The organism is Pseudomonas sp. NPDC088368, from assembly GCF_044753445.1.
Taxonomy (GTDB): Bacteria; Pseudomonadota; Gammaproteobacteria; order Pseudomonadales; family Pseudomonadaceae; genus Aquipseudomonas; species Aquipseudomonas bambusae.
In genome coordinates, this window is the sequence record NZ_JBIVNG010000014.1 from 48,897 (window position 1) to 160,792 (window position 111,896).

The window sequence follows — 111,896 nt, forward strand, 5'->3', positions numbered from 1 at the left end:
ACGATGCGGTATGCCTGATACACCGCGTGTATCGGTTTTGCTGCCGCTTCGCGCCAGATCGTAGGCAAGCCAACTCCTACGGCCTTTGGCCAGAATCAAAAGCCTGTAAGCGCCGCGTCCTGCTTCTGCCGGAGGCGTAGGAGCTGGCTTGCCTGCGATCGGCTGCGTAGCAGTCGTGAAATCAGACGATGCGGTATGCCTGATACACCGCGTGTATCGGTTTTGCTGCCGCTTCGCGCCAGATCGTAGGCAAGCCAACTCCTACGGCCTTTGGCCAGAATCAGAAGCTCGAATCGTGCGCGGCCTGCTTCTGCCGGAGGGCGTGGGAATGCCGGGGTGGCGTTCAACCTTGCCTGCGATCGCTCCGGGGTCGCGTCCGACCGGAGCAGTCGTGAAACCAGACGACTACGTCCTTCAGCCAGAATCAGAAACCTGAACCGCGCCACGGCCTCAACCACAGCGCCAACCCCACCAGCAGCGCCGCCCCGTACGCGCAACTCAACCCCAGTTGCAGCCAGACATTGCTCAACGGGTGCAGCACGGTGGCGGCCAGCAGCATCACCCCGGCTCCTAAAAGCCACTGCTCGCGCCAGGGCAACGCGCTGAGCAGTCCTTGGCGCCGCATCAGCAGCACGCCGGTGAGGATCGCGCCGCAGACCGCCGCCATGGCGATGCCAATCAGGCCGAAGAAGAACGGCAGCACCGCCAGCAAGACCGCGTTGAGCAGGCTGCCGATAAGTTCGCAGGCCAGTGGCAGACGGGTGTCCCCAGCGGCGTAGGCGTAGCGGGCGAGGAGGGCGTTCCAGGCGCCGAACATCAACGGCACGGCGAACCACGCCAGCAGTCCCGGCAGCGGACCGTCGACGGCCTGATTCGGCAGCAGCAAGGCGACCAGCGCACCCGCCGCGCCGATCAATCCAGCGACGGCGGGAACTGTCAGCAGCGTGGCGCTGCCCAGCCCTTTGCGCAGCAGGTCCATGCGCTGTTGCCCCTCGGCGCCGCTCATCAACCCCAGCAACACCTGGTTCAGACTCATCAATGCGATCAGTGGCAGGTTGATCAGCTTGCGCGCCAGGTTGACCCACGTCACCGCGCCTTCTCCCAGCAACGAGGCGACCATTCGCTCCAGCAACGCCAGGCCCTGGCTGGCGAGGTTGCTGCTGAGCAACGGGCCAATGCGCTGTAACAGCTCGCGCCCGGCACCCGGCGCACGGCTGATGTGCCAGGGCCGCCAGCCTTCGCGAACGAGCGACGGCAACAGCGCTGCGGGCATCAACAGACTGCCGAACAGGCAGGCGGAGGCCAGACCCGTCGGGGTCGCGGCGTGGCGCATCACGGCCAGATACACAACCGGAGGGAGGTTGAACAGCAGCGAACCCAGGCCCGCCAGCACGAAACGCGATCGGGCCTGCAACGGCACGCAGAGCAGGGCGTGCAGCAGAAACCCCGGCGCCGACCAGGCGAGCCATTGCAGTGAACCGGCCGCGAGTGCATAGCCGTCGGTGACCAGCCCCGGCCCGATCAGGCGCACCCAGAACGGAGCGCCGAGGCTCAATAGCACGCTGACGCCGAGGCCGCACAGCAAGACGCGGGGGATCATCGCCCCCAGCCAATCTTGCTGCGCGCGTGCGACGCGTTGCTGATACAGCGGCAACGCGGCGGCACTCAGTAACCCGGCGGCCAATGCCATGCGCAGGGCTTCAGGGAGAAACAGCGACACCAGAAACGCATCGCTGCGCCCGCCCGCGCCCCAGGCCGCGACCAACAGCCACTCGCGGGCGAACCCTGCCGCCAGCCCGGTGAGGGTGGCGAGGGTCAGCCACAGCGTCGAGCCGAACACCGACCCGACTCAGTGGAACAAAGTGAACAGGCCTTTGCCGCCCACTTTGTAGTTGAGGCCACGGGCGCGTTCGCCTTTGATCTCCGCGTTGGGGCCGCTGACGATGGCGTAGGGCGGAATGGGTTTGGACACCACCGTGGCACCACCGACCACCGCACCTTCACCCACGTCAGCGCCGAAGGACAGCAGCGCGCGACTGGCGATCCAGGCGTAATCCCGCACGTACACCGGTCCGCCAACCGCCCAGAATTCAGGGGCCTTGAGGTCGTGGCCGCCGGCAATGATCAGCACATGGGACGCGATGGTGACGTGGTTGCCGATGAACAGCCCGCCCCGTGCGTCCAGCTGGCAATGCCAGCCGACGGTGCTGTCGTCGCCGATCCGCAGGCCATCGACCCCGAGGATTTCCGTGTTGCGCCACACCGTCGAGCCCTTGCCGATCTTCGCTCCGCCCATGCGCAGCCAGAACAGGCGCAGGGTGTGACTCGGAATCTTGCAAATGAGGATGTTGTAGGCCTGCTCCCACGTGCGCAGCATGCGGTCGCGCAGGGTCGGCCAGTTGATCCCGTACAGCGGAATCAGCGCCCCCGCCGTTTCATGGGACAGCAACCGATAGAAGCGCCGCGCCAGCGGCGGCTCGATGCGCGACTGAATGTCGAGGTAGCTGATGAAACACATTGTCCTGTCCTTCATCGGGGTTTCGAAGCAGACCTCATTGGCGAGCATCCAGTCGTAGGTGCTTTCCAGTTCCTCAGCGCTGACCCCCATCTTGCGTGCGTATTCCGGCAGGGCCTCACGCAAATTGTGCGAGTGCATCATGCGGTGCTTCATGGTCGTTCCCCCGGATCGGATTCGATGGCTTGCGCGCGCTGTTGCAAGCGTTTGGCTTCATGCAGGTTGACCCCGAGCAGCAGCCAGAACAGCGCGATCAGCACCGTGGTAAAGCTGAAATAGTGGTCGAACACGCCGCTGAACAACGCCGCCATCACCCCCACTCGGGTGCCCAGCCACAGCGCGGTGTCGCGGCTAAGGGTCACGAAGTTGTGCGGCAGTTTCGCTTCGCGCCACCAACTGACCGTCACCGCCACGAACAGCAGCATGCCGGGGATGCCCAGCTTGTAGATGTAGTTCAGCCAGAGGTTGGAAATGCCCCAAAGGCGGGTGCCGGGAATCGGCGGGTCGACCTTGAAGCCGATGCCCAGCGGGAAGGCCCGCATGGCTTCGGGAAAGTGTGAGTACTCCTCGAAACGCACGGCGGTGCTGGCGTCGTCGCTGGTGAACAGGCCCGCGATCCGTTCCTGCAACGGCGGGTAGAACATCAGCAGCAGGCAGCCCAGCAGCACGCCGGTCATCAGCATGCGACCGACATAGGGCACCCGCCGACGGGCCATCCAGCACATGACCACCACCAGGCTGACGAGTGCGCCCCGCGAACCGGTAAACAGCAAACCGGCCAGGGCCAGCACCGCCACGGCCAGGCCCAGCACCCGCACCGACCCTTCGCGGGTGACGCCGATGCAGAACGCCAGCGGCAAGAGCATGGCCATCGCACCCCCCGCGATGTTGGGGTGGGTCCAGGGCGTACCCATGCGCGTCGACAACCCGCTGAGGCCTTGATTGAGCGTGTCCAGGTTGCTGTAGCCCAGACCGCCGATGATGGAAATGATCGCCGTCGAGTTGCCGCTTTTCAGGTACACCGGGATCGACAGCAGCAACAGAAACAGCGTGCCTAGCAGCAACGCGATGGTCATCCGTTCCCGGGATTGTTCATCGTTGAGCAAGCGTGGCACCAGAAACAACGGCGACAGGTTGAACAGCCAGCGAACCCAGTTGATCGGGCCGTTGCCCTGGACATGAACGCTCAGCTCGCCGACCACGAACGGCAATGCGCTGAACATCATCAAGGCGATCAACCAGCGTTCGGTGCGCAACAGGTGCAGCGGCGGGGTGTAGAGCGAGAACAGGCGATGGGCGAGCAGGCTGGCCCAGATCAGCATCAGCAAGGCTTCCGACACCGTGGTGCGGATGCCGATCTGCACCGTGGCGTAAGGCAGAAACGTGGCCAGCACCCCGAACAGCAACAGGCCACGCAAAGGGCGACGAACGATGGCCAGCGCCGCTGCCACACCGGCCAGCGCCAACAGCACCTTGAGCGGCGGCAGCAGCAGGATCAGCACGCCGAACAGCAGGGCGAGCAGGGCGCCAACGGGCACGGCCAGTGGCATCAGCGCAGCTCCTCAAGCATGTCATTGAAGCGACGACGGAAGGCGTCGACGCCGTATCGTTCGGCCCACCCGCGCAGGGCGGCGGGGTCGTGGGGTTCTGCGGTGGACAGCACGCCCATCAGTCGCACCAGACCGGCGAGGTCGTCCGGCGCAAATCGCGGGCTGTCGTCAGGCGTCACCTCGTCCAGCGAGGACCCCGTGGCCACGGCGACCGGGGTGCCGACGCTCAGGGCCTCGACCACCGGCAGGCCGAAACCCTCGCCATAGGACGGCTGCCACAGACGCTCGGCGCGCTGGTAGACGCGGTGCAACTGGCCGTCGCTGATGCCGCTGATGGGGTGCAGCCCCGGGGTTTCCCGTTGCACGCTGGTGAGGCAATCGGCGCCGCCGACCAGCACCAGGTCCGGCGTCCGGGGAAACTGGCGACGGGCGATCTGCCAGGCCTCGAAAAAGAACGGGATGTTCTTGCGCGGCTCGCGGGTGCCCACGCACAGCCAGTAGCGTTCCGGCAATGGCGTGTCGAGTTCGACGGGCGCGACGCTGAAGCCTTCGACCACATGGGGCATGACCCGGATTTTGTCGCGGGCGCCGGGGAACAGACGCACGGTTTCGTCGGCGGTGTACTGCGAGGGCACCCAGACCCGGTCGGCCACCTTGAGTGAGTGGCCGATGGACAGCTGATCTGTCAGTCGATAGACCTTGGCCTTGAGGCGCGAGCCGTGGTTGTTCTGCATGGTCAGCTGGAACAAGTCATGCAGCTGCAACACGTAGCGGATACCCGCCGGTTTACGCCCGATGGGCAGGCCCATGTTCAGGTTGGCGACGTAGATTTCAATCTCTGCTTCTTTCAAGGCATCCGGCAGAAATTGCGCTTCGAACCGTAGACGCTCGGGCAAGCGATGAATGCCGTTGAGCGGCGTTTCCCAGGTCGGGCAGTGGGCGATGCGCCGGATCGCGTGGTCGTACGGCCCGACGCTGAACAATTGCAATTGCACGTCGGGATGAGCGCGAAACGCTTCTTCCAGGGCGATGTTCTGCCGGCCGATGCCGCTGTTGGGAAAGCCCGTCGCAGGGCGGTAATCCAGTCCTACGCGCATGCGTGAGCGTCCTCTTGCTGATGAACCCGGGAATAGATGCCTTCCAGTTGCGCGGCGGACACCGACCAGTCGTGATGCTGACGGACATAAGCCCGACCCGCTTCACCGATCTTCGCCAGCCGGGCCGGTTGTTCGATGGCTTCGGCCAGCAACCGCGCGAGGCCGTCAGCGTCGTCGCAGCGAAGGTAATGGGTGCCATCGATCACGTTCAGGCCTGAACAGCCCTGCTCGGTGGTGACCACCGTGAGGCCCGCCGCCATGGCTTCCAGCACCTTGAGTTTCGAGCCGCCGCCTTCGCGCAACGGGGCGAAGAAAATCGCCGCTTCCCGCTGCACCGTGCGCAGGTCCGGCACGTAGCCCAGCCAATCGATGCGCGGGTCGGCCCAACGCTGCGGCCAGTCATGGGGCAGGGCGAAACCGCCGATGGTCAGGCGCACCATCGGGTCGAGGTTCCACACCTTGGGCATGATGTGGTCCAGCGCCCATTGCACGGCATCGACGTTGGGGCCGTATTCGTAATTGCCGATGAACAGCAGGCGACGGCTGTAGCGGTCGGGGCAGACCTTGGCGTAGTAGTCGCAGTCGACCCCGTTGACGACCAGATGGGTCGCCCGTGAGGTCATGCGCGACAAGCCTTTCGCATCGTCTTCGGTGACCGCGACCAGCTCGCTGCTCATCGGGAAGATGCGCTTTTCCCACTGCCGGTAGCGCCACTGATCAAAGCGCACGAACGGCCGGGCCCAACCGGGAAAGTCCAGATAGCTGGCGGCGCCCAGACCGGATTCGATGTTGTGCTCCACCAGAATGAACGGCTTGCCGGAATGCTTGAGCGGCGCTTCGAACGGCTGGAACGCGTAGCTGTGCTGAATCTGGATCACGTCCCATGGCTCTTGCAGCAGGGTTTCGAATTCATGCTCCAACTGCGGGGAAAAGCCGTTGGCGCTGGCCAGCATCGGCGGCTTGGCGAAGGCCACGGCGAGCAGGGTGCGCACGCTGCGCAATGGCCGACGGGGCACCACGATCAGACGCTCAAGCCACGGCTCCAGCGCGGCGCGAGTGGCGTCGTCCAGTTCGGTTTTCGACTGCACCAGCAGGGTGATGCGATGCCCCCGCGCCGCCAGGTTGCGCAGCAGGTGATATTCCCGTGTCTTGCCGCCGCTGGTGGTGGGCCAGGGCAGGTAGGGCAGTGTCCAGAGAATGCGCATGACTAGGGTTTCCACGCCAGGATTTGCAGGGTCGGGGTCAGCGCCATGTCCACGCCTTTGGCGTTGGCCAATGAGCTGTGAGCGCCGGTCAGCGGGTCATACAACGTCGCGGTTTTGATGCCGGGAAAGGTCAGGTGCGCGCTGCTGGCGCTCCACGCCATGAGCAAGTGCGTGCCGTCCGGCTTGTTCCAGGAGATCGCGTACAGGTCTTCCGGCACCGAGGTGACCGGCGGCGGATCGGCGGGTTGCAGGGTCGGCCCCGTGACGTCAAAGAAATTCTTCAGCGCGGTGTAGACGGGTTTCGGTTCGCCGCTCAGGTCGAGCAAGCCATAGCCGCGATCACGGGGTGTGGCCCGTTCGTCCAGATCGCTAAGGTTGAACAGGAAAATGCGCTGATAGTCGAGCGTGCTCATCAACGCGAGACGACGCAGGGTGTAGTCGGCCTGACCATCAAGCCCGATGACGCGCTGCATCTCCACCGGGCCGCTGTAACTCGACCAGCCCCACTCGGTCGCCCACACCTGTTTCACCCCCTGATCGTGCAGGCTTTTGTTGAGGTTGATGGCGCGAACCAGAAAGTCCCGGTCCGCCACCGAGTCGCCTTCCGGGTATTCGGAATAGGGATGGTATGCGGCGACGATATTCTGGCTGGCGAGGCCCCGATCCACCATCGCTTGCAGCATGTAGCCCGTCGAGCCGCGCATCTGCCCGTAATACGCCACCCCCGCCGTGACGATGGGTTTGTTCGGCAGTGCGCTGCGAATGGCTTTGGCCGTGGTGGTCAACAGGTCGTAGTACGCCTCGGGATCCGGCTGGGGCAGCCAGACGATGTTCGGCTCGTTCCACACCTGCCAGTGGCTGACCTGCGAGTAGCGTTGGGCGAGGGCCGTCATGCGCTCTGCGAAAATCGTGTCGTCCCGTGGCGGGTACTGGTCGGTGTTGCTGGCGCCTTGGGGCGCGCTGCTGTCGAACGCGGCGGAGCCCACCAGATAGGCGACCGTGTTGTAGTGATGCGGGTCGGCGGCCTTCATTGCCGCGTCCAGCGCCTCCAGGTTGTATTGCCCCGGCGCCGGTTCGAGGATCGGCCAATGCAGGGTCCAGCGAATCCAGCCCAGGCCCAGTTGATCGAGACGGCTCATCTGTTTCTGGTAAATGTCCGGGGTGAAGTACTGGAACTGTACGTTGACGCCCAAAAAGTCTTTCCAGACCACCGGACGGGGCGCCCGCAGGATCGTCTCGGCCTCGACGGCCGGGCTGATCGACGTCAACGCACAGACACTTAAAACGGCCATCGCCAGCAACGCTTTTCCCGTCATTCAGCCACCTCGCATGCAGTTTGGAAGACCTGCCGGAATCGCTCGGCGGTCAGGCTCCAGACCCGCTCCCTGCCAAGAACGGAGGCCCGGTCAGCCCAGGTCTGGGCCAGTTGCGGTTGTTCGCACAGCCGCGACAGCGCGTCGGTCAGCGCCTGGACGTTGCCTTGCGGGTAAATTTCGCCGTTGCCGTGGGACACCTCTTCGGCGAACGACCGGGCATCCGAGGTGATCACCCCACGCCCGCACGCCGTGGCCCAGGACAGCGCCCCGCTGGTGCCGCGCAGCTTGCCGAGGATCTTCAATTTGCTCGATTCGCGGTACGGCAAGACCATGACGTGGTGCGCCTGGATCACATGAGGAATCTCCGCCGCCGGCAGGTCCAGGTGCCAGCCGATCAAGTCAGTCAACCCTAGCTCACGAATGCGCTGGCGCAGTTGTTCGAGGTAGCTGCCGGACGGCCCGAACGCCATTTCCGGTTCGCTGCCCCCGGCCAGTGTCAGTCGTACCCGAGACCGCAGCGCAGGCTTCTCGACGAACAGCCGGGCCAGCGCTTCGAGCAGGTCCTCAATGCCTTTGCCCCGGTATATGAACCCGAAATACAGCAGCTTGAGCGGTTGCAGCGGCGGCAGCGGCATCGGCGCAATGGGCAGATTACCGTGGGGGATGACGGCCATCTGCGCCTGCTGCAACTTCATGCGCTCCATGAGGCTGCGGTTGCCCGCTTTGGTCAGGGTGATCAGCCGGGTCAGGTGCTGCGCCAACTGCCGCTCTTCGTGCAGGCACAGCGGGTCGGCCAGCACCGTGGCGACTTCTGGCAACGGCGAGCGCAGCGACGACATCATCGACAGCGGCCATGGCAGCTGTTGCCGACGCCAGACCAGGCGTTCCGGATCATGAACGGTGGCGGTCAACGGCAAGTGCGCGAAGCGCTGGCGCAATGCGCGCAGGGCATGAAACTCGGCGAGCCGGCCGCCACCGATTTCCGCATGCACCAGATCGATGCCTTGCCAGTCGGCCTCGGCCACCCGTTGCCGAGCGGCCTGTGGGTCGTTGCCGACGCCGTGCAGCGGCGTTCTGACGCGCACACCGAGGTCTTCCAGCGCCTGCTTGAGGTGTCCGGCGTAATCGGCGATGCCGTTCTGCTCCGGCGGCAGCGGGGCGAGGAGGGCGATCTGCATCTTAGTGGTGGCTCCGATAACGGCCGATCCAGGTCAGCACTTTCTCCGGAATCTCGAAGCGACGGCGATTGAGGATCACGCCATCGACGTGCTTGAACGCGGTGGACAGGGTCGCGAGTGCATTTTGCAGTTTCGGCACCGTGGACTTTTCGGCTTCGATCACCAGCACGATCAGGTCGGCGTCGCGCAGGTGCACGAAGGCTTCCTGTTTGCTGTAGAAATCCGAGGCGTCGATCAGCTGGATTTCTCCGGCTTCGGCGGTGCGCCCATCGCCCACCCGCACGGTGTGACCCAGCTCCACCAGCAGGTCGCGCAGGTGTTCGATCACAAAGGTCACGCCTTCCCCGGCATTGGCAGACGTGATGCCGATGCTCAAGCCACGTTCCGGCACCTGTTTGAGCGGCAGCACGCTGTAAAGGCGATAAAGGCTGGCCGTGAAGGCGCTGCGTGGCGGGCCTTTCGGGGCGTCCAGGTCTTGCAGGGTGGTCCACACTGGCACGCCAAATTGCGCCTCGATCTTGTCGGCATCGTGGATGCGCTGATCGATCAGGTAGAACAGGTACATCGCCAACAGACCGACCCCGATACTCAGCGGAATCGCCACCAGCAACAGCATCAGGCTTTTCGGAAAGACCTTGCTGGGGTTGAGCGTGGCCTGTTCGATGATCGCAATGTTGCTGATGCGTTTGTTGTCCAGTTCGCGGTCGATGCGCGCTTTTTCGAGGCTGACGGTGTAGAGCGCGTAGTTCTTGTCTTCGGCTTCCAGTTCGCTTTGCAGGCGAGCGAATTGCGGTTCGAGGTCCAACGCTTCCTGACGGTCTTTCTCCAGTTGCTCCAGCTGCGCATCCAGTTGCTTGAGCTGCACCAGCAGACGGGTGTAGCTGGCCTGCTGGTCATTCAGGATGTTCTGCAAGCGGGTGAAAAGCGGGTTGGGGGCGATGTTTTCGGTGCGCTGAACCGTGGTGCTGTGGCTCTTCCACAGCGCCTTGAGGTTATTGATTTCGGTGTCCAGCGCCAGCACAGGCGGCGCGCTTTCCTTGTAGGAACGCAGCAGTTCCTGGCGCTCGACTTCCTTGCCGTTGATGCGGCTTTCCAGGTCCTGGCGAGTCGGGTTCAGCGCGAGTTCCTTGCCGGAGCTGATGAGCCGGGTCTGCTTGTTGATCTGCTCCTGAATCTTGTCGATCCCGGCCTTGGTCGCTGCAATCGAGCGCAGGGTGTTGTTGCGCTCGGTGCGCAGGTCGTTAAGGCCTTGGGAAACGTCGGCCAGGCGCTGGTTGATGCTGACGGCGCCCAGCTTGTTGAGCAGGGTCTGAATCTGGTGTTTGTGGTCGAGAATATTGGCCTGAGTGTCCTTCACTTCCTGCTCGTAGAACGCATACAGGCTGACGCGGCCCAGTGTACGGGTGCGCTCATCCTCGAAGCGATCGACCCAGGTTCTGAGGATTTCCTGAGCCACCTCGGGATCGCCCCAGGTGAAGGTCAGTTCCATGACCGAAGAGCCCGGATCGTGGCTGGCCTTGAAGTTCTTCTCCATGTCTTCGGCGATGCGGTCCTCCTGCGAGCGCTCTGCCACCAGACCGACGAACTCTAGGGTGCTTCGCGCCGCATTGACCAGCCATTCGAACGCGATGTTGGGCGCGTTTTTCAGCGTGGCGAAGAAGCCTGCCTCGCGTTGCGCGTTGGCCATTTTCTCCATGTACTCATGGGCGACCTGACGGATGATCGGCCGCCCGGTGAGCATGCGCTCCTCGTCCAGAAGCGGGTCACGCAGGGCACTGGGCACGGCGATGGATTGGCGGTCGGCCAGCTCGATCGGCACGGTGCTGGTGTCGCGGCCAGGCTTGACCAGCAACAGCGCCGTGGACTCGTAACGGCTGGGCAGCAGAAACGCGCCCAGCACGATAATGGCGAACGTCGCGATGACGGTGATCTGGACTTCACGCCGAAAGATGAAAAACAGGCGTAGCAGATCGCGGAATGAGCGAATCGTGATCATGTCGGTGGTCCCTTCCGATTAGTTGCTGTCGCGCAAGTTGTAATTCACGCCGAAGCCCAACGATTTCGAGAAGGGGATCAACTGGTTGAAGTACATGTTCACGCCGTCGATCTTGTTGCCGACCGTGGATTTGGGAACGAACACGACATCGCCGCGCTGCAATAGCACCGGCGCACTCGGGCCTCCGCCGCCCGCGTAGAGAAGCTTGCTGTAATCGAAAAAGTAGGTCTTGTAGAGGCCGTCGTCGCCCTGACGCAGCAGCGCCACCTTGGTCGCGTCGGCGTCGGGGTTGATCCCGCCCGCGCCCACTAGGGCCTGCTCCAGATTGGTCACGACGGGCACCGGCAGGTTGGACGGGTTGCGCACCGCGCCGCCGACGAACACCACATTGCTGGGTGCCTGGCTGATGTTGATGGTCAACGCCGTTTCCCGATACACCGGCGCCAGCTTGGCCTCCAGCACGTCGATCAACTGCGGAACCGTGAGGCCCGCCGCTTTCACCGAACCGATATAGGGGTAGGAAAAGGTGCCGTCATTGAGCACCGGGAACAGCGTCAGCTCGTAGATCGAGTTGGCCGTGAACGCCGAAATCGAGGGCGCTTCACCGGTGTTGCGCACGATGCGCAGGGTGTCACCGGCGTGAATCCGTTCCGGCGGCAATGGCTTGCCTGCGAGGGCTTTACCGGCGTCTTCGGCCGCCTTGATCTCGGGGGATTCAGGAAGGCCGATCCGTGCCGGCGTGTTGCACGCGCACAGCAATAGGACGCTGGCGAGCAACAGCGTGTTTTTCATTGGTCCAAAACTCCTGTCATGCATGAATACGGCTCCCTTGCGGGTAAAACAATCATGTCGGCGATACTGCCAAGTCCAATGTCGGGTGTTGCTGGGTGTCGGGTCGGGTTCGGTCTCGTTGGGGTAAGGGCCGCGACGGGCGCGGCCAGTGTCGGGTTGTCGCGAGGGTCAGACTTTTGGAGCGTCTGGCACGCGGCCATAAATGTCGGTGAAACGCACGATGTCGTCTTCACCGAGGTACTCGCCGCTCTGCACCTCGATCATCACCAGGTCGATGACCCCCGGATTGACCAGTCGGTGGGTGTGGCCCGGCTTGATGAAGGTCGATTCGTTGGTGTCGAGCATGAATTCGCGATCATTGTTGGTGACCCGCGCCATGCCGCTGACCACGATCCAGTGTTCGCTGCGGTGGTGGTGCATTTGCAGCGACAGCGACCCTTGCGGCTTGACCACGATGCGTTTGATCTTGAAGCGTTTGCCTTCCTCCAGCACCGTGTAAGTGCCCCACGGGCGGGTCACGGTGTTGTGCAGCAGATACGCTGGATGGCCCTGGCGCTTGAGCTCTTGAGCGATCAGCTTGACCTCTTGAGTGCGCTCGGCATCGGCAATCAGCAGGGCGTCCGGGGTGTCGATGATGATCAGGTTGTCCAGGCCCACCGCGCCGACCAGACGTTTCTTCGAGTCGATGTAGCAGTTGGTCACGTCGTGCAGCACCACCTGCCCGTTGTACTGGTTGCCGTTGACGTCGGCGGGCACGAGTTCGCGAATCGCCTGCCACGAACCGATGTCGCTCCAGCCCAGTTCGCACGGCACCACCGCAACTTTCTGCGAACGCTCCAGCAAGGCGTAGTCGATGGAAATGTCCGGCACTTGAGCGAAGGTGGTGGCGTCCAGCTCCATTTGCAGTTCGTTGCTGCCTTCCTTGCTCTTGCATTGCGTCAGGCAGTGGCGCACGGCGGCGAGCACGTCCGGGGCGTGGGTTTCCAGTTCACGCAGCAGGACGTCGATCCGCAGGCAGAACATCCCCGCATTCCACAGGTGCAAGCCACCTTTGAGGTACTCCTGAGCGGTGCTGGCGTCAGGTTTTTCCACGAACCGGGCCACTTGGTAGCCCTTGTCGTTCAGGGCCTGGCCTTTTTCGATGTAGCCGTAGCCGGTCTCCGCACGAGTCGGAATCAGCCCGAATGTCACCAACCAGCCGTCATCCGCCAGTTTTTGCGCGTCCTGCACAGCGGTGGTGAACGCAGCGATGTCGGTGATCAATTGGTCGGCTGGCAGAATCAACAGCTGTGCGTCATCCCCATGCAAGTCCTGCACATGCAATGCCGCCGCTGCGATGGCCGGTGCGGTGTTGCGCCCGAACGGCTCCAGAAGGAAATCCAGGTGCAGCTTGTGCTCGTTCAGCAGCCGATAATCGTCGACAGTGCGGAAATAGACTTCCCGATTGGTGACGGTCAGTAAGCTCTGCACGCCGGGTAAATTGCTGGCGCGGTTGAAGGTCTTTTGCAACAGGCTTTCGCCGTCGGGCAAACGCATGAAGGGTTTGGGCATCGCCTCACGGGAGACTGGCCACAAACGGGTGCCGGCACCGCCGGCGATAATGCAGGGAATCAGGGTGCCCATCAGTAAGCCTCGCGAGAAAAAAGCACTGCCGGAACAGTGCGCAGAAGGATGTATAGATCGAACCAGACGGACCAGTTTTCGATGTATTCAAGATCGAACTCGACCCGCTTTTCGATCTTCTCCACGGTATCTGTCTCACCACGAAAACCGTTGATCTGCGCCAGCCCGGTGATGCCCGGTTTGACTCGATGACGCGAGGTGTACTCCTTGACAGCTTGCTCGAACAAAATGCCCGCGGCCTTGGTGGCCGTGGCATGTGGGCGCGGCCCCACCATCGACATGCTGCCCGCGAACACATTGAACAGTTGCGGTAACTCATCCAGGCTGGTCTTGCGGATGAAGCGCCCGACACGGGTGACCCTGGCGTCGCCCTTGACGGTCTGTTGCTCGGCGGTGGCGTCGGCCTGATGGGTGTACATCGAGCGGAATTTGCACACCGTGATCAGGCGGTTGTTGTAACCGTAGCGTTTCTGCCAGAACAACACGGGACCACGGGAGTTAAGCTTGATGGCGAGGGCAACGGCGGCCATGACCGGCGACAGCAGCAGAATCGCCACGCTCGACAGCACCATGTCTTCGATGCGTTTGAACAGGGGCGACCAGCCGCGCAACGGTACGTCCGAGGCGTTGAACATCGGCAGGCTGGCGACTTCGGTGATGCGGTTGTGGGCGTGACGGAACGCGACCATGTCGGGCACCAGCAACACATTTACCGGCAGGCGACGCAATTCACGAATGATGTAGTCCATGCGGTTTTCGGCGGACCAGGGCAGGGCCACCAGCACTTGCGTGACTTTCTCTTCGCGGATCAGGGTTTCCAGGTCGCGGGTATTCCCCAAGAGCGGGAGGTTAGCCATGGTTTTGGGCAGGCGACCGATGCGGTCGTCGATGAACCCCAATACACCCGAACGAATGTCCTGGTTTTGCAGCATGTACTCGGCGAGTCGCTGACCGTTTTCTGTCGCGCCGAGAATCACGGCGCTTTGCAGGAAGAATCCACGGGCCATCAGGCGCTTGTAGATGATCAGCAGCAGCAACCGTTCGGCGCAGAACATCACCAGGCTGGCGAAGAACCAGACCATCAGTTGCTCTTGGGTGATGTAGACGAACAGGTCCATGGCCTTGTGCATGAACAGCAGCACACAGAACGCGGAGGACCAGACGAACAGGATCATTTTGAAGCGTGACCGGTTACTGAAGATGATCTCGGAATACACCCCAAGCGCCTGGAACATCAGCACGCAGACGACGCCAAAGAACACCTGCACCATCACGTAACTTTCCGGCGGTGTGGGCGTATCAGTCTTCCAGAAGGTAAAAATCAGGATGCCGGGCAGAACGGATGTGACCCCGTGTACCAACCTGACGGCGAACAGGAAATACTCGATCAGGCTTGTGCGTGTCAGCAGAAGGCTGTCGACCGGTTGCAGTCGCATAAGACGTCCTCACATCTTCAATCCGTGAATCCATGACTGGCTTATCTGACCGGTCCCACCCATAAAAGTCAAGATACTGACTTTTTTAACCAGTAAATCCAAATTAGCCAATATTTTGTCGATTAGGCGCTCTCTCGACCTGCATTTCAATCCCGCCGATGAGAAAAAATCCCATTAATTCTCAAAGTGGCGTAGGACTACTCCCAAATGCGGATCGGCAAATCCCTCAAACGAGTGCCTGACCAGAGTAAAGCCCATGAAACATCCTGTGTCATGGCAATGGGGCCTTTAGATCGGCCAAAAGCGCGTCTTGGATCCGCATCGTGTGAGAGGGGAGGCAGCATCGAGTCCAATGACGGCGGGCTTTTGGCCCTTTCCGGGTGCGGGCAAAATTTTTTTTACAACACGGCTTTTTCCGACGGGCTTGAGGTCAACATCTCACGCAACGAAATGCACGCACAGAGGGAAGGTTTATGACGGAGCGCAGAGCAGTATTGATTCTTCACGGCAAACAGGCGCTCAACGAGGACGTTCGCCAGGCCGTGCAACGCAAGCGCAAGCATGGATGGGAACTGGACGTGCGAGTGACGTGGGAGGGCGGTGATGCACAGCGTCTGGTGACCGAAGCACTGGATGCCGGGCACCGCGAGATCATCGCCGGCGGCGGTGACGGCACGCTAAGGGATGTGGCCGAAGCACTTGCACTGGCCCACAGCGACGCCCACCTGACGATTCTGCCACTGGGCACCGCCAACGATTTTGCCCGCTCGGCGGGCGTGCCGCTGGAAATCGAGCGGGCACTGGACCTGCTGGACGTGCCCGCGCGTAAGGTGGACATGGGTTCGGTGGACGGTCAGCTGTTCCTCAACATGGCGACGGGCGGCTTCGGCAGCCAGGTGACGGCCAACACCTCCGAAGACCTGAAAAAAGTGCTGGGCGGGGCTGCCTATCTGTTCACCGGCTTGTCGCGCTTCAGCGAACTGAAAGCGGCCTATGGCGAATTGAACGGCCCTGACTTCCACTGGCGCGGTGATCTGCTCGCGCTTGGAATCGGCAACGGCCGGCAAGCGGGCGGCGGTCATCCCCTGTGCCCCAATGCGCTGGCGGATGATGGGCTGCTGGACATCAGCATTCTCCCTGCGCCTCAGGAAGTGGTCGGCACCCTCAAAAGCCTGCTGGAAGGCGGGCTCGGCATCGACAACCTGTTCGTCCGGGCACGACTGCCGTGGGTGGAACTGAAGTCGGCGCAGGGGCTGGACATCAACCTGGACGGCGAGCCGCTGCGCGGAGAAAACCTGCGTTTCGAAGCCCGCCCCGGCGCCCTGCATATTCACCTGCCAGCGCATTCGCCGCTGCTGGGCGGGGTGAAGCGGATCGAGTGAGTGGCCAGTGCAATCGGCATCGCCTGAGCCACCTTCGCGAATGAATTCGCTCCCACAGGGATCGTGCGGCGCCGCGAAAAGCTGCGTTTGACGGGGAGCAAACTGTAGGAGCGAATTTATTCGCGAAGGGGGTTCAGGCGCTGCATGGGCGTCGTCAGACTCCGCCTCGAGAATTCGCTCCCACAAGTGGCTGCGAGATTCGTTCTTTCAATCATCCAGGCTGATGATCTGCTCTCGCACGCAAAACAGCACCAGGCCCGCCACGTCGAAGATCTGTAGCCGTTTCATGATCTGCGAGCGGTGGGTTTCGACGGTCTTCACGCTGAGGTTCAGCCCCGACGCGATTTCCCGTGTGGACTTTCCGCGCACGATGAGGCGCAGGATTTCCAGCTGTCGAGCGGTGAGGTTGTGGTTGTCCGCGGGTTCGACTTTGCTGGACTGGGCACTGACCAAAGCCTGGTTGATGACCGTATGGGCGATGGCCGGGCTCAGATAGCGTTCGCCATTGCGCAAGGCATCCAGCGCCTGTTCGATTTCCGTCGCGGTGGCATCCTTGAGCAGGTAGCCATGGGCGCCACCTTCCAGTGCCCGCATGATCATGTGCGGATCGGTGTGCATCGACAGGATCAGCACCTTGCTCTCGGGCAGGGTACGGTGCAGACGCTCCAGCGCGTCGAGGCCATTGCTGTCCTTCATGGAAATGTCGAGCAGGATGATGTCCGGTTTGAGTTCAAGGGTCAGTTCCAGCAAGTGCTCGCCACTGGCGGCTTCGCCAATGACCTGATAGCCGGGAATGTCGGACACCAGGGCCCGAACGCCGGCGCGAATCAAGGCGTGGTCATCGACCAGAAGAAGAGTGCAGGTCATCAATGTTTACTTATGTCAGCGCGTTCACGGGCACGGGGTGCCCATGGGAACAGGGCCTCGATGTCAGTGCCGTGTCCGGGTTCGCTTTTAACGGTGAGGTGCCCCCCCAGCAAGGCCACGCGCTCGGCCATGCCGGCCATGCCGCGTTGGCCCTGTTCGCCAGGGTTGGGGGAAGGTGAAAACCCCTGACCATCGTCGGAGATCTTCAGATATAGCCCGTCGGGGCAGCGCCTGATGCGGATCAGCAGGTTCTTCGCCTGAGCATGGCGCAGCATGTTGGTGACGGCTTCCTGGGTGATGCGAAAGGCCGCCACCGCCATTTCCTCGGGAATACCGGCCAGCCGCTGCTGGCATTCCAGGCTCCAGAGGACGGGGGTGTCCGCCAGCGTTCGCAACAAATGCGCGCGCAAGCTGGCCTCCAGGCCCAGGCTCGCCAGTTGCCGCGGGTTGAGAATCGCCGAAACGTCGCGCACTTTCGCCAGGGTTTCATCGAGGATGCTCTTGAGCATCACGCAGTGCGCCTGCAGGTCCTCAGTCGCCCGTCGCTGCAGCCAGTCGCTTTGCAGCTTGGCCGCCGTCAGCATCTGGCCGATGTCGTCGTGCAACTCGCGGCTCAAGCGATGGCGTTCGGTTTCCTGAACTTGCAGCATATGGTCGGCCAGTTCCTGGGGTTGAAACTGGATGGTCTGGTTGGGGCGGCTCATGGCGTAACCGAAGCCCAGGAATGTCGCGGCGTTGACCAGTGCCCACGGCACATTGCCGTCGACCCACCAGACGAGGGTGTTCAGCGCGATGATCACCAGACCTGATATCGCTACCCATCCACACGCTTTGTTCGGGCTCATAGGCCATAACTTGAAAGTCTTGTTGCTGCCATGCATAGCGGATGAAGCCATCAAGTAATGATTGCGGATACCTGAACATTCATTTTCAGGTCACTTGTCAGGGAGCAGGCGCGACGACGTGCGCCGACCTACCTTCTACGTGCATACGGAAACCAGTGTTCGACGTTCAATAAGGGTAATGCGATTAAAGTCATCATTAGCGGGCGACGATCTTACCTTAATCGCCGGTTTTATTAAGCGTTAACTGTAAATAACGTGCCGCCGACAACTGTCTGATTAGTCAGGATTTAGTTCTGGAACGATGGTGCTAGCCAGCGCTGTATCGTCTATCGGCAGAACGCCCATTTCGTCGCGATAACTTTCAGCCTGCCCATCGACAAGTTGCGATGCAACAGGAAACGCGCATGCCTGTCGCGTTTGGCGAGTATCGGCGCATTCGGGCGTGGATCCGTCGTTTTCAGGCATGTTGCCGCCGCCGCGCAGACAGCCGGACGGACGCGGTCAGAGTGTGCCTGGGCGATCAGCGCGGTCGACGCCGGCGACGTCCGGGGGATTGAGGGGTAACGGGGCAGGCCACTCCAGGGACTCGGCAGGGCTGCCTTCGGGCTGTTCAATGCCGCAGCAGCAGCCGAATTGTTCCAGCAACGCCTGTTGCTCGTCCTCATCGAGCAACAGGACGCCGGTGAAAGGGTCGACCAGCTCAACCTGCCAGGACAACAGCGCCAGGCATTGGCGCAAGGACGCCAGCGCCTTGGGCAGTAAACGTCCCGACGCCGCAGCGAAATACAGCAGATAGCGAAGTTGGCGGGCGAAGCAGCCGACGCCGCACACGCCTGCCTTATCGGCTTTGCCGGCGACCTGTCGGAGGGTGACAAGCATGCATTCAATGGCATCCCTGTCGTCGCTGATCAGCTCCAGATGACTGAGACATTCGTCTGCGCGGCTCAGAAGCTGCGGGGTATCACTGAGGAAATCACTGTGCAGTTGCTGCCATTCATTGCCATTCAGCATGTGAAGTCTCCACTTTTCATGGATAGCGATCCAGGGTCGCGCAGGGCGAGTGGCGCAAAGTTAATGTTGAAGGCAATGAGAAGTCTGTAGGGCGTTTCTGAATGTTCTGATTTTTTTGTCGCCGATGAGACCGCGTCGCGCGCACGGGCCGATTCGACGCTCAGGACAGTCACGTCCACAAGCGCCGGATTGACAGGGGGATCGAGAGATTCCACAAGCGCAACCACGTAACCGACTCCATTCAATGAGAATGGCGTCACAATAATGGCAATTAGATACCGCGAATATCAGGTTTGCCCTGACGTCGGTTAGGGAATACCCCTAGAGGGTGGGCGAGGCGCTAACTTGGTTGGCAGCATAAAGCCACTATTTGTCAGTATTTGAACGCACTGGATACCCGAGAGTAAAACATGATGTTAATGTGATATCAACGAAGTCGGCAGGCATTTATATGAAGATTAAGGTCTGCTTCAGTGCTGCCGATAAAAGGTAGGCGGACTTATTTGAACCCTGCTCCAGGAGCAATTGAATGGCTGGCATTCTCGACACGGTAGACCAACGTACACAGCTGGTGGGTGAGAACCGCCTGGAAATTCTCATGTTCCGCCTTGCCGGTCGGCAACTGTTCGCGATCAACGTGTTCAAGGTGCAGGAAGTGCTGCAACTGCCCAAGCTGACCCTGATGCCGCAGCGCCATCCTTTCGTCTGCGGCGTGGTCAACCTGCGTGGGCAGACGCTGCCCGTGATCGACCTGTCCCAGGCCATCGGCATGCGTCCGCTGGTGCCGGGGCCATCGAGCACCATCATCGTCACCGAATACAACCGCTCCGTTCAGGCCTTTCTGGTGGGCGGCGTGGATCGCATCGTCAACATGAACTGGGAAGCTATCCTGCCTCCCCCGAGCAGCGCCGGTCGACAGCACTACCTGACCGCCATCAGCAAGGTCGACGACCAGTTGGTCGAAATCATCGACGTCGAGAAAGTGCTCGCGGAGATCGTGCCGTACAACGCCAAGGTCTCCCGCGACAAGCTCGAAGACCCGGTGCTTGCCCGGGCACGCGGTCGTGAAGTCTTGCTGGTGGACGACTCCAACGTCGCGCTCTCCCAGTTGCGCGACACCCTCGGCCAGCTCGGTGTGAAAATGCACGTCGCCAGCGACGGTCTCAAGGCCCTGAACCTGCTCAAAGGCTGGGCGGACACCGGCGAGGTCATGACCGACAAATTGCTGATGGTGTTCACCGACGCCGAAATGCCGGAAATGGACGGCTACCGGCTGACCACCGAAATCCGCAACGACCCGCGCCTGCGCGGTCTGTATGTCGTGTTGCACACGTCGCTGTCGGGCAGTTTCAACGAGTCGATGGTCAAGAAGGTCGGCTGCGACAACTTCCTCTCCAAATTCCAGCCGGACAAGCTGGTGGACGTCGTGCGCGAGCGGCTGATGCTCGACAACTGACGGCGTCTCGACCTTTTTCCAGCCCCTTGCTGTATGGAGGGGCTTTTTTGCATCTGTAGGGTTCGCGCAGGCGATGGCTCGTATAAAGTGAGGCCTTTCCCGCCCAGTCATAAGGACGCGTTTATGCTGCACCTCAGCGCGCTGTACCGTTACCCCCTCAAATCCTGCAAGGCCGAGCCGTTGCAGCAGGCCGGTTTCGACGAATTGGGGCTGACGGGGGACCGACGCTGGATGCTGGTGGACGAAGCCAGTGGGCGATTCTTCACTCAACGTGCGCTGCCCCACATGTCGCAGCTTTCGGTGCTGTGGAACGAGGCGGGCGGAGTGACCCTGTCGGCGCCGGGTGTCCAGGCGCTGGACGTCGCCTTGCCAGACAACGCCGAGGACAGCTTGCGCGGCGTCACGGTCTGGCGCGACACCTTGCGCGTGCCCGATGCGGGGGACGAAGCGGCGCGGTGGGTCAGCGACTTCATCGGCAAGCCGACACGCATGGTGCACATTCCCAAGGAGCGCGCCCGCTGGCTGCCGTCCGGCTATGGCACGGTCGATGACAAGGTCGGGTTCGCCGACGGTTTCCCGCTGCTGCTGATCGGTCAGGCGTCCCTGGATGACCTGTCGAGCAAGATCGGTCGTCCGCAGGAAATGCTGCGTTTTCGTCCCAATCTTGTCGTGGAAGGCGCTGAGGCTTTTGCTGAAGACGGCTGGAAGCGCATTCGCATCGGCGACATGGAATTCCGTCTGCTTAAAGGCTGCTCGCGTTGCATCCTGACCACCATCGATCCTGCCACCGGTGAGCGCCGCGACGACCGCGAACCGCTGAGCACGCTCAAGACTTATCGCGAGAAAGAAGGTGAGGTGTGGTTCGGGCAGAACATGGTCAACGACGGCCCGGGTGTTGTTGAGGTGGGCATGGAAGTCGAAGTGTTGGAGTGAGGGCTGCAACATGCGCCCGTGAATCCCACGGGGTGAGCTGACCGCAGACGCCAGCCATCTGGCGCCTGCGAAGAGGGCGAATGTCTACGCCCTCCCGATTTACGTCCTACGAAACTGCGCAGCGGCTTAGCGACGACCGAGCAGCAGGCCGACCACCAGGCCGAAACCGGCAGACACGGCAACGGTCTGCCATGGGTGGCCACCGATATAGGTCTCGGTCGCTTGCACGGCAGGCTTGGTCTTGTCACGAACGCTGCCGAGGGAATCCACGGCCTGTTTGAGTTTCAGGCTCAGTTGAGCGCGTACGGTTTCTGCCTCTTCGCCGACCAGCGACGCGCTGTCCTTGAGCAGTTTGTCGGACTCTTCAATAAGGGCCGCCAATTCGCTGAATGCTTGATCCTGGATCTGTTCGGCGGCGTTTTGGGCAGCAGTTTTACGAGCCATGGCAAATTTCCTTTCAGTTGATGATGGCAGTGAGCAATGGAGTCGCGAGGGTCCGGAAAAGTTGCAGCGTATTTCCGGCGCGGCGCAAAAAGTGCGACGAATGTGATCGGGCATCGGCCGTGGCGGGTGTAAGATGCTGACGCTTTTTGAGCCAATGTCCGGCTCCCGTTTTTGAACACAGAGGTAACCGTCATGAGTTTCAACCTGGCCAACAAGACCCTTGCCGAACGCGCTGAAATCGAGGACGAAAAATCCCGTCTTTTCGACTTGTGGCAGAGCAATCTGGGCAAAGCCAAAGGCGAAGCCGCCCGGTTGATGGGTGAGCGTGCCAAACGCAAGGGCAAGTGGTCGGAGTGGGTGCGTTCCGAACTCGACGCCATGTCACCTCCCGAGTACGCCAACATGGTGCGCGCCGAAGTCAATCGACTGGTCGCCGCTGCACGGGCCTGATGCCCATCTACGCCTGATATAAGCGTCGCTGAAGGCTGCCATAAGCACTATTCGTTTTTATTGATGCTCCTGACTTCCTAGACTCACTCCATCGCAACGGCAGGCGCTTCGTCCTGCCGATTTCAGTGGAGAAACGGCATGTCGAAGAATCAGGAAGCGGCGTTCTGGCAAAAAGCGCAGCGGCATTTGATCCGCTACGGCGGCACATTCGAGTCGCGGATCATCGAGCGGGCGCAAGGCAGCTTCGTCTACGACGCCGACCAACAGCCGATTCTGGATTTCACATCAGGGCAGATGAGCTCGCTGCTGGGCCACGGCCATCCGGACATCTGCGACGTGGTGCAAAACCACATCCGCAACCTTGACCACCTGTTCAGCGGCATGCTGACCCGTCCGGTGGTCGATCTGGCCCACGCACTGTCCGAAACCTTGCCGCCGAGCCTGTCCCGCAGCATGTTCCTCAGCACCGGCGGCGAGGCGAACGAAGCCGCGATCAAAATGGCCAAGCTGGCCACCGGTAAATATGAAATCGTCGGTTTCGCACAATCCTGGCACGGCATGACCGGTGGCGCGGCTTCTGCGACTTACAGCGCCGGTCGCAAGGGCTACGGCCCGGCTGCCGTGGGGTCGCTGGCGATTCCGGCGCCGTACCCGTACCGACCGCGTTTCGAAAAGAATGGCGAGATCGACTGGCAAGGCGAGCTCGACTACGGCTTCGACCTGATCGACCGCCAGTCCAGCGGCAGCCTCGCCGCGTTCATCGCCGAGCCGATCCTCAGCTCTGGTGGCCTGATCGACCTGCCGCTGGGCTACCTGGCCGCGCTCAAGCGCAAGTGCGAAGAGCGCGGCATGCTGCTGATCCTCGACGAAGCACAGACCGGCGTCGGTCGGACCGGCCTCATGTACGCGTTCGAGCGCGACGGCGTGGTGCCGGACATTCTCACGCTGTCGAAAACCCTGGGGGCGGGTTTGCCGCTGTCGGCGGTCATCACCAGTCCGGCCATCGAAGACCTCTGCCATGAGCGCGGCTTCCTGTTCTACACCACCCACGTTTCCGATCCGCTCCCCGCTGCCGTGGGCCTGAAAGTACTGGAAGTGGTACAGCGTGACGGCCTGGTCGAAAGGGCGAAGGTGGCTGGCGCCTACCTGGAAAATGGCTTGCGCCAGTTACAAGAGCGTTTCGAGTGCATAGGCGATGTGCGCGGCCGGGGCCTGTTGCTCGGCATGGAAATCGTCAGCGACCGTACGAGCAAATTGCCGGCCTCCGACCTCGGCGCTGCGATCACCCGGGAATGCATGAAGCTGGGGTTGAGCATGAACATCGTGCAGCTGCCTGGCATGGGCGGGGTGTTCCGAATTGCGCCGCCCTTGACCGTGAGCGACAGCGAGATCGATCTGGGGCTGGACCTGCTCGGCAAAGCCATCGCGGCGGCGCGCTGATCCGCCGCGGGCTTGAGCATGTCGCTGTACAGAAAATGAACGTTAATAAAATTGTCACTGTAAGAAATGAATACGGTTGAGTCGGGCTTTGGGTTCAGATTTTTACGCTCCGTGGCGAGACGTCCCCGCTCGCTACGGGGCAATTGTTCGACGCTTTGGGCAATGGCACCTGTCTTGCACTCGGGACGCAACGCCTGGGGTCCGGGCGTCGATGACAAATCTGTGTTGAACACTCATAACAAGGGTCAATGACATGCGAACATTCAAGGCAATCACGTTCGACTTCTGGGGAACGCTGGTCGATGTGGACACCAGTGGCGAGGCGGGCGTGGCGGCTGTGCTTGCCCAAAGTGGCGTCACTCCTGGCATGACGGCGAAAGAGCTGTATTTCAAATGGGACGATGCAACCGTACGCCGTTATCGGTCGGGCACGTGGCGACCTTATTTCGACTTTGCACTGCTGGGGCTGCAAGACGTGTTGAAACCCTTGGGTTTCGACGCAGGGCCTGAGCGCTGGGCGGCACTCACTGAGACGTTGCTGAGCACGATGACGGGGGAGGCACGGCCACACCCTGAAGTGCCTGCGATCATTGCGGTGCTGAAAGAGAAATACCCGCTGATGCCCATCACCAATATGGACAATCGGCTGTTCGATCTGAACCCGTTTCGGTCCGAATTCGCTCAGGTCACCACGGCGGAAGAAGCCAAGGCATTCAAGCCGTCGGCGTTCATTTTCCAGCGGGCAATCGAGAAGCTCGGCGTACCGGCGGATCAGATTCTGCACGTGTCGCTGTCGCAGTTCGCCGACCTGGAAGGCGCGATGCCGATGGGAATGCAGGTGGCCTGGATCAATCGGTACGGCCATCCATTGGGTCAGTTCACGCCGAAGCCGTTGTATGAGTTTTCCGATCTGTCCGGGCTGAAAGGTGTGCTTGCGGGAGATTGGTAAGGGTTGAGGTTGCAGCCTTTGCCTCGGAGGCGTGTCTCAAAGGTCGCGTCTCGGGGCAAGGCATCTTCAGGCAGTTTTGCCTTGGCCTTCGCTTCTGCCGAAGGCAAGAAGCTGGCTTGTCTATGATCGGCCCGGTGTCCCGTCCGACCGCAGCGGCAGTAAAACATCAGAATTCTATTCACCTGACACACTTCGCGCACAGGTTCTGCCATCGCTGCGCAATGGATCGTAGGCAAGCCAACTCCTACGGCCTTCGGCCCGAATCAAAAGCGTTGATCGCGGTATAACGCTGTTCCTGCCTCTGCCGTACCCTCCTGCTGCGCTTCTGATCGACCTACCCCTCGCCATAATCAATTCGTTTACGGCAATAAAACCGCCCACTTTCTCTGTAAAAAATCCAAACACTGTCAATAAAATTAACGTTAATTATACATACAAACACTGCTGTTCTATTTTCATTCGCCTCAAAATAATCCAGCACTTTCAATCAGTTATAAGCGTAAAAACCAACTGGCATCCTCCTTGCTCTTTGTCAATGACATTACCAAGAGAGGTGAATCATGCCGATTGAAAAAGATTCGACCCACTACGTCGACACACACGTGACGTCGACCATGACCGCCCGTGCTTTCGCGACACGGCCGGGAGAGAACTATCCCGCTGTATTGAGCACTCCGTTTTTGATCAGCGAACTGGAACGCGTGGCGGCCGACATGCTGGCGCCGCTGTTAGGCGAAGGCAAAGTATCGGTGGGCGTCTCGGTCCACCTCGAACACCTGGCCCCGACTCCCATGGGCTCCAAACTTCGCTCACACGCCCGTTTCACCGGGCAGGAAGGAAAACTGTTCTGGTTCGAGGTCTGGTCCGAAGACCCTGCCGGCCCGGTCGGACGAGGCAGACACGCTCGCGCCATCGTTGATCTTTCCGCCATCGAAACACGTGCCGCTGCACGCGGCGCTTCCACGATCCAATAATAAGGATGCCTTTCATGCCTCTCGATTTACTGCACCCGGAATTTGAAACGCTGCCTGATCACGCCGTTCGCCATTTGCAAGATGGCTTGTGGGAACATCAGTGGAACTATGTGCGCAACACGTCGGCTTTTTATAAGGAAAAGTTGGGCGCGTTAGTTGATCGTACGTTCACACTCGATGACCTGGAAAGTCTGCCGTTTACTGAAAAGGAAGAAGTACGCCGCAGCCAGGAACTGAGCTATCCGTTCGGCACGTACATCGCCTGTGGCAACGATAAAGTGGTGCGCGTCCATCGCACTTCCGGCACCACCGGCAAGCCGTTGCAACTGGCCAACAGCCGACGCGACGTGGACCTGATTTCCGTCGTCGGGGGCCGTGCGCAATATTCCGCGGGCCTGCGACCTTCCGACCGCGTCGTGCACTGCCTGAATTACTGCCAGTGGACCGGTGGCGTCACCGACCACATGACCCTCGAAGAGGCGGGTGCAGCGGTGGTTCCGTTCGGCGTCGGCAACACCAAATTGCTGCTGGACACCATCAAGGACCTCGGCGTCACGGCCATCTCCTGCACGCCTTCGTACCCGGCGCTGCTGGAAAAACTCCTGCGCGCGGAAGGCAAGAACCCTCGGGACCTCAAGTTGCGGGTGGGCCTCTTCGGTGGCGAAGCGGGGCTCGACAACATCGAATTCCGTCAATCGATGGAAGACGTCTGGGGCTTCAGCGTGCGCAACGCGAATTACGGCATGTCTGAAGTACTCAGCAACTTCGCCAGCCAGTGCGATCACACCCACGACCTGCACTTCCACGGCGCCGATGCGTTGTTCATCGAGATCCTCGATGCACAGAACCGCAGCCAGCCGATTCGCGAAGGCACCACCGGCGAACTGGTCTGCACCCATCTGGCGAAAGAGTGCCAGCCGCTGATCCGCTTCAAGACCCGCGATGTGATCACTGTGACGGGCACCGGGCCCTGCGACTGCGGGCGCACCGGCTTCCGTTTCCGTGTCACGGGTCGCACCGACGACATGTTCAACGTGCGCGGCATCAACATTTTTCCGAGCGCGGTGCAGAAGGCCATTTTCAGTCGGCCCGACCTTGCGTCCGGTCAGTTCCGCATCGTGCTGGAAGGCACAGGCCCTTGGGACCGGATTCGGGTGAAGGCCGAAGCAGCAGCGGGGGTAGGCGAGGAGTCCTGGGAGTACGCCCGCAGGTCGCTTGAAGAGGCGATTCGCACCTTCGCCGGTGCGACGGCCGAAGTGACCATTTTGCCGATCGACAGCCTGCCGCGCACCGATGGCAAAACCGCCTTGATCGAGAGGAAGCCCGCATGAGTTACGCACTCTACAAGCGCCAGGGCGCCATCGGCGTCGTGACCCTGAACCGTCCCGAGCGCCTGAATGCGATCAGCGGCGAGTTGCTGTCGGCGTTCTCCGCCGCGCTGAACGCCGCCATCGGCGATGCCGAGGCCGCCGTCATTTTGCTGCACGGCGAAGGCCGTGCGTTTTGCTCCGGTGATGACCTCAAAGAGTTCGACATTCAGAGCAAGAACGACGCCTCGATCAAGGCACACATCAGCGCGATCCAGGAAATCACCCACCTGCTGATGGGCTGCGACAAACCCGTGGTCGGCGCGCTGCACGGCTATGCCGTCGGTGGCGGGTTCGAGTGGCTGTTGAACTGCGACCTCGTCGTCGCCGCCGAGAACCTGGTGGCGTTCTTTCCCGAGATGGACTGGGGCCAGTTCGTCACGGGCGGCGTGACCCATTTGTTGCCCCAGTCCATCGGCCATCAGCGGGCCATGGAGTTGTTGTTGCTGGGCGAGCGGCAATCCGCCGAGCAGTTGTTGCGCAATGGCCTGGTCAACCGGGTCGTCGCGCTGGAGGAAACGTACGACGTCGCATTCGGGCTGGCGGAGAAGATTGCGGCGAAGTCACGGTTCTCGGTTTCCCGTCTGAAAACGCTCATCAACCAAGGGTTGGGCGCTTCGTTGTGGCGGGCAGTCGAGTTGGAGCAGGAGGTCACGATCGAAGCGTTCAGTCAGCCGGGGGCGGCGGAGCGGGTGGCAGGTTTCATCACCCGGAAAAAGTGAACCCAACCTAACGATGCATAGACGGCAATCACGAATAGAAGGGGAACAGTAAGATGAAAATCCAACGAATTCTCACAGTGTCAACGGTCCTCATGGCAATGAGCACGTCCCTGGTCCAGGCCAAGGATGTCGTGCTGGGTGTCGCGGGGCCGGCCACAGGCCAATACGCATCCTTTTTCGATCAGATCACCCACGGGGCGAAATCCGCAGTAGAAGCCATCAACGCGGCGGGAGGGATAAACGGCGACAAGCTGGTGCTGGACATACAAGACGATGCCTGTGATCCGAAGCAGGCTGTGGCGGTAGCGAACAAACTGGCGGCCAAGAAAGTGGCGGGCGTGATCGGCCACTTCTGTTCGTCCTCGGCGATACCGGCGTCGGATGTGTACGCGGATTCGGGCATTCCGATGATCGCGTCGGCGGCCAGCAACCCGACCCTCACCGAACGCGGTTTGCAGAACGTATTTCGCACGGCGGGTCGGGATGACAAGTCGGCGGTGATCGCCTATCAGGCCATCCTCGCCAACAAGGATTTCAAGCGCGTCGCGATCATTCATGACAAATCCACCTACGGCCAGGGCCTGGCGGACAACGTCAAGAAAGGCCTGAATGCCGGTGGCGTGCAGGAAGTCGTGTTCGACACCTTGACCCAAGGCGAGAAAGATTTCTCGACGCTGATTTCCAAACTCAAGCAGGCGAATGTCGACCTGGTGTTCTTCGGCGGTTATTTCGCCGAGGGCGGCCTGCTCGTCAGGCAGGCCAGAGAGCAGGGCCTCAAGGCCACGTTCATGGGCGGTGACGGGATTGCCTCAACGGAATTCGCCACCATCGCCGGGCCTGCGGCCAACGGCTTTTTGATGACGTTCTACCCGGACCCACGGGATAACCCGAAAGCGGCTGGCATCGTCAAACAGTTCCGCGACGGCGGATACGAGCCCGAGGGGTACACGCTGTACACCTACGCCGCGATTCAGGCCTTTGCCGCGGCAGCGAACAACGCCAAGTCGGAAGACGGCCCGAAAGTCGCCACCGCGCTGCACAACGGCACGTTTGACACCGTGTTGGGCGATGTGAAGTTCGACAAGAAAGGCGACCCGAGCACTGAGCCGTTCATCATTTACGTCTGGGAAGACGGCAAATACAAACCCCTCAAAAAATAAGAAAACCGTGAGCACCGGTTCGTGGCCTCGCTGCCACGGGCCGATTCCGAAAACTGAATCGGGGAGTCTGTCATGGGCTATTTTCTGCAACAAACCATCAACGGCCTGACCCTGGGTGCAATCTATGGGCTGGTCGCGCTGGGCTACACGATGGTCTACGGCATCGTCGGGATGATCAACTTCGCCCACGGCGAGGTGTACATGATCGGCGCGTTCATCTCGCTGATCGCGTTCACGGTGCTGGGTCTGCTCGGCATCACGTGGGTACCGCTGGCGATTCTGCTGGTGCTGGTCATTGCCGTGGTGTTCACCGCGCTGTATGGCTGGGCTGTCGAGCGCATCGCTTATCGTCCGCTGCGTCGCTCGTTTCGCCTGGCGCCGCTGATTTCGGCGATCGGGATGTCGATCTTTCTGCAGAACTACGTGCAGATCCTTCAGGGCGCGCGCACCCGGACGCTGCCGCAACAGGTCTCCGGCGGCTTCACGCTCTGGGAAACCAACGGCTTTTCGGTGCAGGTCACCATTATTCAGATTGCCATCGTGGTCCTGACCTTCTGCCTCATGGCGCTGCTCTTTCATGCCGTCGAGCGCACGCGTTTCGGCCGCTCCCAGCGGGCGTGCGAGCAGGACATGGAGATGGCGGGGATGGCCGGGATCGACGTGGGTCGGACCATTTCGATCACCTTCATGGTGGGTGCCGCGCTGGCGGCTGCCGCCGGGCTGATGACCACGCTGTATTACGGTTCGGTGGATTTCTTCATCGGGTTTCTCGCGGGCGTCAAAGCCTTTACCGCCGCCGTGCTGGGCGGCATCGGGTCGATTCCGGGCGCCATGATCGGCGGCCTGCTTATCGGTCTGGTCGAGGCGTATTGGGGCGGCTATGTGTCCGGCGCGTACAAGGATGTCTCGGTGTTCGCCGTGCTGATTCTGGTGCTGACGGTCCGCCCAACCGGACTCTTCGGTCGTCCGCATCTCGAAAAAGTCTGAGGCTGCCCATGAAAAGAACAATCGCCCACACCCTTAAAGGCGCGCTGCTCCCCGCGCTGATAACGGCCTTGCTGGCATTGCCGCTGGCGGGCCTGCAGCTTCAGGACCTTGGCGGCAAAAACGGTCTGAACATCCGGCCCCTTTGGGTCATCGCTCCTGCGTTGATCGTGTTCATCGGTCACTGTCTGGTGCAGCTGTTGCGCGACCGAAACCCGTCTCGACCCGTTGTGCCACGTCGGCCATCACGGGCCTCGGCGTTCATTGCCGGTGTTTCGCCACGCCTGTTTCTGATGATCGGAATCGTTGCGCTGGTGTTCCCCCTGTTGCCGTTCACCAGCCGCTACGAGCTGGACCTGGCGACCACGTTCCTGATTTACGTCATGCTCGGCTGGGGCCTGAACATCGTGGTCGGCATGGCCGGTTTGCTCGACCTGGGCTACGTCGCGTTCTATGCCGCCGGGGCCTACACGTTCGGTTATCTCTCGGTGAATTTCGGGGTCAGTTTCTGGCTGGCGTTGCCGTTGTGCGGCCTGGTCTCGGCGTCGTTGGGCCTTCTGCTGGGCTTTCCGGTGCTGCGTCTGCGGGGGGATTACCTGGCGATCGTCACCCTCGGGTTCGGTGAGATCATCCGCATCTTCATCATCAACCTGACCGACATCACGGGCGGCCCCAACGGCATCGCGGGGATCTCACGTCCCAGCTTTTTCGGTCACCCCTTCGCCCCGGCGGCGCCGGACGGCACTACCACGTTCGCGGATTTCTTCCACCTGGATTTTTCTCCCGACCACCGCTTCATGTGGCTGTACTACATCATCCTCGGGCTGGCGGCGCTGACGTTGCTGTTCACCGAGCGGCTGCGCCGTCTGCCGATTGGCCGGTCGTGGGAAGCTTTGCGTGAAGACGAGACTGCCTGCCAGGCCGTGGGCATCAACCCGACGTCGGTCAAGCTGACGGCCTTCTCACTGGGCGCGATGCTTGGCGGGTTCGCCGGGTGTTTTTTCGCTGCTCGGCAAGGCTTCATCAGCCCCGAGAGTTTCACCTTCACCGAGAGCGCGATCATCCTCGCCATTGTGGTGCTGGGCGGCATGGGCAGCCAATTGGGCGTGGTCCTCGCTGCGGTGGTGCTGGTGGGCCTGCCGGAGCTGGGGCGGGAGTTCGCTGAATACCGCATGCTGCTGTTCGGCCTGGCGATGGTGTTCATCATGATCTGGCGACCCCAAGGGCTGATCGCCGGACGCAAGCCTTCCATTCTGGCGCCCGCTGAATCACCCCCTCTTCATGTTTCGGAGTCACTGCAATGAATCAGCCCACCAGTGCCAGGATGTTGTCCGTCGAAGGGCTGAGCATGCATTTCGGCGGGATCAAGGCCATTGAAAGCCTGGACTTCAAAGCGGCCAGCGGCGAGATCACGGCGGTCATCGGCCCCAACGGCGCGGGCAAGACCACGGCGTTCAACTGCGTCACCGGTTTTTACCGGCCCACTTCGGGGAAGATCACCATCGCGGGCAACGATAGCCAGATTCGCGTCGATCATTTGTCCGGCCATCAGATCGTGACGCAAGCCGGGATCGCCCGGACCTTTCAGAACATCCGCCTGTTCCGGGGCATGACCGCGTTGGAAAACCTGATGGTGGCCCAGCACAACGTGCTCAGCGGCAAGGGCCTGTTGCAGATCGCCGGGTTGTTCGGCCTGAAGGCCTATCGCGACAGGGAAGAAGCGGCCGTCGAGAAGGCCATGACCTGGCTGCGCCGCATGAACCTCGCGTCACGGGCTGACGAACTGGCGGGCAACCTGTCTTACGGCCAGCAGCGTCGTCTGGAAATCGCCCGGGCGATGTGCCTGGACCCCGGCTTCCTGTGCCTCGATGAGCCGGCGGCGGGCCTCAATCCCCGAGAGTCGGGTGAGCTGGGCGAAGACTTGCAGCGGCTCAAGACTGAAAACGGCGTCGGCGTGTTGCTGATCGAACACGACATGAGCGTGGTGATGAACGTCTCGGACCGTATCGTCGTGCTGGAATACGGCAAGAAACTGGCCGAGGGCACGCCGGACTACATCAAGGAACATCCGGGCGTGATCGCGGCCTATCTCGGGCAAAGCGACAGTTCATCCACGTTGAAGCGCTTTCCCCGTGAAGGCCGGGTGCCGACCACGTTCTCGCCGCCGGTGTTGGCGGTGGAAAACCTCCACGCCAGCTACGGCGCGGTGCAGGTGCTGCATGGCATCGACCTGGAAGTGCGGCAGGGCGAAATCGTCACGTTGCTGGGCGCGAACGGGGCGGGCAAGTCGACGTTGCTCAAGACCATTTTTGGCGCGCCCGCGGTGAAGACCGGTTCGATCGCGTTTTGCGGTAAGCCGCTGAAGGGGTTGCTGTCCCATCACGTCGCGGACCTGGGCATTGCCCACTCGCCGGAAGGGCGGCGGATCATGCCCAAAATGACGGTGTTGGAGAACCTGCAGATTGGCGCTTTCCTGAGCGATCCGAAGCATTTTCAGGACGACCTGAAGAAAGTGTTCCGGCTGTTTCCTCGGCTGGAAGAACGCAGTTGGCAGCGGGCGGGCACGATGTCCGGTGGTGAGCAGCAGATGTTGGCCATCGGGCGGGCATTGATGCAGCGACCCAAACTGCTGTTGCTGGACGAGCCGTCGCTGGGGCTGGCGCCTCTGGTGATTCGCCTGATTTTCGATGCGATCCAGAAGATCAATCAGGAAGATGGTATTACCGTGTTGCTGGTCGAGCAGAACGCAGCGATGGCGTTGTCGATTGCCGACCGGGGTTACGTGCTGCAGACGGGCAGGGTGGTGCATGCCGGTGATGCCGAGGTGTTGGCCTCGCAACCGGAGATCAGGAATGCTTATCTTGAAGGGATGACGGCACCATGATTCCATGGGGCGGGCAATGATGGCGCGGCCAATGACGGCAAGCGATCCGAACGATTTCTTGAGAGTGCGATAGCAATGGACATGGCCAAAGCAGACCCGCTGGTAGCCCACCTCAGTGAGCTGTGCGACTTGTTCGGCTCGATGTTCCCCGAGGCCATGGTCAGCGTGGCGATTTACGACGACCGCTATCGCCTCCGGAATTCTGCCGGGCTGATCACCTTTGCGCCCGCAGTGCCTGCCGCACGGCGTCCGGTGGAGGAAACGCCGGTGATCGGCGAGTGCAGCGGTCGCACACTGGCGATGGTGAAAATGCCCACTGCAACCGGGCAGGCTGCGCTGTTTTTCGCGGTGTGCTCGGCGGACCCGTTGCCTGAAGAAGTGCTGGTACGCCTGTGTCGCATGGGCTCCGGATTCGTCGCCCGCACGGTCGATTTGCTGGAGCAGGCCAGTGCATCGCAGCAGCTGTTCCGCGAGCAGAAAGCGATCATGGACAACATGTCCGACGGCCTGCTGGTGCTGGACCGTTTTGGGGTGCTGCGTTACCTCAACGCGCCGGGCGGGCGCATGCTGGGGATCGATCCGAAGAAAAGCATCGGTCACGAGCTGCGCAAGGTCATCGATTTCGAGCCCTTCATCACGCCGATTTTTGACACCAAAAAGGGTTACGTTGATCGTGAGCTGGAGATTCGTTCCAGCCGACTCAACCTGCACATTCTGGACACCGCTGTGCCGATCATTGATGAAGACGGCACGGTGGTCTCCATCGTCAACACCTTCCACGAAATCGCCCGGGCCAAGCGGCTTTCCAATCGCATGGCGGGGGATTTGGCGCGTTATCATTTCACCGACATCACGGGCCGCTCACCCAAGCTCACCGAGGCCGTGGCCATCGCCAAACGGGCAGCGAACTCCGATGCCAATGTCTTGCTGTTTGGCGAGAGTGGCACGGGCAAGGAAGTGTTCGCGCAGTCGATTCACAACGAGAGCAAGCGGGCGGGGGCGTCCTTCGTGGCCGTGAACTGCGCGGCACTGCCCCGGGACCTGATCGAAAGCGAGCTGTTCGGCTACAGCCCCGGAAGCTTCACTGGGGCGGATAAAGCCGGGCGACTGGGCCGATTCGAACTCGCGGCGGGGGGCACGATCTTCCTCGATGAAATCTCGGAAATGCCCCTCGACGTTCAGGCGAAATTGCTGCGGGTGCTGCAAGAGCGGCAAGTGACCCGGATCGGCGGCGCCACCAGCATCGCCCTCGACGTACGGGTGATTGCAGCGGCCAACCGCGACCTCACCGACATGGTCGCCAAAAAGGCGTTTCGCGATGACCTGTTCTATCGCCTCAACGTGCTGCGCATCGACCTGCCGTCCCTGCGCGAACGCGTCGACGACATCGAAATGCTGATCGACCAATGCGTGCAGCGGACCTGCACCTTGCTGCATCGCTCGCTGATCGAACTCGGTCCGGCCGTGATTCACACCCTGCGCAACTACAGCTGGCCGGGCAACGTGCGGCAACTGCAGAACGTCATCGAGCGCCTGGTCAACATGACCGATGGCGACCACGTGGCGGAGATGCCGGCGGGCTGGCTTGGCGATGAAAGCGCGGTGGTGTCCCTGACCGCCGTGCCCGACAGCGCCGCGAACGTCATCAGCCTGGCCGAAACCGAACGCCTCACCATCGTCGGCGCCCTGCGCGCGTTCGACAACAACGTCACCCGCACGGCATCCGCCCTGGGCATCACCCGACCGACGCTGTACAAGAAGTTGAAGCAATACAGGGCGGAGGTGTAGTGCCGGGCTCCCACAGGTAACGGGCACGACGCGAGATCGTGAGCGCCGGGCTCTCTCTGTAGCGGCGTCGCGATGCTGAGCACAGATCTTGGCCGTGCCCACACTTACCCTGTGGGAGCGAATTCATTCGCGAAGGGCCGGTACATCCTCCACAGCTCCATTGCCCCAACCCTGTTGGCGGCTGGCCCTGCGGTCAAAGCGTGTAGTGCTCAAGGGCATTGGCAATCACCATCCGCTGCACTTCACTCGTCCCTTCGTACAGCTGAGTGATCCTCGCATCGCGGTAGTACTTCTCCACCGGATAGTCTTCCAGGTAGCCATAGCCTCCATGAATCTGAATGGCTTTGGAGCACACGCGCTCGGCCATCTCCGACGCGAACAGCTTGGCTTGGGAGGCTTCGGTCAAACATGGCTCGCCAGCACTTCTCAACCGTGCGGCGTGCAGGATGAGCAGGCGGGCGGCGTTGAGTTGGGTGTGCATGTCGGCGAGCAGGTTGGCGATGCTTTGGTGCTGGATGATCGGCTGGCCGAACTGCACACGATCACGGGCGTAGGCGAGGGCCGCTTCGAAGGCGGCGCGGGCGATGCCCAACGACTGCGCGGCGATGCCGATGCGGCCGCCTTCGAGGTTGGAGAGGGCGATGGCCAGCCCTTTGCCCCGTGGGCCGAGCAAATTGGCTTCAGGAATCACGCAGTTGTTGAGCGTCACGGCGCAGGTGTCCGAGGCCTTGATGCCCATCTTGTGTTCACTGCGATCCACGACGAAACCGGGGTTGTCGGTGGGCACCAGAAAGGCCGACAGCCCCTTCTTGCCCAGCTCCGGATCGGTGACGGCGAACACAATCGCCAGCTGTGCACGTTTGCCGTTGCTGACGAATTGCTTCGCGCCGTTGAGCACCCACTGGCCGTCGCGCAGTTCGGCACGGGTCCGCAGGTTGTGGGCTTCGGAACCGGCTTGGGGCTCGGTCAGGCAGAAGCAGCCGATGGCCTTACCGCTGGCCAACACCGGCAACCAATGTTGTTTTTGCTCATCACTGCCGTAGCGCAAGACCGGGCCGCAACCCACGGAGTTGTGAATGCTCATCAGCGCGCCCACCGCACCATCGCCCGCCGAGATTTCCTCCACCGCGAGGGCGTAGGCGACGTAGTCGATGTACGTGCCACCCAGCTCTTCGGGGACGATCATGCCGAGCAGGCCCAACTCACCCATCTTGCGGACCAGGGCGTCATCAATCCAGCCGGCCTTTTCCCAGGCCTGTGCGTGGGGCGCGATTTCGTTGCGGGCGAACTCGCGGGCCATGTCGCGGATCATCCGCTGCTCTTCAGTCAAGTCGTGGTCGTTCATCGTGGGGCTCTCTTGTCAGGGGACGACGGTCAGACCGTGGCCAGGGTATCGAGTGTGTGCACAGGGTGGCCGTCGAAGAACGACAGCACCTGTGCGTGCGGTAATGCCTCAATGTTCGGAGGGTTCCATCGCGGGGTTTTGTCTTTGTCGATGATTAGCGCGCGCACGCCTTCCATGATGTCGCCCTTCGCGAACCACTGACGGTCCAGGTGCAGTTCCAGTGCGAAGCACTGCGCCAACGATAGGCTCCGGCCCCGGCGGATCAGCTCCAGTGTCACAGCCATGGCCAGCGGCGAGCGGCTGTCGAGTACCTTGATCGTTTCTTCGGCCCAGTCCCGATACGCCGGACGGTCTTCCCGCGACAAGGCATCGCGAATCGACGCGATGTCCGGCAGGGCGAAAACGTCATCGATCACGCGGCGCATGGCCTTGAGTTCCGCGCCAGGCAGCAGCTTGGCGGTCATGGAGGTCACCAGCATGCGCAGGGTTTCCCCCGGGTTGTTTTCCCATTGAAGCGTGTCGAGGCGCTGGTCAAATGCCTCCAGGGATTCGCGGGGCAGGCACACGTCGGCGAGCCCTGCGTAGAGCGCGTCGGCCGCTCTGGCCTGAACCCCGGTGACGCCGAGGTAAACGCCCAATTGGCCGGGCAGGCGCGACAAAAAATAACTGCCGCCCACGTCCGGAAAATAGCCGATCCCCACCTCCGGCATCGCCATTTTCGCCCTGCCCGTGATGACCCGGAACGTGGTGCCCTGCACCAACCCCATGCCGCCGCCCAACACCAGCCCGTCCATCAAGGCCACGGTGGGTTTCGGGTAAACGTGGAGGCAGTGATCGAGGGCGTATTCCTCTTCGAAGAACACGCGGTGCAGGCTGTCGCCCGCCTGGAAACTGTTGTACAGCGAGCGAATGTCACCCCCGGCGCAAAAGGCTTTTTCCCCCTCGGCGCGAAGCACGACGGCGAGCACCTCGGGGTCGTCCGCCCAAGCCTGCAGGTGTTGATGCAGGGCGCGAATCATCGGCAGGGTGAGGGCGTTCAACGTCGCGGGCTGATTGAGCGTCAGGTGACCAATCTGGTTGCGCACCTGTGCGGTAACGGGGGCCTGAGCGTCTAGGGGCAGTGTGTCGAATTCCATCAAGGCACCTCGATATGTCGGCCACACGCTCACGGGTAAGCGGGCCGTTCACGGAGAAAGAAAAGGCGGGGGATCAGACGAGGGCGCGCGTCATGAGCGTCGGTGCCCGGAGCGCTCACACCCGTGCGCATCGCTACACGAGGCAGGGTACTCGCTGACGAGGAAACCCCTGGCGAGGGCGGCAGAAGGGCAGGCGGTGAAACGCGGGTGCAAGGCTCGCATTGTTGTTGTTCTCCGTGCGTGACGCTACTGGCAGTCCCTCACCTTGTGAGCGGGGGACTGAGCGACTTGCCGAGATGCTAGCAGTGCATTTTTATTATTTTCAACTCACCTTTCTGCATTGTGAGTCTGCGTTTTTGCACGGGTGTCGGTCAGTGATCGGGCACGACCGACAGCGAGCGTTTAAGACAACGCAATGTGAAGCTGGAACGTGAATGGGTGATGCCGGGCACCTTGTAAAGCTTCTTGCGCAAGAACGCTTCGTAGCCCGCCGTGCCGTCCACGGCCACTTTGATCAGGTAGTCATAGTTGCCGGTGGTGAGGTAGACCTCCAGCACTTCGGGCATGTCCGCCATGGCTTTGCCGAACGCTTCAAGGACCGAGTCGTCATGGCGCTCAAGGGTGATTTCAATGATCACGGTTTCCGCCGCCCCGAGCAGCGACTGATCGAGCACCGCGGTGTAGCCCGTGATGTAGCCGAGGGTTTCCAGACGGCGGGTTCGCTGCCAGCAGGGGCCGGGGGTCAAGCCTATTTCTTGGGCCAGTTGGGTGTTGCTCAGCCGACCGTCCCTTTGCAGGGCTCGAAGAATTTCACGGTCGATGCGGTCGATCTTTTTGTTGTTTTCGGCCATTTCGAAATATCCATTCACAACGCAGGAAGGTATTGAAGGAATCTCCTGCCTGATTAACAAAACGACGAAACATTTGGAAGCTCATTTTGGCGATTCATCGATAGGCTTTTGTTGTTCGGACAATACCCCTGCTCATCCCAAGGGTGAGCGAGTGCTGCCACGACAATAAAAATAATTCGAGGAAGCCCCAATGGTTGAGTATCCCCCACTGAGTCTGGCGGTGCCCGCGCCTGAGCTGCGCCCTGGCGACCGGCCGGACTTCTCCCGCGTGTCGATCCCCGAAGCAGGCGCCATGCGCCGTCCCGCTGTCGATGAAAACGCCGAGCACATGCGCGACCTCGCGTTCGGCATCATCCGCGTGCTGGATCAGGATCATCTGGCGGTCGGACCCTGGGCCGACAACCTTGGCCTGGACGATGCGGCGCTGATCGCCGGGCTTGAGCACATGCTGACCCTGCGCGCCTACGACGTCCGGATGTTCTCGGCCCAGCGCCAACAGAAAACCTCGTTCTACATGCAGCACCTCGGCGAAGAGGCGATTTCCTGCGCCTTCCGCATTGCCCTCGAAAAAGGCGACATGAACTTCCCGACGTACCGCCAGGCCGGTCTGTTGATCGCCGGTGGCTACCCGATGAAGTCAATGATGTGCCAGGTCTATTCCAACGACGCTGATACGCTGCGCGGTCGGCAGTTGCCGGTGTTCTACTCGTCGAAAGAGCATGGTTTTTTCTCGATCTCCGGCAACCTCGCCACGCAATACATTCAGGCGGTGGGCTGGGCCATGGGCTCGGCGATCATGAACGACCGCAAGATCGCAGCGGCCTGGATCGGCGACGGCTCCACGTCCGAAAGCGATTTCCACGCCGCGCTGGTGTTCGCCTCGACCTACAAGGCGCCGGTGGTGCTGAACATCGTCAATAACCAATGGGCGATTTCTACGTTTCAGGGGATCGCCCGGGGTGGCGCGGTGACCTTTGCCGAACGCGGTCATGGTTTCGGCATTCCGGCGCTGCGGGTCGATGGCAACGATTACTTGGCGGTGTACGCCGTCGCGAAATGGGCCACCGAACGCGCCCGTCGCAACCTCGGCCCGACCCTCATTGAATACGTCACTTATCGGGCGGGCGGCCACTCCACCTCAGACGATCCTTCGGCGTATCGCCCCAGCGATGAAAGCAGCGCCTGGCCGCTGGGCGATCCGGTCACACGCCTGAAAAATCACCTCATCGTGCGCGGCGTCTGGTCCGAAGAACGGCATGCCGAAGCCGAGGAACGCATCATGGCCCACGTCATCGCCACCCAGAAAGAAGCCGAGGCGATCGGCACGTTGCGCAGCGGGCAGCGACCCAGCCCCAGTGAAATGTTCGACGACGTGTACGCCGAGATGCCTGAGCATCTGCTGCGTCAACGTCATGAAGCGGGGTATTGAGTCATGGCTCGACTGACGATGATTGAAGCGATTCGCGATGCCATGGATGTCGCGATGGAAAAAGACCCCCACGTGGTGGTGTTCGGCCAGGACGTGGGCTATTTCGGCGGGGTGTTCCGCTGCACCGCCGGCTTGCAGAAGAAATACGGCGCCTCCCGCTGCTTCGATGCACCGATCTCGGAACTGGGGATCGTGGGCGCGGCGATTGGCATGGCGGCGTACGGCATGAAGCCGTGCGTGGAGATTCAGTTCGCCGACTACATGTACCCGGCGTATGACCAGATCGTCTCCGAAGCGGCGCGTCTGCGGTACCGCTCGGCGGGGGAGTTCACCTGTCCGCTGGTGGTGCGCATGCCCACGGGCGGCGGCATTTACGGCGCCCAGACCCACAGCCAAAGCCCCGAATCGCTGTTCACCCACGTGGCCGGGATCAAGACCGTGGTGCCGTCCAATCCCTACGACGCCAAGGGCCTGTTGCTCGCCTCGCTGGAAGACCCGGACCCGGTCATCTTTCTGGAACCGAAACGCTTGTATAACGGCCCGTTCGACGGCCATCACGATCGCCCGGTGGTGCCGTGGAAATCCCATGAGCTGGGCGAAGTGCCCGACGGTCGCTACATCGTGCCGCTGGGTCAGGCGGCGGTGCGTCGCGAAGGCAAGGCCGTCACGGTGCTGGCCTACGGCACGATGGTGCATGTCGCGCTGACCGCTGCCGAGGAATCCGGGGTGGACGCGGAAGTCATCGATCTGCGCACGCTGATCCCGCTGGATCTGGAAACCATCGCTCGCTCGGTGCGCAAGACCGGGCGCTGCGTGATCGTTCACGAAGCCACGCTGACTTCCGGTTTCGGCGCTGAACTGGCGGCACTGGTGCAGGGCGAGTGCTTCTATCACCTGGAAGCGCCGATCCGTCGCGTGGCGGGTTGGGACACGCCGTACCCCCATGTGCATGAGTGGAATTATTTCCCCGGCCCGGCCCGCGTGGCCGAGGCACTGACCGCAACGATGGAGGCTTGAGCATGGGTACGCATGTGATTCGGATGCCCGACATCGGTGAGGGCATCGCCGAAGCGGAGTTGGTCGAGTGGGTAGTTGCGCTAGGCGACAGGGTGAAGGAGGACGACACCCTCGCCACGGTGATGACTGACAAGGCAACGGTGGACATTCCTTCGCCGGTGAGCGGCAAAGTGACCTGGCTCGGTGGCGAACTGGGCGCGCTGATCGCGGTCGGCGCGGAATTGATTCGCCTTGAGGTCGAGGGTGAGGGCAATGCTCGCGCCGGAACGCCGGTGGCGCAGTCGAGTGAATCGAATCCTGTGGCCGCTGAACCGTCCGTTGTCGAGCCGGCCACGAAGGCTGTCGCGCAGGCGGCATCGCCTGTGAAACCTCAGGCGGTGAGCCCAACACTTGAAACGTCATCCGCCTCCGTCACGCCGGGGCCGTTGCGGGCTGAAGGCGAGAAACCGCTGGCCTCGCCGTCGGTGCGCGGCCGTGCCCGCGACGCGGGAATCGATCTGCGCCAGGTGCGCGGGTCGGGCGGTGCCGGACGCATCACCCATGACGATCTGGATGCGTGGATCGCGGGCGGTGGCGTGGCTCAGGGAACAGGCAAACCGGCGCGGGACAACTCGGTCAGTGAGGTCCGCGTCATGGGCCTGCGGCGCAAGATCGCCGAGCGCATGCAACTGGCCAAACGCACCATCGCCCACATCACCATCGTCGAAGAAATCGACGTCACAGCGCTGGAAGACCTGCGCAGCAAACTCAACGGCCAAGGCGGGCGCACCAAGCTGACCCTGCTGCCGTTCGTGATGAAAGCGATGGTCCTGGCCGTGCGCGATCAGCCTGGCCTCAACGCCCATTACGACGACGAGGCCAACGTGATTCGTCAGTTCGCCGGGGTGCACATCGGCATTGCGACACAGACCCCCGGCGGCCTCATGGTCCCGGTGGTGCAGCACGCCGAAACCTTGAACCTCTGGCAGTCCGCGGATCAAGTGGCGCGGGTAGCAGAAGCGGCGCGGACCGGCACCGCAGCGCGTGAAGAACTGTCCGGCTCGACCATTACCATCAGCTCGCTGGGTCCGCTGGGCGCGTTGTCCACCACGCCGATCATCAACCGTCCGGAGGTGACCATCGTCGGCATCAACCGCATGGCCGTGCGGCCCCATTGGGACGGCGCGGCGTTCGTGCCGCGCAAGATGATGAACATCTCGTGCAGTTTCGATCACCGGGTGATCGACGGCTGGGACGCGGCGGTGTTTATCCAGCGTCTGAAGGCGCTACTGGAAACCCCTGCGTTGATGTTCGTGGAGCAATGACATGAATGAGATTTCCTGCAAATTGCTCGTCATCGGCGCAGGCCCCGGCGGCTACGTATGCGCCATTCGCGCCGGGCAACTGGGCGTGGACACGGTGATCGTGGAAGCCGCCAAACCGGGCGGCACCTGCCTGAACGTCGGCTGCATTCCGTCGAAGGCGCTGATCCACGCCGCCGACGAGTTTCATCGTCTGCAGACCTTCGCCGATCACGCGCCGCTGGGCATTTCGGCGTCATCCCCGACCATTGATTTCGCCAAAACCCTGGCCTGGAAAGACCAGATCGTTTCGCGCCTCAACGGCGGGGTGGCGGGTCTGTTAAAGAAAGCCAAGGTTCGCGCGATCACGGGACACGCTACGGTCGTCGACGGCAAAACCGTGCGCGTCGAATCCGCTGATGGCACGCGCACGATCAACGCGCAGATGATCGTCATCGCCACCGGTTCCACGCCCGTGGAAGTGCCGACGCTGCCGTTCGGGGGAGCGGTCATTTCGTCCACCGAAGCGCTGTCGCTGGCAGAGATTCCCAAGCGGCTGGTGGTGGTGGGCGGTGGCTACATCGGTCTCGAACTGGGCACGGCCTACGCCAAGTTGGGGGCAAAGGTGACGGTGGTCGAGGCCACTGCTCGCATTCTGCCGCAATACGACAAGGAACTGACCGCGCCGGTGTCAGTGCGCCTGGCGGCACTGGGCGTTGAGGTCTTGACCGAATCCAGAGCGGTGGGATTCGCGGAGGGCATCGGGCTTTTGGTGGACACACCCACTGGCCAGCGGACGCTGGAGGCCAACAAGATTCTGGTCACCGTGGGCCGCATGCCACGCACCGCCGGCTGGGGGCTGGAAAAACTGTCACTGGGCATGAACGGGCGGTTCATCCAGATTGACGACACCTGCCGCACGTCCATGAACGGGGTGTACGCCATCGGTGACGTGACCGGCGAACCGATGCTGGCGCACCGGGCCATGGCGCAAGGGGAAATGGTCGCGGAAATCGCCGCTGGGCACAAAACACAATGGGACCGCCGCTGCATCCCGGCGGTGTGCTTCACCGACCCGGAAATCGTCACGGTGGGCCTGTTGCCGGGCGAAGCGGTGGCGCAGGGGATCGACATCCTCAACGCCAGTTTTCCGTTTCAGGCCAATGGTCGGGCCATGACCACCGAGCGTGAAGACGGCTTCATCCGCGTCGTGGCGCGGGCGGACAACCACCTGCTGCTGGGTCTGCAAGGCGTGGGCGCGGGCATTTCGGAATTGTCGGCGGCGTTCGCGCTGTTGATCGAAACCGGTGCGCGGCTGGAGGATGTGGCGGGGACGGTGCATGCGCACCCGACCCAGGGCGAGGCGTTACAGGAGGCGTGTTTGCGGGCGTTGGGGAGGGCGATTCACCTTTGACGGGGTGGTCGCCGTGCCACAGGAATAGCGGGTGGCCGCTATTCCTGTCACGTCCGTTGCGTCTGCTTTCGATCAGCAGGCGACGCGTTTCGCTGCCGTGCGGATGTGGGTGCCGTACAGCGTCAACCCTGTGAACGCGAGGCCGCCCACCAGATTGCCGAGAACCGTCGGGATTTCATTCCAGACCATGTAATCCATGACCGAAAACGCGCCCCCCATGATCATGGCCGACGGGAACAGGAACATGTTCACCACCGAATGCTCGAAACCCATGAAGAAGAACAGCATGATGGGCATCCACATTGCGATCACCTTGCCGCTGACCGACGTCGAGATCATCGCCCCGACCACGCCCATCGACACCATCCAGTTGCACAGCATGCCGCGCAGGAAGATGGTGATCCATCCGCCGACGCCGTAGTGCGCGTAGCCCAGGGTGCGGGCTTCGCCGATGCTGGCGATCTTTTCGCCCACGGCGCCGGGGCCTGCGTTGAAGCCGTAGGTGAAGATGAACGCCATCATGAAGGCCACCGTCAGCGCCCCCGCGAAGTTCCCGAGGAACACCAGCCCCCAGTTGTGCAGCACGCGCTGGACCGTCACGCCGGGGCGTTTGTCCAGCAGCGCCAAAGGGGTGAGTACGAACACGCCCGTGAGCAGGTCGAAGCCCATCAGGTACAGCATTGAAAACCCCACCGGAAACAGCACGGCGCCGAGCAGCGGGGAGCCGGTCTGCACGGCGATGGTGACGGCGAACACGGCCGCCAGGGCCAGAATTGCGCCTGCCATGTAGGCGCGAATCAGGGTGTCCCGGATCGACATGTGAATCTTCGATTCGCCAGCGTCAACCATCTTTGTGACAAATTCGAACGGGAGCAGATAGGACATGGAAAGTGACCTCATTTCAGACGTGGACGGCGATGGAGAACCTGCGGCGCAACGACCGCGTTACCAGGAGCGATAGGGCAGGAACTTGCCGTTCAGCGTGACCAGCACGCGGTCACCCTTGGGGTCTTCGATGCGATCGACGTGCATGGAAAAGTCGATGGCGCTCATGATGCCGTCGCCGAACTTTTCCTGGATCACGTCCTTCAGCGTCGGGCCGTAGACGCCGACCAGTTCGTAGAGGCGATAGATCAGCGGGTCTTGCGGGATGGCCTGATCCCAGCCTTTGGTGGGGAAGTCGGTCAGCGCTTTCGCCACGTCGTCGCCCAGCTCCAGTGCCTTGCAGATTCGCATTGCGACGTCGGCGGGCGCGCTGTTCATGCCGTAGCACACCGACGCGATCCAGACCGGAGCTTTGCCCGCGGCATCGGCCAGGGCGTCCCAGCTCAGGTTCAAACGGGCTTTGGCGGCCATGACGGTGTGGTGCATTTCAGTCTTGTTCATCATTCAACTCGCTTTAGTCAAAACAGGGATGGGGTGAATACCGCTGTTTTCTCTATAGCGAGCAGCGTGCCAAGGCGTACTTATGTGTATAACTGGTTGATTTTTATTGAAATTATCTGGCGGCCTTGTAAAGCAATCGTTAACGATATTTCGTCATTCGCGAAATATCGTGAAATGACTGACGAAATTTCGTATTTTCAGCGCTGGTTTTGCACCGGTGAGCGTGGGCAGCGATATGACAATATCCGGGTTTGACAATGAAGCGATGGACACGGCGGCGCAGGCGATGCTGCTGGTAGACCCGCGCGCTGACACGTTGCTGCAGGCGAATGCCGCCGCGTTGGCGCTACTGGGTTGGGGACCGGACACCGATACATCGTCGCGTTTCAGCCATTTTCTCGGAGAGGGGCTGCCGCTCTGGGTCAGCTTCAGCGACGAAACGCTGACCCAGGGCCAGGCGTGGTCGGATGATCTGATGCTGCTTGACCTGAGCCGCCGTCACCACACCGTGGAAGTGAATGCCACGGCCTTGCCGGATGGCCAGCGCATTCTGTTCACGGTTCAGCCCCGCGACTTACTCGAGACCCGCCGCAACCGCTCGGAAGCCCGTCGCCAGCATCGTTTGGGGCATGTGGGCTGGGAGCGCATTTCGCAAGTTTTCGAGCGGATCGAGCGGCAGAACCGGATGATTCTGGGGGCCGTGGGTGAGGGCATCTACGGTCTCGATGCCAAGGGCCAGACAACGTTCATCAACCCTGCTGCCGAGCGCATTCTGGGCTGGAACGCCAGCGACATGGTGGGGCACGACGCCCATCAGCTGTTTCACCATAGCCACAGTGACGGCAGCCGTTTTCCCGCCGACCAGTGCCCGATTCATGCATCGTTCAGTGACGGCCAGGTGCACCGGGTCGAGGATGAAGTGTTCTGGCACAAGAACGGCGAAGCCATTGCCGTCGAATACACCAGCACACCGATCTTTGAAATGGGTCGGCTGGTCGGCGCGGTGGTGCTGTTCCGCGACATTCGCGAGCGGCAACAAGCGGAGCAACGGCTGCGCGAAGCTTTGAACGAAGTGGAACAGCTCAAACAGCGCCTTGAGGTGGAAAACCAGTACCTGCAAGAAGAGATCAAGGCCGAGCGCAATCATCACGAAATCGTCGGTGAAAGCCCGGCCGTGCTGCACCTGATCCAGCAGATCGAACTGGTAGCCCCTACCAGTGCCAACGTGTTGATCACGGGAGAATCGGGCACCGGAAAGGAGCTGATCGCCCGGGCCATTCACGCCAGCAGCCAACGCAGCGAACGTCCGCTGATTCGGGTCAACTGCGCGGCAATTCCCCGTGACCTGTTCGAAAGTGAATTCTTCGGCCACGTCAAAGGCGCGTTCACGGGCGCCGTCAGTGCGCGGATAGGGCGGTTCGAACTGGCCGACGGCGGCACGCTGTTTCTGGACGAGGTGGGCGAAATTCCGCTGGAGCTGCAAAGCAAACTGCTGCGCGTGTTGCAGGACCGGCAGTTCGAGCGCGTGGGGGATAACGTCACCCGCGCCGTGGACGTGCGGGTGATCGCCGCGACCAATCGTGACCTGCGGGGCATGGTGGCCGAGGGCGGGTTTCGCGAGGATCTGTATTTTCGGTTGAACGTGTTTCCCGTGCGTTCAGTGCCGCTGCGCGAGCGCATTGACGACATTCCCGCATTGGCCAGTCACTTTCTGCGCCGCGCTGCCCTGGCGATCAACAAGCAGGGCGTGCGTTTGCCGCTGGCGCAGGTCGAACGCCTCAAGCGCTATCTCTGGCCGGGCAACATTCGCGAACTGGAGAATGTCATCGAGCGCCAGATGATCGTCTCCCGGGACGGCCGGCTGGATTTCGATGATGTGTTGCCGACAGAGAGGCGGACTCAGATGTCTACTCGGATCGAACCGACAACCGCCGCCGAACCGATGACCGACGAGCAGGTGCAACAGCAGCTCAAGGCCAACACGCTGGCCATGCTCGAACGCGCGGGCGGCAAGATTTCAGGAGAGGGAGGGGCTGCACAATTACTCGGGCTGAGGCCGACCACGCTGGCCTCGCGGTTACGTAAATGGGGGGTGGACCCGCGTCAGTACAAGGCTCGTCGCTGATCGTGATCGTTGAGGAGAGTGTGCAGGGAAACGCAGTCGAAGCGCGGCTCACGACTGCGTTGTTGTCGCAAGTCAGGCCGTGCGCAGGTCTGACAAAAAGCCCAGCCCGAGGCCTTCGATCAGTTGCGCTTGTACTCCCGCCGCCTGAGCGTTGAGCGCGTCGGCCCCGAAGGCTTCACCCACCACCGTGCGGGGTGCGCGCTGGCCAGCAGGCTGGGCGATGACGGTCGCGATGGTCTGCGCCACGTCCTGCGGATTCGGCGCATTGTCGCTGGCGAACAGCTCCATCAGGGTGCCCACCATTTTTTCCGGGATGCCGCCGAGTTCTCCGTAACCCGCCGCCCGATCGCTGTCGCGAGGCGGTTGAGCGCTGCCGAAAATCTCGGTCGGGTAGTTGCTCGGTTGGATCAGCACGACGTCGATCCCCAGCTGCGACAGCTCGTACCGGTAACTGTCAGTCAGCGCTTCGACCGCGAACTTCGACGCGCCGTAATGGCCGAAGAACGGAAAGGTGACACGGCCCAGAATCGAACCGATGTTGATGATCAGGCCGTCTCCCTGAGCGCGAAACGTGGGCAGTACCGCACGCAGCGTGCGTTGAATGCCGAACACGTTAACGTCGAAAATCCGCTGCACTTGTTCAACGCCGAACGCTTCGGAAACCCCCGCCGCCCCGATTCCGGCGTTGTTGATCACCACGTCCAGCCCGCCTGCGGTCGCGACGGCCAAGGCGACGCCGCGTTGCACGGAAGCGTCATCGGTGACGTCGATTTCCAGGGCTGTAATCCCCATGGCTTTCAAGGCCTCGGCATGGGCGCGGTTGCGGCCCGACACGTCACGCATCGAAGCGAAGACTTGGTGCCCCTGTTTGGCCAGGGTCTCGGCCGTGTGGCGACCGAAACCGGTGCTGGCGCCGGTTATGAGTATTTTCTTGGACATTGCTCTTCCTCGCGACTGATGCTTTTCAGGTCAGATGATGGTTGTCATGGCATTGCGAGGGTGAAGCTATCAAAGTGTTTAGATGGTGACCACAATTTAAAAAATACTTGCGTGAAAAACCCCAGGAATCAGCAAGATGCGAGTTGAGTTTTGTGCCCGCACTCAGCCCTGATGATGGTGCCGCCAATGAACCACACTGGTTACCGCCGTCACGACCACTGACGCCATGAGGTAAACCAGGCTCGTGTTAAACAGCCCGAAGTGCCCCACAGCAAAGCCAGCGATGATGGGTGGCACGCTCAGTGACAGGTAGCAGGCGACGAAGATAGCGGCGAACAACTCCGCGCGCTCATGAGCGTCGGCCAAGGGCGCCAGGGTCTGCAGCACGGCCGAGAATGAGGCCCCCGAGCCGATACCCGCCACCAGCGTGCCAATGAAGAACAACAACACTCCGCCGCCTGAGAGCGAGCCAATCAGAATCACCAGGCCCACCGCAATCCCGGTCGCCCCCAAGGCTGCGCACAGTGAGGCGGGCATGAAGCGGCCCATGATCGCTGCGGCCACCGCAGCGGGTCCGCAGAGCGCGGCGACGGTCAGGCCGTTGAGCCCGACGCTGTTGACGTCGAACACGCCGTGCAGGATCGACGGCGCCAGTGACATGTACAGTCCGCATAGTGCCCAGATCGCGAGCAACAATGGCACGCTTCGAACGTAAGCACTCCGGGCGCGAGGCGTCACCGACACGCGAGGCATCAACGACGCCAGGGCGCCCGCCCGCCGACTTGAGGTTTCCGGCACGCGGGCAACGCCCACTGCGGCCAGCGGAAACACCACCGCCAATGCGACGAACACGGTCACCTCTGGATGGCCAATCCAGTACATCGACAGCCCGGTGATCAATGAGCCCGTCGCCAACCCGGCCAGAGGCGCGATGCTGCTGAACAAGGCGCCGGCCTTTTTCTGATGGGCGGGTGCGGCTTCGACCACGGCGGCGGACAACGCGCCGCTGGCAATCCCCGTCGCCAGGCCCTGAAGACAGCGGGCGAAGATCAATTGCTGGATGTCACCGGCGTAGGCGAACAGCACCATCGCCAAGGTCTGCAGCAGTAGCGCGCCGACGATTACCGGCTTGCGGCCAACGTGATCGGAGAGCGAGCCCGCGCTGAGCAGGGCGACCAGCAGGGTGATGGCGTAGGTGGAAAACGCCACGGTCAACAGGCCGGACGAAAACCCCCACTGATGCTGGAACACGACGAACAGCGGTGAAGGGGTGCTGGCCGCAAAAAAGTAAGCGAACAGCACCGTGGCCAGCAAAGGAAATGCGAACGCCCTGGCCGGGCGGACGAGCGATGGAGAGGGGTTACCGAGGTCTGACATTCTGGTCTCCTGAGCAGTGGACAAGGTTCAGTTTTCGAACGCGAATGGAGGGGTGAGTCATCAGTGACAGGCATGATATTACACATTAAATATAAGGCGTGTGTTCAAGGTGCCTGTCAGGCGTGAAATGAAAATTGCCTGGGAGCATCGAGTGCGTCCCAGGCGGTGGGCTTCAACGTGATTGCTGAAGGATGACGTTCACCTGCGCGTTATACGCGCAGCGCCTGAGTCACAGGCTCGGCCAGGTATCCCCCAGACCACCACGACGTTCGAGCAACGCACCCAGTTGCAGGATCACGTCTTCGTTCAACCAGCGAGAGACCAGTTGGACGCTGATCGGCAGGCGCTCGGAACTCAAGGCGAACGGCACCGACAGCGCGGGCAGGCCGGTCAGGTTGAACGCCGATGTTGCACTCATCACGTGCAACCACGACACGGTCTGACCGTTGACGACCAGCTCTTGCGCGCCGTGCGGAGTGGCGGTCATCGGAGTCACTGGGCACAGCAGCACGTCGTACTGATCGAACCAGGCCGAGAACGCGGAGCGAAGGGCTTCCGCCTTGCGCAGAGCGGCATTGAAATCGGTGAACGACGGATCTTGCGAGTCATAGATGCCTTGGCCTACAGCATGCAGATCGTGTTCGCGACCCTTGGCCAGTTTGCGAATTTCAGGGCCGAGTTCTGCGTAAACCATCATCATCAGCGGGGACAGCGGATCACCCACGAAAGGCAGGGTCACTTCTTCGACGTCACAGCCCAGTGCGGCAAGTTGCGTGGCGGCCGCTTTTACAGCTGCAGTGATTTCAGGATCGACCGGGCCGAACGCCGCGTCCGATACCCAACCCACACGAATGGTTTGCCCGGAGATGCGCGCCGTATCGGCGATCGCGGTTTTCGCGTGCACGGCATAACCGTCAGCGCCATCAGGGCCTTTGAGCAGCGAGTAGGCGAGGGCTACGTCGCGTACGGTTCGGGCCATTGGGCCAACGTGCCACCATTGCGAAGTCACGGTTGGGAAGTGACCGCTGTAAGGGATACGTCCGTGGGTGGCTTTCAGTGCAGCGATACCGGTGAAGGCAGCTGGACCACGTACGGAGATGGCCACGTCACTGCCGATACCCAGCGGCGACATGCCTGCGGCAATGGCAGCAGACTCACCACCCGACGAGCCGCCCGGCGTGCGGTCCAGATTCCATGGGTTGTTAGTGCGACCGGTGAGCAGGTTGTCGGATTCGGTCCAGGTGGAGAATTCCGGGAGGTTGGTTTTCGCGAGGATGATGCCGCCGGCGCTTTTCAGACGCGCAACGGTGGAAGCGTCCTGTGTCGGCACGTTACCGGCGAAGAAGCGCGAGCCGCGCTGGGTCAGGATGCCAGCGGTGTCGAGCGCGTCTTTAACGGTGAAGGGAACGCCATGAAGAGGGCCGGTTTTGTCGCCACGGGCGATCGCTTTGTCCGCCTGATCCGCTGCGGCCAGTGCGCCTTCAGCGTTGAGGGTCACGATGGCGTTGATTTTCGGGTTTACCGCTTCAATGCGATCAAGGTGCGCTTTCACGACCTCGACAGAAGACAGTTCGCGATTGCGGATCAGGCTCGCCAGTTTGGTTGCATCAAAGTACGTAATGTCGGATTTCACAATCATCTTTCCCATGTGGTTCAACGTGAAAGCAATCGGGCAAATATTCCTACCGATCACTTGGTAGGGTTGATGTTAGGCGTCATTTCATTAGGCTGTCAAGCCTATACCTAGCAGTTGGTAGGCTTTTTTGTTAACGTGGCGGCTGATCAGTGGAGACGGCTATGAGCATCAATTCTCGTGAGGCAATTTTGGCGGCGGCCAGGCTCGCCGGGCAGGCGCACGGCTATAACGGCCTGAATTTCCGTGACCTGGCGACCGAAGTGGGGATCAAGGCCGCGAGCCTGTATCACCACTTTCCAAGCAAGGCGGACCTCGGTGTGGCGGTTGCCAGGCGTTATTGGGAAGACGCGGGCGCCGCGCTGGACGCGATGTACGCGGAGCTTGAAGATCCTGTCGAGTGTCTTCGTCGCTACCCCGGCACCTTCCGCGTGGCGCTGGAAACGGGGAACCGCATGTGCATGTGCAGCTTCATGGCGTCCGAATACGACGACCTGCCGCCGAATGTGCAGACCGAGGTGCAGGTATTCGCAGACGTCAACGTGGCGTGGCTGAGCAAGATGCTGGTGTTGGCCGGTCTTGTGGATGAGGCCAGTGCTGAACGGCGAGCCTTTTCGATTTTCTCTGGCATTTCCGGCGCGCAATTGACCGCCCGGGGGCGGGCGGACATTTCACTGTATGACGCCATCGTCGATGACTATCGGTCGATTGGATTGCTGCCACGCTGAAGCCTTGGGTCAGCGCTCAATTGAGGAGCGCTTACCAGCTCCCGCTCGCGGGTTGCGGCAGGCTCAGCGTGCCGCTGTCGTAGAAGCGCATGGTCCCGAACAGGCCGCCTGCCAGTTTACCGTGCAGTTCATACGGCAGATTGTCCAGACGCTGTTGTTCGGTCAGGCCCACCGCCTGGCGCAGCGCGGCGAAGGCCGATACGGTCACCGGTACGGTCAGCACGCCTTCGGAAAACCGCGTGATCGTGCCTTTTTGGTCACTGACGCCGGACGCCAGCAGCTTGCCGTTGACGTCGAGGTTCAGCGCCACGCCGTCATAGGGAATGTCGACGTCGTTGGGGTTTTGCAGGCGCAGTTTGACGGCGAAGCGTATTTCCAGGTCCTGACCCGGCAGCGGTTCGATGCCTACCACATTGATGTTCAGCGGGTCGCGATTGGGAAACAGCGCGCAGGCGCTCAAGGCCAGAATCAGCAGGCAGGCGAACAGCGAACGGATTGGGCGTAGCGGCATTGGGGGCTCCAGTGGCGAGGTGAGCGGGAGAGGGCTCCCGCTCAGTTAAGCCTAGCGTTCCAACTGTGCGACCGCGTGTGGCGAGAGAGGTTCTGTTGCCGGGGCTTTTGTCGGGTCTTGCAACACCTTCACCGTCGAGGCTTCCGGGTCGAACTCGGTGACCTCGTCTTCCCTATGTTCTTCCGGCAGAAAGATGTTGAGCAGGATCGCGCAAAAGGCACCCACCGTGATCGGAGATTCGAAGATGTTGTGCAGCGTCTTCGGCAGCTCGCGCAGGACTTCAGGCACCGCGGCCACACCCAGGCCCATGCCCAGTGAAATCGCCACAATCAGCATGTTGCGCCGATGCAGCCCGGCTTCGGACAGAATCTTGATCCCGGCCACCGCCACGGTGCCGAACATGATCAGCGTCGCGCCACCGAGCACCGGCTTTGGCATCAATTGCAGCACCGCGCCGATGATCGGGAACAGGCCCAGCAGCACCAGAATCCCGGCGATGAAAAACGCCACGTAACGGCTGGCCACGCCGGTCAGCTGGATCACGCCGTTGTTCTGGGCGAACGTCACCATCGGCAGGCTGTTGAATGTCGCGGCCATGGCCGAGTTGAGGCCGTCGGCCAGAAGACCCGATTTGATCCGGCGGATGTACACCGGGCCGCTCACTGGTTGCTGGGAAATCATCGAGTTGGCCGTCAGGTCGCCCGCCGCTTCCAACGGGGAGACCAGAAAGATCACCGCAATCGGGATGAACGCCAGCAGGTCGAAGGAAAAGCCGTACTTGAACGGCACCGGAATGCTCATCACCGGCACCTGCGGCATGTGCGCGAAATCAATCCGGCCCATGTACCACGCCACCAGAAAGCCCAGTGTCAGCCCGATGATGATCGCGCTCAGGCGCAGCAGCGGAATATTGAAACGGTTGAGGACCACAATAGTGACCAGCACCAGTGCAGCCAGTCCGAGGTTGGCGGCCGAGCCAAGGTCCGTGGCGCCGAAGCCTCCGGCCATGTCGGTCATTGCCACTTTGAGCAATGACAGGCCCATCAGTGTGATGATCGTGCCGGTCACCACCGGAGTGATCAGCTTGCGCAATTTACCGATGAACTGGCTCAGCACCACCTCGACGAACGCGGCGCAGAAACACACGCCGAAGATGGTCGAGAGGATTTCGTCGGTGCCACCTCCGCGACTTTTCACCAGAAAACCGGCACTGAGGATCACGCTGAGAAAGGAGAAACTGGTGCCTTGCAAACACAACAAGCCCGAGCCGATGGGGCCGAAGCGTTTGGCCTGCACGAACGTGCCGAGGCCGGACACAAACAACGCCATGCTGATCAGGTAGGGCACTTCACTGTCCAGACCCAGCACGCCGCCGACGATCAGGGTCGGGGTGATGATGCCGACGAAGCTGGCGAGCACGTGTTGCAGTGCGGCGAAGATCGCGGCCGTGAAGTGCGGGCGGTCGTTGAGCCCGTAAATCAGGTCGGTTTTTCTGGCGGTGGGGCGCGAAGGGGAACTGCTTTGAGGTGTGGTCATGGTTAGCCTGCCAATTGTTTTTATTCGGTCGTGGGCTTTGCAGGTGACGCAGTCCGAACCTGTACACAAAATCTGTCTATCAGGTCAGGTTTTTTGACTCTACAACATGTCCACATATCTAAAAACAATTATTACGAAAATTGTGTACAAAAAATCGGAATGAGTTGGCTGCATGACCTGTAAGAAAAGGGCGCGCAGAATGCCAGAAAATACTTCGCGGGTGTGCGCAACGCGCTTATTCTGTGGAGACTGAACCTTGATATGCTGTTTGGCGTCTCAACTGACACTTGTTTTTCAACGGGAGTCGGTCATGTCCGGGGCGACGACTCTCACAATAAGAAGTCTCGACAAGGAGGTTTCAACTGGGGTGTAACGATCTTCATGAGCACGGCACATCAATTGTCATTGACCGATCAACAAGTCGCACTGATTTCCAGGGCGCTCGCCGACCGTCGGCGTTATCAGATTCTGCTTCAGATCAGTGCCTCCACAGAGGCCGTGCCTTGCGCCGAGCTGCTCAAGGTCCATCCCGTCAGCGCGGCGACCGTGTCCCATCACACAAAAGAACTTGAGCGCGCGGGGCTGATTTCTACTGTGCGTGAAGGCAAGTACGCCAGTTTCGTGATGCAGCGCGAAGTGCTTCAGGCGTATGCGCAGCAGTTGATGCAACTCGGCTAGACCTTCCTCGTCAGACATCTTATGCATTCGTCTTGCTCGTTCAAGGCATATGCCTGTAAGTTTGTCCGCCACGCTATTTCCATTGCCACGCCTCGTGATGGCGCACCCGGAGTTTTCTCATGTACCCAGACGTTCAGCTTTATATCGACGGCCAATGGCGCGCCAGTGAAAACGGTCGCACCCTCGCGGTCATCAACCCGGCCACCGGCGACACCCTGGGCACCGTGGCCCATGCCGACATTGCCGATCTGGACAAAGCCCTCGCCGCCGCCGAGCGCGGTTTCGAAACCTGGCGCAGCACCCCGGCCTACGACCGCTACAAAATCATGCAGAAAGCCGCGAACCTGTTGCGCGAGCGCGTGGATAACATCGCCAGCATCATGACCCAGGAACAGGGCAAGCCACTGGCCGAAGCACGCATGGAAACCCTGGCCGCTGCTGACATCATTGACTGGCTCGCTGAAGAAGGCCGTCGCGCCTATGGGCGTCTGGTGCCGTCGCGCAACGCGTCCGTCGAGCAGAAAGTCATCAAGGAACCGGTGGGTCCGGTCGCAGCGTTTACCCCCTGGAACTTCCCGATCAACCAAGTGGTGCGCAAGCTGTCCTCCGCGCTGGCGGCCGGTTGCTCGATCATCGTCAAGGCTCCGGAAGAAACACCGGCGTCGCCTGCCGAGCTGATCCGCGCCTTTATCGACGCAGGCGTTCCAGCAGGCGTCATCGGCCTGGTGTTTGGTGATCCGGCGCAGATTTCCAGCTACCTGATCGCGCACCCGACCATCAAGAAAGTCACCTTCACCGGTTCGACCCCGGTGGGCAAGCAACTGGCGGCCTTGGCCGGTCAGCACATGAAGCGCGCCACCATGGAGCTGGGCGGTCACGCCCCGGCGCTGGTGTTCGATGACGCGGACCTGGACCTCGCAGCCCGCACATTGGCAGGCGCCAAGTTCCGTAACGCCGGTCAGGTGTGCGTGTCGCCGACGCGTATTCTCGTGCAGCGTGGCGTTTATGAGCAGTTCATCGAGAAGTTCGTCGGCCTGACCCATGAGGTGAAGGTGGGCAACGGTCTGGAGCAGGGCGTGACCATGGGGCCGTTGGCCAACGAGCGTCGTGCCCCGGCGCTGACCTCGCTGGTCAAGGATGCGGCTGACAAGGGCGCGAAGCTGCACACCGGCGGCCAATCGGTCGACGGTCCGGGCTATTTCTTCCAGCCGACGGTGCTCAGCGGCCTGACCACCGAGATGCGCATCATGAACGAAGAGCCGTTCGGGCCAGTCGCGCTGATAGTGCCGTTCGACACCGTTGAAGACGCGGTAAAAGAATCCAACCGCGTGCCGTTTGGCCTGGCGTCGTATGCGTTCACCACCTCGATGAAAACCGCACACATCCTCAGCACCCGGATCGAAGCTGGCATGCTGTCGATCAACCATCAGGGGATTGGCCTGGTGGAAGTGCCGTTCGGCGGGATCAAGGATTCCGGCTACGGTTCGGAAGGCGGGACCGAGGCCATCGAGGCGTACCTCAATACCAAGCTGGTGACGGTGTTCAATCTGTGAGATTGCGCTGAACCAAGGAAGCCCACCGTTTGGTGGGCTTTTTTGTGGGTGTCTCTCTCAACGGTTATCGGCATGGGCCTGGCGCCGGTCCGGCAATTCGCTGAACTCCTGTCCGGCCCCCGAACTCTCACCCTCAGATCATCCCGATCTGTGGAGCAGGGATTCACCATGACCGTCGCGAGCGTCGATTCAGCAGCGGAGCAGGCCAAGGGCAGGGTGTTTGAAACCGATCTCCCGTCGCGTCTGGACCGCTTGCCGTGGGGCGGTTTTCATACGTTGCTGGTGTTTGCTCTCGGCATCACCTGGCTGCTCGACGGTCTTGAAGTCACGCTGGCGGGGTCGGTATCAGGGGCGCTGAAAGAGAGCCCGGTGCTGCGCCTGACCAACGCCGACATTGGGTTGGCGGGTGGCGCCTACATCTGCGGCGCCGTCCTGGGGGCGCTGTTTTTTGGCTGGCTGACCGACCGCCTTGGGCGACGCAAGCTGTTCTTCATCACCCTGGCCCTCTACATCTGTGCCACCGCCGCCACGGCGTTTTCGTTCAGCCTGTGGAGCTTCATGCTGTTCCGGTTCCTGACCGGCATGGGCATCGGTGGCGAATACACGGCGATCAATTCGACCATTCAGGAATTCACCCCGGCCCGGTTTCGAGGCTGGGTTGATCTGACCATCAACGGCACGTTCTGGATCGGCGCGGCGCTGGGGGCGGGCGGCTCGATCATTTTGCTGGACCCTGGCTGGATCGGTGGCGATCTGGGCTGGCGTTTGTGCTTCGGCATCGGTGCGTTGCTGGGGCTGGTGATTTTGCTGATGCGCCTGTGGCTGCCGGAAAGCCCTCGCTGGTTGCTGATCCATGGGCAGGCCGAAGAAGCAAAGGCCATCGTCGAAGGCATCGAAGCGCGCTTTCGTGAGCAGGGTCATGACTTACCTGAGCCGGAGGGTAAAAAACTGCGCCTGCACGCACGGGACCACACCCCCTTGCGGGAAATCTTTGACACGCTGTTCAATGTTTATCGCCAGCGAGCGCTGGTCGGCCTGACGCTGCTGACGGCTCAGGCGTTTTTCTACAACGCGATTTTCTTTACCTATGCGTTGGTGCTCACCGAGTTTTACCAGGTGCCGTCAGCGTCAATTGGCTGGTACGTGTTGCCGCTGGCGCTGGGGAATTTCTGCGGGCCGTTGCTGCTCGGAAGGCTGTTTGACGTGGTGGGGCGGCGGGTGATGATCAGCTTGACGTATGCGGTGTCGGCCGTGCTGCTGAGCATCAGCGGCTACCTGTTCGAACAAGGCGTATTCAGCGTCACCCAGCAAGCCATTGCTTGGATGATCATCTTTTTCTTTGCCTCGGCAGCGGCCAGTTCGGCTTATCTGACCGTGGCCGAAACCTTCCCTCTGGAAATTCGTGCGCTGGCGATCGCCGTGTTCTATGCGTTCGGCACCGCGCTGGGCGGGATCGTCGGGCCGACGCTGTTTGGCGAGTTGATCGACAGCCATGAGCGGGGGCCGGTATTCATCGGTTACCTGATCGGCGCCGCGTTGATGTTGTTGGCGGCGGCGGTACAGGCGATCTGGGGCGTGGCGTCCGAGCGCAAATCATTGGAAGACGTCGCCAGACCGTTGTCGCAGGCGAGTGATTGAGCCGAGTCTACAAGGTGCGATCTTGCTCAATTGCCTGAACACTGCGATCCCGCTTCTGCCGAAGGCGTAGGAGCTCTGCTTGCAAGCGATCTGGCGCGAAGCGGCAGCAAAACCAGACGACGACGTTGTGTCAGGGAGATCGCGTGCAGAGCATTTACTGCCGCTGCGCGGTCGGGCGCGACCCCGGCAGATCGTCGGCAAGCCAGACTCCTACGGCCTCCGGCCAGCATCAACAGCAAACCAGCGTGCGCCTCGGAATTAGACTGGTCAGTTTTCTTCAATACCGCCCCCAACCCCACCCGTTACTGTCTGCGCTCATTCATTGAACGGAGAAGGGCGGTAATGAACCTGATGATTTCCATGGCGGCGTTCGCCCTTGCGGCGTCAATTTCTCCTGGGCCCGTGAACGTGGTGGCGCTGAGTTCCGGGGCCCAGTTCGGTTTGGGGGCGAGTCTGCGGCATGTGCTGGGTGCAACGGTGGGCTTTGTCGTGCTGTTGATTTTCACCGGGTTTGGCCTGCACGAAATGCTTCGCCAATACCCGGTGCTCACTGACCTGATCCGTTGGGCCGGAATGGCGTTTCTGATCTACCTGGCCTGGAAGCTGGCGATGGACGATGGCCGCCTGAACCTCGACAAACCCACCCACGCGCCGTCGTTCTGGCACGGGGCTGCGATGCAATGGCTCAACCCCAAGGCCTGGCTCGCGGCAGTGGCGGGAATGGGGGCGTTCGTGGCGGACGGCGAGGCGCGGCTGATCGGGCTGTTTGCGCTGATCTACTTCGTGGTGTGCTACCTGTCGGTCGGCTGCTGGGCCTATGCCGGGGCTTTTTTCGGCCCTTGGCTGCGCAGCCCCCGACGCATTCGCCTGTTCAATCGCAGCATGTCGGCGCTGTTGGCCGGGTGCGCGGTGTCGCTGCTGTACGTATGATCACTGACGGTACTGACCCGGGGTCGCCGCCAGGTGTTTCTTGAACACCCGCTGAAAATGCGCCTGATCGGCAAAGCCGCTCTGCTGGGCGATATCGGCCAGGGTGTCACCCTGACGCAACTGCGCCTGGGCGTGCTGGACGCGGCGGTTGATCAGATAGGCGTGAGGCGTCATGTGGTAATGCTGCTCGAAGGCGCGAATCAGATAGGCCTCTGACAAATTCGCCGCCTGGCAGATTTCCTCCAGCCGGATCGCCCGAAGAAAGTGCTGATTGATGTACTGCGCCGCGCGCTCGACCTTCAGATTGGCCTTCTTCAGCGGCATATCAGTCCCGCCCAGCCGTTGCTGCATCAGCGTGAAAAACGCGACCGCCGCTTCGTGTTTCTCCAGCGAGTCCAGCGTCGGGTCGATCAAGGTCCGGTGCAGCTCCAGCAGCCCGGTGAACAGCACGGAATCGGCACTGGAAATGGCCGGTATCGCCCGAAACCCGTCAACGCCGCACGCCTGCTGCACCCGGCCCAACCACTGCGCATCGACGTAAAACATGATGTACGACCAAGGCTGGTCATCGATCGGATTACAGGCATGCACGTCGCCAGGGTTCATCAATACAACGGTGCCGGTGCTGATGGTCTGGCGGGTTTTTTCATGCAGGTACGTGCTCTGTCCGGAGGTGATCGCACCGATGGAAAACACGTCGTGGGAATGCCGGGAATAGCAGACCTTACGGCCATCGGCGATGGAACGGGCTTCGATGAAAGGCAGTTGCGCGTCCCGCCAGAACACCGGAGTCGCTGAGGGGCTGGCCGGGTTCTGGAGGGGCATGGCAGGTCATCCTTTGCTGTGTTTGCAGCTGTGGAATATATCCAGAGCCGGCTGGTATTCGGTGGTGTTGACGCCGAGCAAGCCTAGCACCGAATGAAACATGTAGTCATGGCTCAGGTCGGGCTGGTTCTGCTTGGCGGCGAGGCAGCTGCGATCGACGCCCGCGTCTTCCAGCGTGGCGTTGCCGAACCACATGACCATCGGTACATGGGTCTGCGCGCTCGGGGCGATGGCGTAAGGGGCGGCGTGCAGGTAGATGCCGTTTTCGCCCAGCGACTCGCCGTGGTCCGAGACGTAGATCATCGACGTGTCGACCTTGTCCTGATTGCGTTTGAGGAGCTCGATGGTCTGCGACAGGAAGTGGTCGGTGTAGAGAATCGTGTTGTCGTACACGTTCTTCAGCTCGTCCGACGTGCAACTGCCCAGTTGATTGGTGTGGCAGACCGGCGTGAAGCGCTCCAGGGATTTCGGGTAGCGGTCGTAGTATTCCGGGCCGTGGCTGCCGTCGGAATGCAGGACGATGATCGCGTTGTCCTCGAGCGAGTCGATGTACGCCTGCAAGCCCACCAGCAGCGATTCATCCAGGCAGTTCTGGCCGTCGCAGAAAGAGCTGGGCTGGTTTTTCGGAATGTCGCTGTGGGGCACGCGCAGACAGGTGCCTTTGCAATCGCTATTGTTGTCCAGCCACACCACCTTCAAACCCGCCCGTTGCAGCATGTCCAGCAGGCCCTCATAGGTCTTGCCTTTCTTGTCGCTGTAATCGCTGCGCGGGAATTTGGAAAACATGCACGGCACCGAGACCGCCGTGGACGTGCCGCAGGACGCCACCTGGGTGAAGTTGAGAATGTCCTGCTTCTTCAACTCCGGGTTGGTCTCGCGGGCGTAGCCGTTGAGCGAGAAATGGTCGGCGCGGGCGGTTTCGCCGACGACGAAAATCATCAGGCTTTTCTTCGGCCGTGCTTGCGCTTCGGGACTGAGGACCGAGTCGGTGCCCACGGTCTGAATCTTGACCGTTTCCTTGATCGCCACGGTTTGCTTGGTCAGCTTGCCAATGGCGTAGATGTAGTTGGTCGGGTTGATGAAATGGGTGAGCTTGTCTTCGTCACGGAAGATCGGGGCGTAGGTCGAGTAGAACGGCCCCACGGCGGCCGCGATGACCAGCACGCAGCCGATGCAGACCAGCACTTTGTTGATCAGCCCCGGCAACACGCGGCGGTACGTGACCGGGATCAGCCAGATCACGGCAATCGGCAACGCACCAAGCAGGCCCAGATACAGGAAGAGCCTGCCGCTGAGCAGCGCCTTGGCTTCGCCCGGGTTGGTTTCCAGGACGTTCTGCATCATCACCGTGTCGATGGTGATGCCGTAAGTGTTCATGAAATACGCGGCGGCCGCCGAACACATCGCCACCAGACTCAACACCGGCTTGAGCGTCGGCCGGAAGGAGAACGGCGTCAGCAGCAGCGTGATCGCCGCCCACAGGAAAAACGCGAAAGAAACATAAAACGCGACGACCTTAACCCCTTGCAGCTGCGTCAGACCGACCAGTGCGTGCCAGGTGGCGAGGTTGTAAAACACCACAAGACATAGGGAAAACAGCATGACCAGGCGGGTGGAGGTGACGACGGGCAGTTTTGAACGTATTTCCATATGACGAACGACTCGGAGCGGGTCTGGGGGTGCATTTCACGTCAAGCGATCCCTGCGACGTGCACGTCAGACAGGCCTGCCGAACAGGCAAGCGGGTTGATGGATAACGGGGATCGCGCGGAGTTTTTCAGAACGTTTGTGAAGACTTCGTGAATACAGCGTAGACGGCGTGTTACGGATTGAAATGTTTTCCCAGGCTGTACATTGCGGCCTTGAGCGCTTCAGCTAGCCTGCGAAGGATCGTTGTCGAAACCCGTCAATTGGCTTGCAGGCTTATAGGAGGCAGGGGATGAAGCTCATCGGAATGCTGGATTCGCCTTATGTGCGGCGGGTCGCGGTCAGCCTTAAACGAATGGGGATCGCGTTCGAGCATGAGTCGGTGTCGGTGTTTCAGGGCATGGCGCGTTTCAGCGAGATCAATCCGGTGATCAAGGCGCCGACGTTCGTCACCGATGATGGGCAGGTGTTGATGGAGTCGAGTCTGATTCTGGACTACGTGGAGTTTCTGCAGGGGCCGGGCAAGGGATTGATGCCCTTGACGCTGGCAGAGCGGACGCAAACGTTACGGCTGACGGGGCTGGCGTTGGTGGCCTATGAAAAGGCGGTGCAGATTCATTACGAACGTAATCTGCGGCCTGCGGAGCGTCAGCATGGGCCGTGGCTGGAGCGGGTGAGTGGGCAGTTGAAGACCGCTTGCGGTGAGCTTGAACGGGAACTGAAGGCGCGGCCGTTGAACGCGGGAATGGATATCGGGCAGGACGGGATCACTATCGCGGTGGGCTGGTCGTTCATTCAGCTGGTCGTAGGCGATCACGTCAGCGGCGAGGCGTTTCCGGTGCTGGCAGGGTTTAGTGCAGAAGCTGAAGCGCTGGAAATTTTTCGAACATTGCCGATGGTTTGAAACTGGTGCTCCGGCTCCGAGGGGGGCTTCGCCGATGCTGGAGGTCGCACGGGCCGTGACGCGATGGAGGGAGGATCAGTCACCGTTGAAACGACTGATCCCCCGCTCACACCCTATCCATCACAGGTCATCAAAAAACCGTTCATGCCAGTCCACCAGGGGCTGCGGTGCATTGAGTTTTTGACCGTAGATCACCGCATAGGACAGCACGTTCTGTACGTATTGGCGGGTTTCATCGAACGGAATGCTCTCGACCCACACGTCGAACGCCAAGTGATTCGCACCTTTCAGCCATTGCCGCACGCGGCCCGGACCAGCGTTATAGGCCGCCGATGCCAGCACCCGGTTACCATTGAACTGCCCATGTATCTGGCTCAGGTACGCCGCACCTAACTGAATGTTGGTGTCCGGGTCCAGTACCTGGGCGGGGGAGGCCAGCGGAATGCTGAACTTGCGCGCCGTCTCTTTCGCGGTGGCAGGCATGAGTTGCATCAGGCCACTGGCGCCAACGCCGGAGCGAGCATCGTCCATGAACGCGCTTTCCTGACGGGTGATCGCGAACACCCAACTGGCGTGCAGGCCCCGAACCTGCGCCTCACGCACGAGGGTGTCGCGGTGTGCCATCGGGAAGCGGATGTCCAGATCGTCCCAATACTGCGCCTGACTGATGGTGCGAATTGCCGGGAAGTACCAGCCCATGTCATACGCCAGCTTCGCCTGGGCGACCATTTCGTCGCGGCTGAAGTGACGCGTCACGTGATACCACTCACGGCGTCCGTTGACGACTTCCCCACGCTGGTAGAACTCCAGCGCACGGCGCACGCCCGCCGTATTGCGGACCTTATTCAGGGTTGCCTGCGTCAGCGGCAGCGGCTTGTTGTTCAGCATGTACGGCGTCTGGGTACGGTCTGCGGCAAGGAAGCCGTAGAAATCCCGCTCCTTCGCCACGGCTTTGTACATGGCGGGCAACAACGGACTGTTCGGCTGTGACAGCTCCAGCGAACGGGCCTGCCAGTAACGCCAGCGGTTGGTGGTCGCCAGGTCCTGCGGCAGACGACGGGTCAGCTCGTAGGCGTCATTCCAGCGGCCCAGACGCAGCAACAAGCGCAGGCGCCATTCGGTGACGGTGTCGTCACGCAGGTCCGGGTCGTACTTGGTCATTAGCGGGAGGGCGCGGTCGTCGTAGCTGCGGGCGAGGGTCAGGCCGATTTCCTTGGCGATCTGCACCTGTTCTTCGTGAGAAAAGTGCAGCATCGGCGAATAGCTGTCGAGCAATTCCATGGCCCGCTGCGGGTCCTGCTTCGCCAGTCGGCGCAGGCCCAGGCCAACCACGTCGGACATGGCCTCATCGGCAGGCATGAACTGACCCTGGTTGTTCACCATTTCCGGCTTCTGCGCCACGGCGATCAGCAAACGGCCCTGAGGAGCGAGAGTGGTCATGCTGTTGACCAACTGATTGGCCAATGAATAGTTACGGGTTTGCGCGGCCAGTTTGGCGCGCTGCCAGCGTTTCTGTTCGGTCAACTGGCCTTCGACGGCCCATTGGGTGAAGAATGTATCGCACGCTGTCGGGAGCGTCTTGCCGGTCATCCAGAGCTTTTCGGCGTTGGCGTAGCCTTCAGAGCGCATGTTGTGGCTGAGCTGGTAGGAGCCGTACAGGCAGTCCAGCTCGGTGAAATTGAGCTTGGGGTCGTAATATTTGACGAACGGTTGCCAGTCACCCCGCGAGGCGAGCAGTCGAAGCCAGCGCAGCTTCATGAAATTGGCCTGTGGCAGGTCGCCATGCTCGGCCAGGAATCGCTCGACCTCGTCGTTGCTCGCGGTGTTGAGGCGGGCCGTGAGTTCGTCATAGGCGAGGTACGGCTCAAGGGGATAGTCCGCCAGGGCCGCGCCGTACATGCGATACGGCCCGGCATCGCCCTTGGCCAGCGCGCGTTTGGCCTGATCGTAATATTGACGTTGGGTGGTGATATCGACCGCTTGGACGGACTGGGCGGCGGTGGCCGACAGAAGCAGGCAGGACAAAAGGCTGAACAAACGACTGCGCATGAGACTTCCGTGCAGATGAACCGTGAAAAGTGCCGCTAGCTTAGCCTGTTGCCTGCGTGGGTTGAAGCGCGAAGGTGTCAGGGGTGAGGGGATGGAAACAAATGGTTGTAGTTTAAGAGGTTCGCTTGGGAATCTTACTCTGATGCCCTTCGGGCCTGATCGCGAGCAAGCTCACTCCTACATTTTTTGCAACGCGCCGCATTCTGTTGGACCGCGTTGTGAGCCTTTGGTGTTCCAGATCAATATCCCGTTAACCCAAAGGCTCCCAACTCGGTCCATCAGGCCATGGCACGTTTAAGCAAATGTAGGAGTGAGCTTGCTCGCGATAGGCCCGGAGGGCATCAAAATAACGATTGAAAACCAATTCCCACCCCATCATCGAATCCCGCCCAATCCCCTCGCCATCTCAGGTAGAATGCGCCCCCGGTTTTTGGAGAAGCTCATGACCCTGCTCAAATTCAGCGATGTGTCCCTTGCGTTCGGCGCCATGCCGTTGTTGGACAAGGTGTCCTGGCAGATCGCCCGTGGAGAGCGGGTCTGCATCATTGGTCGCAATGGCACCGGCAAATCCAGCATGTTGAAGCTGGTCAAAGGCGTTCAACTGCCCGATGACGGCAGCGTCTGGCGTGCGCCGGGGCTGAAAATCGGCGAGTTGCCTCAGGAACTGCCCGTGGCCGACGGCCGCACCGTATTCGACGTCGTGGCGGAAGGCCTCGATGGCGTGGGCGCTCTGCTCGCCGAATACCACCACCTCAGCCAGAACATCGTCACCGCCGAAGACCTCGACAAGCTGATGCACGTGCAGTCGGACCTCGAAGCCCGTGACGGCTGGCGCCTGCAGCAACTGGTCGACAGCACACTCAGCCGCCTGCAACTGCCCGCCGACAAGACCCTCGCCGAACTCTCCGGTGGCTGGCGTCGTCGTGTGTTGCTCGCCCAGGCGTTGGTGTCCGAGCCCGATCTGCTGCTGCTCGACGAACCGACCAACCACCTGGACATCGGTGCGATTGCCTGGCTCGAAGAAGCGCTGAAGGAATTCCAGGGCGCCGTGCTGTTCATCACCCACGACCGTTCTTTCCTGCAAAACCTCGCCACCCGTATTCTGGAGCTGGACCGTGGTGGGCTGATCGACTGGCACGGCGACTACGCCAGCTTCCTTGTGCACAAGGAAGCCGCGCTGGCTGCCGAAGAGACCGCCAACGCGCTGTTCGACAAGCGCCTGGCTCAGGAAGAGGTGTGGATTCGTCAAGGCATCAAGGCCCGTCGTACCCGTAACGAAGGCCGTGTGCGTGCCTTGAAGGCCCTGCGCGTCGAGCGCAGCGAGCGTCGCGACCGCACCGGCAAGGCCAACATCCAGCTGGACACCGCCGAAAAATCCGGCAAGCAGGTCATGGTGCTGGACAACGTCAGCTTCGCCCACCCCGGTGGCCCGATGCTGATCAAGGATTTCTCCATGGTCCTGCAGCGTGAAGACCGCATTGGTCTGCTCGGCGCCAACGGCACCGGCAAGACCACGCTGCTCAAGCTGATGCTCGACAATCTCCAGCCCACCAGCGGTTCGGTGGATGTGGGGACGAACCTGGAAGTCGCTTACTTCGACCAGCTGCGTCACCAGCTCGACCTGGAAAAAACCGTGGTCGACAACGTTGCGGAAGGCCGTGACTTCATCGACATCGACGGCCAAAGCCGCCACGTCCTCAGCTACCTCGGCGATTTCCTGTTCAGCCCGCAGCGTGCGCGCACGCCGGTCAAGGCGCTGTCCGGGGGCGAGCGCGCGCGTTTGCTGCTGGCCAAGCTGTTCAGCAAACCCGCCAACCTGCTGGTGCTCGACGAACCGACCAACGACCTGGACGTCGAGACCCTCGAACTGCTGGAAGAAGTGCTGCTGACCTTCAAGGGCACCGTGCTGATGGTCAGTCACGATCGGGCATTCCTCGACAACGTGGTCACCAGCACGCTGGTCTTCGAAGGCGAGGGCAAGGTCCGCGAGTTCGTCGGTGGTTATCAGGACTGGCTGCGTCAGGGCGGTTCGCCGCGTCTCTTGGGCGTGACGGAAAGCAAGTCCGGCAAAGCCGACCTGAATTCCGCCATCGTCGAGCCGGTTGCAGCCCCTGCACCTGTGCAGGATGCCGCCCCCGCCGCGAAGAAAAAGCTCAGCTACAAACTGCAGCGTGAGCTGGAAGCGTTGCCGGGCGAGATCGACGCCAAAGAGCAGCAGATTGCGGCCGTTGAAGCCGAGATTGCCCATCCGGGCTTCTACCAGCGTCCTGCCCCTGAAACGGCCAAAGTGCTGGCGTCGCTGGAGCAACTGAACAAGGAACTGGACGGGTTGGTCGATCGCTGGGCCGAGCTTGACGAGTGAGCGCCGAGCTGGGCGAGTAAGCGCTTAGCAGGACGGGTAATCCCTCGGCAATCGGCAGCCACAAAAAAGCCCGACCCCTTCAACGGGCCGGGCTTTTGTTTGCGTCGCAGCATTACTCGGCGCGTTTGACCAGGCGGACCGCCAGTACGTCGCACGGCGCACCGTGCAGCACGTCATTGGCGGTTGAACCCAACAGTAGCGACAGGCCGTGACGGCCATGGCTGCCGACCACGATCAGGTCTACGTGATGTTCCTTGGCCAACTGGTGAATTTCCTGGCGCGGCTGGCCGTAGGTCAGATGACTGTCACCGGTTTTCACGTCAGGGTATTTCAACTTAAGTGCTTCAAGCTTTTCCTTGGCCTGATCGAATTGCTGTTGTTGCAGCTGCGAGAGGTCCATTGGCACATCGCCGCCAAAGGCCATGGCCATGGGTTCGACAATGTGCACCAGCGACAGCTTGGCGTTGGTCCCCAACGCCAGCTTGATAGCACGTTTGATAACGGGATCGCACTCTTCAGTGAGGTCCACGGCTACCAAAATATGTTCATAGGACATGGGATGTTCCTTCTGAGGTCTGCGATGGTATTGATTATGGCTCTTTTCACGCGCCTCATGGCACGCCTTCATGTTTTACCCGTCGCTCCCCGCGACAGGGGCATACACATATGACGGTGTGGATAGTGCTGTCAATCATTGCCGTCATATTAAGCCCTTTGGTATGGCTCAGACCATCGCGCTCCCAGAGCGGTCGCATGGCGATGCGGATGGAGGCACGGCGCATGGGGCTGGCCATGCAGCTGATCCCACAGGAATGGCCCCATTGGCTGCCTGTCGAGCCGCCGAGCCCGTGCGCGCAGTATCACCGACCTCGCGTAGCCCGCGAGCCGGATGTCTGGACGTACTGGCAGATGACCCCCGGTGAGTGGGTCAACCAATGGCGCGAGCCGTGTGAGGATGCCCGCTTGCAGGCGCACTTTCAGACGCTGCCCCCCGACGTGTACAAGGTCGAAGCCGGCAAGCAGTTGATCGCCCTGTATTGGGCCGAGCGCGGCGAAGCGGAAGTGTTGCAGCGCATTGCTGCAGTGCTGAAGGCCTTGGCGTAACAGCCGCCAGGCCAAATCGCAGGCATTAAAAAGCCCGATAACAACATCGGGCTGGGGGTTGGCCAGGCAGGCCGTAATTCGTGGTGCTTTGCGGTGCAATACCGCAGAAGACGTGCCGATTCGTTTCACGTCACTTCTGAAAAACGACCCGTCTTGATGCGCAGTGCGCTGAATGTAGACCTTCTTGGTGCGTTTGTCTGCGGTGGATCCCATTATTTTCCAGGATTTGCGTACCGGTCGTCGCTTCTCGCGTTTACTCCGCCAGCCTGTCCGTTGAACGCAATCATTACGCTGAATGCTGCCTTATCACTTGTGTCTTTTACCTGTGATTTGCCGGTTTTGTCCGCTGTCTGCTGAATTGACAATTGCTGGAATATGGCAGAAGGTAGGCGCACCCAAATCAAACGGGCGTATGAATTGAGCGTTTGCCGTAGGAATGCTCTGACAGACGCCCGAATCGTGTCGACGGGGTGCCTGGCGTTTGGTGTTCGCATTGACGGAAACGTCCTTGCCTGCCGCCGGATTTCAGCGTCTGACGCGTATTGTTCAGCTTCCATATCGTGGAGATCAGTTGATGATTTACGAAGGTAAAGCCATCACGGTTAAGGCTCTTGAAAGTGGCATCGTCGAACTGAAATTCGACCTCAAGGGTGAGTCCGTCAACAAGTTCAACCGCCTCACCCTCAATGACCTGCGCCAGGCCGTCGAGGCCATCAAGGCCGACGGGTCGGTCAAGGGCGTTATCGTCACCAGCGGCAAGGACGTGTTCATCGTCGGCGCCGACATCACCGAATTCGTCGACAACTTCAAGCTGCCGGACGCCGAACTGGTCGCCGGTAACCTTGAAGCGAACAAAATCTTCAGTGACTTCGAAGACCTCAACGTGCCGACCCTGGCTGCCATCAACGGCATCGCTTTGGGTGGCGGTCTGGAAATGTGCCTGGCGGCGGATTTCCGCGTCATGTCCACCACGGCCAAGATCGGTCTGCCAGAGGTCAAACTCGGCATTTACCCGGGTTTCGGCGGCACCGTGCGCCTGCCACGTTTGATTGGTGTCGATAACGCCGTCGAATGGATCGCCTCCGGCAAAGACAACCGCGCCGAAGATGCCCTGAAAGTGGGCGCCGTGGACGCGATCGTCGAGCCGGCCAAACTGCAGGAAGCCGCGCTGGACCTGATCAAGCGTGCCATTTCCGGCGAGTTCGACTTCAAGGCCAAGCGTCAGCCGAAGCTGGACAAGCTCAAGCTCAACGCCATCGAGCAAATGATGGCCTTCGAAACCGCCAAAGGTTTCGTGGCCGGTCAAGCGGGCCCTAACTACCCGGCCCCGGTCGAAGCCATCAAGACCATCCAGAAAGCCGCAAACTTCGGTCGCGACAAGGCGCTGGAAGTCGAAGCCACCGGTTTCGTGAAAATGGCCAAGACTTCGGCTGCCGAAAGTTTGATCGGTCTGTTCCTGAACGATCAGGAGCTGAAAAAGAAAGCCAAGATCTATGACGAAGTCGCCAAGGACGTGAAGCAGGCTGCCGTACTCGGCGCGGGCATCATGGGCGGCGGCATTGCCTACCAGTCGGCGCTGAAAGGCACGCCGATTCTGATGAAGGACATTCGTGAAGAGGCCATTCAACTGGGCCTGGACGAAGCGTCGAAGCTGCTGGGCAAGCGTGTCGAGAAAAACCGTCTGACCCCGGCGAAGATGGCCGAAGCGCTGAATGCGATTCGCCCGACGCTGTCCTACGGCGATTTCGGTCACGTCGACCTGGTCGTCGAAGCCGTCGTCGAGAACCCGAAAGTCAAACAGGCCGTACTGGCCGAAGTGGAAGCGCAGGTGGGTGAGAACACCATTCTGGCATCCAACACCTCGACCATTTCCATCAGCCTGCTGGCCAAGGCGCTCAAGCGTCCGGAAAACTTCGTTGGCATGCACTTCTTCAACCCGGTGCACATGATGCCGCTGGTGGAAGTGATTCGTGGCGAGAAGTCCAGTGAAGTCGCGGTCGCGACCACCGTGGCCTACGCCAAGAAAATGGGCAAAAACCCGATCGTGGTCAACGACTGCCCGGGCTTCCTGGTCAACCGCATCCTGTTCCCGTATTTCGGCGGTTTCGCCAAGCTGGTCAGTGCCGGTGTGGATTTCGTTCGCATCGATAAAGTCATGGAAAAATTCGGCTGGCCAATGGGCCCTGCCTACCTGATGGACGTGGTCGGCATCGACACCGGCCACCACGGGCGCGACGTCATGGCCGAAGGCTTCCCGGACCGCATGAAGGACGACCGCCGTTCTGCGGTGGACGCGTTGTACGAAGCCAATCGCCTGGGCCAGAAGAACGGCAAGGGCTTCTATGTCTACGAGACCGACAAGAAGGGCAAGCCGAAGAAAGTCGTCGACGCTTCCGTGCTGGAAGTGCTCAAGCCGGTGATTTACGAGCAGCGTGAAGTCACCGACGAGGACATCATCAACTGGATGATGATCCCGTTGTGCCTGGAAACCGTGCGCTGCCTGGAAGACGGCATCGTTGATACCGCCGCCGAAGCCGACATGGGCTTGATCTACGGCATCGGTTTCCCTCCGTTCCGTGGCGGTGCGCTGCGTTACATCGACTCGATCGGGGTCGCTGAATTCGTTGCCCTGGCGGACCAATACGCTGATCTGGGCGCTTTGTACCACCCCACTGCGAAGCTGCGTGAAATGGCCAAGACCGGTCAGCGCTTCTTCGGCTAAGTGCCCAACGAACAGGTGAGAATATGAGCTTGAATCCGAGAGACGTCGTGATTGTCGACTTCGGTCGCACACCGATGGGCCGCTCCAAGGGTGGCATGCACCGCAATACCCGCGCCGAAGACATGTCGGCGCACCTGATCAGCAAACTGCTGGAGCGCAACAGCAAGGTTGACCCGGCAGAAGTCGAGGACGTGATCTGGGGCTGCGTCAACCAGACCCTGGAGCAGGGCTGGAACATCGCGCGCATGGCGTCGCTGATGACCCAGATTCCGCACACCTCGGCGGCACAAACCGTCAGCCGTCTGTGCGGCTCGTCGATGAGTGCGCTGCACACTGCGGCTCAGGCGATCATGAGCAACAACGGTGACGTCTTCGTCATCGGCGGGGTCGAGCACATGGGCCACGTCGGGATGATGCACGGTGTCGATCCCAACCCGCACATGTCGCTGTATGCCGCCAAGGCCTCGGGCATGATGGGCCTGACCGCTGAAATGCTCGGCAAGATGCACGGCATCACCCGTGAAGCTCAAGACGCGTTCGGCGTCCGTTCGCACCGTCTGGCCCATCAGGCGACCGTGGAAGGCAACTTCAAGGACGAAATCATCCCGATGCAAGGGTATGACGAGAACGGTTTCCTGAAGATGTACGACTTCGACGAAACCATTCGCCCAGAGACCACGCTGGAAAGCCTGGCCGCCCTGAAGCCTGCGTTCAATCCGAAAGGCGGCACTGTGACAGCGGGTACGTCGTCGCAGATCACCGACGGCGCATCGTGCATGATCGTCATGTCCGGTCAGCGCGCGATGGACCTCGGCATTCAGCCGATGGCGGTGATCCGTTCCATGGCCGTGGCGGGTGTGGACCCGGCGATCATGGGTTACGGCCCGGTTCCAGCGACCCAGAAAGCGCTCAAGCGCGCGGGTCTGAGCATCGCTGACATCGACTACTTCGAACTCAACGAAGCCTTCGCCGCCCAAGCCTTGCCGGTACTGAAAGATTTGAAAGTGCTCGACAAGATGGACCAGAAGGTTAACCTGCACGGCGGCGCCATCGCCTTGGGTCACCCGTTTGGTTGCTCGGGGGCGCGGATTTCCGGCACCTTGCTCAATGTGATGAAGCAGAAGGGCGGCACCTTGGGTGTGGCCACGATGTGTATTGGTCTCGGCCAGGGCATCACAACGGTGTTCGAACGCGTTTAATCGGCATGAGTGTTCAAGCCGGGGCCACGTGCCCCGGCTTTTGTGTTTTTCAGGAAATGTTTTTTTTGAAGTTTTTTTCGCGTCCGTTCGAGAGGTCCACAGCATGCCGTTGAAGCCAGGTCTCTACCGTCATTACAAAGGCCCCGAGTACCGTGTATTCGGTGTCGCGAAGCATTCTGAGACCGAAGAAGAAGTCGTGTTTTATCAGGCGCTGTATGGTGAATACGGCCTTTGGGTTCGTCCTTTGACGATGTTTCTGGAGTCAGTCGAGGTTGACGGCGAGCACGTGCCACGCTTTGCTTTGGTCACGGCCGAACCTGACCTTTTTTCAAGGTCGTAAGGCGAGACCTTGCAGTAGCCTCTGCTTGACCTCACCTTGTAGCCACTATATATAGCGGGGCCTCGACGGCTCTGACGTCTTTTTTTCTCGCATTAGGAATTTTCCGATCCATGGGCAAATCGCTGGTCATTGTGGAATCCCCGGCTAAGGCCAAGACCATCAACAAGTATCTGGGCAGCCAGTACGTGGTGAAGTCGAGTATCGGCCATATCCGAGACCTGCCCACCAGCGGTTCGGCTAGCGCTGCGAAAGAACCTGCCGCCAAAAAGGGCAAGACAGCTTCCGAAGCGCCTGCATTGACGCCCAAGGAAAAGGCCAAGCGCCAGCTCGTGGCTCGCATGGGCGTCGATCCGGAGCATGGCTGGAAAGCCAAGTACGAGATCTTGCCTGGCAAGGAAAAGGTGATCGACGAGCTGCGCCGCCTGGCCAAAGATGCCGACACCATCTATCTCGCGACGGACTTGGACCGCGAAGGGGAAGCCATTGCCTGGCACCTGCGCGAAGCCATCGGCGGTGACGACGAGCGCTACAAGCGCGTGGTGTTCAACGAAATCACCAAGAAAGCCATTCAGGAAGCGTTCTCCAAGCCGGGCGAGCTGGACATCGACCGCGTCAACGCCCAGCAGGCCCGCCGTTTCCTCGACCGCGTCGTGGGTTACATGGTCTCGCCGCTGCTCTGGCAGAAGATTGCCCGTGGTCTGTCTGCCGGCCGTGTCCAGTCCGTGGCCGTGAAACTGGTGGTGGAGCGTGAGCGCGAAATCCGTGCGTTCAACCCGGAAGAATATTGGGAAGTGCACGCCGACCTCGGCACCGCGAAAGGCGCCAACGTGCGTTTCGAAGTGGCGCGGGAAAACGGCGAGGCCTTCAAGCCGCTGAACGAAGCGCAGGCCATGGCCGCGCTGGAAAAGCTCAAGGCGTCTGCCTACAAGATCGCCAAGCGTGAGGACAAACCGACCAGCAGCAAGCCGTCGGCGCCGTTCATCACGTCCACGCTGCAACAGGCCGCGAGCAACCGCTTGGGCTACGGCGTGAAGAAAACCATGATGATGGCCCAGCGTTTGTACGAAGCGGGTTACATCACGTACATGCGTACCGACTCGACCAACCTGTCGGCCGACGCCGTGGCCATGGCCCGCACCTACATTGAAACCGAGTTCGGCAAGAAGTACCTGCCGGACGCGCCGATCGTCTACAGCAGCAAGGAAGGTGCACAAGAGGCTCACGAAGCGATTCGTCCTTCCGACGTCAACACCCATCCGAGCAAGCTGACTGGCATGGAACGCGATGCCGAGCGTCTGTACGAGTTGATCTGGCGCCAGTTCGTGGCCTGCCAGATGCCGCCTGCGCAATACCTGTCCACCACTGTCAGCGTGGCGGCGAGTGAGTTCGAACTGCGCGCCAAGGGCCGCATTCTCAAGTTCGACGGTTACACCCGTGTGCTGCCGCAGATGAGCAAGCCGGGCGATGATGACGTGCTGCCAGACATGGCTCAGGGCGACGTGATGAAGCTGATCAAGCTCGACCCGAGCCAGCACTTCACCAAGCCGCCTGCGCGCTATTCGGAAGCGAGCCTGGTCAAGGAGATGGAAAAACGCGGTATCGGTCGTCCGTCGACTTACGCGGCGATCATCTCGACGATTCAAGACCGTGGCTACGTGGCGCTGCACAACCGCCGCTTCTACTCCGAGAAGATGGGCGACATCGTCACTGAGCGCCTGTCCGAGAGCTTCTCCAACCTGATGGACTACGGCTTCACCGCCGGCATGGAAGAGAACCTCGATGATGTGGCCCAGGGCGAGCGTGACTGGAAAAACGTGCTCGACGAGTTCTATGGCGACTTCAAGAAGAAGCTGGAAGTGGCCGAAGCCACGGGCAGCGGCATGCGGGCCAACGAGCCGGTGATGACCGATATCCCGTGCAAGGTTTGCGGCCGTCCGATGCAGATTCGTACCGCGTCCACGGGCGTTTTCCTCGGTTGCTCGGGCTACAGCCTGCCGCCGAAAGAGCGCTGCAAGGCCACGGTCAACCTGACGCCGGGCGACGAAATCGCCGAAGACGACGAAGGTGAATCGGAATCCCGCGTGTTGCGTGGCAAGCACCGCTGCCCGATCTGCAGCACGGCGATGGATGCCTACCTGCTCGACGAGAAACGCAAACTGCACATCTGCGGCAACAACCCGGATTGCGCAGGCTACGAGATCGAGGAGGGCACCTACCGCATCAAGGGCTATGAAGGCCCGAGCGTCGAGTGCGACAAGTGTGGCGGCGAGATGCAGCTCAAGACCGGCCGTTTCGGCAAGTTCTTCGGCTGCACCAATTGCAAGAACACCCGCAAGCTGCTGAAAAGCGGCGAAGCGGCGCCACCGAAAATGGACCCGGTGAAAATGCCGGAGCTGAAGTGCGAGAAGGTGGACGACACCTACATTCTGCGCGACGGCGCGTCGGGGCTGTTCCTGGCCGCCAGCCAGTTCCCGAAAAACCGCGAGACCCGAGCGCCGCTGGTGCTGGAAATCGTGCCGCACAAGTCCGAGATCGATCCGAAGTATCACTTCCTGTGCGAAGCCCCGCAGAAAGACCCTGATGGCCGTCCGGCGGTGATTCGTTACAGCCGTAAGTCCAAGGAGCAGTATGTGCAGACCGAAGTGGAAGGCAAGCCGACCGGCTGGCGTGCCTTCTACGACGGCGGCAAGTGGAAGGTCGAAGACAAGCGTTGATCGCTCGCGTGTGAGCTGCTAACGCGGCTGGCAAGCGCCCGCGCTTTGCGTTAAAAGAATCCCTCGGTGGCCGGCCTGCGCATCGAGGGATTTTTTTCCTTGGCGGATTCGTTACAACACTTTATCGATGGGGAGACCACTGACATGGCTCACGAACTCTATACCCGCACCAACCAGAAGCTGTTCTTTGCAGGCTTGGCACTGGAATCCATGGCCAAGGCGAAAGAAAGCCGCGCCATGAACGCCCAAGGGCTTGAGCAGGCGGAACGCGAGTCGGCGATCTTTCATCTCTATGGTGCGCTGCTGGGTTTGTGCCATGAAATTGCGGGTTTCTATCGCCTGCCCAACGCCAACACGGCCCGCGCCGAGGACTTGCTCACCCCTCAAGTCCTGGAAGCCATCGCAATCCCTGAAATGGGTGAGTTGGTGGAATTGGCTCAGCAGCGCGAAACCTGGCTGGCGCAACTGCTGGCGTCTTACAACGCCCTGTTTCAGCCGCCTCGCGCGCCAAAAAAGCCCAAAGGCGACGTGACCCAGCCGTTGATCATTTCCGTGGGTGCCGAAGACGAAGTCGAGCCCGAACTGACTCGCGAAGAAATGGAAAGCTGGCGCCAACAGCTGAAAAGCCTGGCGATTCGATTCCGTGTAGGGCTGAGCGAGTGTTAAGGCATTGTGATCGGTGGGCTAGGGCCTGAGTCATCAGGCTGTTACAATGCCCGCCTTTCGTGGAGAACTGTCCTGATGCCAACCTCTTTTCTGGAAATTGTAGAACTGCCTGACGGCCGCATTGAGCTGCGCCGCGCCGAAGATGAAGGGTCGCTGGTGACCTTGAATTTCTCTGAGGACGCCAAGGCATTTCTGCATGGCCAACACGTCGAAGTCGCCAAGGCGATGCTCAGCGTGGGCGTGCAAATGGCCGGTCGCCTGGCCGAAGGCGAACTGACCAAAGAAGAAGAGGGGCCTCGCGTCCTGCACTGATCCTGTTCTGGATCAGCCTCGTATTACCCTTTCTGCTGGCTTCTCTGTTTGACGAGAGGCCCGGCGTGTGCCTGTTTCCGACGGTTACGCCCGTACCGATCAGCTCAGGCGAGTAGCCTCAGCCCAGGCGAATATTCAAACTCTGCGCATCCCCGACACGCGCTGCGCTGATCAATTGCTGGCGCGCGGTGCTCGGCAGCGGGTTGATCCAGCTCACAACGGTATGGCTGCGGCCCAGTCGCAAGGCTTCCCGTGTCAGCTCCAGCGCGCTTTGCGTGCCTCTCGGGTGCATCAGGATAATGCGTTCCCGGTTCAGACCCGCGTCTCGCAGCCAGGCTTGTGTCACGCTCGACGGTGGCGCGATCAGCGTCAGCCAGCGATCGTTTCGGTCCTGGCTCAGGTCGCGCAAGATCGGCGCGAGGAGGTTCAGGCAGTTTCCGGCAGCGCCGCGCAACGACAATTCACTGAAGACTTCGGGTTCGTTGCTCCACGGGGCCTCAACGACGTCGTCGAGAACCGGAATCTGGAGCAGCGGCACGTCGAGCAGCGGCATGGCAGGGGCCATGAAGGCTTCGAACAGCGGCAGTTGTGCATGTTGTTGCGGTGTCTGTGGGAACTGCATAAACGTTCTCCTTAGCGGCGAATCACGCCGACGCTCAGCCCTTCGATGACCAGGTCCTGATCTTTCAGGTTGACTTCGATGGGGGCGAATTCAGGGTTTTCAGCGATCAGCCAGACTTTGTTGCCTTCCCGCTTGAAGCGTTTGACGGTCACTTCATCGCCGATCCGGGCCACGACGATCTGGCCGTTGCGGGCTTCGCGGGTGGTGTGAACGGCCAGCAGGTCGCCGTCGAGAATGCCGACGTCCTTCATGCTCATGCCGTGAACACGCAACAGATAGTCGGCACTCGGATGAAAGAAGGCGGGGTTGATGGCCAGGGATTCTTCGATGTGCTGCTGGGCGAGGATAGGGGCACCTGCGGCAACACGACCGATGATAGGCAGGCCGCTGTCGTCTGCCTTGGCTTCGAAGCCAGGAATGCGAATGCCACGGGACGCGCCCGGGGTCATTTCGATGGCGCCTTTGCGGGCCAAGGCCTTGAGGTGTTCTTCAGCGGCGTTGGGGGATTTGAACCCCAGTTCCTGAGCGATTTCCGCACGGGTAGGCGGGTAGCCGTTGTCTTCCAGACAGCGTTTGATGAAGTCCAGGATTTCAGCTTGGCGTGACGTCAGTTTGATCATGTGAATCGCTCTGTCTTTTTATACAGTGACTGGGATTATATACAGTGATCGCGTCTTGGCAATCATCCTTTTCACGCGGCTTGACCGACCGTCGCCGAGAGAACGGATCCGCCGGGCGGGAATGATGGCTTGGGGCCGCGATATATATGATTAAATGCCGTGACTGATCAGACAGAAAACGAACAGCCGAGGGTTGACAGCCTGACGGCTGAAACGTATGTTTCAAACAAGTGTTTGTCAGGCGAAGAACCCATGGCTCAGTCGGAAACAGTTGAACGAATTCTGGATGCTGCGGAGCAGCTGTTTGCGGAGAAAGGGTTTGCCGAAACCTCGCTGCGGCTGATCACCAGCAAGGCATCGGTCAATCTGGCGGCGGTGAATTATCACTTCGGTTCCAAGAAGGCGCTGATTCAGGCCGTGTTCTCGCGCTTTCTAGGGCCGTTCTGCGCCAGCCTCGACAAGGAGCTGGAACGTCGGCAAGCCAAGCCAGAACACAAGCCCACCCTTGAAGAGTTGCTGGAAATTCTCGTCGAGCAAGCGCTGGTGGTGCAACCCCGAAGCGGCAATGATTTGTCGATTTTCATGCGCCTGCTGGGCTTGGCGTTCAGTCAGAGCCAAGGCCACCTGCGGCGTTATCTTGAAGACATGTACGGCAAGGTGTTCCGCCGCTACATGGTTCTGGTCAACGAAGCCGCCCCCCGTATTCCTCCCATCGAATTGTTCTGGCGCGTGCACTTCATGCTCGGCGCGGCCGCGTTCAGTATGTCCGGCATCAAAGCACTGCGGGCGATTGCCGAGACCGACTTCGGTATCAACACCTCGATTGAGCAGGTCATGCGTTTGATGGTGCCGTTCCTGGCAGCCGGCATGCGTGCCGAAACCGGTGTCACCGACGCGGCGATGATCAGCGCACAGCTCAAGCCCCGCAGCAAAAGTTCGGCCCCGGCGCCCGCCAAGGTCTGATTCCCGCCTCACCGGGTGCCGTGCATTTGCATCGCACCCGACGATCCCGCACCATGCCGCATTGGGCAATGGTTGTTGAAGGATCTTTCTATGCATTCTGGCCTGCATGGCTCCCTGATGGTGGATATCGCCGGTACCTGGCTGACTTCCGAAGACCGTCAGTTTCTGCGTCAGCCCGAAGTGGGCGGCCTGATCATTTTCGCGCGCAACATCGAGAGTCCACGGCAGGTCCGTGAGCTGAGCGCGTCCATTCGTGCGATTCGTCCTGACCTGTTGTTGGCAGTCGATCAGGAAGGCGGGCGGGTTCAACGTCTGCGGCAGGGTTTCGTCCGTTTGCCTGCGATGCGGGCGATTGCGGACAACCCGAATGCCGAATTCCTCGCCGAGCAATGCGGCTGGCTGATGGCGACCGAAGTGTTGGCGGTCGGGCTCGACCTGAGTTTCGCGCCGGTGCTGGACCTGGATTATCGGCGCAGTGCCGTGGTGGGCAGTCGTGCGTTCGAAGGTGATCCGGAGCGTGCAGCGCTGTTGGCTGGCGCTTTCATCAAGGGCATGAACGACGCGGGCATGGCGGCGACCGGCAAACATTTCCCTGGCCACGGTTGGGCAGAAGCCGACTCTCACGTCGCGATTCCCACCGACGAGCGCAGTCTTGAGACCCTGCGAGCCAGCGACCTGGTGCCGTTCGCTCGTCTCAGCAAACAACTGGCGGCCGTGATGCCCGCTCACGTCATTTACCCGCAAATCGACAATCAACCCGCTGGCTTTTCACGCCGCTGGTTGCAGGACATTCTGCGCGGCGAGCTGGGCTTTGACGGGGTGATTTTCAGCGATGACCTGTCCATGGCAGGTGCGCATGTGGTGGGCGACGCCGCGAGCCGCATCGAAGCGGCACTGACCGCAGGCTGTGACATGGGGCTGGTGTGCAACGACCGGGCGGCCGCCGAGCTGGCACTGAGCGCTGCTCAACGGATGAAGATCACGCCACACGCCCGTATCGCCCGCATGCGCGGTCAGGGCCTGGCCACTACCGAATACCGTCACCACCCACGCTGGCTCGCGGCGCTGACAGCGTTGCGTGCGGCTCAACTGATCGACTGAGGATTGGCCATGACGGTTTACGCGATCATCGGCGGCACGGGGCTGGCGCAACTGGAGGGCCTGACGATTCGTCAGTCTCTGGCCATGAGCACGCCCTATGGCGAGCCATCGGGCGAGGTTCAGCTGGGCGAGTTTGGCGGGCGAGAAGTGATGTTTCTTGCTCGTCACGGCCATCCTCATCGTCTGCCGCCGCACAAGGTCAACTACCGCGCCAACCTGTGGGCGTTGAAGCAGGCCGGGGCGCAGGCGATTCTGGCGGTCAACGCGGTGGGCGGTATCAACGCTGACATGGGCACGGGCCATTTCTGCGTGCCCCATGATCTGGTGGACTACACCAGTGGTCGTGAGCACACCTATTTTGCCGATGATCTGGAGCGGGTCACCCACATCGATTTCACCCAGCCGTACAGCCAGGCGCTGCGCGAGCGGTTGATCGATGCGTTGAAAGCCGAAGGCAGCCCGTTCAGCGATTACGGTGTCTATGGCTGCACTCAGGGTCCACGGCTGGAAACCGCTGCTGAAATCTTGCGGCTGGAGCGCGACGGCTGTGACATCGTCGGGATGACCGGCATGCCCGAGGCCGCGCTCGCGCGCGAGCTTGAGCTGAATTACGCCTGCCTCGCGCTGGTGGTGAACCCCGCAGCGGGCAAATCGTCCTCCGTGATCACCATGGCTGAGATTGATCAGGCCCTGCAAAACGGCATCGGCACGGTCAAGTCGGTGCTGACGCGGGTTTTGAACGCGGCTTGATGCTGGATGCAGATGGGCGCCCGCAATGGGCGTCTGTCATTGCGGCTTCAGTGTCAGCCATCCCTGATCGGTGATGGAGACGGTGTAAGCGTCGTAGCTGGTCAGGCCCGGATGCGGCGTCTCGATCACATGCTTGTGAGTCGCGGTGATCACCATGACCTTTGCTCCGGCGGCTTCGGCTGCAGCAATTCCGGCCGGCGCATCTTCAAACACCAAACAATCCTCAGGTTTCACCCCCAGTTTCTTCGCCGCCAGTTGAAAGCAGTCCGGCGCCGGTTTGCCATGCTCCACGTCCTCGGCTGAAACCATGATGTCGGGCAAAGGCAAGCCCGCTGCCTGAATCCGGCGTTCGGCCAGCAGACGCGGCGCGGACGTCACCACCGCCCAGCGGTCAGGCGGCAGTGCCGCGAGGAATCGCGCGGCACCCTCGATGGACACCACGCCTTCAACGTCGTCGGTTTCCATCTGGGCCAGCCGTTCGGCTTCGCGCTCAGGGTCCACGCCCGGCAGGTTAAGCCGACGCAGGGTGTCGATGCAGCGCACGCCATGAATGGTCGACAGCAGTTCCTCGACATCCAGCCCTTTGCTCACGGCCCATTGGGTCCAGACCCGTTCCGCTGCGGCGATAGAGTTGGTGAGCGTGCCGTCCATGTCGAACAGAAAGGCGGCGAATGTGTGGGTGTCCTGCATGCCTTGGGCTCCTTCAAGCGTCGAGAAGGAGGCGATGCTAACACGCGTCTTTTGAGGCAATGGCGGTCCATAAATTTTTTCTGAAGACGGTGTCGGCCAGACGGTCATGCCGGCCCGTCGTCTGAGGGCTATGGTTGGGATTCAGGCGTGACATGTCTCGGATGAGGAACTGCACATGAACACCAGCGATTTGCTGGAACAACTTTTGCGCGCCAGTCAGGGGTCGGCGACGCAGCAACGTGGCAACGAAACAGGGCAAGGCGGGCTGGGCGGATTACTGGGCGGTCTGTTGGGTGGCCGCTCAGGCGGTGCGAGCGCTGGCGGTGGGCTGGGCGGACTCGGCGGTCTATTGGGCGGCTTGCTCGGCGGCGGAGGGCTGGCGGGCAGAACCGCCGGTGGCGCACAGACGCGGTCGGGTTCGAACAATTACGCGATGTTGGCGTCTCTCGGCATGATGGCGTTTCAGGCCTACCAGACGTGGCAGCGGCAACAGGCATCCGCGCCACAGGAGGCACCGCGCACGGTCGATCAATTGGCCGGGCCGGAAGCTGAGGATCACAGCCATGCCATCCTGCGTGCCCTGATCGCAGCCGCCAAGGCTGACGGCACTATCGACGAGCACGAGCAGGACATGATCCGCAAGGAAATCGCCCGCCATGCCGACGACCCGCAGTTGCAGCAGTGGCTGGACGCAGAAGTCGCCAAGCCATTGGACGCTGCCGAAGTCGCCCAGGCCGCTGATGGCGAGCCAGGGATGGCCGCTGAAATGTACCTGGCCAGTGTGCTACTGGTGGACGATCAACAAGACGCCGAGCGCAATTACCTCGACGAGTTGGCCGCCGCGCTCAGCATCGATCCTCAGCTCCAGTTGCACCTGGAGCAACAAGCCAAAGGCGTACCAGCCTGAGCCCTGTCAGCCCTAATACCTGCGCCAGTGACCCGGCACCCACAACCATTGATTGCCGGCCCAGCGATAGTGTCCGCCGACCCATTGCGCGCCGGGGGCGGGCATGACGGGCACGACTTCAACGGGCGGAGGCGGACGACGCGGGTGAGGGCGTTCGATGACGCAGCCCGACAGTGACAGCGTCACGGCCACGGCCAGCAGAGCGGCTTTGGTTTTGCGCAGCATGTGAAATCCTTGATCCAGCGTGCCTTCGACCGATTGACGAGGCGTTCAAGGGTTTAACGCGGCTGGCAGGAAAATCCGTCGCTGTCAGTCAGTCTTTTATCGCATCGTCCGTTTTGCCTTGACGTCGGGCGGTCATGGCATCGGCGAGAACGTTGCGCTGGTCGGGAGGCAGGCTTGCCGCAAAATCGGCGAGGGTGGCATCCACGCGGGTGCGCAGGGTGATGTCGGCGGTTCGCGCACGATCCAGGTCCGTATCCAGTGCATCGCGGTCGAGTGACGGTGCTTTCAAGCGCTGGATGACGTCCCGGTGGGCATCGCGGCTCGCCATGATCAACGGCTGATTGTCGGCGCGGGTCTCGCGCAGCATCTGACGCAGTTGATGGCGGCGTTCCTGGGGCAGATGGGCCATCGCCTGACGCAAGCCGTGTTGCACGACGGCGGGTACGGGACGTGGATGTTGCGACCACTGATACAGCCCGCCCACCACGCCGCCCACCAGAAACACATTGGCGAGCAACGATGCAATCAGCAGGCCTTTCAGACGTTGCGGGGACTGGCTCATTCTTCGCTCTCTTCGGTATCAATGCCGATCATCAGCGCCGTGTCGCCCTGATCGAACACACTCGGCAGCAGCTCTTGCGAACCGGACAGCGGCAGGCTCAGGGACGCCACCAGCATGCCTGCCGCAACACCGGCCAGGCCGACGCCCACGAAACCCAGGCTCGACAGCCAGTCGGCGTAGCGTTGCCAAAACGAGGGGCGCTCCACTCGCCGGGCCGAGGCCATGACGTCGTGCATCAATGCCGCGTCCGGAACCGCAGGCAGATGAAGGTCAAGGCGATGGTCGAGCCATGCGGCCTGTTGCAATGCGGCCTGCACGCTTTCATCACCGTGGGCAATCAGTGCTCGCGCAGAGTCGCGCTCATCGGCGGGCCAGTGTCTGAGGTCGGCCCCGTAGGCCTCGGTCAGATAAGCAAAGCGTTCAGGCGTCATGGCGTTTCTCTCCTTGAAGTGGGCTGCCTTGAGGTGAGCCGGGGCGGTTAGCGGTACGCGAATCGGCACCCTCAGCCTCGGTCAAGTAACGGCGCAGGTTGCGCCTCGCTCGGGACAGCAGGCTTTCGAGTGCGTCGATGCTGATGTCCATGAGCGCCGCCGCTTCGATGTTCGAAAGCTCTTGGTAATACTGCAACACGATGGCCTCGCGCTGGCGGTCCGGCAAGGCTGCCAGCGCTGCGCTCATCAAGGCGCTCTGCGCGTCGGTCTCCACCTGTTCGTCAGCGCCGGGCGAAGGATCGGTCATTTCCTGCAACAGCCTTTCATCGTCCAGCGGCTGTTCCTTGCGGCGCCGCAGCCGGTCGTAGCACAGGTTCAGCGTGACGCGGTGCAGCCAGGTGTCGAACCGCGCCTGTCCACTGCGCCAACTGGCAGCCGCTTTCCAGAGCTTGATGAAGCTTTCCTGCGTCACGTCGCGGGCTTCGTCAGCATCGCCCAGTAAACGGCTGGCGAGTGCCAGCAGGCGCGGGAGCTTACGCGACACCATCTCATTGACGGCTTCCGGTTCGTTGTTGCCGATGCGGGTCAACAGCTCGATGTCCGGATCAGTGTCTTTCAATACGGCGTGTCTCGACAGGTCGTGGGGCTGCCAATCCCAAGCGGGAGCGACGGGGAGGGCCTGAAATAGCCTGTCATCTCAGACCACAGCCCCGTCAGTGGTTCAGCGCAGCCAGCGACCTTCTATCCAATACCAGTTCGGGCCACGGGCTTCCCAGTGTCCCGGCTGCCAGCGTCCGTTATGACGCATCGGTTGCCAGTGCCCCGGCACCCAAACGTAGCCGCGTCCCTGCCAGCACCAGTGGCCCTGATCCCACGCATAGCCAGGCCGAGCGACGGGGACGGGCTCCATGCGCACAGGCGGGGGCGCCTCACGAATGATGATTTCTTCACGGGCGTAGGTCGGGGTGCTGGCCAAGGCAGCGAGGGCGACCGGGAGGATCAAGGCATAGCGTAACTTCGCCAGAGATCGTGCTGCTCTCATGACAACTCCTTCAAACCTGTACCCGGTGCGGGTGCAGTTGAAGGGTTAAACGGCGTGGGTAAGGAAATCCGTCGCACAAAAAACACATTTTTTTGCCGTACCAAGAAGCGGTGCCAGGGACACGGTGGGCGCCCCGTTTGAACGAGGAGCTACGCTCGGAAGCCCCTGAAAGTCAACGGCATTTCGTTCAAAAAGTTGTCCACGGAAAGCGTGAATATCTCTGTGGATAACTGGCTGTAAGCCCTTAAAGGCAAGGGCTTACTCGCAATGGTCGTTTAATGATCAGTTCTTTCAATGGCACTGATGCAGTGCGCCAATGGTCAGGTCGCGCCTCAGTGAAAGGCGGCGCTAAACGACGTGTCGATCACGCTGCGTGTGTCGAACGGCTTGGGCAGCGCGCCGGTTTGCACGAGGAAATCAGCGGTGCCTTGATAATCTTTCGCCGCGCCATCGTCCACCGGTCCGACGCTCATGTCAGCCTGGCCGATCCAGTGGCGTGACACCGCCTGATCCAGATTGGCTTTCTTCGCCCACAGGTCCGCGTAGGCCTCCTTGTTGGCCTGCACCCATGCGCGGGCTTTCTGCAATCGGCCCAGGAAGTCGCTGATCGCGGCGCGCTTGGGTTCTATGGCGTTGGCATTCGCCGCGATGCTCGACAGCCCCGGCATCAGGCCACGTGCCGTGATGATGGGACGCGCACCGGAGAACACCTGTTGCTGCGAGATGTACGGTTCCCACACCGGGAACGCATCGATGCTGCCTTGGGGTAAGGCTGCGGCGGCGTCAATCGGCATCAGCTTGACGAATTCTACGTAATCTTTGGGCAAACCCGCTTTTTCCAGCGCGCGCAACGTCAGTTGCTGGCTCCAGGCCCCGGGCCAGTAAGCGACCTTCTTGCCTTTCAGGTCCTGAATGGTTTTCGCTGGAGAGTCCTTGGGCACCAGCAGGGCGATGGTGTCGGGGTTTTGTCGGGATACGCCGATCAGCTTGACCGGTGCACCTTTCGCGGCGAGGAAGATGAAGCCTGAGTCGCCCAGGAAGCCCAGGTCGAGGGCGCCTGCCTCCAGGCCTTCAGCCACCGGGGCGGCGGATTGGAAATGTTTCCATTCCACGGTGTAAGGCGCGTCCTTGAGGACGCCGGAAGCCTCCACCGAAGCGCGGACGTTGTAATAATTCTGATCGCCTACGACCAGGGTGACGGGCGTGGCGGCGTGGGCGAACGGGGTTAACAAGGCCAGGGATGCCAGGCTGCGACGCAGGAAACGGGACAGGGTCATTGCGGTGTCTCGATGTCGTCGATCAGGTGAGGTGGTGTCGACGTTGAAAGAGGAAGCGCTCAAGATCGTCCTGAACGTGGACTGGGGATTGCAGGGGCTGTGCCATCACGGGGTGCCATCGTCGCCCGATACAATTAGCCGGTTCAGCGCCTTGGCGAGACAGGGTGATTGAGGCGGGAAGGGGTTCCGGGCCAAGGGCTGCATCACGAGCAGCAAGCTGTTGATGCGCTGTTGCTCGGTCAACATAGGCATGGGCGGACCCTTCAAAAAAAACCGCCGAAACCCGAAGGCCGGCGGCACCGATTTTCAGCGAATGGGACGCGAATCAGGACTCCGCCCATTCCACGTCAGTCAACCCGAGTTGTTCAGCCTTGGGCTTGCTGACTTTCGGCACCTTGTCCGAACGGTATTTGGGTATTTGCCCGAATCCTGCGTCCACCGACGCCCAATGCCAGGCGGATGCGTTGTCCATGGCTTCGGCGCTGATGTAGAAGCTTTTGTACTTGCCATGCAGCAGGTAATCGATTCTGAAATGCTTGTACTGTGCCACGCTTGCAAACCTCCCTATCAGTCGCTCACATCTCCTTGAGTCAGATCTTTCGGGAAAATTCAGTCGGATTATTCCTTTCGTTGCCAAACGGTTACGCGTGGTACAGAAGGGTGATTCGGAGCTTGCAGATGTGGACGAATGGATGGGTTGAGGGGCATTTCAAAGTCGGTGCAGCGGATGTGCCGGTCGCAGATCCTGGCACCGCCGAGGTCACTGTGGGAGATGCCGGAGGGACGACGGCAGCGAAGCGGTGGGTCAGTTTGCAGACGCGTGTCTGACCCACCGCAATCGCTGCTGTCGTAACCTCCGGCGTCTCCCACAGGATTTGGACCAGGCCTCAGGTCATGCAGTGTCTGACGTGAGGGCTACTTGCTGGAAAACCTGAACACCGTCGTCTGAGTGTACGCCTTGCCCGGATCGAGCCGTGTGGACGGGAAGTTCGGCTGGTTCGGGGAGTCCGGGAAGTGTTGGGTCTCAAGGGTGAAAGCGCCCCAGTGCGGGTAAATCTTGCCAGCCTTGCCTTTGACCGTGCCGTCGAGGAAGTTGCCGGTGTAGAGCTGCACGCCCGGCTCGGTGGTGAACAACTCCAGACGGCGTCCCGATTTCGGATCAACCACGTCGGCCGCCAGATTCGACAACTTGCCTTTGTTATCCAGCACCCAGTTGTGGTCGTAGCCGCCTTGAGTCGGTTCGGCGAATTTCAGTTGCTGGTTGTCCTCACGAATGCGCTTGCCAAATGCGACCGGCTTGAGGAAGTCCAGCGGGGTGCCGGTCACGGTGGGCAGTTCGCCCGTCGGGATCAGCTTTTCAGTGACCGGTGTGTAATGACTGGCATGAACAATGGCGACCTGATCAAGCACGTCGCCATTGCCCGCACCCGCAAGGTTGAAGTAGCTGTGGTTGGTCAGGTTCAGCACCGTTGGTTTGTCGGTGGTGGCGTGGTACTGAATGCGCAGTTCGTTCTTTTCGTTGAGGCTGTAGGTCACTTCGGTTTTCAACGTCCCCGGAAAACCCATCTCGCCGTCAGCCGAAACATAGGTCAGCTTGACGCCTACCCAGCCCTTGTCCTTGATCTGCTCGGCTTTCCAGATTTGCTTGTCGAACCCTTTCGTTCCCCCGTGCAGCGCATTCGTCTTGTCGTTCTGCGGGACTTGGTAGCTCTTGCCGTCGAGGGTGAATTTGCCGTCGGCCAGGCGATTGCCGAAGCGGCCGATGGTGGCGCCGAAATACGCCGTACCGTTGAGGTAGCCGTCGATGTCGTCGAAACCGAGGACCACGTCTTCGGTCTTGCCGTGCTTGTCCGGAATCAGCAGCGATTGCAGTGTGCCGCCGTAGGTCAGCACAGTGGCCTGCATGCCAAGGCTGTTGCGCAACACGTATTTTTCGACAGAGGTGCCGTCTGGCAGTTTGCCGAATGCGGCGTGTTCGGCCGTGAGCCCGGCGCCTGCGTGGGCTTGAAGGGCAGAGACCAGCAGGGTCAGTCCGATAGCAGGGATAAGCGTCTTCCTCATTGCGTCGTTCCTTTTTTGTTTTAGAAGCAGGGGAGGGAGTGGCGAGCTTCGAGCGGCAAGCGGCGAGCGAGTCGACACGCCATCCGATAGAAATCTCAATTGAGTATTGGTATGACTAATTATTCGGTAGTGACCTTGTGTTGGGTTTTATTGGATCGAAAAGCTCGATTTTAAAATTAATTGTAATACTATTCAGCGAGAGGCAGGCTGAGGCCTGCTGTTGAACAGGTTTAGCCCAGCTTTTTGACCTTGTACAGCCGTTTGACAGTCAATCGTATGATGATTAGCCTCGATTTGCGGAAAGCACCGCAAGAAGGGGCGGATGGATGAGCAACAGTTTTCACGCATCAACAGTGGACCGCCTGGGGGCCTGGATTGCTCAGGGCAGTGTGGCGCCGGGGCAGTCGTTGAAGGTCGAAGCGGCGTTGGGCGAGGAGTTTGGCGTCAGTCGAACGGTAATCCGCGAGGCCATCAAGACCTTGGTGGCCAAGGGCATGCTGGAAGTCGGGCCGAAGGTCGGCACGCGGGTACTGCCGGTGCGCAACTGGAACCTGTTCGACCCCCAGGTGGTCGGTTGGTTAGCGGCCAAAGGTTTGCCTGAAAGCTTCGTGCTGGACCTGCTGGACTTGCGTCGGGCCATCGAGCCGATGGCGGTGCGTTGGGCCTGTGAACGGGCCACGCCTGCTCAGATCGCGGAGATTCAGGCGGCGTATCTGCAACTGGCGGCCAGCGTGGCGGACAAGGGCGATTACAACCATGCCGACCAGCGTTTCCACGAGGCGGTGCTGGCGGCCAGTCACAACCAGTTCATCGAGCAAATGCTCCCGGCGCTGGGGGCGTTGCTGGCGATTTCGTTCGAAGTGTCATCGGCGGTGCCGGGCGAATTGGGCCGTACGTTGCCGCTGCACAAGGACCTGGCCGATGCCATCGCGACCCGTGATCCGGCACGTGGCGTGTGGGCTTGCATGAGTCTGATTGAGAACGCCAACGAGGTGATTTCCCGCTCGCGGGCGACGTGACACAGGACGGCACCCCGAGCCTTCCTCACCAAAACAAGAACAGGACATTGCGTATGAAATGGCAGCCGGTCTCCGACCTGCGATTCAAACTGGCCGAAGGGCCGTTCTGGGACGACGTCCAGCAGAGCCTGTACTGGGTGGACATCGCCGGATTTCGGGCGTTGCGCTTGCATCAAGGGCAGGTGCGTCACTGGCAATTCCATGAGCCCGTCTCTGCGTTCATCCCGACCGTCCAAGGTGACGCATTGGTCACCCTGGCCAGCGGCGTGTACCGCTTGAACCTCAATTCTCCTACCGAACATCCCGCCCTGACATTGCTCTGTGTGGCCGACCCCGTCGAAGGCAATCGGGCCAATGAAGCACGCTGCGACAGTCAGGGCCGTCTGTGGCTGGGCAGCATGCAGAACAACCTCGATGCCGAAGGCGGTGACCTGCCTTTGGAACGACGGTCCGGCGGGATCTATCGCGTCGATGCCAACGCCCGCGTCACACCGTTGCTCGACGGCCAAGGGATCGTCAACACGATGCTCTGGCCCGACAACGGCACTGCGCTGCTGACGGCGGACAGCCTTGACGGCGTCATTTACCGCTACCCGATTCAGGCGGATGGACGCTTGGGCGAACGTCGCATCTGGGCCGCTGAACATGAGCGCGGCGTGCCGGATGGCTCGGCCATGGATGCCGAGGGCTACGTGTGGAACGCCCGATGGGGCGGCCATTGCCTCATTCGGTTCGCGCCCGACGGCAGAGTCGACCGGATCGTGGACCTGCCCGTGAGCCATCCCACCAGTTGCGTGTTTGGCGGCCCGGAGATGACCACGCTGTTCGTCACCAGCGCTCGTCCTTCCAGCGAAGCCTTGGCGCTGGACGGGAGCGTATTGCAGGCCGAAACCGGCATCAAGGGGCTGGCATCGAACCGTTTTGCGGGTTGAGTCACGGGAACGCTATAGAGGTGTGACACTCGGTTACATAGACGCCATTGATAATATGATAAGACTGTAATCAGTCGATTCGGCCTGTCGCGTAATTCTCCTTCAGGCTGTCACGACACTCACTGCTGGACGCTGTAGCTAGTCAATAAAAATAAGGAGTTAGCTATGTTGAGTCGCCACGGGATTCGTTCCCTGTGCTGTGCCGCTGTTGCCACTGCCATCGTTGGAATGAGCAGCGGTGCGATGGCCGCCGATAAGGTCAAGATCGGTTTCCTCGTCAAGCAAGCCGAAGAGCCCTGGTTCCAGACCGAATGGCAGTTTGCCGAAAAGGCGGGCAAGGACCACGGCTTCGAAGTCATCAAGATCGCCGTACCGGACGGCGAAAAAACCCTCTCTGCCATCGACAACCTGGCCGCCAACGGCGCCAAGGGCTTTGTCATCTGCCCGCCTGACGTATCCCTCGGCCCTGCCATCGTCGCCAAGGCCAAAGCCAACGACCTGAAAGTCATGGCCGTGGACGATCGATTTGTCGACGCCAAAGGCAAGTTCATGGAAGACGTGCCGTACCTCGGCATGGCGGCCTTTGAGGTCGGCCAGAAACAGGGTGCGGCCATGGCCACCGAAGCGCAGAACCGCAAGTGGGACTGGAAAGAAACCTACGCGATCATCAACACCTATAACGAACTGGACACCGGCAAGAAGCGCACCGACGGTTCGGTCGACGCGTTGAAGAAAGCCGGTCTGCCGGAAGACCACATCCTCTTCACTCCGCAGAAAACCCTCGACGTGCCGGGCAGCATGGACGCCACCAACGCGGCCCTGCCAAAACTGCCGAGCGGGGCGAAAAACCTGATCGTCGGCGGCATGAACGACAACACCGTGCTGGGCGGCGTGCGCGCCACCGCAGGTGCGGGTTTCGCTCCGGCCAACGTGATTGGCATCGGCATCAACGGGACTGACGCCATCGATGAACTGAAGAAAAAGGAAAGCGGCTTCTTCGGTTCGATGCTGCCAAGCCCGGACAAGGAAGGCTACAACACCGCGCTGCAGATGTATGAATGGGTGTCCACCGGCAAGGAGCCGCCGAAGTACACCGCCATGGACGACGTGACCCTGATCACCCGCGAGAACTTCAAGGACGTGCTGACCAAAATCGGCCTCTACAAGTAAATCGCGGCAGCCATCAGCGGCCTGGCGCCCTGCGTCAGGCTGACATCTGCAAGGCCTCGCTTCACCCCAATCGGGCGGAGCGGGGAGGAGGGGTTACATGCAACAGGCATCGGTTCAGCTACAGCCATCCGGCGGCAGTTTGCGCTTCAACGGGATCGGCAAAACCTTTCCCGGCGTGAAGGCGCTGTCGGACATCAATTTCGAAGCCCGCCCCGGCAGCGTTCACGCGCTGATGGGCGAGAACGGCGCGGGTAAATCGACGCTGTTGAAAATCCTCGGCGGTTCGTACCAGCCCAACAGTGGCGACCTGCAAATCGGTGATCAACACCTGGCGTTCAAATCCACCGCCGACAGCATTGCCGCCGGTGTCGCGGTGATTCACCAGGAATTGCACCTGGTTCCGGAAATGTCGGTGGCGGAAAACCTGCTGCTCGGCCACATGCCTAATCGCTGGGGCATGGTCAACCGGCGGGCCATGGTGCGTCGTGCACGGGAACTGCTCAAAGGCCTGGCGGACGAAATCGACCCGAACACCCGACTCGGAGATCTCTCGCTGGGGCAACGGCAGTTGGTGGAAATCGCCAAGGCCATGTCGCGCAACGCCCACGTCATCGCCTTCGACGAGCCCACCAGCAGCCTCTCGGCGCGGGAAATCGACCGCCTGATGGCGATCATCGTCAAGCTGCGGGACGAGGGGCGGGTAATTCTGTACGTGTCCCACCGCATGGAAGAGATCTTCCGCGTGTGCGACGCGGTGACGGTATTCAAGGACGGCCGCTTCGTGCGCACCTTCGAGGACATGGCCGATCTGGACCATGACCGGTTGGTGACGTGCATGGTCGGGCGCGACATTCAGGACATCTACAACTACCGCCCGCGCCAGCATCAGGGGCCGAGCCTGCGAGTGACCGGGCTGGAAGGACCCGGCATTCAGGAGCCGGTGAGCTTCGCAGTGGAAAAAGGCGAAGTGCTGGGCTTTTTCGGTCTGGTGGGCGCGGGTCGCACCGAGCTGTTCCGCCTGCTTTCCGGGCTGACGCGGACCCAGGCGGGCACCCTGCAACTCGACGGCAGTCCGTTGAATCTGCGGTCGCCCCGAGACGCGATTGCGGCCGGGATTCTGTTGTGCCCCGAGGACCGCAAGAAGGAAGGCATCGTGCCGTTGTCCAGCGTGGCCGAGAACATCAACATCGGTGCGCGGCCTCGTCATGTGCACCTCGGATGTCTAATTCAGGGCCGCTGGGAGCGTGACAACGCCAAACAGCAGATCCGCGCGATGAACGTCAAAACGCCTTCGCCGGAACAGCAGATGCTGTTTCTGTCGGGCGGCAATCAGCAGAAGGCCATTCTGGGCCGCTGGCTGTCGATGCCGATGAAGGTGTTGCTGCTCGACGAGCCCACCCGTGGCATCGACATCGGCGCCAAGTCCGAGATCTACGACATCATCCACAACCTCGCGGCCGACGGCATCGCAGTGATCGTGGTGTCCAGCGATTTGATGGAAGTCATGGGTATTTCCGACCGCATTCTGGTCATGAGCGAAGGCGCCATCACCGGCGAGTTGTCTCGCGACGAGGCCAATGAACAACGGTTGTTGCAATTGGCACTGCCGCGCACCCGCGGCTGAAACCGGATCACCCAAGTGAAAAATAAAAACGAGGTGCGTATGTCTACCGAAACCAGCCGTCTGACGGCTCCCCGCCAGGGCATGAACCTGCGCCGATTCTTCGACGACTGGGCGATGCTCCTGGCTGCATTGGGCATCTTCGTGCTCTGTGCCTTGCTCATCGACAATTTCATGTCTCCCCTCAACATGCGCGGCCTGGGGCTGGCGATTTCAACGGTCGGCATCGCCGCCTGCACCATGCTGTTTTGCCTGGCGTCGGGGCATTTCGACTTGTCGGTCGGTTCGGTGCTGGCCTGTTCCGGGGTCATCGCCGGGATTGTGATTCGCGACACCGACAGCGTGTTTCTTGGCGTGTCGGCAGCGCTGGCAATGGGCTTGCTGGTGGGGCTGATCAACGGCATCGTCATCGCCAAGCTGCGCATCAACGCGCTGATTACCACGCTGGCGACCATGCAGATCGTGCGCGGCCTGGCCTACATCTTTTCCAACGGCAAGGCGGTGGGCGTGGGCGACGAAGCGTTCTTCGTCTTCGGCAACGGCCAGTTGTTCGGCGTGCCGGTGCCGATCCTGATCACCATCGTGTGTTTCGTGTTTTTCGGCTGGCTGCTCAACTACACCACCTACGGCCGCAATTCGCTGGCCATCGGCGGCAATCAGGAAGCGGCGTTGCTGGCGGGCGTCCACGTGGACCGTACCAAGATCATTATCTTCGCGGTGCACGGCTTGATCGGCGCACTGGCCGGTGTGGTGCTGGCGTCGCGGATGACCTCCGGCCAGCCCATGATCGGGCAGGGCTTTGAGCTGACGGTGATTTCGGCGTGCGTGCTGGGTGGCGTGTCCCTCAGCGGCGGCATCGGCATGATCCGCCACGTCATTGCCGGGGTGCTGATTCTGGCGATCATCGAAAACGCGATGAACCTGAAAAACATCGACACGTTCTACCAGTACGTCATTCGCGGCACCATCCTGCTGCTCGCGGTGATCATTGACCGGTTGAAACGGCGGTAAGGGCGCTGCCGCCTTTCTACAGTTAAGAAACGGAAACTGTGGGAGCCCATGTATTCGCGATGCGTTGTACAGATGCCAGTACTGTGGCGCCTGTGCTGGCGAATCGCGAATGAATTCGCTCCCACAGTGAGGTCCGCGACACGTTGCATAGGTTGCAGCGCCACGGCACTTCCGTGGGAGCGAATGAATTTGCGAAAAAGTGTGCAGGCGATGACATCATGCCGCCGCACCTTGTGCCTTGCGGATTAGATTTCAGACTCAGGAATTCCACTCAATCTGCCAGGCTGCGCTCGATCCAGTGGGCAAACCCCAACGTTGCCGTGTCGCTCATCACCGGTCCGATCACCTGAATGCCCAACGGCAACTCTTGAGGCCCGAAACCGACAGGCAGGTTCAGGCTCGGCAAGCCCAGCAGGCTCCAGATGCGTGAGAACAGCGGATCGCCCGTTCGCTCCAGTCCCAACTCCGCTTCGCCACAGGCACTGGGCGTCAACAGCACGTCGTAGTCCGCGAAGCCGCGCCCCACCTGGTGCCGGGCCGAGGCCACGTGTGCCCGGTGCTGAAGGCTTTGTTCGAAACTGATCTGTCCGCCACGTTCCAGCATGGCCTGCAGCCGTTCGCTTAACAGGTCCGGATGATTCAGTCGCTCATCGGTCAGTGCCTTGAACGCCTCGGCGGACATTACTTCGTCGTGCACGTCGGCCAGCGTCGCAACCACATCGCTCAACGTCACGTCCACCACGTGAGCGCCTCGAGCCGTCAGCCGCTGAACCGCATCGTTGAACGCCGCTTGCGCCGCCGGGCTGGCCCTATCCCAGAACGCCGTGCGGCACACCCCGATGCGCGGTTTACGATCAGTCGGCAACTGTCGCCATTGCGGGGCGTTCGCCATGACTGACGTAAGCAGTGCCACGTCTTCGACACAACGACCGAAGCCGCCCACAGTGTCGAGCGACTCGCTGAGACTCTTGATGCCGGCCCGGGGGATCAATCCGAAGCTCGGTTTGAAACCGACGATGCCGCAATAGGCGGCTGGGCGGATCACTGAAGCGGCCGTTTGGGTGCCCAGCGCAAGGGGCACCATGTGTGCGCCAACCGCCGCGGCCGATCCGCTGGACGAGCCGCCCGGTGTGTGCGCCGGGTTGTGGGGGTTGCCGGTGGGGCCCGGGGTGAAGGTTGCAAACTCGGTGGTCACCGTTTTGCCCAGCACGATGGCGCCCGCGTCGCGGCACAGCGCAACAGCCGCCGCATCGTGGGCGGGTCGATGCGCCTGATAAATCGGAGAACCGTAGGCGGACGGGAAATCACGGGTGTCGAACAGATCCTTAACGCCCAATGGCAGCCCATGCAAAGGGCCACGGATCGGGCCACCGTCCAACTGCCGTGCCAGCGCTCGGGCGCCGTCAGCATCATAGTGGCGCCAGGCCTGGAGTTCGGGCTCTCGCGCTTCGATCCTCTCAATGCAAGCGTCCAGTAAAGCGAGCGCGGTCAACTCGCGGCGTTGTAATAACCGAGCAGCGGCGCTGGCGGTCAAGCCGGTCAGATCAGGGGCGGTATGGGTCACAGCGATGTCCATGGGGCGTCGTCGAATCGGTGAATCATGCGCTACGAAGTGCGGCGGTGTACACCGGAGCGGTCAAGGGCTCACGTCAGTTTTGAGGTGACGAAAATCAGCCTGACAGACGCTTGTGCCAACTCTTGCGCCTCGGTGCGGATGACTTCCAGTTCTTGTTTGACGGCATTGTCCTGAGTGCCACTGGAGCGCACTTCCACCAATAAAGCCATCTGATACAACGCGTCGATGAGCCCGTGAAGATTGCGGTGTAATTGTTCGGTCACTTTTTCCAGATGTTCGTTAGGTGCATGATCAGGCATAAACGGAGATGGCTTGGTGCTATCAAGTTCAAGAAGGCGTGAACCTGTCAGTACATAATTGATATCAATACCGGCACCTGAAATACGCAATAAATAATCGGCCTTTGGCGACCGTGCGCCGCTTTCATAATTACCTTGAGCGTTGGTTTCAACGCCTCCAATCGCCCCCAAAGCGCTTTGCGAAAGTTTAAGTCGGGTGCGCTCTTGCCGAAGTCGCGGACCAATCCCTGTCATATGAACCTCCAGCGTCCATCCGCAGGTGGCCTTCGTCGGCCCGGCAGCGAGCGGGTGTACGCATAACACAAGTGAAGTTGAATGAATGATTAATCGAAGAGCTCGATCATTATTATCGAAGTTTCGTAGAGAGTTTATGAATGATGTGATGACAATACAGAACATCCGATTGAAGTGGAAAGGGATCCAATCGGTTGTTAAAGATATTTTATGAAACGTACGTATGATCTATTGTTGTTGATAGCTGTACGTGATGGCTTTTCTGTATAAGTTACGAGTGAAAGTTAGGGCCGCTGCGACGCCAGCGGCCTCCCGGACAGAAAGCCGTTTTAATAGAATGTCTAATCAGGAAGGGCAGCGGGCTGCCGTGTTTCGAGCCCATTCATTTGCGGTTTTGGCGATTGCATTGGCCAGGCTGGACACGGCTTTTTGATGGGCAATGACCAGATTTTCCATACCCGTCCCGGCAGGCTGGCGAATCACGCTGCTGCAGGTGAGGGTCTGGCGTTTGCTGCCGTCGGCACGCAGGCTCAAGTTCCAGACGACATCGATCAAGGCGTATTGATCCAGCACCGACTCGAAGCGACGCACGTCCGTTCGGACCGTCAGAACCGGCTGGTCGCTCTGTTTGGGCAAGCCGGCCAGATCGCGGGAACCGAAGCGGCGTTCCAGCTCCCCGGTCAGCGCGTCGTGAAATTCATCTCCCAACGGCGCTCCCCAACGCTCGTTTTCCAGAATGGCCAGGCTGCCGTTGCCCTGACGAACGACGAGCGGCGGCTGATCCACCTGAACGGCCATCAGCACCGGTTGCATCTCGAACTGAAAAGGGGCTGGTGTGACACCCGCCGAGCCCTGAGCAGCGGGGGCGATCAGGGTGTAGTAATGCGTCGGCGTCGACGAACAGGCGGCAAGGCTCAGCGCGCAGACGACAGCCAACAGGTGAGTACGCACAGTCATTGGGCAGGCTCCGGAGCAATTTCACGGGAAGAGGACGAACCTTTGTATGAACCGGGTGCGGCATCGCCAGAGCGGCCACGAATCAGCGATTCGGGGTGGCGACTGAGGAAGTCGGTCAGCACCCGAACCGAGCGGGCGGTGCGCTGCACTTCATCCAGCGCCTGACCCAATTGCTGCCGCGCAGGCGAGTCGTCCGACAGCGTGTCGTTGGCATTGCCGAGGGTTTTCTGCGCCTGTTGCAAAGTGCCGGTCATTTGCGGCAGGACCTGACCGTTGACGGTTTTCATGGTCTTTTGCAGTTCGATCAGGCTGCCATTGAGGTTTTTCGCCAGATCGTCGATGGGGATCTTGCCCAGCTTGTCGACGAAGGCCTGAAGTTGCTCCTGCAATTTGTCGAAGCTGCCGCCCACGGTCGGGATTTCCAGCGGTCGCGCTTTAGGGTCGTAGGCAATTCTTGGGGCTTTGGGATCAAAATCCATGGCCACGTACAGTTGGCCGGTCAGCAGGTTGCCGGTGCGCACTTGCGCCCTCAGCCCGCGTTCGACGAAGCGTCCCAGAATCCGTGACGTCTGTTCTTCTTCGTCGCCACCACCGGCTTGCTCCTTGAGTTTGTCATTGGCCGCGCCGAGCCGCTGCGGGTAAATGACGGCGCCGACGACGCCGGGGAACGTTCCCGTCGCCGGGTCATAGTCCAGATCCACCGACACCACCCGCCCGATGTTCACGCCAAGAAAGTCCACCGGGGCGTTGACCACCAAGCCTCTGAGCGACTGATTGAAGCGCATGCGGATGTATTTCGGTTCGCCGTCGGGAGGCGCAAGTGCAGTGGTCTGGTCCTCGAACAATTTGAATTCGGCGTTGGCGTTGGCGGGCTTGGCGTCCGGGCTGTACTTCGGTTCGCGGAAGGCGATGCCGCCGGAGATGATCGAGGTGAGCGATTGCGTCGACACTTTCAAACCCGCCGCGCCCAGGCTGACGTCCACCCCGCTGGCGTTCCAGAAGCGCGAATCCGTGAGCACGTACTGATCGTTGGGTGAGCTGACGAAGATTTCGATGTCCACGCCCTTGCCGTCTTTCGCCAGCTCATAAGCCACCACCTGGCCCACTTGAATACGCCGGAAGTAGATCGGCGAGCCGATGTCGAGTGAGCCGAGGTCGTCGGTGTGCAGAATGAAGCGCTTGCCTTTCTCGCCGAAGGTGACCGGTGGCGGGTTTTCAAGGCCGATGAAATTCTTCTCGGTTTTGTCCGAACTGCCCGCGTCGGCGCCGATGAAAGCCCCGGACAGCAGGGTGTCCACGCCAGACACGCCATGTGCCCCGATGCGTGGGCGTACGACCCAGTATTGCGAGTCGGCGCGCGTGAACGGGGTGGCCGACTGATTGAGTTCGATGGTCGCCAGAATGTGCGTGCGATCGTCGCTCAAGGCGATGTCGGTCACCGTGCCGATCACCACGTTCTTGTACTTGACCTGGGTTTTCTTGGCTTCCAGGCCTTCGGCGGTCAGGAAACTGACCACGACCTTCGGCCCGACGTTGAGAAAGTCGTGAATGACCATCGACAAGCCAATGACACCGGCGACGATCGGCACCAGCCAGACCAGCGAAATACGGGCTTTGCGGGCCTTGACCTGCGGTCGTGCAGGCTCCGGGGCCGACGGGGGGAGGGCGTTATCAGACATCTTCAACCTCTGCGTCCCAGATCAACCGGGGATCGAAACTCATGGCGGCCAGCATCGTCATCACCACCACCAAACCAAAGAACAGGATGCCCAGTCGCGGCTCGATGGTGCTGAGCCCGCGAAACTGGACCAGTGCCGCCACCAGGGCGACCACCAGCACGTCGAGCATCGACCAGTAGCCGATCAGCTCGATGAAACGGTAAAGCCGGGAACGCTCACGCATGGCCCATTGGCTGCGGCGCTGGCAGGTGATCAACAGCATGCCCAGCACCAGAAACTTGATGCACGGCACCAGCACGCTGGCGATGAAAATCAGAATCGCGATGTCCCAGGAGCCGCCCTCGGCGAACTCGATGACACCGCTCATGATGGTGTTTTCACTGGCACTGCCCAGCAGCGTCGTGAACATCACGGGCAGCGTATTGGCCGGGATGTAAAAAATCAGCCCCGCGATGAGAAAGGCCCAGGTGCGCGTCAGGCTGTTGGGTTTGCGCCGGTGCACCGCCGAATCGCAGCGGGGGCAGACCTCGGCGTCTTCCGGGCAGACGTAAGAGCAGACATGGCAGAGCGTGACCTGGCGTTCGCGGGCGTAGGGGATGCCGTTCATTCGGGCTCCACCCCCAAGTCGTCCCACAGCCTGCGGATGTCTTTACCCGCGATCAGGACGATCAGCACCATGAGCATGGCCATGGCCCAAAGGCCCACACCGGGATGAACGTCAAGCATCCCGCCGAGCTTGATGATCGCCACCAGAATGCCCAGCAGACAGACTTCCAGCATGCTCCAGGGGCGCAAGTGTTCCAGCGTGCGCATGCAGGTCTTGAAGCCGGGGGCGATTTCGTTGCGTCGCGCGTGCACCAGTACCCAGAACAGCAGTGCGATTTGCAGGGCGGGGGCGAGAATGATCGCCAGCCCGGCCACCATCGCGATCAAGGTGATCTGCCCCTGAGCCAGCGCCTCGACCGAACCCCAGAGGGTCACCTGGTTGTACAGGCCCTTCATGCTGATACTGATGACCGGAAACACATTAGCGAAGATGAACATGATCCCCGCCGCAACGCTCAGCGCCAGCATCTGTTCGATGGTCATGCGGTGCCCACGGTTGAGAACCGCCGCACAGCGCAAGCAATACGCGGATTCCCCTTTGCTCAACGGCTGGGCGTGGTAAAGCGAATCGCAGTGTTCGCAGATGATCCATTGCGCGGGATCGGGCTGCGGGGGCGGGCTGCTGATCATCGGCGCCGTCGTTGGAGAAATGGGCGTATTCACGTTAATTCGGTATCTAGCGGGGCATGTGAGTCATTGACCACAATGCCAGCATGGCGTTCGATGCGGTCGGGCGGCGTGGAAAAACAACTGAATCAAAGCACGTTCGCCGGTGCACGGGGGGGCGAGGTGTTACGACGTGTGTCGTCTGAAGCCCGCCGATTGTAGCGCGATACGTCGCCTTCGCGCTGGCTGAAGTGAGTTCGCGCCACGGCTATTCAGGTCCGCGGGTGAGCGGAGCGATCACAGGCTAGAGCTTCGCCCAGAAATCCTCGGCGAAATCGCTCAACGCCATGCTCGGTCTGAACAGGCGGATTTCCACCGGGATGTCCCAGTGTTCGTCCAGCGCCCGGCACAATTTCCCGTTGGTCATTTCCGGCTCGGCGAGGGTCCTGGGCAACCACGCGAAACCCTTCCCCTCCAGCGCCATCGACAGCAAAACTGCCGCCAGGTGAGAGCTGAACACGGTCTGCAAGTGGGGTGGCTGGGGCTCTTTGCGCAACCGTGCGGACACGATTCGGCCCAGCCCGGACTCGGCGGTGTACCCCAACAATGGCTGCGGGCCGCCCGACGCGGGCTCAGCAGAGTGTCCGAGAGCTCCCGCACCGAGGGGAATCAGGACATCGCTGCCCACCACTTTGGAATAAAAGGACTCGGCCGGAAACAGCGGCGGGACCTCTGGGTGCTGGTGGCACAGCAAAAACTGCACTTCGCCGCCCAACAACATCTGCTCACACACCCGCATGTTGTCCGAATGCAGGCGAATGGCCTCGATAGGGCTGGTACGTTCTGCCGCTCTGACCCAGCCGGGAAAGAACGTGAACGAGAGCGAGTGGGTGGCGGCGAAGTGCAGCGAACGTGCCTGCTTTCCGGCGACTTCCCGCGCCTCCTGGCGCATCTGGTACACGCGCCGGGTCATCTCTTGCGCGTTGGCGAGCATGTGCTGGCCCGCGTCGGTCAGGGTCGCGCCTTGGGTGGTGCGTTCGAACAGATCGACCCCGACCCACGTCTCCAACGCCCGAATCCTGCGGCTGAAGGCGGGTTGAGTGACGTGGCGCAATTCGGCAGCGCGGGAGAAATTGCCGCTTTGGGCCAGCGCATTGAAGTCTTCCAGCCAAACCAGTTCCATCGTGATGCCGTCCGCGCATTGAGTGCCGCGTTTTTAGCATTGGCCGTCGCGAAAGGTCCAGCCCTAGAGTGAGGCCAACACGCGCTGCACCTCTCACTGAAAACAATAGGAGTGACTTCATGCGTATCGTCGATATTCGCGAAAAGACGGTTTCCATTGCTTCGCCGATTGCCAATGCCTACATCGATTTTTCCAAAATGACCTGTTCGGTGGTCGCGGTGATCACCGACGTCATTCGCGATGGCAAGCCGGTGATTGGTTACGGCTTCAACTCCAACGGCCGTTACGGACAGGGTGCCCTGATGCGCGACCGTTTCCTGGCCCGCGTGCTGGAAGCCGACCCGGAATCGCTGATCGATCAGGAACATAACAACCTCGACCCGTTCGCCATCTGGAAAACCCTGATGACCAACGAAAAACCGGGCGGCCACGGCGAGCGTTCCGTGGCGGTGGGAACGATTGACATGGCGGTGTGGGACGCTGTCGCGAAGATCGAGGGCAAACCCTTGTATCGCCTGCTGGCCGACCGGTATCGCGATGGCGTGGCGGACGACAAGGTGTGGGTGTATGCGGCGGGGGGCTATTACTACCCCGGCAAGGACCAGACCAAGCTCAAGGCAGAGATGCAGAGCTATCTGGATCGCGGCTATGGCGTGGTGAAAATGAAGATTGGCGCCGTGCCGCTGGCAGAAGACCTGCGCCGCATCGAAGCCGTGCTGGAAGTGGTAGGCGACGGCCAGCGCCTGGCAGTGGACGCCAACGGCCGTTTCGACCTGAAAACGGGTATTGCCTACGCCGAAGCGATCAAGCCCTACAACCTGTTCTGGTACGAAGAAGTGGGCGATCCGCTGGACTACGCGCTGCAAGCCGAGCTGGCCAACCACTACGAGCTGCCGATGGCGACGGGCGAAAACCTGTTCTCCCACCAAGACGCCCGCAACCTGCTGCGTCATGGTGGCATGCGTCCGGATCGTGATTTCCTGCAATTCGACTGCGCGTTGTCCTACGGCCTCGTGGAATACCTGCGCACGCTGGACGTAATGAAAGAGCTGGGCTGGTCCTCTCGCCGCGTCGTGCCCCACGGTGGGCATCAGATGTCGCTGAACATCGCCGCTGGCCTGCATCTGGGCGGCAACGAGTCCTACCCGGATGTGTTCCAGCCGTTCGGGGGCTTTGCCGACGGCATTCGGGTCGAGAACAGCTACGTCGGCTTGCCGGACATTCCGGGTGTGGGCTTTGAAGCGAAGTCCGCGCTGTACTCAGTCATGCGCGAGTTGGGCGAGGGCGCCTGATCAAAACCTTCGCTGTGCTTGATCGCAGGCGGAGTGTGCGCAGGGACGATCTACAGCCGGAGAAGCTAGGGCGTGAAGCCCTAGCGAATGACCGGTGTCACTTTTTCTTTTTCGCAGGCTTGTCGGCTTTCTCTGACTTCTTGGCCTTTTCGGGCTTGCTGTCAGCCTTCTTGGCCGATTTTTTCGGCTCAGCGTCTTTCTTCTTGTCTTTCTTTTCGGAAGCTTTGGACAGCGCTGAAGCCGCGGCCGATTTTTTCGCCGGCGTCGCTTTTTTATCTTTCAGGTCCTTGCTGGCTTTCGTCGCTTCGCCTTTGCTTTTCTTGTCATCTTTAGCCACGTTAACCACCTCTCGGAATGTGCCCGGATTGGCACAGGGCTTGTGGAAACCTCCCCAAGCTGTTCATTAGGCGAAGGCTTCCAGGAGCGGTTCCATCTTTTTGCGACGCCTGCGATCGTTATCCTGTTTGACCCGCGTCGGAACGTCGCAGCCTCGGCGCGCCAACGTTGATTCACAGTGCCCGCACCCCACTCATCGATCCTTCACCCTGCTTCTCGGTCAGGTCCACGGTGATAGACTCTCGCCACTTCAACCGAGGAGCGACAGACGTGCGCAAGATGGCAATGATGGTGGCGGTAGTGATGCTCGCTGGCTGTGATGGCGGCAAACCGGCACCGACGACCAAAGTATCGACCGCCGATTCGGTCGCGGAAGCACCGACCCCGGCCTCATCGCAGTGGACCATTCGCGTTCATTTGAAAGAGGCCTTGAGCGACATGGCCTACTGGCTGGTCGAGCACCATTACCCGTCGTACGTGGTCAAGGTCGAAGGTAAGGAAGTGGTGATGATCGGCCCGTTCGATTCCCAGGCCGCTGCCGAAACCGCCAAGACCGACATCGACGCTGCGCTGGTCAAGGGCCATCGCCTGTCGCAACTGGAAGTCATCCCGCCTAAATCCTGATCGTTTGACGATCTGACGCGACACCCTGCCGTGGCTGTGCCACCCTCCCTTCACGTATCCGAATACTCGGGTGCGTGAACCGGGAATCGCCGTTATGGACGAGATTCAACGCCTCAGCGATCTGCTGGCGGCCAATCAACGCTACGAAGAACAGAAACAGCAACGTTTTCAGGACGATCTGGCGCAATGGAATGCCAGCATCGAAGCGCTATACGCGCAGGTCGGCACTTGGCTGAAGCCCTTGATCGACGCTGAACAGACGCGTTTCGAGTACGAACCTCACCTGGCTCAGGGCAAGGGTTATCCGGACGAAAACTCACCGTTCATGACCCGGCGCATGAGCTTTTTTCTGGGCAATCATGAGGTGGCGTTCGTGCCGGACGCCATGGGTGCCAAGGGCCAGGTCAGCGTGTCGTTGGCGGGTGTGAGCCTGCACGGGCAAGAAAAATACAGCCTGCAACTTGACCCGCTGCGTCGTGACTGGCTGTTGAAGAAAACCGTAGGGGTCAAGGACTCGGAGCCGGTGGCGTTCACGGCCGATCATTTCGGCAAACTGCTGCAGGCGGTGGTGCCGCAGCGGCAGGGATAAATGAGAACGGCGTGGCGACAGGGGGCGCCAAAACGTGACGGCCCCTTTACGGTGCCAGCGCCTTCGCCACGCTCCCGTCTGCTTTCAACTGAGCGAAGGCCTGGGTCACGCGCTGGACCGTGTCAGGCGGGGTTTTCAGGCTGAGGGCGACGTAGAGGCTCTGGGAAAGGTCGTCGATGGTGTACACGTTTTCCAGCAGGTCGAAGGAGACGTTCAGGTCGCGGCACTGGTCGCGGGCTTCTCGCTCGGGCATGGGCACCAGTGCAACCTGGCCGCTGAGCAGCTTGCGCAGGTTGTCGAGGTTGTTGGCGGAGACCACCATTCTGCTGAAATGCTGGCTTTCCAGGTATTGCTGGCGGGCGTCGTCACGGACGACGCCAATGGTGAATTTCTTCGCGTCTTGCAGCGTACCGACGGCGACGTCTTTTCGCTCACGCAGTTTGAAGAACACCTGAATCACCGGTTCGAGCTCGCCCACCCAGTGAAACTGCGTCTCGCGCTCGGCGTTGCGGATCATGGGGTAAATCACCACGTTCGGTTCCAGCCGCGCCATGTCGTACGCCCGCGCCCACGGATACAGGGCCATCTGGTAATCGTTGAGTCCTGCATTGACGAGGGTCTTTTCGACGAGCTCGCTGGCCGGGCCCGCGACTTTGCCGTCCTGGAGCCAGCTGTAGGAGGAATCCTCGGTGACAACGTGCATCGTCTCGGCCTGGGCGCTCAGGCCCACCAGCACCAGGACGGTGGCCGATAACACGCCCAAGCGCTGTTTGATCGAATAGCGGGTACGGCGCATGTCGCATTCTCCCTGATCGGGTCAGATCTCACACCGGTTGCGGCCCTGACTTTTGGCGCGGTACAAGGCTTTGTCGGCGCTTTGCAGCAACTGATCGAAACGGTCCATGTTGGCGGGGTCGAGTTCGGCGATGCCGATGCTCATCGTCACGTACGGCGACACCCCCGAGCCTTTGTGCGGCAGCTTCTGGTCGGCGAGCAGCGCCTGCAAACGTTCGGCGGAGCACAGGGCCTGTTCGCGGCTTTGTCCGGGCAGCAGCACCGCGAACTCTTCGCCACCCAGGCGTGCCACCAATTCGCCGGAGCGCGAAAACAGCGCACTCATGGTCAACGCCACATCGCGCAGGCATTGATCGCCATTGGCGTGGCCGTAGTTGTCGTTGTAGAGCTTGAAATAATCGATGTCGCACATCAGCACAGAGAAGGCTTGCCGATGGCGCAAGGCGCGGTTGAATTCCAGCTCTTTCACTTCGTCGAAGTGACGACGGTTGGCAAGGCCTGTGAGAGGGTCGAAGCGGGTCATGGCCTCCAGCCGGGTATTGGCAGCCTTGAGCTGGGCGGTGCGTTGCTCCACCAACTCGGCCAACTGATCGCGGCTGGCGGCGAGGGCCAGTTCGTCGCGGGTCTGGCGTTCGAGGTGATTGGCCAGTTTGTCTTGCAGGTCGTTGACCCCGGCTTCCAGCAAGTCCAGCTCGTCGCTGGCCTTGCTGCCGCGCCCGAGCGCCAGATGGTGTTTCAGGTTCTGCGGCGTCAGTTGTTCCAAGTGCTCGGCGATACGGCGCACATGCAGGGTCACCGAACGGTTGAACATGCCCATGATCAGCCCGGCCAGGGCCAGCGACTGAATGATCTGGGTCAGCATGATGACCGCGACTTCCTTCCACAGCCGTTTCCACAGCAGGCTTTCGTCGCCCTCGATGGTCAGTTCGCCGACCACTTCATTGGCGCCGGGGTAGGGGACGACTGTCAGTTGACGGTGCAGCGCGGGGGCGAGTGATGAAGTGCCATGGCCCGGATGCTGACGCTCCAGCACTTCCGGTGGCCGGCCGGGGCGCAGAATGCGCAGCTCGACGCGGCCCACTGGCGCCGCAAGGGCCACGCTGTCGATTTGCGTTTGCAAGGCCTCGTTGTCCATTTCCCAGACCGCTTTGGACAATGTGCCCTGGAACACTTGGTCGATCAGACCGAGTTCGGCGTTCATATTGGAGAGGTTGGTGTTCCAGGCGAAGCAGGTCCTGACGGTAACGGTGGCCACGGTGAACAGAATGCAGAACGCCAGCGTCGCCAACACCAGCCTGCGCGCCAACGAGCCGGCTCGCGGGGGCGCGGCGGCGTTTTCAGGGATCTTGGACTCGGACTCAGCCAGCATGCTCAATTCCATTTACGTGCTATGGCATCGTAGGTTCCGTTCTCACGGACAGTCCTCAGCCCTTTCTCAAACAGCCGAACAGTAGCATCCGGGGTCCCTCGGCTGAAAGCCATGCTGAACCCGCCTGCTTCTTCCAGCTCGGGCACACGCAAGGATTGCACCAGAGTCTGCGCCGGGTTGTCTCCCGCCTGATGGGCAATGTAATTGGCGTTCAGCTCGTCGGAGATCCACAGGTCCACATGCCCGGTCCGTAGCTTTTGATAGTTGAGTTCGTAGCGGTTGCTCGATTGCAGCTGGCGGCCGACCTTGAAGCGCCTGCTCATCAGGTATTGCTCGCCGACGTCCTCGTTGACCGTTGCGGTCTGCCAGTCGCGGGCGTCGTCCAGGTCCAACAGCGAGATGGGGTGGGTCGAGGAGGAGTAAATGAACCAGCGCGACGCGGCGATGGTGCCGACCCATTTGAACAGCGGCTCGCGTTCGACGGTGCGGGTGATGGAATAGATCAGCACGTTGGGGTCGTGCAGCGCCAGATCATAGGCCCGGGCCCACGGCATCGACTGGATGGTGGCGTCGACGTTCACTTCCTTGAGGACCGCGCGCACCACCTCAGTGCTCATGCCGGTCAACTGGCCGTCCCGGGTCATGTTATAGGGCGGCAACTCTTCGGTGACGATCCGGATCGGTTCGGCGCTCGCCCCGAGAACGCTCAGGCACAGCAAAACCGCGCCGTACACCACGTTGCGTGTCTTCATCTTGAGCGTTAGGGGAGTCATGGCCTGCGACCTCGTCGATGGCAGCAGTGGCTGTTATCCGGTCTCCAGACGGAGCGGGGGAACATGACCTGACTGCCTCTTATGCCCTAGATATCGGCTGAAAAATCCGGCACTTGAGGCGGTTATCTGCCGTTTATCATTTACTTCTCCGGCGGTGGCCGTCCGGCCTGTCGGCGGCGCAGACCGTCAATGCGCCAGGGGCAGCGAGTTCTGCGATTAAACGCGATAAACCCCACTGTGGCGTTGTGTCACACCCTGTTACCCGGCGTTTTTTGACGTGGATCAATGGTCTCGGAAGGTGCCGTAGGAAAATTACGACGCACCCCGACGAGTCTTCAACATGCCCGGTCCCTTCGATTTCCTCAAACACCCCTTGGCGAAAGAAATAGGACTGATCCTGTTGATCAAGCTCGTCCTGTTGATGGGCATCCGTAGCGTCTGGTTCGACGCGCCGGTCGAAGTCAAGGATGACGGGGTGCAAGCTGGCCTGCATGTATTGGGCGCCCCTCCCGTATCTGATGAGAAGAACCCAAAATGATTTCGGAATCAGTCGTCGACCTCTCTCGGCTGCAGTTCGCGATGACCGCGCTGTATCACTTTATCTTCGTGCCGCTCACGCTGGGCATGACGTTCCTGCTGGCCATCATGGAGTCGGTGTACGTCATGACCGGCAAGCAGGTCTACAAGGACATGACCAAGTTCTGGGGCAAGCTGTTCGGCATCAACTTCGCCCTCGGTGTCACCACCGGCCTGACCATGGAGTTCCAGTTCGGCACCAACTGGGCCTATTACAGCCACTACGTCGGTGACATCTTCGGCGCCCCGCTGGCCATCGAAGGCTTGATGGCGTTCTTCCTGGAATCGACCTTCATCGGCCTGTTCTTCTTCGGCTGGGACCGCCTGACCCGCGTGCAGCACTTGACCGTCACCTGGCTGGTGGCGATCGGTTCGAATATGTCGGCGCTGTGGATTCTGATCGCCAACGGCTGGATGCAGAACCCGGTCGGCGCCGAATTCAACTTCACCACCATGCGCATGGAGCTGACGAGCTTCGCCGACCTGCTGTTCAACCCGGTCGCGCAGGTCAAGTTCGTGCACACCGTGGCGTCCGGTTACGTGACCGGTTCGATCTTCGTCCTGGCGATTTCCAGCTGGTACCTGCTCAAGGGCCGCGACATCGGCTTCGCTCGCCGTTCCTTCGCCATCGCTTCGGCGTTCGGCATGGCCTCGATCCTGTCGGTGATCGTGCTGGGTGACGAATCCGGCTACGAAATCGGCGACGTGCAGAAAACCAAGCTGGCCGCCATCGAAGCCGAATGGGAAACCGAGCCTGCACCGGCGGCGTTCACCCTGTTCGGGCTGCCCAATCAGGAAACCCAACGCACCGATTACGCGGTCAAGATTCCCTACGTGATGGGCATCATTGCCACCCGTTCGGTGGACAAGCAGGTCACCGGCATCAAGGATTTGGTCACCGAGCACCAAGGCCGCATCCGCAACGGCATGGTCGCCTACGACCTGCTGGGCAAACTGCGCGCCGGTGACAAAAGCGAGCAGACCCTCGACGCGTTCAACGATGTGAAGAAGGACCTGGGCTACGGGCTGCTGTTGAAGAAATACACCGACAAGGTGGTGGACGCCAACGAGCAGCAGATCAAGCAGGCCGCACTGGATTCCATCCCGCACGTCGCGTCGATTTTCTGGACCTTCCGCATCATGGTCCTGAGCGGTGTGCTGATGCTGGCGCTTTTCGCCTGTGCCTTCTACGCCTCGGCGCGCAAGAACGAATCCAGCAAGCGCTGGTTGCTGAAATGGGCGCTGTTCAGCCTGCCGCTGCCGTGGATTGCCACGCAGACCGGCTGGTGGGTGGCCGAGCACGGTCGTCAGCCCTGGTCCATCGGTGAAGTGCTGCCGGTTCACCTGTCGGCATCGACCCTGTCCAGCGGCGATGTCATCGGCTCGATCCTGGCGCTGGTGGGCTTCTACACCGTCCTGCTGATCATCGAGATGTACCTGATGATCAAGTTCGCCCGCCTGGGCCCAAGCAGCCTGCACACCGGTCGCTACCACTTCGAGCGCCGCGAGAGCGACGTGCCCGCCGCCCCACAACCGACGCTGGCCTGAGGAACACACGATGTTCGATTACGAGACACTCAAACTCATCTGGTGGGTGCTGGTCGGCGTGCTGCTGATCGGCTTCGCCCTGACCGACGGCTTCGACCTGGGCGCCGCGATGCTGATGCCCTTTGTCGGCCGCACCGACAACGAACGGCGGGTGGTGATCAACACCATCGCCCCGCACTGGGACGGCAATCAGGTCTGGCTGATCACCGCCGGTGGCGCGCTGTTCGCCGCCTGGCCGCTGGTCTACTCGGCCGCGTTTTCCGGGCTGTATTGGGCGCTGTTGCTGGTGCTGTTCGCGCTGTTCGTGCGCCCGGTCGGTTTCGACTACCGCAGCAAGCTGGACAACACCCGCTGGCGGCAAAGCTGGGACTGGGGCCTGTTCGTTGGCGGCCTGGTGCCGTCGCTGGTGTTCGGCGTGGCCTTCGGCAACCTGCTGCTGGGCGTGCCGTTCCAGTTCGATGACACCCTGCGTTCCAGCTACCACGGCAATTTCTGGCAACTGCTCAGCCCGTTCGGCTTGCTGGCCGGTGTCGTCAGCCTGAGCATGCTCGGCCTGCACGGCGGCAGCTGGTTGATGATGCGCACCGAAGGCGCGATTGCCCGTCGCTCCCGTCACGCCGCACAGCTGCTGGCGCTGGTGTTCCTGCTGTCGTTCACCGGCGCAGGAGTCTGGTTGCTGCTGGGCGGGATTCAGGGGCTGGAGATCACCTCGGCGTTCGACGCAGGCGCTGCGCTGAACCCGCTGGCCAAGAATGTCGAAGCCAGCAACCACGGCTGGATGGCCAACTACCACGCTCACCCGTTGACCGTGATCGCGCCGCTGCTGGGCATCTTCGGCGGACTGCTGGCCTTGCTGTGTGCCAGCGCAGGGCAGGGCAGGATGGCGTTTCTCGGCAGCAGCCTGGCCATCGTCGGCGCGCTGTGCACGGCGGGCTTTGCGATGTTCCCGTTCGTGATGCCGTCGAGCCTTGATCCCGCGTCGAGCCTGACCGTGTGGGACGCCGTGTCAAGCCAGAAAACCCTAATCATCATGACCATCGCGGCGGCCATTTTCGTGCCGATCATCCTCTGCTACACGCTGTGGTGCTACGCCAAGATGTGGGGCAAGGTCACCACCGCGCACATCGACCAAAACCCCCACGGCTTGTATTGAGCCCGGAACCGAATCGAGGAGAACAACATGTGGTATTTCGCCTGGATACTTGGCGTATTGCTGGCTTGCAGCTTCGGCATCATCAACGCGTTGTGGCTGGAGTCATCCGACGCCAACGCGCTGGAGAACGGTCGTGACCGCTGAGGCGCTGAACGCACCCTTCAAGCACAGCCTCGGCAGGGCGCTGTCCCTGCTGATGGCGGTGCCGATGAGCCTGGTGCTGTTGGTGCACCCCGCGTCGATGCTCGACGCCAACGGCCACTATTCCCACAGCCTGCTGATGCTGGTCATGTGGGGCGTGGCCGGGGGCTTCGTCCACGGGGTCGGTTTCGACCCTCGGGCGCTGGCCTGGCGGGTGGTGTTCCACCCGCTGTTGGCGTGGGGGTTGATGGCGGTCGGTTACGGTGTCTGGCTGACGGCGCGTCAACTGCTCTGAGCGGGGGCTGCCGACTTCAGGGCCGGCACGATGGACAACGCGATTAACGCACCGATCACACAGAGCAGGCCGGAGATAAAGAAGGCCGGCAAGTAACTGGCGAAGTGCGTGCGTGTCCAGCCGGCCCCGAAGGCGGCGAAGGCCGCGCCCAGTTGGTGGCCCGCGAAGATCCAGCCAAAGACGATGTTGGCGCGGGCCGGGCCGAACCGTTGTACCGTCAGCTTCACCGTTGGCGGTACGGTGGCGATCCAGTCCAGCCCATAGATGAGGGCGAAGAACGACAGGCCGTAGACCGTGAAATCCGAGAACGGCAGGATGATCAGCGCGATCCCCCGAAAGCCGTAATAGCAGAACAACAGCCAGCGGTTGTCATAGCGGTCCGACAACCAGCCTGAACCGATCGTCCCGATGAAATCGAAAATCCCCATCACCGCCAGCATGCTGGCCGCCGTCGTCGCGATCAGGCCGTAATCGCCGCACATGCTGATGAAGTGGGTCTGGATCAGGCCGTTGGTGCTGGCGCCGCAGATGAAAAACGTCATGAACAGCACCCAGAACGTCCAGGTTTTGGACACGTCGCGCAGCACGTGCAAGGGCGTGATCAAAAGCTGGGAGAAAGTTTGCGTGCTGGCCGGGGCGGGCAGGATTTCAGTCTCGCCGTAGGACGGCATTTGCAGGTCGGCGGGGTGGTTGCGCATGAGTGCGATGACCGCGACCCCGGCGACGACGATGGCCACGCAAATGCAGGTCAGCGCCGTGCGCCAGCCGAAGTGCTCGGTCACGTTGGCGAGCATTGGCATGAACACCAGTTGCCCGGTCGCGGAACTGGCGGACAGCAGCCCCATCGCCACACCGCGACGCTGGGAAAACCAGCGTGTGGCGACGGTCGCCCCCAGCACCATGGCTGTCAGGCCAGTGCCGAAGCCCACTACCAATCCCCAGAGCACGACCAACTGCCAGAACTGGGTCATGAACAGCGACAACACCATGCCGCTGGCGACCAGGGTCAGGGCGGTCAGCACCACGCGGCGCACGCCGAAATGGTTCATGAAGGCTGCTGCGAACGGGCCGACCAGGCCGAACAGCGCAAAGCGAACAGCCAGTGCCGAGGAAATCTCCGCCGTGTCCCAACCGAATTCGGCTTCCAGCGGCCGGATAAACACCCCCGGCGCCCCCACCGCGCCCGCCATCACCAGCATGGTCAGAAAGGTCACCGCCAGGACGACCCAGCTGTAATGAATGCGCCGACGCGAAAGCGACGCCGCCAGAACCGACGAAACCATGAGAAATCCCCGAGAGACAAAAAAGGGTGAATTGGAGTATGACCGTTCGCCAATATGAACGCTTATCGAGGGGCTGTTCGTCAAGCGAATATTACGGGATGTGTCTAATCGCTCGGCGCAATTGCTGAAGGCCAAACCCTCTATTGGGGTAGAAGACCCCTTGTGGGAGCGAATTCATTTGCGAAAGAGCCGTACAAGCGATGCATTTCTGCCGCTTGTCACGCCGCCTTCGCGAATGAATTCGCTCCCACAGGCGTACGAGGTCGCTGCATAAGTTACGCCCGGGCGCTGGCCCCCTGTAGGAGCGAATTCATTCGCGAAAAATAGGCCGGTCGATTGAAATGTGTCGGCTGTGCCAGAGTCTCTCTGTTACGAGGCATTGTGTGCAGATCAAGCCAAAACGCTACTATCGCCTCCTTTCCAAACCCTGCAGTAACGCCGAGCCCTCCCATGGACAGATTTCAGGAAATGCACATATTCATTGCCGTGTGTGAAGAGCGCAGCTTCGCAGCGGCCGCTCGGCGGTTGGAGGTGTCTGCACCGAGCGTGACCCGGGCCATCGCGGCGCTGGAGAAGCGCATCGGCACGGTGCTGTTGTCCCGCACCACCCGCAGCGTGCACTTGAGCGAGGCGGGGCAGCGTTATTTCAGTGATTGCCGTCGTATCCTGAGCGAACTGGAGGAGGCTGAAGATTCCGCCGGTGGCAGCATTGCCGCGCCGGTCGGGCAACTCACGGTCACCGCGTCAATGCTGTTCGGCGAACTGTTCGTGATGCCGCTGGTGGTGGAATACCTTCGAGAGCACCCCGGCGTCAGCGTCAATGCGCTGTTGCTGGACCGCATCACACGCATGGCCGAGGAGGGCATCGATGTCGCGGTGCGCATCGGCCACCTGATGGATGACAGCCAGCACGGCATTCCGGTAGGGGAAGTGCGCACAGTCCTATGTGCGTCGCCTGACTACCTGACGACGCAGGGGTATCCACAGCACCCTCTGGAGCTGAAAGACCACCGTCTGATCGTTTCGGCTGCCAGCGTGTTGACCCGCCACTGGACGTTCGTCGAAGCGGGTAAACCGTTTCAGGTGGATGTGCAATCACGCCTGAGCGTTTCCGGAAATCAGCCTGCACTCACCGCCGCCGCGCTGGGTTGGGGCATCACCCGGGCGTTGTCCTATCAAGTGGCGAGCCGCGTGGCATCGGGTGAACTGGTGCTGATCCTGGAAGACTTCGAACAGCCTCCCGTGCCCGTGCATGTCTGCTATCAGGCTGAACGCAAGGTTTCGGCCAAGGTGCGCACTTTCGTCGATTTCTGCGTCGAGCGCATGAGGCAAGACCCGGCGATCCGCGCCGCCGGGAAGAGCCGCACGTAATGGAACGCCATCGGCAGATGACCGTCTTTGCGGCCGTGGCGCAGTCGTCGGGGCTGGCCGCGGCTTCGCGTCTGCTGAACGTGTCCGAGGCCACGGTCAGCCGCGCGTTGTGGGCACTCGAACAACGTCTGGGTACGCAACTGCTGGAGCGCAGCACGCGAGGGGTGAGGCTTACCGAAACCGGACGCCTTTTCGCCGAGGAGTGTGTGCGCCTGCTGCGCGCCACCGACGAGGCCGATGCTTCCGCCAACGGCCTGCACGTCGAGCCCAGAGGGCTGCTGACCCTGGCGACGCCCGTGCTGTTCGGCGACCGGATGATGATGCCGGTGGTCCTTGAATACCTCGACGCCTGGCCCGGCATTCAGATGTCCATCGCCTATCAGAACGCTTTTCCCGATCTGCACGAGGACGGCGTGGACGTGGCGGTCCTGATCGGTGAGCTGCCAGACGCTCACATGGTGGCGCGCCGGGTGGGGCGTGTTCGGCAACTGATCTGCGCAAGCCCCGCGTACCTGCTGGCCCACGGAGAACCACGGGAGCCGGTCGCGTTGACGGACCACAGGCTGATCGTCTGCAGCGCGGACAGTTGGACGCAGCCGTGGCGCTTTGAGCCCGAGGGCGGTGTGCGTCATCTGATCTCGAAACCGGTGTTGCGCTGCACCAGTCAGGTCGCGGCCATTGATGCCGCCCTGCAAAGCGCCGGTCTGGTGTCCTGCCTGAGCCACGAAGTTCATGAGCACCTCGAAGAAGGACGTTTGCGAGCGGTGCTCCAGACGTTCGAGGTCGCGCCGCTGCCGGTGCATCTGATCTACCGAGAAGGCCTGCGGGCCTCGGCGCGGGTCCGCAGCTTTATCGACTTTGCGGTCGAACGACTGCGCACTCACTCCGCCCTG

Annotated in this window: 106 protein-coding genes and 1 pseudogene (1 of these 107 only partly in view); 53 read left to right on the forward strand and 54 right to left on the reverse strand. The window is 61.1% G+C overall.

Going from position 1 to position 111,896, the window contains the following annotated elements:
• Positions 1-424: 424 nt before the first annotated feature.
• The 11 genes from ACIQAL_RS26870 to ACIQAL_RS26920 all read right to left on the reverse strand — a co-directional run bounded on the left by ACIQAL_RS26870 (position 425) and on the right by ACIQAL_RS26920 (position 14,708).
• A complete protein-coding gene (locus ACIQAL_RS26870; RefSeq protein ID WP_401150711.1) occupies positions 425-1,840 on the reverse strand; it encodes a lipid II flippase MurJ in 1,416 nt (471 codons plus the stop codon).
• 9 nt (positions 1,841-1,849) lie between these two features.
• Positions 1,850-2,671: an acyltransferase gene (locus ACIQAL_RS26875; RefSeq protein WP_401150714.1), complete on the reverse strand. Its 822-nt coding sequence runs from the start codon at positions 2,669-2,671 to the stop codon at positions 1,850-1,852.
• Positions 2,668-4,065, reverse strand: coding sequence for an O-antigen ligase family protein (locus ACIQAL_RS26880; protein WP_401150716.1), 1,398 nt, complete (start codon positions 4,063-4,065; stop codon positions 2,668-2,670). Before ACIQAL_RS26880 ends, ACIQAL_RS26875 begins: the two co-directional genes overlap by 4 nt.
• A complete protein-coding gene (locus tag ACIQAL_RS26885; protein WP_401150719.1) occupies positions 4,065-5,162 on the reverse strand; it encodes a glycosyltransferase family 4 protein in 1,098 nt (365 codons plus the stop codon). Before ACIQAL_RS26885 ends, ACIQAL_RS26880 begins: the two co-directional genes overlap by 1 nt.
• Positions 5,153-6,367, reverse strand: coding sequence for a glycosyltransferase family 4 protein (locus ACIQAL_RS26890; protein WP_401150722.1), 1,215 nt, complete (start codon positions 6,365-6,367; stop codon positions 5,153-5,155). Before ACIQAL_RS26890 ends, ACIQAL_RS26885 begins: the two co-directional genes overlap by 10 nt.
• A gap of 2 nt (positions 6,368-6,369) precedes the next feature.
• Positions 6,370-7,683, reverse strand: a complete 1,314-nt coding sequence (locus ACIQAL_RS26895) for a cellulase family glycosylhydrolase (protein ID WP_401150725.1) — start codon at positions 7,681-7,683, stop codon at positions 6,370-6,372.
• Complete coding sequence (locus tag ACIQAL_RS26900) at positions 7,680-8,861, reverse strand: glycosyltransferase (RefSeq protein WP_401150728.1); 1,182 nt, start codon at positions 8,859-8,861, stop codon at positions 7,680-7,682. Before ACIQAL_RS26900 ends, ACIQAL_RS26895 begins: the two co-directional genes overlap by 4 nt.
• 1 nt (position 8,862) lies before the next feature.
• Positions 8,863-10,857 (reverse strand): exopolysaccharide transport family protein, encoded by a 1,995-nt coding sequence (locus ACIQAL_RS26905; RefSeq protein WP_401150730.1) that lies wholly within the window; start codon positions 10,855-10,857, stop codon positions 8,863-8,865.
• A gap of 18 nt (positions 10,858-10,875) precedes the next feature.
• The gene (locus ACIQAL_RS26910) at positions 10,876-11,649 is read right to left on the reverse strand and encodes a polysaccharide biosynthesis/export family protein (protein ID WP_401150733.1); all 774 of its coding nucleotides are present in this window, start codon (positions 11,647-11,649) and stop codon (positions 10,876-10,878) included.
• 168 nt (positions 11,650-11,817) lie between these two features.
• The gene (locus ACIQAL_RS26915) at positions 11,818-13,272 is read right to left on the reverse strand and encodes a mannose-1-phosphate guanylyltransferase/mannose-6-phosphate isomerase (RefSeq protein WP_401150735.1); all 1,455 of its coding nucleotides are present in this window, start codon (positions 13,270-13,272) and stop codon (positions 11,818-11,820) included.
• Entirely contained in the window at positions 13,272-14,708 is a 1,437-nt protein-coding gene (locus tag ACIQAL_RS26920) for an undecaprenyl-phosphate glucose phosphotransferase (protein WP_166598237.1), read from the reverse strand. The genes ACIQAL_RS26915 and ACIQAL_RS26920 overlap by 1 nt, the downstream gene beginning before the upstream one ends.
• Before the next feature lie 473 nt (positions 14,709-15,181).
• Between ACIQAL_RS26920 and yegS the strand changes: the two genes are divergently transcribed.
• The gene (gene yegS, locus ACIQAL_RS26925) at positions 15,182-16,090 is read left to right on the forward strand and encodes a lipid kinase YegS (protein WP_401150739.1); all 909 of its coding nucleotides are present in this window, start codon (positions 15,182-15,184) and stop codon (positions 16,088-16,090) included.
• Positions 16,091-16,297: 207 nt separating this feature from the next.
• Here the strand turns inward: yegS and ACIQAL_RS26930 are convergent, their stop codons facing one another.
• The 4 genes from ACIQAL_RS26930 to ACIQAL_RS26945 all read right to left on the reverse strand — a co-directional run bounded on the left by ACIQAL_RS26930 (position 16,298) and on the right by ACIQAL_RS26945 (position 18,813).
• The gene (locus tag ACIQAL_RS26930) at positions 16,298-16,957 is read right to left on the reverse strand and encodes a response regulator (RefSeq protein ID WP_401150741.1); all 660 of its coding nucleotides are present in this window, start codon (positions 16,955-16,957) and stop codon (positions 16,298-16,300) included.
• Entirely contained in the window at positions 16,957-17,838 is an 882-nt protein-coding gene (locus tag ACIQAL_RS26935; RefSeq protein ID WP_401150744.1) for a sensor histidine kinase, read from the reverse strand. Before ACIQAL_RS26935 ends, ACIQAL_RS26930 begins: the two co-directional genes overlap by 1 nt.
• A gap of 240 nt (positions 17,839-18,078) precedes the next feature.
• Positions 18,079-18,267 (reverse strand): hypothetical protein, encoded by a 189-nt coding sequence (locus tag ACIQAL_RS26940; protein WP_401150747.1) that lies wholly within the window; start codon positions 18,265-18,267, stop codon positions 18,079-18,081.
• A gap of 36 nt (positions 18,268-18,303) precedes the next feature.
• On the reverse strand, positions 18,304-18,813 hold the full coding sequence (locus tag ACIQAL_RS26945) for a hypothetical protein (protein WP_401150749.1): 510 nt from the start codon (positions 18,811-18,813) through the stop codon (positions 18,304-18,306).
• Between the two features lie 529 nt (positions 18,814-19,342).
• On the opposite strand from ACIQAL_RS26945, the gene ACIQAL_RS26950 reads away from it, so the two are divergent.
• Together ACIQAL_RS26950 and ACIQAL_RS26955 are read left to right on the forward strand one after the other, a co-directional pair.
• Entirely contained in the window at positions 19,343-20,269 is a 927-nt protein-coding gene (locus tag ACIQAL_RS26950) for a chemotaxis protein CheV (RefSeq protein ID WP_401150751.1), read from the forward strand.
• A gap of 123 nt (positions 20,270-20,392) precedes the next feature.
• Positions 20,393-21,202 (forward strand): MOSC domain-containing protein, encoded by an 810-nt coding sequence (locus ACIQAL_RS26955; RefSeq protein ID WP_401150754.1) that lies wholly within the window; start codon positions 20,393-20,395, stop codon positions 21,200-21,202.
• A 126-nt stretch (positions 21,203-21,328) separates the two neighbouring features.
• Here ACIQAL_RS26955 and ACIQAL_RS26960 read toward each other — a convergent pair whose 3' ends face one another.
• Complete coding sequence (locus ACIQAL_RS26960) at positions 21,329-21,646, reverse strand: YqjD family protein (protein WP_166598242.1); 318 nt, start codon at positions 21,644-21,646, stop codon at positions 21,329-21,331.
• Between the two features lie 192 nt (positions 21,647-21,838).
• On the opposite strand from ACIQAL_RS26960, the gene ACIQAL_RS26965 reads away from it, so the two are divergent.
• From ACIQAL_RS26965 to ACIQAL_RS27020, 12 genes and pseudogenes are all read left to right on the forward strand, one after another.
• Positions 21,839-22,096: a hypothetical protein gene (locus ACIQAL_RS26965; protein ID WP_341958718.1), complete on the forward strand. Its 258-nt coding sequence runs from the start codon at positions 21,839-21,841 to the stop codon at positions 22,094-22,096.
• Positions 22,097-22,234: 138 nt separating this feature from the next.
• Positions 22,235-23,536, forward strand: a complete 1,302-nt coding sequence (locus tag ACIQAL_RS26970) for an aspartate aminotransferase family protein (protein WP_401150757.1) — start codon at positions 22,235-22,237, stop codon at positions 23,534-23,536.
• Between the two features lie 253 nt (positions 23,537-23,789).
• A complete protein-coding gene (locus tag ACIQAL_RS26975) occupies positions 23,790-24,485 on the forward strand; it encodes an HAD family hydrolase (RefSeq protein WP_401150760.1) in 696 nt (231 codons plus the stop codon).
• A gap of 560 nt (positions 24,486-25,045) precedes the next feature.
• Positions 25,046-25,459, forward strand: coding sequence for a thioesterase family protein (locus ACIQAL_RS26980; RefSeq protein WP_401150763.1), 414 nt, complete (start codon positions 25,046-25,048; stop codon positions 25,457-25,459).
• A 14-nt stretch (positions 25,460-25,473) separates the two neighbouring features.
• Positions 25,474-26,790 (forward strand): phenylacetate--CoA ligase family protein, encoded by a 1,317-nt coding sequence (locus ACIQAL_RS26985; protein ID WP_401150766.1) that lies wholly within the window; start codon positions 25,474-25,476, stop codon positions 26,788-26,790.
• Positions 26,787-27,548, forward strand: a complete 762-nt coding sequence (locus ACIQAL_RS26990) for an enoyl-CoA hydratase/isomerase family protein (protein ID WP_401150769.1) — start codon at positions 26,787-26,789, stop codon at positions 27,546-27,548. Before ACIQAL_RS26985 ends, ACIQAL_RS26990 begins: the two co-directional genes overlap by 4 nt.
• 53 nt (positions 27,549-27,601) lie before the next feature.
• Positions 27,602-28,708 (forward strand): branched-chain amino acid ABC transporter substrate-binding protein, encoded by a 1,107-nt coding sequence (locus tag ACIQAL_RS26995; protein WP_401150772.1) that lies wholly within the window; start codon positions 27,602-27,604, stop codon positions 28,706-28,708.
• Between the two features lie 72 nt (positions 28,709-28,780).
• Positions 28,781-29,695, forward strand: a complete 915-nt coding sequence (locus ACIQAL_RS27000; protein WP_401150775.1) for a branched-chain amino acid ABC transporter permease LivH — start codon at positions 28,781-28,783, stop codon at positions 29,693-29,695.
• Positions 29,696-29,715: 20 nt separating this feature from the next.
• The gene (gene livM / locus ACIQAL_RS27005; RefSeq protein WP_401151033.1) at positions 29,716-30,996 is read left to right on the forward strand and encodes a high-affinity branched-chain amino acid ABC transporter permease LivM; all 1,281 of its coding nucleotides are present in this window, start codon (positions 29,716-29,718) and stop codon (positions 30,994-30,996) included.
• Between the two features lie 44 nt (positions 30,997-31,040).
• Positions 31,041-31,784: pseudogene (locus ACIQAL_RS27010) on the forward strand (ABC transporter ATP-binding protein); the annotation flags it as partial.
• Positions 31,785-31,859: 75 nt separating this feature from the next.
• Complete coding sequence (locus tag ACIQAL_RS27015) at positions 31,860-32,576, forward strand: ABC transporter ATP-binding protein (RefSeq protein WP_401151035.1); 717 nt, start codon at positions 31,860-31,862, stop codon at positions 32,574-32,576.
• A gap of 81 nt (positions 32,577-32,657) precedes the next feature.
• Positions 32,658-34,364, forward strand: a complete 1,707-nt coding sequence (locus ACIQAL_RS27020; RefSeq protein WP_401150778.1) for a sigma-54 interaction domain-containing protein — start codon at positions 32,658-32,660, stop codon at positions 34,362-34,364.
• Between the two features lie 193 nt (positions 34,365-34,557).
• Here the strand turns inward: ACIQAL_RS27020 and ACIQAL_RS27025 are convergent, their stop codons facing one another.
• The 3 genes from ACIQAL_RS27025 to ACIQAL_RS27035 form a co-directional block, all read right to left on the reverse strand.
• Positions 34,558-35,709, reverse strand: coding sequence for an acyl-CoA dehydrogenase family protein (locus ACIQAL_RS27025; protein WP_401150781.1), 1,152 nt, complete (start codon positions 35,707-35,709; stop codon positions 34,558-34,560).
• 29 nt (positions 35,710-35,738) lie between these two features.
• A complete protein-coding gene (locus ACIQAL_RS27030; RefSeq protein WP_401150784.1) occupies positions 35,739-36,845 on the reverse strand; it encodes an enoyl-CoA hydratase/isomerase family protein in 1,107 nt (368 codons plus the stop codon).
• Between the two features lie 371 nt (positions 36,846-37,216).
• A complete protein-coding gene (locus ACIQAL_RS27035; protein ID WP_166598255.1) occupies positions 37,217-37,696 on the reverse strand; it encodes an Lrp/AsnC family transcriptional regulator in 480 nt (159 codons plus the stop codon).
• Positions 37,697-37,886: 190 nt separating this feature from the next.
• Here ACIQAL_RS27035 and ACIQAL_RS27040 point away from each other — a divergent pair, with 190 nt between their 5' ends.
• The 4 genes from ACIQAL_RS27040 to lpdA are packed head-to-tail and all read left to right on the forward strand — an operon-like array spanning position 37,887 to position 42,836.
• Complete coding sequence (locus ACIQAL_RS27040; RefSeq protein WP_401150786.1) at positions 37,887-39,125, forward strand: thiamine pyrophosphate-dependent enzyme; 1,239 nt, start codon at positions 37,887-37,889, stop codon at positions 39,123-39,125.
• Between the two features lie 3 nt (positions 39,126-39,128).
• Complete coding sequence (locus ACIQAL_RS27045) at positions 39,129-40,142, forward strand: alpha-ketoacid dehydrogenase subunit beta (RefSeq protein WP_166598257.1); 1,014 nt, start codon at positions 39,129-39,131, stop codon at positions 40,140-40,142.
• Positions 40,143-40,144: 2 nt separating this feature from the next.
• Positions 40,145-41,446, forward strand: a complete 1,302-nt coding sequence (locus ACIQAL_RS27050) for a dihydrolipoamide acetyltransferase family protein (RefSeq protein ID WP_401150789.1) — start codon at positions 40,145-40,147, stop codon at positions 41,444-41,446.
• Between the two features lies 1 nt (position 41,447).
• On the forward strand, positions 41,448-42,836 hold the full coding sequence (lpdA, locus tag ACIQAL_RS27055) for a dihydrolipoyl dehydrogenase (RefSeq protein ID WP_401150792.1): 1,389 nt from the start codon (positions 41,448-41,450) through the stop codon (positions 42,834-42,836).
• Between the two features lie 72 nt (positions 42,837-42,908).
• On the opposite strand, the gene ACIQAL_RS27060 is transcribed toward lpdA, so the two are convergent.
• Together ACIQAL_RS27060 and cynS are read right to left on the reverse strand one after the other, a co-directional pair.
• The gene (locus ACIQAL_RS27060; protein ID WP_401150794.1) at positions 42,909-43,721 is read right to left on the reverse strand and encodes a formate/nitrite transporter family protein; all 813 of its coding nucleotides are present in this window, start codon (positions 43,719-43,721) and stop codon (positions 42,909-42,911) included.
• Positions 43,722-43,781: 60 nt separating this feature from the next.
• On the reverse strand, positions 43,782-44,222 hold the full coding sequence (cynS, locus tag ACIQAL_RS27065; RefSeq protein WP_401150796.1) for a cyanase: 441 nt from the start codon (positions 44,220-44,222) through the stop codon (positions 43,782-43,784).
• A gap of 235 nt (positions 44,223-44,457) precedes the next feature.
• Between cynS and ACIQAL_RS27070 the strand changes: the two genes are divergently transcribed.
• Positions 44,458-46,347: a sigma-54 interaction domain-containing protein gene (locus tag ACIQAL_RS27070; RefSeq protein ID WP_401150798.1), complete on the forward strand. Its 1,890-nt coding sequence runs from the start codon at positions 44,458-44,460 to the stop codon at positions 46,345-46,347.
• A 72-nt stretch (positions 46,348-46,419) separates the two neighbouring features.
• Here the strand turns inward: ACIQAL_RS27070 and ACIQAL_RS27075 are convergent, their stop codons facing one another.
• From ACIQAL_RS27075 to ACIQAL_RS27085, 3 genes are all read right to left on the reverse strand, one after another.
• The gene (locus tag ACIQAL_RS27075) at positions 46,420-47,286 is read right to left on the reverse strand and encodes an SDR family oxidoreductase (protein ID WP_401150800.1); all 867 of its coding nucleotides are present in this window, start codon (positions 47,284-47,286) and stop codon (positions 46,420-46,422) included.
• A 162-nt stretch (positions 47,287-47,448) separates the two neighbouring features.
• Positions 47,449-48,663: an MFS transporter gene (locus ACIQAL_RS27080; RefSeq protein ID WP_401150802.1), complete on the reverse strand. Its 1,215-nt coding sequence runs from the start codon at positions 48,661-48,663 to the stop codon at positions 47,449-47,451.
• A 229-nt stretch (positions 48,664-48,892) separates the two neighbouring features.
• Complete coding sequence (locus tag ACIQAL_RS27085; protein WP_401150805.1) at positions 48,893-50,311, reverse strand: amidase; 1,419 nt, start codon at positions 50,309-50,311, stop codon at positions 48,893-48,895.
• Positions 50,312-50,460: 149 nt separating this feature from the next.
• Here ACIQAL_RS27085 and ACIQAL_RS27090 point away from each other — a divergent pair, with 149 nt between their 5' ends.
• Positions 50,461-51,024, forward strand: coding sequence for a TetR/AcrR family transcriptional regulator (locus tag ACIQAL_RS27090; RefSeq protein ID WP_401150808.1), 564 nt, complete (start codon positions 50,461-50,463; stop codon positions 51,022-51,024).
• A 31-nt stretch (positions 51,025-51,055) separates the two neighbouring features.
• On the opposite strand, the gene ACIQAL_RS27095 is transcribed toward ACIQAL_RS27090, so the two are convergent.
• Positions 51,056-51,535, reverse strand: coding sequence for an LEA type 2 family protein (locus tag ACIQAL_RS27095; protein ID WP_166597294.1), 480 nt, complete (start codon positions 51,533-51,535; stop codon positions 51,056-51,058).
• Between the two features lie 51 nt (positions 51,536-51,586).
• Positions 51,587-53,071 (reverse strand): nucleobase:cation symporter-2 family protein, encoded by a 1,485-nt coding sequence (locus ACIQAL_RS27100; RefSeq protein ID WP_401150811.1) that lies wholly within the window; start codon positions 53,069-53,071, stop codon positions 51,587-51,589.
• Positions 53,072-53,452: 381 nt separating this feature from the next.
• Here ACIQAL_RS27100 and ACIQAL_RS27105 point away from each other — a divergent pair, with 381 nt between their 5' ends.
• The 4 genes from ACIQAL_RS27105 to ACIQAL_RS27120 all read left to right on the forward strand — a co-directional run bounded on the left by ACIQAL_RS27105 (position 53,453) and on the right by ACIQAL_RS27120 (position 57,870).
• On the forward strand, positions 53,453-53,749 hold the full coding sequence (locus ACIQAL_RS27105; RefSeq protein WP_341958706.1) for a helix-turn-helix domain-containing protein: 297 nt from the start codon (positions 53,453-53,455) through the stop codon (positions 53,747-53,749).
• Between the two features lie 119 nt (positions 53,750-53,868).
• On the forward strand, positions 53,869-55,302 hold the full coding sequence (locus tag ACIQAL_RS27110; RefSeq protein ID WP_401150813.1) for an NAD-dependent succinate-semialdehyde dehydrogenase: 1,434 nt from the start codon (positions 53,869-53,871) through the stop codon (positions 55,300-55,302).
• A gap of 168 nt (positions 55,303-55,470) precedes the next feature.
• Positions 55,471-56,940, forward strand: coding sequence for an MFS transporter (locus ACIQAL_RS27115; RefSeq protein ID WP_401150815.1), 1,470 nt, complete (start codon positions 55,471-55,473; stop codon positions 56,938-56,940).
• Positions 56,941-57,282: 342 nt separating this feature from the next.
• A complete protein-coding gene (locus ACIQAL_RS27120; RefSeq protein ID WP_401150818.1) occupies positions 57,283-57,870 on the forward strand; it encodes a LysE family translocator in 588 nt (195 codons plus the stop codon).
• Here the strand turns inward: ACIQAL_RS27120 and ACIQAL_RS27125 are convergent, their stop codons facing one another.
• Together ACIQAL_RS27125 and ACIQAL_RS27130 are read right to left on the reverse strand one after the other, a co-directional pair.
• Complete coding sequence (locus tag ACIQAL_RS27125) at positions 57,871-58,695, reverse strand: AraC family transcriptional regulator (protein ID WP_401150820.1); 825 nt, start codon at positions 58,693-58,695, stop codon at positions 57,871-57,873.
• 6 nt (positions 58,696-58,701) lie between these two features.
• A complete protein-coding gene (locus tag ACIQAL_RS27130) occupies positions 58,702-60,345 on the reverse strand; it encodes a phosphoethanolamine transferase (RefSeq protein ID WP_401150822.1) in 1,644 nt (547 codons plus the stop codon).
• Positions 60,346-60,634: 289 nt separating this feature from the next.
• Between ACIQAL_RS27130 and ACIQAL_RS27135 the strand changes: the two genes are divergently transcribed.
• Positions 60,635-61,246, forward strand: a complete 612-nt coding sequence (locus tag ACIQAL_RS27135) for a glutathione S-transferase N-terminal domain-containing protein (RefSeq protein WP_401150825.1) — start codon at positions 60,635-60,637, stop codon at positions 61,244-61,246.
• Between the two features lie 120 nt (positions 61,247-61,366).
• On the opposite strand, the gene ACIQAL_RS27140 is transcribed toward ACIQAL_RS27135, so the two are convergent.
• On the reverse strand, positions 61,367-63,295 hold the full coding sequence (locus ACIQAL_RS27140; protein WP_401150828.1) for a transglycosylase SLT domain-containing protein: 1,929 nt from the start codon (positions 63,293-63,295) through the stop codon (positions 61,367-61,369).
• A gap of 442 nt (positions 63,296-63,737) precedes the next feature.
• Here ACIQAL_RS27140 and ACIQAL_RS27145 point away from each other — a divergent pair, with 442 nt between their 5' ends.
• Entirely contained in the window at positions 63,738-65,657 is a 1,920-nt protein-coding gene (locus ACIQAL_RS27145) for an ATP-binding cassette domain-containing protein (protein ID WP_401150831.1), read from the forward strand.
• A gap of 112 nt (positions 65,658-65,769) precedes the next feature.
• Here ACIQAL_RS27145 and ACIQAL_RS27150 read toward each other — a convergent pair whose 3' ends face one another.
• A complete protein-coding gene (locus tag ACIQAL_RS27150) occupies positions 65,770-66,213 on the reverse strand; it encodes a universal stress protein (RefSeq protein ID WP_166597305.1) in 444 nt (147 codons plus the stop codon).
• 110 nt (positions 66,214-66,323) lie between these two features.
• On the opposite strand from ACIQAL_RS27150, the gene ACIQAL_RS27155 reads away from it, so the two are divergent.
• The 7 genes from ACIQAL_RS27155 to ACIQAL_RS27185 all read left to right on the forward strand — a co-directional run bounded on the left by ACIQAL_RS27155 (position 66,324) and on the right by ACIQAL_RS27185 (position 74,714).
• Positions 66,324-66,761 (forward strand): hypothetical protein, encoded by a 438-nt coding sequence (locus ACIQAL_RS27155; protein WP_401150833.1) that lies wholly within the window; start codon positions 66,324-66,326, stop codon positions 66,759-66,761.
• 574 nt (positions 66,762-67,335) lie between these two features.
• The gene (gene fadB / locus ACIQAL_RS27160) at positions 67,336-69,483 is read left to right on the forward strand and encodes a fatty acid oxidation complex subunit alpha FadB (RefSeq protein WP_401150836.1); all 2,148 of its coding nucleotides are present in this window, start codon (positions 67,336-67,338) and stop codon (positions 69,481-69,483) included.
• Between the two features lie 23 nt (positions 69,484-69,506).
• Positions 69,507-70,682, forward strand: coding sequence for an acetyl-CoA C-acyltransferase FadA (fadA, locus tag ACIQAL_RS27165; protein WP_166597308.1), 1,176 nt, complete (start codon positions 69,507-69,509; stop codon positions 70,680-70,682).
• Positions 70,683-70,785: 103 nt separating this feature from the next.
• Entirely contained in the window at positions 70,786-71,022 is a 237-nt protein-coding gene (locus ACIQAL_RS27170; protein WP_166597309.1) for a DUF1653 domain-containing protein, read from the forward strand.
• Between the two features lie 110 nt (positions 71,023-71,132).
• On the forward strand, positions 71,133-73,736 hold the full coding sequence (gene topA / locus ACIQAL_RS27175) for a type I DNA topoisomerase (protein ID WP_166597310.1): 2,604 nt from the start codon (positions 71,133-71,135) through the stop codon (positions 73,734-73,736).
• A 144-nt stretch (positions 73,737-73,880) separates the two neighbouring features.
• A complete protein-coding gene (locus ACIQAL_RS27180) occupies positions 73,881-74,402 on the forward strand; it encodes a DUF6586 family protein (protein ID WP_401150840.1) in 522 nt (173 codons plus the stop codon).
• Between the two features lie 75 nt (positions 74,403-74,477).
• Complete coding sequence (locus ACIQAL_RS27185) at positions 74,478-74,714, forward strand: hypothetical protein (protein WP_166597312.1); 237 nt, start codon at positions 74,478-74,480, stop codon at positions 74,712-74,714.
• A 118-nt stretch (positions 74,715-74,832) separates the two neighbouring features.
• Here ACIQAL_RS27185 and sulA read toward each other — a convergent pair whose 3' ends face one another.
• Together sulA and lexA are read right to left on the reverse strand one after the other, a co-directional pair.
• Positions 74,833-75,336, reverse strand: coding sequence for an SOS-induced cell division inhibitor SulA (gene sulA / locus ACIQAL_RS27190; RefSeq protein ID WP_401150843.1), 504 nt, complete (start codon positions 75,334-75,336; stop codon positions 74,833-74,835).
• Positions 75,337-75,347: 11 nt separating this feature from the next.
• Positions 75,348-75,956, reverse strand: a complete 609-nt coding sequence (lexA, locus tag ACIQAL_RS27195) for a transcriptional repressor LexA (RefSeq protein ID WP_166597314.1) — start codon at positions 75,954-75,956, stop codon at positions 75,348-75,350.
• Between the two features lie 252 nt (positions 75,957-76,208).
• Here lexA and ACIQAL_RS27200 point away from each other — a divergent pair, with 252 nt between their 5' ends.
• The 3 genes from ACIQAL_RS27200 to ACIQAL_RS27210 all read left to right on the forward strand — a co-directional run bounded on the left by ACIQAL_RS27200 (position 76,209) and on the right by ACIQAL_RS27210 (position 78,770).
• A complete protein-coding gene (locus tag ACIQAL_RS27200) occupies positions 76,209-76,919 on the forward strand; it encodes a TetR family transcriptional regulator (protein WP_401150846.1) in 711 nt (236 codons plus the stop codon).
• A 102-nt stretch (positions 76,920-77,021) separates the two neighbouring features.
• Positions 77,022-78,020, forward strand: a complete 999-nt coding sequence (gene nagZ / locus ACIQAL_RS27205; RefSeq protein WP_401151038.1) for a beta-N-acetylhexosaminidase — start codon at positions 77,022-77,024, stop codon at positions 78,018-78,020.
• Positions 78,021-78,029: 9 nt separating this feature from the next.
• On the forward strand, positions 78,030-78,770 hold the full coding sequence (locus ACIQAL_RS27210) for an S-methyl-5'-thioinosine phosphorylase (RefSeq protein WP_401150848.1): 741 nt from the start codon (positions 78,030-78,032) through the stop codon (positions 78,768-78,770).
• Positions 78,771-78,806: 36 nt separating this feature from the next.
• On the opposite strand, the gene ACIQAL_RS27215 is transcribed toward ACIQAL_RS27210, so the two are convergent.
• On the reverse strand, positions 78,807-79,460 hold the full coding sequence (locus ACIQAL_RS27215; protein ID WP_401150851.1) for an HAD-IA family hydrolase: 654 nt from the start codon (positions 79,458-79,460) through the stop codon (positions 78,807-78,809).
• Between the two features lie 175 nt (positions 79,461-79,635).
• Here ACIQAL_RS27215 and ACIQAL_RS27220 point away from each other — a divergent pair, with 175 nt between their 5' ends.
• Entirely contained in the window at positions 79,636-80,367 is a 732-nt protein-coding gene (locus ACIQAL_RS27220) for a tellurite resistance TerB family protein (protein ID WP_401150853.1), read from the forward strand.
• 12 nt (positions 80,368-80,379) lie between these two features.
• Here the strand turns inward: ACIQAL_RS27220 and ACIQAL_RS27225 are convergent, their stop codons facing one another.
• The 9 genes from ACIQAL_RS27225 to ACIQAL_RS27265 form a co-directional block, all read right to left on the reverse strand.
• Positions 80,380-80,592 (reverse strand): hypothetical protein, encoded by a 213-nt coding sequence (locus ACIQAL_RS27225; RefSeq protein WP_401150855.1) that lies wholly within the window; start codon positions 80,590-80,592, stop codon positions 80,380-80,382.
• An 88-nt stretch (positions 80,593-80,680) separates the two neighbouring features.
• A complete protein-coding gene (locus tag ACIQAL_RS27230) occupies positions 80,681-81,154 on the reverse strand; it encodes a periplasmic heavy metal sensor (RefSeq protein ID WP_401150857.1) in 474 nt (157 codons plus the stop codon).
• Positions 81,151-81,585 (reverse strand): hypothetical protein, encoded by a 435-nt coding sequence (locus tag ACIQAL_RS27235; RefSeq protein ID WP_401150859.1) that lies wholly within the window; start codon positions 81,583-81,585, stop codon positions 81,151-81,153. Before ACIQAL_RS27235 ends, ACIQAL_RS27230 begins: the two co-directional genes overlap by 4 nt.
• Positions 81,575-82,204 carry an RNA polymerase sigma factor gene (locus ACIQAL_RS27240; protein ID WP_401150862.1) on the reverse strand — a complete coding sequence of 210 codons (630 nt, stop codon included), beginning with the start codon at positions 82,202-82,204 and terminating at the stop codon, positions 81,575-81,577. The genes ACIQAL_RS27235 and ACIQAL_RS27240 overlap by 11 nt, the downstream gene beginning before the upstream one ends.
• A gap of 102 nt (positions 82,205-82,306) precedes the next feature.
• Positions 82,307-82,627 (reverse strand): YXWGXW repeat-containing protein, encoded by a 321-nt coding sequence (locus ACIQAL_RS27245; protein ID WP_401150864.1) that lies wholly within the window; start codon positions 82,625-82,627, stop codon positions 82,307-82,309.
• A gap of 332 nt (positions 82,628-82,959) precedes the next feature.
• Complete coding sequence (locus ACIQAL_RS27250; protein WP_401150867.1) at positions 82,960-83,904, reverse strand: ABC transporter substrate-binding protein; 945 nt, start codon at positions 83,902-83,904, stop codon at positions 82,960-82,962.
• A gap of 105 nt (positions 83,905-84,009) precedes the next feature.
• Positions 84,010-84,156 (reverse strand): hypothetical protein, encoded by a 147-nt coding sequence (locus ACIQAL_RS27255; RefSeq protein ID WP_401150870.1) that lies wholly within the window; start codon positions 84,154-84,156, stop codon positions 84,010-84,012.
• A gap of 73 nt (positions 84,157-84,229) precedes the next feature.
• Positions 84,230-84,454 (reverse strand): DUF6555 family protein, encoded by a 225-nt coding sequence (locus ACIQAL_RS27260; RefSeq protein WP_062382299.1) that lies wholly within the window; start codon positions 84,452-84,454, stop codon positions 84,230-84,232.
• 365 nt (positions 84,455-84,819) lie between these two features.
• Positions 84,820-85,965, reverse strand: a complete 1,146-nt coding sequence (locus tag ACIQAL_RS27265) for an aldose epimerase family protein (protein WP_401150873.1) — start codon at positions 85,963-85,965, stop codon at positions 84,820-84,822.
• A 326-nt stretch (positions 85,966-86,291) separates the two neighbouring features.
• On the opposite strand from ACIQAL_RS27265, the gene ACIQAL_RS27270 reads away from it, so the two are divergent.
• From ACIQAL_RS27270 to araH, 5 genes are all read left to right on the forward strand, one after another.
• Positions 86,292-86,984, forward strand: coding sequence for a FadR/GntR family transcriptional regulator (locus tag ACIQAL_RS27270; protein ID WP_401150875.1), 693 nt, complete (start codon positions 86,292-86,294; stop codon positions 86,982-86,984).
• Positions 86,985-87,037: 53 nt separating this feature from the next.
• Positions 87,038-87,916: an SMP-30/gluconolactonase/LRE family protein gene (locus ACIQAL_RS27275; protein ID WP_401150878.1), complete on the forward strand. Its 879-nt coding sequence runs from the start codon at positions 87,038-87,040 to the stop codon at positions 87,914-87,916.
• A gap of 165 nt (positions 87,917-88,081) precedes the next feature.
• Positions 88,082-89,086, forward strand: coding sequence for a substrate-binding domain-containing protein (locus ACIQAL_RS27280; protein ID WP_166597329.1), 1,005 nt, complete (start codon positions 88,082-88,084; stop codon positions 89,084-89,086).
• A 97-nt stretch (positions 89,087-89,183) separates the two neighbouring features.
• Positions 89,184-90,710 carry an L-arabinose ABC transporter ATP-binding protein AraG gene (gene araG / locus ACIQAL_RS27285; RefSeq protein ID WP_401150881.1) on the forward strand — a complete coding sequence of 509 codons (1,527 nt, stop codon included), beginning with the start codon at positions 89,184-89,186 and terminating at the stop codon, positions 90,708-90,710.
• Positions 90,711-90,749: 39 nt separating this feature from the next.
• A complete protein-coding gene (gene araH, locus ACIQAL_RS27290; RefSeq protein WP_341958673.1) occupies positions 90,750-91,718 on the forward strand; it encodes an L-arabinose ABC transporter permease AraH in 969 nt (322 codons plus the stop codon).
• 271 nt (positions 91,719-91,989) lie between these two features.
• On the opposite strand, the gene ACIQAL_RS27295 is transcribed toward araH, so the two are convergent.
• The 7 genes from ACIQAL_RS27295 to ACIQAL_RS27325 all read right to left on the reverse strand — a co-directional run bounded on the left by ACIQAL_RS27295 (position 91,990) and on the right by ACIQAL_RS27325 (position 98,858).
• Positions 91,990-93,294 (reverse strand): amidase, encoded by a 1,305-nt coding sequence (locus tag ACIQAL_RS27295; protein WP_401150884.1) that lies wholly within the window; start codon positions 93,292-93,294, stop codon positions 91,990-91,992.
• A gap of 68 nt (positions 93,295-93,362) precedes the next feature.
• The gene (locus ACIQAL_RS27300) at positions 93,363-93,827 is read right to left on the reverse strand and encodes a helix-turn-helix domain-containing protein (RefSeq protein ID WP_401150886.1); all 465 of its coding nucleotides are present in this window, start codon (positions 93,825-93,827) and stop codon (positions 93,363-93,365) included.
• 345 nt (positions 93,828-94,172) lie between these two features.
• On the reverse strand, positions 94,173-94,784 hold the full coding sequence (locus ACIQAL_RS27305; RefSeq protein WP_401150888.1) for a membrane integrity-associated transporter subunit PqiC: 612 nt from the start codon (positions 94,782-94,784) through the stop codon (positions 94,173-94,175).
• The gene (locus tag ACIQAL_RS27310) at positions 94,781-96,463 is read right to left on the reverse strand and encodes an intermembrane transport protein PqiB (protein WP_166597335.1); all 1,683 of its coding nucleotides are present in this window, start codon (positions 96,461-96,463) and stop codon (positions 94,781-94,783) included. Before ACIQAL_RS27310 ends, ACIQAL_RS27305 begins: the two co-directional genes overlap by 4 nt.
• Positions 96,456-97,070, reverse strand: coding sequence for a paraquat-inducible protein A (locus tag ACIQAL_RS27315; RefSeq protein WP_166597336.1), 615 nt, complete (start codon positions 97,068-97,070; stop codon positions 96,456-96,458). Before ACIQAL_RS27315 ends, ACIQAL_RS27310 begins: the two co-directional genes overlap by 8 nt.
• Positions 97,067-97,699 carry a paraquat-inducible protein A gene (locus tag ACIQAL_RS27320; protein ID WP_401151041.1) on the reverse strand — a complete coding sequence of 211 codons (633 nt, stop codon included), beginning with the start codon at positions 97,697-97,699 and terminating at the stop codon, positions 97,067-97,069. The genes ACIQAL_RS27315 and ACIQAL_RS27320 overlap by 4 nt, the downstream gene beginning before the upstream one ends.
• Positions 97,700-97,979: 280 nt before the next feature.
• Positions 97,980-98,858: a LysR family transcriptional regulator gene (locus ACIQAL_RS27325; RefSeq protein WP_401150891.1), complete on the reverse strand. Its 879-nt coding sequence runs from the start codon at positions 98,856-98,858 to the stop codon at positions 97,980-97,982.
• 119 nt (positions 98,859-98,977) lie between these two features.
• On the opposite strand from ACIQAL_RS27325, the gene ACIQAL_RS27330 reads away from it, so the two are divergent.
• Positions 98,978-100,150 carry a mandelate racemase/muconate lactonizing enzyme family protein gene (locus tag ACIQAL_RS27330; protein WP_401150893.1) on the forward strand — a complete coding sequence of 391 codons (1,173 nt, stop codon included), beginning with the start codon at positions 98,978-98,980 and terminating at the stop codon, positions 100,148-100,150.
• Positions 100,151-100,247: 97 nt separating this feature from the next.
• Here the strand turns inward: ACIQAL_RS27330 and ACIQAL_RS27335 are convergent, their stop codons facing one another.
• On the reverse strand, positions 100,248-100,496 hold the full coding sequence (locus ACIQAL_RS27335) for a hypothetical protein (RefSeq protein ID WP_166597339.1): 249 nt from the start codon (positions 100,494-100,496) through the stop codon (positions 100,248-100,250).
• A 260-nt stretch (positions 100,497-100,756) separates the two neighbouring features.
• Between ACIQAL_RS27335 and ACIQAL_RS27340 the strand changes: the two genes are divergently transcribed.
• On the forward strand, positions 100,757-101,110 hold the full coding sequence (locus ACIQAL_RS27340; protein WP_401150897.1) for a hypothetical protein: 354 nt from the start codon (positions 100,757-100,759) through the stop codon (positions 101,108-101,110).
• A gap of 94 nt (positions 101,111-101,204) precedes the next feature.
• A complete protein-coding gene (locus ACIQAL_RS27345; RefSeq protein ID WP_401150900.1) occupies positions 101,205-101,699 on the forward strand; it encodes a hypothetical protein in 495 nt (164 codons plus the stop codon).
• Positions 101,700-101,745: 46 nt separating this feature from the next.
• Here ACIQAL_RS27345 and ACIQAL_RS27350 read toward each other — a convergent pair whose 3' ends face one another.
• From ACIQAL_RS27350 to ACIQAL_RS27360, 3 genes are read right to left on the reverse strand one after another with little or no spacing between them, the layout of a single operon-like run.
• On the reverse strand, positions 101,746-102,495 hold the full coding sequence (locus tag ACIQAL_RS27350; protein WP_401150903.1) for a substrate-binding periplasmic protein: 750 nt from the start codon (positions 102,493-102,495) through the stop codon (positions 101,746-101,748).
• 21 nt (positions 102,496-102,516) lie between these two features.
• The gene (locus ACIQAL_RS27355; RefSeq protein ID WP_166597343.1) at positions 102,517-103,863 is read right to left on the reverse strand and encodes a diguanylate cyclase; all 1,347 of its coding nucleotides are present in this window, start codon (positions 103,861-103,863) and stop codon (positions 102,517-102,519) included.
• A 2-nt stretch (positions 103,864-103,865) separates the two neighbouring features.
• A complete protein-coding gene (locus ACIQAL_RS27360; RefSeq protein WP_401150905.1) occupies positions 103,866-104,636 on the reverse strand; it encodes a substrate-binding periplasmic protein in 771 nt (256 codons plus the stop codon).
• A 340-nt stretch (positions 104,637-104,976) separates the two neighbouring features.
• On the opposite strand from ACIQAL_RS27360, the gene cydP reads away from it, so the two are divergent.
• Genes cydP through ACIQAL_RS27385 form a run of 5 tightly spaced genes read left to right on the forward strand, consistent with a single transcriptional unit; the run spans position 104,977 to position 108,349 of the window.
• The gene (gene cydP, locus ACIQAL_RS27365) at positions 104,977-105,174 is read left to right on the forward strand and encodes a cytochrome oxidase putative small subunit CydP (protein WP_166597345.1); all 198 of its coding nucleotides are present in this window, start codon (positions 104,977-104,979) and stop codon (positions 105,172-105,174) included.
• Positions 105,171-106,760: a cytochrome ubiquinol oxidase subunit I gene (locus ACIQAL_RS27370; protein WP_401150908.1), complete on the forward strand. Its 1,590-nt coding sequence runs from the start codon at positions 105,171-105,173 to the stop codon at positions 106,758-106,760. Before cydP ends, ACIQAL_RS27370 begins: the two co-directional genes overlap by 4 nt.
• 10 nt (positions 106,761-106,770) lie before the next feature.
• Positions 106,771-107,913, forward strand: coding sequence for a cytochrome d ubiquinol oxidase subunit II (cydB, locus tag ACIQAL_RS27375; protein ID WP_401150911.1), 1,143 nt, complete (start codon positions 106,771-106,773; stop codon positions 107,911-107,913).
• Positions 107,914-107,940: 27 nt separating this feature from the next.
• A complete protein-coding gene (gene cydX / locus ACIQAL_RS27380) occupies positions 107,941-108,057 on the forward strand; it encodes a cytochrome bd-I oxidase subunit CydX (protein WP_166597348.1) in 117 nt (38 codons plus the stop codon).
• Positions 108,047-108,349: a cyd operon YbgE family protein gene (locus ACIQAL_RS27385; RefSeq protein ID WP_341958657.1), complete on the forward strand. Its 303-nt coding sequence runs from the start codon at positions 108,047-108,049 to the stop codon at positions 108,347-108,349. The genes cydX and ACIQAL_RS27385 overlap by 11 nt, the downstream gene beginning before the upstream one ends.
• Here ACIQAL_RS27385 and ACIQAL_RS27390 read toward each other — a convergent pair.
• Positions 108,337-109,632 carry an MFS transporter gene (locus ACIQAL_RS27390; protein ID WP_401150914.1) on the reverse strand — a complete coding sequence of 432 codons (1,296 nt, stop codon included), beginning with the start codon at positions 109,630-109,632 and terminating at the stop codon, positions 108,337-108,339. The genes ACIQAL_RS27385 and ACIQAL_RS27390 overlap by 13 nt on opposite strands.
• 450 nt (positions 109,633-110,082) lie before the next feature.
• Here ACIQAL_RS27390 and ACIQAL_RS27395 point away from each other — a divergent pair, with 450 nt between their 5' ends.
• Positions 110,083-111,003 carry a LysR family transcriptional regulator gene (locus tag ACIQAL_RS27395; protein ID WP_401150917.1) on the forward strand — a complete coding sequence of 307 codons (921 nt, stop codon included), beginning with the start codon at positions 110,083-110,085 and terminating at the stop codon, positions 111,001-111,003.
• Positions 111,003-111,896 carry the 5' portion of a LysR family transcriptional regulator gene (locus ACIQAL_RS27400; RefSeq protein WP_401150920.1) on the forward strand. The gene runs 9 nt beyond the window's last position, so only the first 894 of its 903 coding nucleotides appear in the window; the start codon lies at positions 111,003-111,005; the stop codon falls past the right edge of the window. The genes ACIQAL_RS27395 and ACIQAL_RS27400 overlap by 1 nt, the downstream gene beginning before the upstream one ends.

What these genes read in the sequence shown, in the direction of transcription:
- ACIQAL_RS26875 (WP_401150714.1), bottom strand. Translation starts at nt 2,671, where the DNA reads ATGAAGCACCGCATGATGCACTCGCACAATTTGCGTGAGGCCCTGCCG.
- ACIQAL_RS26880 (WP_401150716.1), bottom strand. Translation starts at nt 4,065, where the DNA reads ATGCCACTGGCCGTGCCCGTTGGCGCCCTGCTCGCCCTGCTGTTCGGC.
- ACIQAL_RS26885 (WP_401150719.1), bottom strand. Translation starts at nt 5,162, where the DNA reads ATGCGCGTAGGACTGGATTACCGCCCTGCGACGGGCTTTCCCAACAGC.
- ACIQAL_RS26890 (WP_401150722.1), bottom strand. Translation starts at nt 6,367, where the DNA reads ATGCGCATTCTCTGGACACTGCCCTACCTGCCCTGGCCCACCACCAGC.
- ACIQAL_RS26895 (WP_401150725.1), bottom strand. Translation starts at nt 7,683, where the DNA reads ATGACGGGAAAAGCGTTGCTGGCGATGGCCGTTTTAAGTGTCTGTGCG.
- ACIQAL_RS26900 (WP_401150728.1), bottom strand. Translation starts at nt 8,861, where the DNA reads ATGCAGATCGCCCTCCTCGCCCCGCTGCCGCCGGAGCAGAACGGCATC.
- ACIQAL_RS26905 (WP_401150730.1), bottom strand. Translation starts at nt 10,857, where the DNA reads ATGATCACGATTCGCTCATTCCGCGATCTGCTACGCCTGTTTTTCATC.
- ACIQAL_RS26910 (WP_401150733.1), bottom strand. Translation starts at nt 11,649, where the DNA reads ATGAAAAACACGCTGTTGCTCGCCAGCGTCCTATTGCTGTGCGCGTGC.
- ACIQAL_RS26915 (WP_401150735.1), bottom strand. Translation starts at nt 13,272, where the DNA reads ATGGGCACCCTGATTCCCTGCATTATCGCCGGCGGTGCCGGCACCCGT.
- ACIQAL_RS26920 (WP_166598237.1), bottom strand. Translation starts at nt 14,708, where the DNA reads ATGCGACTGCAACCGGTCGACAGCCTTCTGCTGACACGCACAAGCCTG.
- yegS (WP_401150739.1), top strand. Translation starts at nt 15,182, where the DNA reads ATGACGGAGCGCAGAGCAGTATTGATTCTTCACGGCAAACAGGCGCTC.
- ACIQAL_RS26930 (WP_401150741.1), bottom strand. Translation starts at nt 16,957, where the DNA reads ATGACCTGCACTCTTCTTCTGGTCGATGACCACGCCTTGATTCGCGCC.
- ACIQAL_RS26935 (WP_401150744.1), bottom strand. Translation starts at nt 17,838, where the DNA reads ATGCATGGCAGCAACAAGACTTTCAAGTTATGGCCTATGAGCCCGAAC.
- ACIQAL_RS26940 (WP_401150747.1), bottom strand. Translation starts at nt 18,267, where the DNA reads ATGCCTGAAAACGACGGATCCACGCCCGAATGCGCCGATACTCGCCAA.
- ACIQAL_RS26945 (WP_401150749.1), bottom strand. Translation starts at nt 18,813, where the DNA reads ATGCTGAATGGCAATGAATGGCAGCAACTGCACAGTGATTTCCTCAGT.
- ACIQAL_RS26950 (WP_401150751.1), top strand. Translation starts at nt 19,343, where the DNA reads ATGGCTGGCATTCTCGACACGGTAGACCAACGTACACAGCTGGTGGGT.
- ACIQAL_RS26955 (WP_401150754.1), top strand. Translation starts at nt 20,393, where the DNA reads ATGCTGCACCTCAGCGCGCTGTACCGTTACCCCCTCAAATCCTGCAAG.
- ACIQAL_RS26960 (WP_166598242.1), bottom strand. Translation starts at nt 21,646, where the DNA reads ATGGCTCGTAAAACTGCTGCCCAAAACGCCGCCGAACAGATCCAGGAT.
- ACIQAL_RS26965 (WP_341958718.1), top strand. Translation starts at nt 21,839, where the DNA reads ATGAGTTTCAACCTGGCCAACAAGACCCTTGCCGAACGCGCTGAAATC.
- ACIQAL_RS26970 (WP_401150757.1), top strand. Translation starts at nt 22,235, where the DNA reads ATGTCGAAGAATCAGGAAGCGGCGTTCTGGCAAAAAGCGCAGCGGCAT.
- ACIQAL_RS26975 (WP_401150760.1), top strand. Translation starts at nt 23,790, where the DNA reads ATGCGAACATTCAAGGCAATCACGTTCGACTTCTGGGGAACGCTGGTC.
- ACIQAL_RS26980 (WP_401150763.1), top strand. Translation starts at nt 25,046, where the DNA reads ATGCCGATTGAAAAAGATTCGACCCACTACGTCGACACACACGTGACG.
- ACIQAL_RS26985 (WP_401150766.1), top strand. Translation starts at nt 25,474, where the DNA reads ATGCCTCTCGATTTACTGCACCCGGAATTTGAAACGCTGCCTGATCAC.
- ACIQAL_RS26990 (WP_401150769.1), top strand. Translation starts at nt 26,787, where the DNA reads ATGAGTTACGCACTCTACAAGCGCCAGGGCGCCATCGGCGTCGTGACC.
- ACIQAL_RS26995 (WP_401150772.1), top strand. Translation starts at nt 27,602, where the DNA reads ATGAAAATCCAACGAATTCTCACAGTGTCAACGGTCCTCATGGCAATG.
- ACIQAL_RS27000 (WP_401150775.1), top strand. Translation starts at nt 28,781, where the DNA reads ATGGGCTATTTTCTGCAACAAACCATCAACGGCCTGACCCTGGGTGCA.
- ACIQAL_RS27020 (WP_401150778.1), top strand. Translation starts at nt 32,658, where the DNA reads ATGGCCAAAGCAGACCCGCTGGTAGCCCACCTCAGTGAGCTGTGCGAC.
- ACIQAL_RS27025 (WP_401150781.1), bottom strand. Translation starts at nt 35,709, where the DNA reads ATGAACGACCACGACTTGACTGAAGAGCAGCGGATGATCCGCGACATG.
- ACIQAL_RS27030 (WP_401150784.1), bottom strand. Translation starts at nt 36,845, where the DNA reads ATGGAATTCGACACACTGCCCCTAGACGCTCAGGCCCCCGTTACCGCA.
- ACIQAL_RS27035 (WP_166598255.1), bottom strand. Translation starts at nt 37,696, where the DNA reads ATGGCCGAAAACAACAAAAAGATCGACCGCATCGACCGTGAAATTCTT.
- ACIQAL_RS27040 (WP_401150786.1), top strand. Translation starts at nt 37,887, where the DNA reads ATGGTTGAGTATCCCCCACTGAGTCTGGCGGTGCCCGCGCCTGAGCTG.
- ACIQAL_RS27045 (WP_166598257.1), top strand. Translation starts at nt 39,129, where the DNA reads ATGGCTCGACTGACGATGATTGAAGCGATTCGCGATGCCATGGATGTC.
- ACIQAL_RS27050 (WP_401150789.1), top strand. Translation starts at nt 40,145, where the DNA reads ATGGGTACGCATGTGATTCGGATGCCCGACATCGGTGAGGGCATCGCC.
- lpdA (WP_401150792.1), top strand. Translation starts at nt 41,448, where the DNA reads ATGAATGAGATTTCCTGCAAATTGCTCGTCATCGGCGCAGGCCCCGGC.
- ACIQAL_RS27060 (WP_401150794.1), bottom strand. Translation starts at nt 43,721, where the DNA reads ATGTCCTATCTGCTCCCGTTCGAATTTGTCACAAAGATGGTTGACGCT.
- cynS (WP_401150796.1), bottom strand. Translation starts at nt 44,222, where the DNA reads ATGAACAAGACTGAAATGCACCACACCGTCATGGCCGCCAAAGCCCGT.
- ACIQAL_RS27070 (WP_401150798.1), top strand. Translation starts at nt 44,458, where the DNA reads ATGACAATATCCGGGTTTGACAATGAAGCGATGGACACGGCGGCGCAG.
- ACIQAL_RS27075 (WP_401150800.1), bottom strand. Translation starts at nt 47,286, where the DNA reads ATGTCCAAGAAAATACTCATAACCGGCGCCAGCACCGGTTTCGGTCGC.
- ACIQAL_RS27080 (WP_401150802.1), bottom strand. Translation starts at nt 48,663, where the DNA reads ATGTCAGACCTCGGTAACCCCTCTCCATCGCTCGTCCGCCCGGCCAGG.
- ACIQAL_RS27085 (WP_401150805.1), bottom strand. Translation starts at nt 50,311, where the DNA reads ATGGGAAAGATGATTGTGAAATCCGACATTACGTACTTTGATGCAACC.
- ACIQAL_RS27090 (WP_401150808.1), top strand. Translation starts at nt 50,461, where the DNA reads ATGAGCATCAATTCTCGTGAGGCAATTTTGGCGGCGGCCAGGCTCGCC.
- ACIQAL_RS27095 (WP_166597294.1), bottom strand. Translation starts at nt 51,535, where the DNA reads ATGCCGCTACGCCCAATCCGTTCGCTGTTCGCCTGCCTGCTGATTCTG.
- ACIQAL_RS27100 (WP_401150811.1), bottom strand. Translation starts at nt 53,071, where the DNA reads ATGACCACACCTCAAAGCAGTTCCCCTTCGCGCCCCACCGCCAGAAAA.
- ACIQAL_RS27105 (WP_341958706.1), top strand. Translation starts at nt 53,453, where the DNA reads ATGAGCACGGCACATCAATTGTCATTGACCGATCAACAAGTCGCACTG.
- ACIQAL_RS27110 (WP_401150813.1), top strand. Translation starts at nt 53,869, where the DNA reads ATGTACCCAGACGTTCAGCTTTATATCGACGGCCAATGGCGCGCCAGT.
- ACIQAL_RS27115 (WP_401150815.1), top strand. Translation starts at nt 55,471, where the DNA reads ATGACCGTCGCGAGCGTCGATTCAGCAGCGGAGCAGGCCAAGGGCAGG.
- ACIQAL_RS27120 (WP_401150818.1), top strand. Translation starts at nt 57,283, where the DNA reads ATGAACCTGATGATTTCCATGGCGGCGTTCGCCCTTGCGGCGTCAATT.
- ACIQAL_RS27125 (WP_401150820.1), bottom strand. Translation starts at nt 58,695, where the DNA reads ATGCCCCTCCAGAACCCGGCCAGCCCCTCAGCGACTCCGGTGTTCTGG.
- ACIQAL_RS27130 (WP_401150822.1), bottom strand. Translation starts at nt 60,345, where the DNA reads ATGGAAATACGTTCAAAACTGCCCGTCGTCACCTCCACCCGCCTGGTC.
- ACIQAL_RS27135 (WP_401150825.1), top strand. Translation starts at nt 60,635, where the DNA reads ATGAAGCTCATCGGAATGCTGGATTCGCCTTATGTGCGGCGGGTCGCG.
- ACIQAL_RS27140 (WP_401150828.1), bottom strand. Translation starts at nt 63,295, where the DNA reads ATGCGCAGTCGTTTGTTCAGCCTTTTGTCCTGCCTGCTTCTGTCGGCC.
- ACIQAL_RS27145 (WP_401150831.1), top strand. Translation starts at nt 63,738, where the DNA reads ATGACCCTGCTCAAATTCAGCGATGTGTCCCTTGCGTTCGGCGCCATG.
- ACIQAL_RS27150 (WP_166597305.1), bottom strand. Translation starts at nt 66,213, where the DNA reads ATGTCCTATGAACATATTTTGGTAGCCGTGGACCTCACTGAAGAGTGC.
- ACIQAL_RS27155 (WP_401150833.1), top strand. Translation starts at nt 66,324, where the DNA reads ATGACGGTGTGGATAGTGCTGTCAATCATTGCCGTCATATTAAGCCCT.
- fadB (WP_401150836.1), top strand. Translation starts at nt 67,336, where the DNA reads ATGATTTACGAAGGTAAAGCCATCACGGTTAAGGCTCTTGAAAGTGGC.
- fadA (WP_166597308.1), top strand. Translation starts at nt 69,507, where the DNA reads ATGAGCTTGAATCCGAGAGACGTCGTGATTGTCGACTTCGGTCGCACA.
- ACIQAL_RS27170 (WP_166597309.1), top strand. Translation starts at nt 70,786, where the DNA reads ATGCCGTTGAAGCCAGGTCTCTACCGTCATTACAAAGGCCCCGAGTAC.
- topA (WP_166597310.1), top strand. Translation starts at nt 71,133, where the DNA reads ATGGGCAAATCGCTGGTCATTGTGGAATCCCCGGCTAAGGCCAAGACC.
- ACIQAL_RS27180 (WP_401150840.1), top strand. Translation starts at nt 73,881, where the DNA reads ATGGCTCACGAACTCTATACCCGCACCAACCAGAAGCTGTTCTTTGCA.
- ACIQAL_RS27185 (WP_166597312.1), top strand. Translation starts at nt 74,478, where the DNA reads ATGCCAACCTCTTTTCTGGAAATTGTAGAACTGCCTGACGGCCGCATT.
- sulA (WP_401150843.1), bottom strand. Translation starts at nt 75,336, where the DNA reads ATGCAGTTCCCACAGACACCGCAACAACATGCACAACTGCCGCTGTTC.
- lexA (WP_166597314.1), bottom strand. Translation starts at nt 75,956, where the DNA reads ATGATCAAACTGACGTCACGCCAAGCTGAAATCCTGGACTTCATCAAA.
- ACIQAL_RS27200 (WP_401150846.1), top strand. Translation starts at nt 76,209, where the DNA reads ATGGCTCAGTCGGAAACAGTTGAACGAATTCTGGATGCTGCGGAGCAG.
- ACIQAL_RS27210 (WP_401150848.1), top strand. Translation starts at nt 78,030, where the DNA reads ATGACGGTTTACGCGATCATCGGCGGCACGGGGCTGGCGCAACTGGAG.
- ACIQAL_RS27215 (WP_401150851.1), bottom strand. Translation starts at nt 79,460, where the DNA reads ATGCAGGACACCCACACATTCGCCGCCTTTCTGTTCGACATGGACGGC.
- ACIQAL_RS27220 (WP_401150853.1), top strand. Translation starts at nt 79,636, where the DNA reads ATGAACACCAGCGATTTGCTGGAACAACTTTTGCGCGCCAGTCAGGGG.
- ACIQAL_RS27225 (WP_401150855.1), bottom strand. Translation starts at nt 80,592, where the DNA reads ATGCTGCGCAAAACCAAAGCCGCTCTGCTGGCCGTGGCCGTGACGCTG.
- ACIQAL_RS27230 (WP_401150857.1), bottom strand. Translation starts at nt 81,154, where the DNA reads ATGAGCCAGTCCCCGCAACGTCTGAAAGGCCTGCTGATTGCATCGTTG.
- ACIQAL_RS27235 (WP_401150859.1), bottom strand. Translation starts at nt 81,585, where the DNA reads ATGACGCCTGAACGCTTTGCTTATCTGACCGAGGCCTACGGGGCCGAC.
- ACIQAL_RS27245 (WP_401150864.1), bottom strand. Translation starts at nt 82,627, where the DNA reads ATGAGAGCAGCACGATCTCTGGCGAAGTTACGCTATGCCTTGATCCTC.
- ACIQAL_RS27250 (WP_401150867.1), bottom strand. Translation starts at nt 83,904, where the DNA reads ATGACCCTGTCCCGTTTCCTGCGTCGCAGCCTGGCATCCCTGGCCTTG.
- ACIQAL_RS27255 (WP_401150870.1), bottom strand. Translation starts at nt 84,156, where the DNA reads ATGCCTATGTTGACCGAGCAACAGCGCATCAACAGCTTGCTGCTCGTG.
- ACIQAL_RS27265 (WP_401150873.1), bottom strand. Translation starts at nt 85,965, where the DNA reads ATGAGGAAGACGCTTATCCCTGCTATCGGACTGACCCTGCTGGTCTCT.
- ACIQAL_RS27270 (WP_401150875.1), top strand. Translation starts at nt 86,292, where the DNA reads ATGAGCAACAGTTTTCACGCATCAACAGTGGACCGCCTGGGGGCCTGG.
- ACIQAL_RS27275 (WP_401150878.1), top strand. Translation starts at nt 87,038, where the DNA reads ATGAAATGGCAGCCGGTCTCCGACCTGCGATTCAAACTGGCCGAAGGG.
- ACIQAL_RS27280 (WP_166597329.1), top strand. Translation starts at nt 88,082, where the DNA reads ATGTTGAGTCGCCACGGGATTCGTTCCCTGTGCTGTGCCGCTGTTGCC.
- araG (WP_401150881.1), top strand. Translation starts at nt 89,184, where the DNA reads ATGCAACAGGCATCGGTTCAGCTACAGCCATCCGGCGGCAGTTTGCGC.
- araH (WP_341958673.1), top strand. Translation starts at nt 90,750, where the DNA reads ATGTCTACCGAAACCAGCCGTCTGACGGCTCCCCGCCAGGGCATGAAC.
- ACIQAL_RS27295 (WP_401150884.1), bottom strand. Translation starts at nt 93,294, where the DNA reads ATGGACATCGCTGTGACCCATACCGCCCCTGATCTGACCGGCTTGACC.
- ACIQAL_RS27300 (WP_401150886.1), bottom strand. Translation starts at nt 93,827, where the DNA reads ATGACAGGGATTGGTCCGCGACTTCGGCAAGAGCGCACCCGACTTAAA.
- ACIQAL_RS27305 (WP_401150888.1), bottom strand. Translation starts at nt 94,784, where the DNA reads ATGACTGTGCGTACTCACCTGTTGGCTGTCGTCTGCGCGCTGAGCCTT.
- ACIQAL_RS27310 (WP_166597335.1), bottom strand. Translation starts at nt 96,463, where the DNA reads ATGTCTGATAACGCCCTCCCCCCGTCGGCCCCGGAGCCTGCACGACCG.
- ACIQAL_RS27315 (WP_166597336.1), bottom strand. Translation starts at nt 97,070, where the DNA reads ATGAACGGCATCCCCTACGCCCGCGAACGCCAGGTCACGCTCTGCCAT.
- ACIQAL_RS27320 (WP_401151041.1), bottom strand. Translation starts at nt 97,699, where the DNA reads ATGATCAGCAGCCCGCCCCCGCAGCCCGATCCCGCGCAATGGATCATC.
- ACIQAL_RS27325 (WP_401150891.1), bottom strand. Translation starts at nt 98,858, where the DNA reads ATGGAACTGGTTTGGCTGGAAGACTTCAATGCGCTGGCCCAAAGCGGC.
- ACIQAL_RS27330 (WP_401150893.1), top strand. Translation starts at nt 98,978, where the DNA reads ATGCGTATCGTCGATATTCGCGAAAAGACGGTTTCCATTGCTTCGCCG.
- ACIQAL_RS27345 (WP_401150900.1), top strand. Translation starts at nt 101,205, where the DNA reads ATGGACGAGATTCAACGCCTCAGCGATCTGCTGGCGGCCAATCAACGC.
- ACIQAL_RS27350 (WP_401150903.1), bottom strand. Translation starts at nt 102,495, where the DNA reads ATGCGCCGTACCCGCTATTCGATCAAACAGCGCTTGGGCGTGTTATCG.
- ACIQAL_RS27355 (WP_166597343.1), bottom strand. Translation starts at nt 103,863, where the DNA reads ATGCTGGCTGAGTCCGAGTCCAAGATCCCTGAAAACGCCGCCGCGCCC.
- ACIQAL_RS27360 (WP_401150905.1), bottom strand. Translation starts at nt 104,636, where the DNA reads ATGACTCCCCTAACGCTCAAGATGAAGACACGCAACGTGGTGTACGGC.
- cydP (WP_166597345.1), top strand. Translation starts at nt 104,977, where the DNA reads ATGCCCGGTCCCTTCGATTTCCTCAAACACCCCTTGGCGAAAGAAATA.
- ACIQAL_RS27370 (WP_401150908.1), top strand. Translation starts at nt 105,171, where the DNA reads ATGATTTCGGAATCAGTCGTCGACCTCTCTCGGCTGCAGTTCGCGATG.
- cydB (WP_401150911.1), top strand. Translation starts at nt 106,771, where the DNA reads ATGTTCGATTACGAGACACTCAAACTCATCTGGTGGGTGCTGGTCGGC.
- cydX (WP_166597348.1), top strand. Translation starts at nt 107,941, where the DNA reads ATGTGGTATTTCGCCTGGATACTTGGCGTATTGCTGGCTTGCAGCTTC.
- ACIQAL_RS27390 (WP_401150914.1), bottom strand. Translation starts at nt 109,632, where the DNA reads ATGGTTTCGTCGGTTCTGGCGGCGTCGCTTTCGCGTCGGCGCATTCAT.
- ACIQAL_RS27395 (WP_401150917.1), top strand. Translation starts at nt 110,083, where the DNA reads ATGGACAGATTTCAGGAAATGCACATATTCATTGCCGTGTGTGAAGAG.